The organism is Mycobacterium kyogaense (assembly GCF_036946525.1).
In the GTDB taxonomy this organism is placed as follows: Bacteria; Actinomycetota; Actinomycetes; order Mycobacteriales; family Mycobacteriaceae; genus Mycobacterium; species Mycobacterium kyogaense_A.
In genome coordinates, this window is record NZ_JAQIIY010000004.1 from 1 (window position 1) to 115,343 (window position 115,343).

The window sequence follows — 115,343 nt, forward strand, 5'->3', positions numbered from 1 at the left end:
CTGGTGTCTTTCCGGGGGTCAGAGTTGCAGTTCGGGTCTTTCTGGACGGGGATGATGAAGTCGTCACCGTGCTGGGTGACGCCGGCGACCACCGCGCTGTCGACCACTTCGACGGCGTATGCGCGCCGCAGGATCTTCGGGTCCCCGGCGCAAATCCTTCAGCAGGGCCACCGCCATCGCGACCATCACCAGCAGGGAACGGCAACGCCGCGATGATCGTGATCGTCTGCAGGCCGTTGAGGGCGTCCTCGCCGCCCACCAGGAGCATCACCGCAGCCACCCGCGCCGGTGGCCACGCCCCAGAAGATGACGGTGCCCCTGCTGGGATGGATGGTGCCATTCTGCGACAGCGACCCCATCACGATCGACGCGGCGTCTGCGCCGGAGACGAAGAAGATCGCGACCAGGATCATCACGATGATGCTGGCGATGATCGCGATCGGATACTGGTCGAGCAGCGTGAACAACTGCTCCTCGACGCCACCCTCGCCGGCGAGGTCGGTTCCGTTCTGCTGCAACGTTGATTGCCGCGCCCTCCGAAGATCGCGAACCCAGGACCAGTGACACCACGCTCGGCACCACCAGCACGCCCGCCACGAACTGACGGATGGTGCGGCCGCGGGAGATTCGCTGCGATGAACATGCCGACGAACGGCGTCCACGACACCCACCAGGCCCAGTAGAAGATCGTCCACGACTGCAGCCCAGGTGTTCACCGCGCTGCCCTCGGCGCCGGTACGCGCCGACATCATGTTCAGATCGGCGAAGTAGCTACCCAGCGAGGTCGGCAGCAGGTTGAGAATGAAAACCGTTGGGCCGACGACGAACACGAAGGTCGCCAGCAGCACGGCCAGCACCATGTTGATGTTCGGAGAGCCACTGGATGGCCCCGCGACACCCCCCGACACCGCCGACAGCACGAAGCACACGGTGAGCACGGTGATGATGACGACGAGAATCGCGTTACCGGTCTCCGCCGATCCCGGCGACGATCTGCAGGCCGCTGCGAATCTGCAACGCGCCCAAGCCCAGTGACGCAGCGGAGCCGAACAGCGTGGCGAAGATCGCCAGCATGTCGATGACCCTGCCCCACGAGCCGTTCGCCCGGCTCCCGAGCAGCGGTTCGAACGCCGAGCTGATCAGCTGCAGGCGGCCCTTGCGGTAGACGCCGTAGGCGATGGCCAGCCCGACGACGGCGTAGATCGCCCACGGGTGCAGCGTCCAGTGGAACAGCGTGGTCGCCATCGCGTGCTGCACGGCTTCGGGATTGCCCTCGGCACCGGTGCCGGGCGGCGGGGTGACGAAGTGCGTGAGCGGTTCGGCGACGCCGAAGAACATCAGGCCGATGCCCATGCCCGCGCTGAACATCATCGCGACCCAGGAGATGCCGTTGAACTCCGGCGGCTCGTCGTCGCGCCCCAGTGGGATGGTGCCGTAGCGTCCCAGCGCGAGGTAGAGCACGAAGACGACGAAGCCGGTGCTGGTGAGCACGAACAGCCACCCGGTCTTGTCCATCACCCAGGTCAGCGCGGTCTTGGACGCACCGGCGAGCGTGTCGACGCTGAGGAAGCCCCAGGACAGGAATGCCAGCGCGATGACGGCGGTGACGCCGAACACCACCCAGTCGACGCCCCGGGAGCGACTCAGGTGCCCGTCTTCGACGGGCACGTCGAGCACCGGATGGGCGACGGGAATGGGACCGGTGTCCGTCGAATCGCCGGAGATGTCGGGGCCCCCCGCCACGCCCGTCGTCAGTTCGTCTTCAGAGGTCGACATCTGCAACATTCGACTCTGACTGGGGGCAGTCGTCAAATCTCCCCCCCGATCGCCGGCCGGCTATCTGGCGGCCTCCACCAGTTCTTCGAGCGCCTCGCGCATCAGGTCGGGCAGCATGTCGACGTCGCTCATGGCGTCGCGATCGGCGTTGATGCCGAAGTACAACGTGCCGTTGTAGGACGTGACGCCGATCGCGAGGGCCTGGTTGTGCAGCAGCGGCGGCACCGCATAGGTCTCGATGAGCTTGGCCCCTGCGATGTACATCTGCTTCTGCGCGCCGGGCGCGTTGGTGATCAGCAGGTTGAACTGGCGGGCCGAGAAGCTGGTCGCCACCCGGATGCCCATCGCGTGCAGGGTCGGCGGCGCGAAGCCGGACAGCGTGATGATGCTGCGGGCGTCGACCAGCGCGCCCGCCGTGGGGTGCGATTCGGTGGCGTGGGCGATCTGGGACAGCCGCACGACGGCGTTGCCCTCACCGACCGGCAGGTCGATCAGGAAGGGCGCCACCTCGCCGACGGCCTGACCTTGACTGGACGAGTCGCTCTCGGTGTCGGGGTAGACCGACATCGGAGCCATGGCACGCACCGTCGTGGTCGCGGTGACGGGTTCCCCGCGCGACAGCAGCCAGTTGCGCAGCGCGCCGGCGACGACCGCGAGCACCACGTCGTTGATGTCGCAGTCGTAGCGCGCCCGCACCATCCTGAACTCGTCGAGATTGGCCGAGGCGACCGAGAACCGGCGGTTGCGGGAGACCGTGGTGTTCAGCGGGCTGCTGGGGGCTGTGCCGCGGGCGACGATCCGGGCAACGTCGGCTGCCCGCCGGCCCAGCTCGACGAGCTGACCGGTGTTGGTGACCGCCTCGGTCAGCGCGGAGCGCACCGCGGCTGCCTGCTGGGTGGGCCGGGCGATCCATTCGCCGAGGGCACCGATCAACAGCTGCCGGTCGGACGGCTCGCGCCCCGGAATCCAGATGTCCTCGTCGAACTCGGGTTGCTTCTGTGTGCGGTCGGCGATCACGTGCCCGATTTCCTGCGCCGTCATGCCGTTGACCAGGGCCTGGTGTGATTTCGTGTAGATCGCGATGCGGTTCTTGGCCAGGCCCTCGACCAGGTACATCTCCCACAGCGGCCGGGACTTGTCGAGGGGCCGGGAACTCAGGCGGGCGATCAACTCGTGCAGCTGCGCGTCGCTGCCCGGGGACGGCAGCGCCGAGCGCCTGACGTGGTAGGTGATGTCGAAGTCGCGGTCGTCGATCCACACGGGCCGGGCGAGCCCGAAGCTGACCTCGCGGACCTTCTGCCGGTAGCGGGGAATCTGCGGAAGCCGGCGCTCGACGGTCTCCAGCAGCGTCTCGTAGCTCAGGCCGTTGCGCGGTTTGCGCACGATCTCCAGCGACCCGACGTACATGGGGGTGGCGGAGTTCTCCAACCGGAAGAACGACGCGTCCGACGACGACAACCTGGCCACCACTGCTGCGCCGCCCCCTCACTCTGCATTCGAGACGCCTCACGGTATCGGCATGGGCACCCGGTGCGCATAACGGGTGCATCGAGGGGTCGGTGAGCCGTGTCATCATCGACAGGTCTGCCACTCTCCAGCAGGCGCGCCATCCCCGCCGACAGCTGGAGAACCGTCATGACCGCATTGCCTGCCCTCTGGATCACCTCACCGGTGATCGACTGCGAACCCGCCCCTGCGCCGCTGGGCCAGCAGTGTCCTGTCCCGTCGGGGTCGTCGCTGCACCGCATCCGTCCGCACCGGCCCGCTCCCCGGGAGGCTCCTCCCCCGAAGTCGGCCGTCACGTTCGCCGAGGCTGCGTTGCTCCAGACGATCGAGGTGATCGACCAGCGGCGGCCCATCGCGCAGCTGCGGCCGTTGATGTCGCCGGCGCTGATCGACCGCGTGCTGGTCCGGGCCCGCGCGCCACGCTCGGGCAGCGCGACGCTGCACCGGGTTCGGGTGCGTGCGGTGCACACCGGCCCCGACGAGCCGACGGCGGCCGAGGTGTTCGCCTCGTTCAGCCGCTCCGGCCGCGTGCATGCGATCGCAGCCCGCATCGAGCGCCATCGCGACGCGTGGCGGATGGTGGCGCTGCAGATCGGCTAGCCGCTGGGCCTAACGGCGGCGCGCGTGCCGGCCGGTCTTCTGAGCGCGGGCGGCCTCACGGCGTTCGCGGCGGGTCCCGCCGCCACCGGGCTTGGTGGTGCCACCCGCGTCACCGGACCGCTTGACCTCAGCCGAACCGTCCTCCGACGGTCCGGTGTACGTCAGCTTGGGCTGCCCGTCACCGTCGATTCCCTTGGCGCGCAGCGGGTTCGGCCGCTCCTTCGTGGCGACAGAACCCTGCTCCTGCGCAGCGGCGGCCGCGGCGGCGAAGTCCGCCAGCCCGGGCGGCGCCGCGACCGGCGCGACCGCCGGTTGCGGGGCGGCTTCGACCTGCACGTTGAACAGGAAGCCGACCGACTCCTCCTTCATGCCCTCGAGCATGCCGACGAACATGTCGAAGCCTTCGCGCGCGTACTCGACCTCGGGACGCTGCTGGGCCAGCCCGCGCAGGCCGATGCCCTCACGCAGGTAGTCCATCTCGTAGAGGTGCTCGCGCCACTTGCGGTCGAGCACGTTGAGCAGCACGTTGCGTTCCAGCTGACGCATCGCTCCCTCACCGGCGAGCGACTCGATCTCGGCTTCGCGCTCGGCGTAGGCGCGCTCGGCGTCGGCGATCAGGGCGTCGAGCAGTTCCTTGCGGGTGAGTTCACCGGGCTCGCCGACCGCGTCGGAGTCGATCAGATCGTTGTGGTCGATGCCGACCGGGTAGAGCTGACGCAGGCTCTCCCACAGCTTCTCGAGGTCCCAGTCCTCGGAGTAGCCCTCGGCGGTGGCGCCGTCGACATAGGCGGTGATGACGTCGACGAGCATGGTGTTGGCCTGCTCGGCGAGGTTCTCGCCTTCCAGGATGCGGCGGCGCTCGGCGTAGATGACCTTGCGCTGCTGGTTCATCACCTCGTCGTACTTGAGGACTTCCTTGCGGATGTCGAAGTTCTGCTGCTCGACCTGCGTCTGGGCGCTCTTGATGGCGCGCGAGACCATCTTGGCCTCGATCGGGACGTCGTCGGGCAGGTTCAGCCGGGTCAGCAGCGTCTCCAGCGTGGCGCCGTTGAAGCGGCGCATCAGCTCGTCGGCCAGCGACAGGTAGAAGCGCGACTCGCCGGGGTCGCCCTGACGGCCGGAGCGGCCGCGCAGCTGGTTGTCGATGCGGCGGGACTCGTGACGTTCCGTGCCGAGCACGTACAGACCGCCCGCGGCGACGACGTCCTTGGCTTCGGAGGCGACCTGCGCCTTGACCGCCGACAACTCCTCGTGCCAAGCCGTTTCGTACTCGTCCGGCGTTTCGACGGGGTCGAGACCGCGTTGACGCAGCTGACGGTCCAGCAGGTAGTCGACGTTGCCGCCGAGCACGATGTCGGTACCGCGGCCGGCCATGTTCGTGGCCACGGTGACGGCGCCGACACGACCCGCCTCGGCGATGATGCCGGCTTCCTGCTCGTGGTACTTGGCATTGAGCACGTTGTGCGGAATGCGGCGCTTCTCGAACTGCCGGGCGAGGAACTCCGAGCGCTCCACGCTCGTCGTACCGATCAGCACCGGCTGGCCCTTTTCGTAGCGCTCGGTGACGTCGTCGACGACCGCGATGAATTTGGCTTCCTCGGTCTTGTAGATCAGGTCGGACTGGTCGGCGCGGATCATCGGCTTGTTGGTGGGGATCGGCACCACGCCGAGCTTGTAGATCTCGTGCAGCTCGGCGGCCTCGGTCTCGGCCGTACCGGTCATGCCCGCGAGCTTGTCGTACATGCGGAAGTAGTTCTGCAGCGTCACGGTCGCGACGGTCTGGTTCTCCGCCTTGATCTCGACGTGCTCCTTGGCCTCGATGGCCTGGTGCAGACCCTCGTTGTAGCGGCGACCCACCAGCATGCGGCCGGTGAACTCGTCGACGATGAGGACCTCGCCGTTGCGCACGATGTAGTGCTTGTCGCGCTCGAAGAGCTCCTTGGCCTTCAGCGCGTTGTTGAGGTAGCTGACCAGCGGCGAATTGGCTGCTTCGTAGAGGTTCTCGATGCCGAGCTGGTCTTCGACGAACGCGACGCCGGCTTCGTGCACACCGACGGTGCGCTTCTTGAGGTCGACCTCGTAGTGGGTGTCCTTCTCCATCAGCGGGGCCAGGCGGGCGAACTCGCTGTACCAGTTCGACTGGCCGTCGACCGGACCGGAGATGATCAGCGGGGTGCGGGCCTCGTCGATGAGGATCGAGTCGACCTCGTCGACGATGGCGAAGTTGAAGCCGCGCTGGACGCAGTCCTCGAGGCGCAGTGCCATGTTGTCGCGCAGGTAGTCGAACCCGAATTCGACGTTGGTGCCGTAGGTGATGTCGGCGGCGTAGGCGGTGCGGCGCTCGTCGGGGGTCAGCTGGGACAGGATCACGCCGACGTCGAGGCCGAGGAACCGGTGCACGCGGCCCATCTGCTCGGCGTCGCGCTTGGCCAGGTAGTCGTTGACGGTGACGATGTGGACGCCCTTGCCCGTCAGCGCGTTGAGGTAGGCCGGCAGCACGGCGGTCAGGGTCTTGCCCTCACCGGTCTTCATCTCGGCGACGTTGCCGAAGTGCAGGGCGGCGCCGCCCATCACCTGGACGTCGAAGTGGCGCTGGTTGAGCACGCGCCACGCGGCTTCGCGCGCCACGGCGAACGCCTCGGGCAGCAGGTCGTCGAGGTCTTCGCCGTCGGCCAGGCGGGCCTTGAAGGCGGGAGTCTTGGCTCGGAGCTCGGCGTCGGAGAGCTTCTCGACGTCGTCGGACAGGGTGTTGACGTAGTCAGCCACCCCCTTGAGGCGTTTGACCATGCGGCCTTCGCCGAGACGGAGCAACTTCGAGAGCACGCTGTATAACCTCTTGCGTCGATGGATGCGTCACGCGTTGGACGTCCCCATCGTACGGGGCGAACCCGGCGCGCCCGGCAACCCTGACGGTCCCCGAGCGCGCCGGATCAGCTCAGGCCAGGCGAATCAAGCCGTAGTCGTAGGCGTGGCGCCGGTACACGACGCAGGGCCGGTCGCTCTCCTTGTCGTGGAACAGGAAGAAATCGTGGCCGACGAGCTCCATTTCGTAGAGCGCGTCGTCGACCGTCATCGGGGTGGCCGGGTGTTCCTTGGTGCGCACGATCCGGCCGGGTTCGTGGTCGTCGAGGGTGTCGGTCTGCGGAGCAGCGGCCTCGGTGGGCACGGCGAACGCAGCGTCGAGACGTTCGAGCGCGGTGGCCTCGTGCAGCGACTCGGGGCGCTTGTCACCGTAGTGGATCTTGCGGCGGTCCTTGCTCTTGCGCAACCGGGCTTCGAGTTTGCTCACGGCGGCTTCGAACGCGGCGTAGAAGCTGTCGGCGCAGGCCTCGCCGCGGACCACGGGACCGCGACCCTTCGCGGTGATCTCCACATGCTGGCAGTTCTTGCGTTGGCGTCGGTTCTTCTCGTGATCGAGTTCGACGTCGAAGAGGTAGATGGTGCGGTCGAATCGTTCCAGGCGTGACAACTTCTCGGCCACGAAGACGCGGAAGTGGTCGGGAACCTCGACGTTGCGACCGGTCACCACCACCTCGGCGCCGGACGCCGAGTCGGAGGCTTCGGTCACGTCGGGATCCATCACCATCGTGTTGTCGGAGTCCACGGAATTTACTGACATACTTGGCAACTCGACTCTCTCTCGCGGGTGCACGTCATGCGTGCCTGCTGATGAAGAAATCGCTCCGACGGGGCATATCGGGTTGGCGCCGCTCGCCGGTGCAAGGTGTCGACTACTCACCTCCTACCGCTGGCGCGATATCGGCGTCTCGTGTTCTGAGCGCCGCCGTGAGCTGTTCACGGATGGTTGGTGTCGAAGGTAGTCGCAGTTCACGTGTTCGTGCCACTGATTCGACCGACCTGTTTTCAGTTCTTCACGGCAGCTTGATGAGCGGGTAACGCGATGGGTCAGGCGTGCGCGACAGCGAGGACCGCGACGACGGCGGCGCCGTGAGTTTGCAGAACGCGTGTCGACTCCGTGGCGGTGGCGCCGGTGGTGACGATGTCGTCGACCACGACGACGTCACCGGGGACACCTCCGCGATTCCCACGGGTCAGCCGGATACGTCCGGCGATGTTGCGCTGGCGGGCGGCGCTGGACAAACCGACCGAGTCACGGGTGAACGGCGCGAGGCGCAACCTCGGTGCGACGGTGACGCCGGGCAGGCCACGGGCCGCATGCTCCGCGAGGCGGGTGACGGGATCGCCGCCACGGCGCCGCGCGGAGGTGCGCCTGGTGGGGGCGGGCACCAGCGTCAGCGGGGTGTCGAGCAGACCCCAGGTCAGCAGATGATCGAGAGCGGTGTGCAGGGCGTCGCCGAGTGGGTCGAGCAGATCGGTGCGGCCGCGCTCCTTGGCGGCGACGATCGCCTGGCGACGGGCGCCGGCGTAGCGACCGAGGGAGAACACGGGCACGCCGGGGTCCACCCGAGGGGTGATGAGGTGGGGCTCGTCGTCCCGCACCGCCAGCTCTTGCGCGCATGCCGCGCACCACGGGGTCGCGGGGGCACCGCAGCCGCCGCAGCGCAGGGGTAGGACGAGATCGAGCACGCCGTCACTATGGCCGCCCCCACCGACAACCCCGCCCCCTGCGGAAATTGGTGCGCGAACCCCCGAGCCGAAGCCGGTAACTTCGGCTGCGAGACCGGTGGGCCTGCGGGAGAGGCAGGCCCCACCGGTCTATCCCTGAACGATCGAATCCCCTTGCACGCGAACGGTGATGGGCTCCAGTGGCTTCTTCGCGGGACCGTTGACCACCGCCCCGTCGAGGCTGAACTTGCTGCCGTGGCAGGGACAGTCGATGGTGCCGTCGGCGATCTTGTTGACCAGGCACCCCGAGTGCGTACACACGGCCGAGAAGGCTTTGAAGTCGCCGGCGTTCGGCTGCGTGACGACGGTCTTGCCGACGATGACGCCCGAGCCGACTGGCACGTCGGCGGTCTTCGCCAGGGCCTCGGCGGAACCTGCCGACCCGGACGGCGCATCCGACGCCGACGATGAAGCACCGGACTCCGACGAGGACCCTCCCGAGCACGCGGCCAGCGCGACCGCAGCCACACCGACGCCTGCGCCGGTGAGCACGGTCTTGCGTGTCACCTCAGCATTGATGTCCATCACGAACCCCTTTCGTCGCTGGTCTGTCAGCCCGGCAGCACCGGCAGTGCCCCCGCTCCCATGAGCGGACGGACTTCGGTCCAGGTGGGATCGCCTTCGGCGCCCGAACCGGACAGCTGGAGCACGCCGCGTGCGTCGGCGACGTAGACCACCGAGGGGTTGGCGGCCACTGTGGTGACGGGCATCAGCAGGTTGCGGCTGGGCCCGTCGGAGTTCACCCCGTCGAGGTTGACGTAGGACACGGGGTGTTGGGGGTCGGTGCGGCTGACCACGATGTCGTCGCCGGTGCGCCAGCCGAGCGACACCACGGTGTCGCCGAGCCCGTATCCGAGCCGGCGCGGATAGGTCAGCGCGTATCCGCCGCCGGGGGTCTGCTCGACGCCGGCGAGGATCACGTGCCGGTCGATGACCATCGCGGCGCGGGTGCCGTCGCGAGAGAGCTGCAGTTCGGTGATGACGCCGGGGAACTTGCCGGCGACCAGCGTGGCGTCGACGGGGATGCGGGCGGGTTGTCCGGAGGCGTCCTGGATGACGCGGACGACGTTGATGCCGTCGACGACGACCCAGATCGCATCGTCGAGAGCCCAGCTGGGCCGGGTCAGGTTGCGACCGTCCATCGCCTGAGTTGCGTTGCCGCCCAACGGTCCCACCCACAGGGAGGACGCCATGTCGGGGGCACCGGGGCGCAGCGTGACGATCGAGGCGACTTCCTGGCCGGTGCGTGACAGTGACGCCGCGGTCTGGCCGGGCAGGGAGCCGAAGGAGCCGGGCACGCGCGGGGCGAGCTGTCCGTCCAGCGACACCAGGGAGCCGCCGACGAGGGCGTGCAGGCCGGCCGCGGCACCGTCGGCGGCACCGGGGTCGGTGGCGGCGACGTCGGCGGTGTCCCATCCGTCGGCGAATCGGTCGTCGAGCGCGGCGCCGTCGGCGTTGATCACGTACGGCCCGTTGATTCCGGCCCGCGACAGCGTCCAGATGATCTGTGCGGCAAGCAATTGTCTGCTGTGCGGGTCGGTGGTGGACAGGCTGTCGAGGTCGATGCGTGCCCCGCCGTACCCGCGTCCGACGCCGGTCTTGCCGCCGTCGGCGCGGGTGACGGGTCCACGAAGCCGCAGCGGCGCGCCGAGCAGGTTGCGGACCGTCTTCTCCATCTCCGGCCGCGGCCCTGCGATCAGCTTGCTGATCAGTTCCGTTGCCAGTTGGTCGGTTTCGGAGACGGCGACATAGCGCGGATCCGGGACGACGGTCTTGCCGGTGGGATCGGCAAAGTACAGGGTGCTGCGCTTGTAGGTCGCCTGGAACTGCTGCCAGTCGAGGAACACGCCGTTGGGCAGTCGGTCGATGCGCCAGCCGCCGGGAGTCTTGAGGAGTTCGATCGGGCCGGGGTCGGGCAGGGCGCCCTCGCCGGTCTCGAACACACCCATATCGGACAGCGAGCCCAGGATGTCGGCCTTCATGGTGACCGAAACCCGGTCCGGTGTGCGGGTTTCGACGAACACGACGTTGTCGATCAACAGCGCGCTACCGGCGTCGTCCCAGTCGCTGGAGGCCGATTCGGTGAGGAACTGCCGGGCCGCGAGGTGTCGGCTGGCCGGATCGGCGGTGGCCTTGAGGAATTCGCGCAGCAGCACGTCGGGGTCCATGCCGGGGGTCGGCTTGGGCAGGCTCGGCGGGGCGGGCCGGTCCACGGTGCCGATCGCCTGGGGGGACGAGGAACTCGGCACGCCGGCACAGCCGGCGAGCACCAGGACCAGTGCGGTCAGCAGCGCCGCCAGTGCGCGGGTCACACGCTCTCCCCGGCGGGTTCGCGGCGGCGCGTCGGCACCCCTGCCGGTTCCCCGATCGGTTTGACCGGCAGCGGGCTGCTGGTCACCTTGTGCCCCCGCACCAGCGGCAGGGTCAGCCGGAAGCAGGCGCCCTTGCCCGGTTCTCCCCACGCTTCCAGTCGGCCCTGGTGCAGGCGCGCGTCTTCGATGCTGATCGCCAGGCCGAGGCCAGTGCCGCCGGAGCGGCGCACCCGCGACGGGTCGGCCCGCCAGAACCGGCTGAACACGAGTTTCTCCTCGCCGGGGCGCAGTCCGACGCCGTAGTCGCGGACGGTGACTGCGACGGTGTCGGCGTCGGCGGCCATCCGGATGCGGACCGGTTTGCGTTCGGCGTGGTCGATGGCGTTGGCGATGAGGTTGCGCAGAATCCGCTCGACGCGGCGCGGGTCGACTTCGGCGATGATCCCGTCGGTGGGCAGGTCGACCATCATGTCGACCGACGCTTCCTCGGCCAGGTGTCCGACATTGTCGAGGGCGCTGCGCACGATCGAGCGCAGGTCGACGGCCTCGACGGCGAGTTCGGCGACGCCGGCGTCGTGGCGGGAGATCTCGAGCAGGTCGTTGAGCAAGGATTCGAACCGGTCCAGCTCGTTGACCATCAGTTCGGTGGAGCGGCGCAGCGCGGGGTCGAGTTCCTCCGCATGGTCGTGGATGAGGTCGGCCGCCATCCGCACGGTGGTCAGAGGGGTGCGCAGCTCGTGGCTGACGTCAGAGGTGAAGCGTCGCTGCAGGTTTCCGAATTCTTCGAGCTGGGTGATCTGACGCTGCAGGCTCTCGGCCATGTCGTTGAAGGACACGGCCAGCCGCGCCATGTCGTCTTCGCCGCGCACCGGCATGCGTTCACTCAGGTGGCCTTCGGCGAACCGTTCGGCGATGCGCGAGGCCGAACGCACCGGCAGCACGATCTGGCGCGCCACCAGCAGGGCGATCGCGGCGAGCAGGCCCAGCAGCACCACGCCGCCGGTGGCCATGGTGCCGCGCACCAGCGCGATGGTGGACTGTTCGTTGTTCAGCGGAAAGATCAGGTACAGCTCGAGATTGGTGACCGCGGATGTCGACGACGACGTCGGGCTGCCGATCACCAGGGCCGGACCGGAGAAGCCGTCGGTGCGCACGGTGGCGTACTGGTAGCTGACCTGACCGGCTTTGACGAAGTCGCGCAACGAGTTCGGGACCTGGTCGATGGGGCCGGCCGCGGTGGCCGCGCGGGGGCCGTCCCCGGGGACGATCAGCACGGCGTCGAAGGTGCCGGCCAGCCCGGCTCCGGCGTCGGCCTTGCGGTCGATCAGGGTGTTGCGGGCCAACTGCAGGCTGCTGTCGAGCGACCGGGTCTCCTCGCCGCCGACGATGCCGCTGACCGTGGTGCGTGCGCGTTCGATCTCTTCGGTCGCCGCACCGACCTTGACTTCGAGGATGCGATCGGTGATCTGGCTGGTGAGCACGAAGCCGAGCACCATGATGACGGTCAGCGAGAGCCCGAGGGTCAGCGTGACGACACGCAACTGCAGGGACCGGCGCCACGCCAAGCTGACGGCGCGGCCCAACACGCCCAGGCCGCGGACCAGCGGCGCCGATCGACGGTGAATGCGCCGCCTCGAACCGAAGATCATGGGCGGCGCATCACGACGGGAGCTTCAACCGGGCGGGCCGTCCGATCACGGAGGTCCGGCCTTGTATCCCACTCCTCGAACGGTCAGCACCACCTGCGGGTTCTCCGGGTCCTTCTCGACCTTGGCCCGCAGCCGCTGCACATGCACGTTCACCAAACGGGTGTCGGCGGGGTGGCGGTAACCCCACACCTGTTCGAGCAGCACATCACGAGTAAACACCTGGCGCGGTTTCCGTGCCAGCGCCACCAGCAGGTCGAATTCGAGCGGGGTCAGCGAGATCTGCTCACCCTGCCGGGTGACCTTGTGCGCGGGGACGTCGATGTCGACGTCGGCGATCGAGAGCATCTCGGCCGGCTCGTCCTCGTTGCGCCGCAGCCGCGCGCGTACGCGGGCCACCAACTCCTTGGGCTTGAACGGCTTCATCACGTAGTCGTCGGCGCCGGATTCCAGCCCGAGCACCACGTCGACGGTGTCGGTCTTGGCGGTCAGCATCACGATCGGCACGCCGGAATCGGCCCGCAGCACCCGGCACACGTCGATGCCGTTCATGCCGGGCAACATCAGGTCGAGCAGCACCAGGTCGGGCCGGAGCTCCCGGACGGCGGTGAGCGCCTGGGTGCCGTCTCCGATGACGGCGGTGTCGAAACCCTCGCCGCGCAGCACGATGGTGAGCATCTCAGCCAGCGAAGGGTCGTCATCGACGACCAGGATCCTTTGCCTCATGGTGTCCATGGTGTCACCAGAAAGCTATAAACCCCGGTTACCACACGGGCGTTTCGCGCCCCAACCGGGCCAAATGTCAGGCGCAGGCGGCGATGATGTCGTGCTGCTGGCTGATCGACTGCAGAACTTCGTACCCGATCTGGCGCGCGCTGGCCATCACGGGGTTGCGCTCCAACGCGGCCGCGGGGTCGTCGCTCAGCGCCGAACCCAGGGAGGGGCTGCCGGCAAGTGCCGCCAGGGCCGCGGCGGCCTCGTCGTCGGCGTCCCCGGCGGTGGAGCCGGAGGCCAGTGCGAGCACCAGCTGCTTGCGGGAGAACTCGGCTCCGTCAACGTCTTTGACGACGGGATTGGTCCACCAGTGCTCGAACGGGATGCGTGATCCGCGGTCGATGTGCTCACCGTCGCGGGTGCGGATCGGCGCGGGCGGATACATGCCGAGCTTCGGGACGAACTCTCCGCAGCGCTGCGAGCCGGTTCGGATCTTCATCAACGTGAGGCACGCCGCGGACGCCGCCGTCTTGGGGTTGACCACGCCGGCAGTGTCGACCCACGTGAACAGCTGCCCCACCCCCAGCTCGTCGATCAGTGCGCGCGAGGTCGCGGTTCCGTGGACCAGGCGACCGATGTGGCGGGCCACTTCGCGACCTTCGAGCGTCCGGCCCTGGTCGAATCGCTGCCCGGCTGCCTTGAGCTCGGCGACCACGTCGTCGAGCCGCGCCACCATCTCGGCCTGAATTCGAGTGCGAACGACCATCGATCCCCCTTGTCGTGTGCCGCTATGCGACTCCCCGATTCGGAGCCTACGTCTGCGCCGCGGTTTCGTCTCGCTAACCGGGTTCGCCGAGCAACCGCGCGGCGAGGGCCGCTGCGTCGACGTCGGGCGGCACGACCGCCCAGGGGCCACCCCAGGAGGACGTGGCGAGTTCGGCGTAGACGGCGCCGGTGCGGCGCTGCAGCCCGTCGTCGCGTTCGTAGGCGTCGCGCGTGCGCTCGGCGTCGGCGGCTTCCCTGCTTGCTGCGCGCGCGGCGGCCAGTTCGGTCGGCACGTCGAGCAGGACCTGCACGTGCGGCGCGGGGAGTTGCAGCCGTCCGTACTCCAGGTCGTGCACCCAGGCGGCCATGTCCCCGTCGGCTCCCTGGTGCAGTCGCGCGGCGCTGTAGGCAGCATTGGAGGCGACGTAGCGGTCGAGGATCACCACGGAGTACGCCGAGGTGAGGTGGTCGATTTCGGCACGCGCAGCGGCCCGATCCATCGCGAAGAGCACGGCCATCGCGTAGACGGAGTCGGCGAGGTCACCGTGGCGGCCGTGCAACGCCTCGGCGGCCAGGTCGGCCGGTACCGACACCCCGTAGCGCGGGAAGGCCAAGTTCGCCACCGAGTGGCCGTTTGCTTCGAAGGCTGACCGCAACCCGTTGGTCAGGGTTCGTTTCCCTGCGCCGTCGACACCTTCTATGACGATGAGCACGAGGTGAGCCTAATCCAGTGCGGTGCGCGGGCCCGAGGTGATAGGTATGCACGATGCGGGGTCAGAGCAATGTCGCAACGGTAGCTGGATGCGCCGTGGCAGCGGGGGTCGGCGCGGCGGCGCTGCTCGGGTTGGGCTGTGGGGTGGCCGCCGCCGATGACGGTGGAGACACCACGACACACAGTCAGGTGCGGTCGGCGTCGGCGGACAGGGATAGCGCGCCGAGGCTGCGCACTCGCGCGGCTGAGCGCACGCGCGAGCGGGACGCACCCACCGAACGCAAGCGCCTCTTCGCGCCGAAGAAACGGGCCGCGGCGGAGTCCGACACCGACGAGCCCACGGCCCCGGCGGTCACCGCGCCGCTGCTGCCATTGAGCATCACGACTCGACGTGACCGGATCCGCGACATCACCGAGGGGCCGCAGACCGTGGTCACCGGTCCCCCGTCGTTGCGGGACAAGTTGATCCTGCGGACACTGCAGAAGTTGCGTGAGGACGACCCGCCCTTCCTCGACGGGGATGGCAGCAGTGTGACGTACACGAGCCCGCCCAAGTGGGTGAGCGGCCGGGTCACCGTCACCGAAAGCACCTACAGCGGAATGAAAGTCGTGACGATCACTCCGAAGCGCAAGGCGACGGACGAGTACGTGCTGGCACTGCACGGCGGCGGGTTCGTCGCCGAGGCGAACATCATCAACTGGGCCGACTACACGGCGATGGCCCGGCAGACGGGTGCAACGGTCGTGGTGCCGATCTACCCGTTGGCCCCACCCAAGGGCACCGCGACGCTCGAGGGCCTGGTGCCGCCGATGGCGGACTACGTGTCGCTGATGATCGCCGAGCACGGCTCCGAAAACGTGGCGCTGTACGGCGATTCCGCGGGTGGCACATACGCGATGCTGGTGGCCCAGGAGCTGGTGCGTCGCTGCCGGGCCGATGCGGCCTGCGATCCCGACGAGGACCAGCCGTCACGGATGGTGCTGATCTCCCCGGTCCTGCATCTGACGCTGTCGGGGCCCATCGTCGACGACATCGACGATCCGATCATTCCGCCGCGTCCCGCGCCGACGCCCGGCGGCAGCGTGAATCCCGATGACCCGCATATCAATCCGATCATGGTCGACGATCTGACCGGTTTGCCGCCGACGGCGATCTACGTCGGAACCGTGGAACGGCCCTACCCCGGCGACCTGATGTTCCGCGACAAGCTGCTCGCCCAGGATCCCGACGCGAACTTCACCGTGGTGATCGGTGACGGACAGATGCACGACTGGGCACTTGGCGGCATCTTCGTCAATTCTCAAGCGCGCAAGTGGCGTTCGACGATCTACGACCAGCTGGGCCTGGTCTAGCGGAGGTCGTAGGACTGCAGCACGACGGCGTTGCGCGGCGCGTCGAGGAACACCCGGGTGCTCATGCGTCCGGGTGAGAACGCCATGTTCAGCTCCACCCCGGTGCGGAACGGCCCGGGCGGCAGGTCGGCTTCGAGCACTTTCTGAACCGCGGGACGGTGCTCGGTCGGCTCCGAAACATGCTGTCGCAGAAGCGTATCCATGGTCGCCGGAGTCACCGTGACGACGGCGTCGATCCACACCGCGGTGGCCTGTGAGGCCGTGCCGGAGTTGTCCCAGCGGATCCACGATGCCGAAACCGGAGCGCCGAGGGCGGGAAAGGTGCGTGCCAACTCGTCGGTGTCGTGCCGGACCGCCATCGCCGGCCGGGACGCGGTGGTCTCGGGCGCCTCCTGCGCGGCGCTCTGACACCCGGCCAGCAGCAGGAACAGCACGACGAAAAGGGCGCGCCCGACGACACTGAGTGTCGCCGCGCGCGCCCGATTCGTCATGTCAGTAGCGGTAGTGCTCCGGCTTGTACGGGCCGTCGACGTCGACGCCGATGTACTCGGCCTGCTCCTTGGTGAGCCGGGTCAGCGAGCCGCCGAGCGCCTCGACGTGGATCTTGGCGACCTTCTCGTCGAGGTGCTTGGCCAGGCGGTAGACCTCGTTGTCGTACTCGTCGTTCTTGGTCCACAGCTCGATCTGCGCGATGACCTGGTTGGAGAAGCTGTTGCTCATCACGAACGACGGGTGGCCGGTCGCATTGCCGAGGTTCAGAAGGCGTCCCTCGCTCAGCACGATGATCGAGTGACCGTCGGGGAAGATGAACTCGTCGACCTGCGGCTTGATGTTGATGCGACGGATGTCCTTGTCGCGCTCCAGGCGCGCCATCTCGATCTCGTCGTCGAAGTGGCCGATGTTGCCCAGGATGGCCTGGTGCTTCATCGAGCGCATGTGGTCCAGGGTGATGATGCCCTGGTTGCCAGTGGCGGTGATCACGATGTCGGCCCAGCCGATGGCCTCTTCGACGGTCTTGACCTCGAAGCCGTCCATCAGCGCCTGCAGCGCGTTGATCGGGTCGATCTCGGTGACGGCCACGCGGGCGCCCTGGGCCTTGAGGGCCTCGGCGCAGCCCTTGCCGACGTCGCCGTAGCCGCACACCAGCGCGGCCTTGCCGCCGATGAGGACGTCGGTGCCGCGGTTGATGCCGTCGATCAGCGAGTGCCGGGTGCCGTACTTGTTGTCGAACTTGCTCTTGGTGACCGAGTCGTTGACGTTGATGGCCGGGAACGACAGCTCACCGGCGGCGGCGAACTGGTAGAGGCGCAGCACGCCGGTGGTGGTCTCCTCGGTGACGCCCTGGACCGACTCGGCGACCTTGGTCCACTTGGTGTCGTCGGCTTCCAGTGAGCGACGCAGCAGGTTCAGGAACACCTTGTACTCGTCGGAGTGCTCGTCGTCCTCGGGCGGCACGACGCCGGCCTTCTCGAACTGCGCGCCGCGCAGCACCAGCATGGTGGCGTCACCGCCGTCGTCGAGGATCATGTTGGCCGGCTCATTCGGCCAGGTCAGCATCTGCTCGGCGGCCCACCAGTACTCCTCGAGGGTCTCGCCCTTCCACGCGAACACCGGGACGCCCTTGGGCTCCTCGACGGTGCCGTGCGGTCCGACGACGACGGCCGCGGCGGCGTGGTCCTGGGTGGAGAAGATGTTGCAGCTGGCCCAGCGCACCTCGGCGCCGAGGGAGACCAGCGTCTCGATCAGCACGGCGGTCTGGACGGTCATGTGCAGCGAGCCGGACACCCGGGCGCCCTTGAGCGGGGCCACGTCGGCGTATTCGCGGCGCAGCGCCATCAGGCCGGGCATCTCGTGCTCGGCGAGCCGGATCTCCTTGCGGCCGAATTCGGCGAGCGAGAGGTCGGCGACCTTGTAGTCGATGCCGTTACGAACGTCGGCAGTCAGTTCTGGTGCAGTCATGTAGAGCCCCTTTTTGATTCGTCACTTTGCCTCGTGAGCGCACAACGGTGCGCTGGCGACACACTCAGCCTGCGGGCTCGCGGGACAGGCGCACATTTTCCGAGCAAGTGGAAGCACACTGCCAGCCGAGTGGTATCCACAACACCCTAGCTGCCGGCGAAGGCCGTCTCCAATTCGCCCTGTGTGACGTCATGTTTGGTCGCGATTCGGCGCGGGGTACACCGCCGCGCCGGTATCGGTCGCAGCGAGGGGATGTGGACGGGTGGACGAACGCGCGTCGGCGGTGGGTCGGCGGTCTCTGATCTCTCTTGCCGTGTTGAACTTCTTCCTCGCCGATGCCCGTGACGGTCTCGGTCCGTTCCTGGACGCGTTCCTCGCCACGCGGGGGTGGTCGCCGTTCGCGCTGGGCGCGATCGCGACGGTCGGCGGCCTGATCGGGCTGGCGGTCACGCCGGCGTTCGGGGCGTTGGTCGACGCGACCCGGTACAAGAGGGCGCTGGTTGCCATCCCGGTGGTCGTCGTAACGGGCGTGGGTCTGGCAACGCTGGTGGCGCCGACGCCGGTGATCGTGTGGGTGGGGCAGGTGGGCACCGCGGTGGTCGCCGCGGTGATCGGGCCGGCGCTGATGGGGTTGACCCTCGGCTTGATCGGCCCGCGGTTGTTCGGTCAGCAGGTCGCCCGCAACGAGTTCTGGAACCACGCAGGCAACGTCGTCTCCCTCGGTGCGGTGTTCGTCTTCGTCTCCCTCTACGGCGAGCACGCGATCATCACGCTGATGCTGGTGACCGCGGTCGGTGCCGTGGTGGCTGCGGTGGCGATCGACCCGGCGCGCATCGACCACGACGCGGCCCGCGGTCTCGACGACACCGACGGCCACACATCGCCGTCGGGGTTTCGGGTGTTGCTGAAGACGCCGGGTCTGCTGCTGCTCGCGGTCGTGCTGTTGATGTTCCACTTCGGCAATGCGCCGATGAGCAGGCTGGTGGCGCAGGAGTTCGCGATCGAGCTGGGCACGCCGTTTCGCACCACCGCGATCATCACCGGCGTGGCACAGCTCGCGATGATCGCGGTCGCGGTGCTCGCTCCGCTGATGATCCGGCGCTTCGGGCTGTCGACCGTGATGCTGGTGGCGCTGTGCGCGCTGCCGGTGCGCGGGCTCATCGCGGGCACCAATTCGGGTTTCTGGACGATCTTTCCGGTGCAGGCGCTCGACGGGGTGGGCGCCGGCCTGATCGGCATCGCGACGCCGGTCGCGGTCGAGCGGCTGCTCGCCGGGTCCGGCCGGTTCAATGTCGGGTTCGCCGCGGTGATGACGATGCAGGGCGTCGGCGCGTCGTTGAGCAACGTCGTGGCCGGATCGGTGGTGAGTGCGCGCGGCTATCAGGCGTCGCATCTGCTCAGCGCCGCAGTCGCGGTCGTCGCTGTCGGGATCTTCCTGCGGTTCCGGCGTGCCATCGCGCCGGAGCGCACGGATCCGACGGACGTCGAGTCGGCTACCGCGTCTCGATGACGCCGTAGCGCTCGGCGAACGGCGTCATCAACCGGGCCAGGTCGCGCGCCACGTCGTGGTCGGCTTCGGGGGGCATCGAGATGTAGCTCATCGCGAGGCGGACGATCGCGCGGGCCAGCACTCCGGCGTCCTCCTGGCTGCACCGCACCCAGCTCGTCATGAACAGGTCGGTCAGTCGCGTCGAGCAGTGCGTGATGATCGGTGCGCTGTCGGTCGTGATGATCTGCAGCAGATCGGGTTTGGAGGTCCCGGTCAGCAGTGAGATCACCAGAGGGTCGGCGGCCGACTCGACGAAGAAGTCGCGGAAACCCTGCAGGAACGCGGCGTACACGTCGCCCACGTTGGCGCCGATCGCGTTCTGGATCTGGCCGACGAGCCGGTCGGACAGCCGCAGCGCGTAGCCCTGCGCGAGCCCTTGGCGCGAGCCGAATTCGTTGTAGATGGTCTGCCTGCTGATGCCTGCGGCCTTGGCGACGTCGGACAGTGTGATGGCCGACCAGTCCCGGGTGAGCAGCAGGTCGCGCATCCCGTCGAGGATGGAGTCGCGCAGCAGGACGCGCGACGCCTCGGCGTAGGTGACGCGCTTGTCGTGCGGACTGCTCACACGCGCGACTGTATCGGTCGCCCCGGTCCGGCGAGCGCGCGTGTCTGCACGCCCGTGGCCGGTGTGTCGCGCGCCGGAGCGCACGCTCACCGGCCACGAGGGTGCGTTCACGGCCGCGACACCTCCACCATGTCGAAGTCGGACTTCGCTGCGCCGCAGTCGGGGCAGCTCCAGTCGTCGGGGATGTCGTCCCAGCGGGTGCCCGGTTCGATGCCGTCCTCGGGCCAGCCCTTGGCTTCGTCGTACTCGAAGCCGCACTGCACGCACACATACAGCTTGTAGTCAGTCATGAGGTCACTCCTATCGGTTCGAAATCGATCTTCTCGCGCACCGCACAGTCGGGGCAGGCCCACTCGTCGGGAATGTCATCCCACACCGTTCCGGCCGGAAAGCCCTCGCGTGGAGCACCTTTGGCTTCGTCGTAGACGTAGTCGCAGCCGGGGCAGCGGTAGGCGGTCACTCGGGCCGTCCGCTCTTCGCGCGAGCGCTCATCGATGTCACCCCGTAGCGGGCACGCATCCGCGGGTGGACGTTCGCCCGGCTGACGTCGCCGTCGTAATGCTCGATGACGCGGTGGTCCATCACCTTGCGCCACAGCGGCGGGAAGTAGGTGAGCGCGATCATCGATGCGTAGCCGCTGGGCAGGTTCGGTGCGTCGGCCATGCTGCGCAGCGTCTGATAGCGCCGCGTCGGATTGGCGTGATGATCGCTGTGGCGCTGCAGGTGGTAGAGGAACAGGTTCGTCACGATGTGGTCGGAGTTCCAGCTGTGCACCGGCGCGCACCGCTCGTAACGACCGTTCGAATTCTTCTGCCGCAGCAGCCCGTAGTGCTCCAGGTAGTTGACGGTCTCGAGCAGCGTGAAGCCGAACACGGCCGAGATCACGATGAACGGGATCAGTCCGACGCCGAACACGGCGATCAGGATGCCGTAGAACACCACCGACATCACCCACGCGTTGAGCACGTCGTTGGACCAGTGCCATGTCGGCTTCCCGGCGCGTTCGAGGCGCTTGGCTTCCAGCTCCCAAGCCGAGCGCAGGCTGCCGAAGATGCTGCGCGGCAAGAACTCCCAGAACGTCTCGCCGAGGCGAGCCGACGCCGGGTCCTCGGGCGTGGCGACGCGGACGTGGTGGCCGCGGTTGTGCTCGATGTAGAAGTGGCCGTAGCAGGTCTGCGCCAGCGTGATCTTCGACAGCCACCGCTCGAGTGAGTCCTTCTTGTGCCCCATCTCGTGGGCGGTGTTGATGCCCACGCCGCCGAGCACGCCCACCGAGAGCGCCAGGCCGATCTTCGCAGGCCAGGGCAGCCCGCCGTCGAAGCCGAGCCAGCTCAGGTCCGACGCGGTGAACAGGTAGGCGCCGAGGATGACGCTGGCGTACTGGAACGGGATGTAGATGTAGGTGCAGTACCGGTAGTACTTGTCGTTCTCCAGTCGCTCCATCACCTCGTCGGGCGGGTTCTGCCCGTCGGGCCCGAACTTCAGGTCCAGGGCGGGCAGCAGGATGTAGAGCAGGATCGGGCCGATCCACAGCGGCACCTGCGCCGCGCCGTGCCAGCCCCAGTGGTTGAGCGCCCAGACCAGCGGCAGCATGACGAAGATCGCCGTCGGCGCGATCAATCCCATCAGCCAGAGGTAGCGCTTCTTGTCGCGCCACTCCCCCAGGTCTGGGCCCTGGGGGCTTCCGTTGAGTTCCTGTGTCGTCATCCGAGTGCCTCCTCGCTGTGAGTGCGATCACCAATCGAATTTGACTATAGATGGCTTTTTGTCACCCGTCTAGACACATACACATGTTTTGTAAAGACGCCGGACGGCGCGAGAGCGCGTGTTTGCACACCGCTGCCCCACGTGTCGTGTGAAAGAGCGCGCAGTCGAGCCCGACGAGCGCGCGCGAAATGCCACAGATAGCGGCGCGCCGACGTACAGACCCGCGCGCTCGCGGAACGAAGTAACTAGCCCCGGCGGGCGAGCAGGGAGTGGCGCCGGCCGTAGAGGAAGTACACGATCACGCCCAGGCCCATCCAGATCAGGAAGCGGATCCACGTCAGCCCGGTCAGGTTCAGCATCAGCCACACGCACGCGATGATCGACAGGATCGGCAGCACCGGCACCCACGGCGTCGTGAAGCCGCGCTTGAGATCAGGCCGCGTCCGCCGCAGCACCAGCACGCCGGCCGACACCAGGACGAAGGCGAACAGCGTGCCGATGTTCACCATCTCTTCGAGCTTGCCGATCGGGAACACGGTCGCGGTGATCGCGACGACGACGCCGACGAGCAGCGTGATCCGCACCGGCGTGCCGTGCTTGCCGGTCTTGGCCAGTCCGCGCGGCAGCAGTCCGTCGCGCGACATCGCGAAGAGTACGCGGGTCTGCCCCAGCACCAGCACGATCACCACGGTCGTCAGCCCGGCGAGCGCTCCGATCGAGATCACCTTGGCCGCCCAGTCCACGCCGTTCAACGAGAACGCGGTCGCCAGGTTCTGCGTCTCGGCGTCCCGCAGCTCCTTGTAGCTGACCATCCCGGACACCACGACGGTGACGGCGACGTAGAGGACGGTGACGATGCCCAGCGAGGCGAGGATGCCGCGCGGCACGTCACGCTGCGGGTTCTTGGTCTCCTCGGCGGTGGTGGCGACGATGTCGAACCCGATGAACGCAAAGAACACGATCGAGGCGCCCGCGAGCACGCCGTAGAGGCCATAGTGGCTGCCTTCGGCGCCGGTCAGCAGTGAGAACAGGGATTGCTCGGTACCCGAACCGCCCTCGCCTGCTTCGGTCGGCGGGATGAACGGTGTGTAGTTCTGGCTCTTGATGTAGAACGCGCCGACCATGACGACGAGGAGCACCACGCCGACCTTGATCGCGGTGATCGCGAGGCTGACGCCGGCCGAGAGCTTGGTGCCATAGGCCAGGATCGCGGTGACGAACGCGATGATCAGCAGCGCGCCCCAGTCCACCTCGAATCCGCCGACGTCGGCGACGCCACCGCCGAAGCCGAAGACCGTCCCCAGGTAACTCGACCAGCCCTTGGCGACGACGGCCGCGGCGACGGCGAACTCGAGGATCAGGTCCCAGCCGATGATCCACGCGACGAACTCGCCGAACGTCGCGTAGGAGAAGGTGTACGCGCTGCCCGCCACGGGCACCGTCGAGGCGAACTCGGCGTAGCAGAGCGCCGCGAGCCCGCAGGCGACGGCGGCGATGATGAACGAGATCGAGATCGCCGGGCCGGTCAGGTTGGCCGCGGTGGACGCGGTGATCGTGAAGATACCGGCGCCGATCACCACCGAGACGCCGAAGACGGTGAGATCCCACCAGGTCAGGTCTTTGCGGAGCCGGGTGTCGGGCTCGTCGGTGTCGGCGATCGACTGTTCCACCGACTTGACCCGGCGCTTGTTCGTCGCCTGCGCCGCCGACTCCTGCGTCATCAACGTCCTCGTTTCGTCATCGCTTCTGCGGGAATGTACCCACAACCCCCCATAAAATGACCCCCAATGGCTGCTCTCATGACACGAACCCACGCGATCGTCATCGGCGCCAGCCTCGGCGGGCTGTGCGCGGCGAAGGTCCTCTCGGAGGAATTCGAGCGAGTAACCCTCTTCGAGCGCGACGTCCTGCCCGACGGTCCGGCGAATCGGCCGGCGGTTCCGCAGGGTCGTCACGTGCATCTGCTCATGGCGCGCGGCGCCAAGGAGTTCGAGGCGCTGTTTCCCGGGTTGCTCGACGACATGGTCGCCGCGGGCGTGCCGATCCTGGAGAACCGGCCGGACTGCATCCACTTCGGCGCGGCGGGGCACGTCCTGGGCACCCAGCACACGTTGCAGGACGAGTTCACCGCGTATGTGCCGAGCCGGCCGCATCTGGAGTGGCAGATCCGTCGTCGCGTGCTGGAGCTACCGAACGTCACGCTGGTCAACGACAGTGTCGACGAACCCGTGTACGACGGTCACCGTGTCACCGGGGTGACGGTGGGGGGTGCGACGGTCGACGCCGATCTGGTGGTCGACGCGACGGGTCGCGGCACCCGGCTGCCAGTGTGGTTGGCGCAGTGGGGGTTCGAGCGTCCGTCCGAGGACACCGTCGAGGTGGGCATCGGGTACGCCACCCACCAGGTGCGGATTCCCGACGGTCTCCTCGCCGAGAAGGTCGTGGTGGCCGGCGCGTCACGGGAGCAGCCGCTGGGCCTCGGCATGCTGTACTACGAGGACGGCAACTGGGGGCTGACCACATTCGGCATCGCAAAGGTGCCGCCGCCCAAAGACTTCGAAGGAATGTGTGCGCTCGCCGACGAGATCCTGCCTGCGCATGTGAGCGCCGCGCTGCGCCAGGGTGAGCCGATCGGCGAGGTGGCCTTCCACAAATATCCGACCAGCCGGTGGCGGCGCTACGACAAGCTCGACCGCTTCCCCGACGGCATCGTGCCGTTCGGCGACGCCGTGGCGAGCTTCAATCCGACGTTCGGGCAGGGCATGACGATGACGTCGCTTCAGGCGGGTCATCTACAGCGCGCGTTGGCCGAACCCGGTGAGAGTCTCGGGCTGACGTTCGCCAAGGCGGCGACGAAGACGACGTGGCCGGTGTGGACGATGAATGCGGTCGGCGACCTGGTGTTGCACCGAGCGGAGGGGTCGATGCCGTGGTGGTATCGGCCGGTCGGATCGTTGTTCGACCAGTTCCTCGGCGCGGCCGAGACGGATCCTGTTCTGGCCGAATGGTTCCTGCGCCGGTTCAGCCTGCTCGACAATCTCTACATGGTGCCGTCGGCGAAGCTGGTGGGCCGCACCGTGCGTCACAACATGCGGTTGTGGGTCGCCGAGAGGAAGGCTAGAGGCCGACGGTCACGCGAAACAGTCGCGTCGGCTCCTGCGCCATCAGCCTGATCGGCCCGTCGTCGGCGGCCACCCACGCCGCCGCCCCGCGCTGCAGTGTCACCGCCGACGCTTTGGCGTGCACGGTCACGGAGCCCTGTGTGCACAGCAGGATCTGAGGCCCGTCGTGGCGGGTGGGCGCATCGATCTCGTGGCCGAGGTGCTCACCGTCGACGGCGAGCACTGACACCGCGAATTCCGGTGCGGGAGTGGGATAGACGAGCTCGGCGCCGTCGCGGACGGGTTCGGGCGAGACGATGACGTCGACGGCCGGGGCGAAGTCGAGGACCCGCAACAGCTCCGGGACATCGACGTGCTTGGGGGTCAGCCCGCCGCGAAGAACGTTGTCGGAGTTGGCCATCACTTCCACGCCGACACCCTGCAGGTAGGCGTGCAGGTTGCCCGCGGGCAGGTAGATCGCCTCGCCGGGCTGTAGCGAGAGCCGGTTCAGCAGCATCGAGGCCAGCACGCCCGCATCACCGGGGTAGCGTTCGCCGAGTTCCAGCACCGTCTTGGCTTCGCGCGCGAATTCCTGTTCACCCGAACGCAGATAGTTGATGGCACCGTCGAGCACGGCGGGCACCAGCACGTCGAGATCCGGCTGCGGGAACGTGATCCACGTCGTGAACAGCGCCCGTAGGCCGTCGGCGTCGGACTGCCCGGACAGCAGGTTGATGAACGGGTCGAGTTCGGCCACACGGAGTGCGCGCATCAACGTGACCGATCGCGCGGCCGGAGCGAAGCCGGCGAGCGCCTCGAACGGGCTGAGCGCGACGATGATCTCGGGCTTGTGGCTGCGGTCGCGGTAGTTGCGGGTCGGCGCGTTGACCGGAATACCCATCCGGTCCTCACGCGCGAAACCCTCGATCGCTTGCTCGGTGCTGGGGTGTGCCTGCAGTGAGAGCGGTTCGTCGGCGGCGAGCACCTTGAGCAGGAACGGCAGCGAGTCGCCGAACCGACCCCGAACCACCTGTCCCAGTTCACCTTCGGGATCGGCACGCAGCGCGTCGAGGAGTGAACGGTCGCCGTCGTCGGTCTGGAGGTGGGCCGGGTCGCCGGGGTGGGCGCCGAACCACAGCTCGGCCTCCGGGTGCGGGGTGGGGCTGGGCGCCCCGGTGAATTCGGCTATCGCAGTCCGCGAACCCCATGCGTAGGTCCGCACCGCGCCCCTGAGCAGATGCACTCGTCTCAACCTCGAATCAGACGCTGGTAGACGGCCGCCATCTCCAGGCGGACCGCCATCAGCGCCAGTTGTTGCTCGGGTCGGCCGGTGCCGGGCGTCTGTGTTGAGCCCAGTACCTCGTCCCCGACTCCCCCGAGTTCCGGCACGTCGTTCGCGTTGAGCACGGATACGTCGTCGAAACCGCGCAGCCGCGCCGAGACGGCGGGTCTGTCCTCGTCCGAGGTCAGCACGATGGTGCGGGCACGTTGCGGCAGTGGGCCGTCGAGTTCCTCGTCGTGGAAGATCGACAGCTCCTCGAACCCGGACGAGGTGCGCCCCCACCCCGAGCCCAGCGCCACCAGAACGTCGGCAAGTCCCACCGCGGCCACGGTCCGCTGAGCGACCCGCAACATCACTGTGCAGGTATGTCGGGCCAAGGTCAGCGTGGCCGGTGTGTCACCGGCGAACACGACGTCGCGGTCGAGCATGCGCTGGGCCAGCTCTTTGGCGGGATTGGTGAAAACCTCACGCGCAGCGCTGTTTCGGAAGGCTTCGGCGTCGAGGTCGTCGGCGAGGGTGGCGAGGTTCACCCGCACACCGGGCGTGACCACCTCGAGCGCGGCGAGGCCGGCGGCCAGGTAGCGGGCCAGTGTGAAGTCGTCGGGCACGGGCAGCCGCGGCGGCAGCGCCACGGAGCGTCCGGCGGTCGCGTCGCGCAGGGGCCCCTCGTAGGGGGCGGCGACGATCACGCGTGCCCCGCGGCGCACACCCATCGCGGCCGCGGTCACCAGAGCGGGATCGCCGGGGTCGTCGCCGGCGACGACCAGGACGTCGAGAGCGCCGATCCAGGGCGGCGCCTCGGTGGCGACCACGATCGGGGCGGGCAGGGATCCGCCGAGGACGGTGGCGAGCATCGATCCCGCGGTCGACGCGGTCCCGCGGCCGGACACCCAGATCACGGTGCGCGGCGGCGCGTCGGAGCGCACCGACTCGAGATCGCCTTCGGACAGCGCCGATGCGGTGGCCCGCACCTGCGCACCGGCCATCGACGCGGCGCGCAGCAGCCCGTGCCGATCCGCGGCCAACAGGCCTTCGGCGTCGTCGAGGTCCACCACGGCGGTGGCTGTCACGTGAATTCCCCTGCTCCCGCGGTGATCAGCGCTCCGATCTCGTCGATCAGCGCGGCCACCTCCTCGGGGGTGCGGGCCTCGGCGTTGAGCCGCAGCAGCGGCTCGGTGTTCGACATGCGCAAGTTGAACCAGCTGCCGTCGCCGAGGTCGACGGTGACGCCGTCGAGGTGATCCATGGCGTGCACCCGGGATCCGAACGCGGCGAGGACGGCGTCGACGACGGCGGGGGCGTCGGTGACGGTGTAGTTGATCTCGCCGGAGGCTTCGTAGCGTTCGTAGTCGGCCATGATCTCCGACAGCGGGCGGTCCTGTTCGCCGAGGGCGGCCAGCACGTGCAGCGCAGCGAGCATGCCGGAGTCGGCACCCCAGAAGTCGCGGAAGTAGTAGTGCGCGGAGTGTTCGCCGCCGAAGATCGCGCCGGTCTCGGCCATCAGCGCCTTGATGTAGGAGTGCCCGACGCGTGAGCGCACCGGTGTGCCGCCGCGCTCGGCGACCAGTTCGGGCACGGCCCGGGAGGTGATGAGGTTGTGGATCACCGTCGCGCCGATCTCGCGGGTCAGTTCGCGCGCGGCGACCAGCGCGGTGACCGCCGACGGGGACACCGCCTGTCCGCGTTCGTCGACGACGAAGCAGCGGTCGGCGTCGCCGTCGAACGCCAGCCCGATGTCCGCACCGGTCTCGAGCACGAAGCTCTGCAGGTCGACGAGGTTGGCCGGGTCCAGCGGGTTGGCCTCGTGGTTGGGGAAGGTGCCGTCGAGTTCGAAGAAGAGCGGCGACAGTGAGATCGACGCGATCGGGCCGAGCACTCCGGGGGTGGTGTAGCCGGCCATGCCGTTGCCTGCATCGACGGCGACCTTGAGTGGACGCAGCGCGCTGACGTCGACCAGCGACCGCAGGAAATTGCCGTAGTCGGCGAGCACGTCGCGGTCGGATGCCGTGCCGCGCGGTCCGTCGTGGTCGGGGACGCCGGCGATCACCTCGTCGCTGATCGTGCTGAGACCCGTGTCTTTACCGACGGGTTTGGCTCCCGCGCGGCAGAGCTTGATGCCGTTGTAGGCGGCCGGGTTGTGGCTCGCCGTGAACATCGCCCCGGGGCAGTCCATCAGTCCGGAGGCGAAGTACAGCTGATCGGTCGACGCCAGACCGATGCGCACGACGTCGAGTCCCTGCGCCATGACGCCCTCGGCGAACGCGGTCGACAGCGCCGGCGAACTCTCGCGCATGTCGTGGCCGATGACGACCTGCGTCGCGGTGTCGCGCACCAGTCGAGCGAAGGCAGCGCCGACCTCGGCGACGAACTGCTCGTCGATCTGTTCGCCCACGAGTCCGCGCACGTCGTAGGCCTTGATGACGCGCTGTACAGCCTCGGCGGGCCGGGACATGGGGGCTCCTCACGCTGACGTGCTGACCGGTGGTGCCAGCCTAGCTGCCGGGAGCCGCGCGCACGGCCCGCACTGCGTCTCTGGGCACTCAGTCCGGCGGGTCGGGAAGCACCCGCAGATGCCCGCGCCTGCGACCGTTGACCTCGGGCCTGCGCACGGGCGGGGCCATCAGAGCACCGCTCTGGGTGCCGGTGACAGGGTCGGTGAAGCCGGTGAAGCCAGCAACGGGCCCGGCCGGCGCATCCCGGCCTTCGCGCACGGCGTCGGCGAGCGCCACGAGGTCGTCATCGTCGGGGTGGGACGGCAGCGGGCCGGCGTGGCGGACGAGTTCCCAACCGCGGGGGGCGGTGATCCGCCCGGCGTGCATGACGCACAGATCCCAGGAGTGCGGCTCGGAGACAGTGGCCAGTGGGCCGACGACGGCGGTCGAGTCCGAGTAGACGAACGTGAGCGTCGCGACCGCGTAGTGCGGGCAGCCTGGACGGCAGCAGCGACGGGGAACATTCACGAACGGAAGGTTATCGCCTGTGTTCGTCCGCGCCGCGCGGACACGCGAGCCGCGAGGGGCCCGAAGCCCAACCGTTACGATCTTTTTCGTGACCGGGCACAACCACCGAGGGTCCCGGCGTGGCCGCGGCATGCGAGGGCCGCTGCTGCCGCCCACCGTTCCGGGCTGGCGCACCCGCGCCGAGCGTTTCGACATGGCGGTGCTCGAGGCCTACGAGCCGATCGAGCGGCGGTGGCAGGAGCGGGTGGCGTCGTTGGACGTCGCGGTGGACGAGATCCCGCGGCTGGCTCCGAAGGACCCGGACAGTGTGCAGTGGCCGCCCGAGGTCGTGGCCGACGGGCCGATCGCGCTGGCGCGCCTGATCCCTGCCGGGGTCGATGTTCGCGGCAACTCGACGAGAGCGCGAATTGTGTTGTTCCGCAAGCCGATCGAGCGACGAGCCAAAGACACCGTCGAGCTGACCGACCTTCTGCATGAGCTTCTGGTGGCGCAGGTCGCCACCTACCTGGGCGTCGAGCCGTCCGTCATCGATCCGACGATCGACGAGGACTGACCGGCGACTAGATGATGCCGCGCTTGATGCGACGGCGTTCGCGCTCGGACAATCCACCCCAGATGCCGAAGCGTTCGTCATTGGCCAGCGCGTATTCCAGGCATGCGTCCTTCACTTCGCAGCCCAGGCAGATGCGCTTGGCTTCCCGAGTCGAGCCACCCTTCTCCGGGAAGAAGGCCTCGGGGTCGGTCTGCGCGCACAGCGCACGCTCTTGCCACTGGTCCTCGTCGGTTGCCAGCTCGTCGTCGATCGGGTCGGGCACCACGCTCAGTTGCGGGCGTCCCCCGATGCTTGCTGCCGTCGGATCGGTCTGGATGTGCGGTGCACTTCCCACCGAGCCGAGGAAGCTGCTGTCGAAATGTACCGAGTTGCCGAAATCGGCCTGTTCAAAAGCCATTTTCCCCTCCTCCACAGGTCTCGTAGATCCGTTGTAGCCAGCCCCACTATGTGCTCTGTGTGGCCACCCAATTCGAACAAGTGATCGAATCTCGGTCTGCGACACCGGAACCGGCCGGAGAACCGCGAATGACACTGCTGTGATTACACACGCGTTAGCTGTCTCGGTCAAGCGCTGGAACAGGAATTCATACCATTCCGTGACTCGATTTCGGCGCGTCGTGTTGTGGCGTGTCTGTCACGTTGCCGATCCGGGCCACCTCCGGGGGGCGGCCCGCGGTCGTAGGGGCCTAGTCTCGGTCGGTGTGAAGGTCACTGTTCTGGTCGGCGGCGTGGGCGGCGCTCGCTTCCTCCTGGGTGTTCAACATCTATTGGGGTTGGGGCAGTTCAGTACTCACGATACCGATGAGCACGAAGTGACTGCTGTGGTCAATGTTGGTGACGATGCGTGGATGTTCGGGGTCCGCATCTGCCCCGACCTCGACACCTGCATGTACACCCTCGGCGGCGGCATCGACCCTGAGCGCGGCTGGGGACACCGCGACGAAACCTGGCACGCCAAGGAGGAACTCGCGGCCTACGGCGTGCAGCCCGACTGGTTCGGCCTGGGCGACCGCGATCTGGCCACACATCTGGTGCGCAGCCAGATGCTGCGCGCGGGCTATCCCCTGTCTCAGGTCACCGAGGCGCTGTGCGCGCGCTGGAATCCCGGCGCCCGGCTGCTGCCGGCCAGCGACGACCGCAGTGAAACCCACGTCGTCATCACCGATCCCACCGACGGTGAGAAGAGGGCAGTGCACTTCCAGGAGTGGTGGGTCAGGTACCGGGCCCAGGTGCCCACGGAGAGCTTCGCGTTCGTCGGCGCCGACAAGGCCACTGCCGCACCGGGTGTCACCGAGGCGATCGAAGGGGCCGACATCGTGCTGATCGCACCGTCGAACCCCGTCGTCAGCGTCGGCTCCATCCTGCGGGTGGGCGGTATCCGCGCGGCGCTGCGCGCCACATCGGCGCCGGTGATCGGGTACAGCCCCATCGTGGCGGGAAAGCCGTTGCGCGGCATGGCCGATGCATGCCTGTCGGTGATCGGCGTGGACACCACCTCAGAGGCAGTGGGAGCGCTCTACGGCGCCCGCTCGGGCACCGGCATCCTGGACGGCTGGCTGGTCCACACGGGCGACGACGCGGTGATCGACGGTGTGACGGTGCGATCGGCGCCGCTGCTGATGAGTGAGCCGGCGGTCACCGCGGAGATGGTGCGCGCCGGTCTGGATCTGGCAGGGGTCACGCTGTGAGGGACCACGGCACGTCGGCTCCGGTGGAACTACTGCCGGTACCAGGACTTCCGGAGTTCCGGCCCGGCGACGACCTCGGGGCCGCGATCGCCGAGGCCGCCCCGTGGCTGCGGGACGACGACGTGGTGGTCGTCACCAGCAAGGTGCTGTCGAAGTGCGAAGGCCGCATGGTCGACGCGCCCGCCGATCCCGAGCTACGAGACACGCTGCGCCGCAGGTTGATCGACGGCGAGGCGGTGCGGGTGCTGGCCCGCAAGGGCCGCACGCTCATCACCGAGAACGCACTCGGGTTGGTGCAGGCCGCCGCGGGTGTGGACGGGTCGAACGTCGACTCCCACGAACTCGCGCTCCTACCCGTCGATCCCGACGGCAGCGCCGCGGCGTTGGTTCAGGCGTTGCGGGAGCGTCTCGGCGTCCGCGTCGGCGTCGTCGTCACCGACACGATGGGTCGGGCGTGGCGGACGGGACAGACCGACGTCGCGATCGGCGCCGCGGGCCTGGAGGTGCTGCACGGCTATGCGGGCGAACACGATCAGCACGGCAACGAGTTGATCGTCACCGAGATCGCGGTCGCCGACGAGATCGCCGCCGCCGCCGACTTGGTCAAGGGCAAGCTGACCGCGGTCCCGGTGGCGGTGGTGCGCGGGCTGACGCTGCGCGACGACGGGTCGACGGCACGCAACCTGGTGCGCGCCGGCGAGGAGGACCTGTTCTGGCTCGGCACCGAGGAAGCCATCGCGCTGGGGCGCACACAGGCGCAGCTGCTGCGACGGTCGGTGCGGAGCTTCAGCGACGACGCGGTGGCGCCGGCGCTGATCCAGTCGGCGGTCGCGGAGGCGCTCACCGCGCCGGCGCCGCACCACACCCGGCCGGTTCGCTTCGTGTGGGTGCGCGACATGTCGGTGCGCCTCCGGCTGCTCGACGCGATGAAGGAGTCGTGGCGGGCGGACCTGCTGGGTGACGGACGGGACCCCGCCGCGGTGGAGCGCCGCGTGTCACGCGGCCAGATCCTCTACGACGCGCCGGAACTGATGATCCCGTTCATGGTGCCCGATGGCGCGCACAGCTATCCCGACGAGAAACGCACTGCGGCCGAGCACACAATGTTCACGGTGGCCGTCGGTGCGGCGGTGCAGGGTCTGCTGGTGGGGCTCGCGGTGCGCGGGGTGGGCAGCTGCTGGATCGGGTCGACGATCTTCGCTCCCGATCTGGTGCGCGCCTCGTTGGACCTACCCGGCGATTGGGAGCCGTTGGGGGCCATCGCGGTCGGCTATGCCGCCGACGGGCCGGCCGCGCCGCGGGATCCGGTGCCCACCGATGGCCTACTGGTCGAGCGGTGAGCCTTCATCAGTCGGCCGTCGACACGCTGACCCGGTGGCAGCCGGCCGATCAGGCGCAGGAGTCGATGCGGCATGCCGTGCTGGCCTTCCTCGACGCCAATCCGAAGGCATGCCTGCGGGAGTCGGTGCCCGGGCACATCACGGGGTCGGCGCTGGTGCTCAATCACGAAGGGACGCATGCTCTTCTGACACTGCATCCGCGATTCGGCCGCTGGTTGCAGCTCGGGGGGCACTGCGAGCCAGACGATCCCACGCTGGTCGCGGCGGCGCTGCGGGAGGCCACCGAGGAGTCGGGCATCGCGGGGTTGACCATCGACGAGTTGCCGACGGCGATCCACGTGCACCCGGTGACGTGTTCGCTGGGTGTGCCGACGCGGCACCTCGACGTGCAGTTCGTGGTGCGCGCGCCACGCGGGGCGCAGGCGGAGATCAGCGACGAGTCACTCGATCTGCGGTGGTGGCCGCTGGACGACCTGCCGGGCGGAAGCGATTTCGGCCTGCGCCACCTCGCCGCCCTCGCGAAAGTGCAGCCACGGTAGTCACCGCGCACTCGCAGCGACCGTGAGCGCACCTTCGCGAATGCGCCATGCCGCCGCGACCCTTTCGACGATGTCGTCCTCGGTGTCTTCGCTGATCACCTTGACGTGCAGCCACTCCCGAGCGCGAATGAGCCGAAGACGCTGCTCGTCCCAGACGTACTGATTCCGGTCCTCGCGGTGGTGATCACCGTCGTATTCGACCGCGATGTTGGCGTCCTCCCACCCCATGTCGAGAAACGCGAACGGCTTGCCGCGGCTGTTCAGTAACGGGATCTGTGTGGCGGGCCGCGGAAAGCCACGCCGCACCAGGAGCATGCGCAGCCAGGTCTCCTTCGGCGATTGGGCTCCCCCATCCATATGCCCCACCGCGGTGCGGAGCTTCTTCACCCCGCGAGCGCCGGGATACACGTCGGCGAGTGCGAGTATCTGCGCCGGAGCGACGTTCGTGGCGTTGGCGATCGCATCGAGATGCTCGACGGCGCGAGCAAGTGGTAGATGACGTCCGAGGTCGAGCGCTGTGCGGGCAAGCGAGCTCACCGGTATGCCTCCGAGCCGAACCACTTCCTCAGTGGTGACGCGCTCGTGTCGCGAGATGATCCCTGGTGGAGGACGTTTGCAGTCGTAGATCAGCTCGATCGGGACATGGTCGTCGACCCAGCGGGCGCCATGCAGAGCGGCCGCCGCTCGGCCCGCGATCACCGCACGCCGCTGAGACCACAGCCACGCACCGACGGTGCGGTCGGCAAGCGACGCTTCGGCATCGCGGGCGATATAGACGTTGGGGTACAGGCGCCGATAGCCGTAGCGCAGTTCTCCAGGAGTCAGTGTCCCCGCTGCAATCGCTTCACTACCGAGAAAGACCGCGTGCATGTGCCGAGCGTTCCCGCGGCATCCGACAGGACGGGGGCCTCAGAGAAGGGTTATCCACAGCCCATTTTCCGCGAAAGTGCGCTCACGGTAGCTCGGAGACGCTCAGCTCTACCGTGAGAGCACTCTCGCGGCTCGCGCCCCAGCACCTAGATGTCCGTCGAGAAGCGGATGCCGCCGTCGGGAATCGTGATCCCCGGCCACACCCGCGCACCGCGTAGCAGCTCACAGCGAGCCCCGACGTCGGCGCCGTCGCCGATCACGCCGTCGCGGATCAACGCCCGCGGCCCGATGTGCGCGCCGAAGCCGATGATCGACCGCTCGATCACCGCGCCCGCACCCACTTTCGCGCCGTCGAAGATCACCGCGCCGTCCAACCGCGCCCCGCCGGCGATCTCGGCCCCGCGACCGATCACGGTGCCGCCGATCAACAGTGCTCCCGGCGCGACCGACGCCCCGTCGTGCACCAGCGATTCGCCGCGATGCCCGCCCAGGGCCGGCGACGGCGCGATGCCACGCACCAGATCCGCCGAGCCGCGGACGAAGTCCTCCGGCGTTCCCATGTCCCGCCAGTAGGTGGAATCGACGTAGCCGCAGACCTTTCGGCCGTCGGCGAGTAGGCCGGGGAAGACCTCGCGCTCCACGGACAGCGCGCGCCCGGTCGGGATCTCCTCGATGATCGACCGCTTGAACACGTAGCAGCCAGCGTTGATCTGGTCGGTCGGCGGGTCCTGTGTCTTCTCCAGGAAGGCCGTCACGGTGCCGTCGGATTCGGTTGGCACGCAACCGAATGCGCGAGGATCGCCGACGCGCACCAGGTGCAGGGTGACGTCGGCCTCGTTCTCCGCGTGCGAATTCAGCAGTGCGCGCAGGTCGCATCCGGACAGCACGTCGCCGTTGAAGACGACGGCCGTGTCGTGGCGCAGTTTGGATGCGACGTTGGCGATTCCGCCGCCGGTGCCCCGCGGCTCGTCTTCGACGACGTAGTCGATCTGCAGCCCGAGCTTGGAGCCGTCACCGAATTCGGCTTCGAACACGCCCGCCTTGTAGGAGGTTCCGAGGACCACGTGCTCGATGCCGGCATCGGCGATGCGAGACAACAAGTGAGTGAGGAAAGGTAGCCCGGCGGTCGGCAGCATCGGCTTGGGCGCCGACAACGTCAGGGGGCGCAGGCGCGTGCCCATTCCGCCGACAAGGACGACCGCATCGACCTCGGCTGGATTCACCATCACCCCTGCCCCCTTCGGGCTTTCATCGAACTCCGCACCACCAGCCGAGACCGCGCCCCCAGTGCCGTCCGGAACGCCCACCGTAGCGGAGCGTGCCGTCGTTTCGGGTAACGATCCGCGAGAAAAGTGTAAGTGCTCGCGTGATGGGCGGCGAGGTTGCGGGCGGGGTCGCGGCCAGTCGAGTGGCCTTTGGCGTGAAGCACCTCCGCCGAGGGCACGTAGATGTTCTGCCAACCGGCGCGGCCGAGCCGATCACCGAGGTCGACGTCCTCCATGTACATGAAGTAGCGCTCGTCGAAGCCGGCGATCTGGGCGTAGGCGGCGCTGCGCATCAGGAGGCACGACCCGGACAACCAGCCGACGGCGCGTTCGCTGGGGTCCTCTCTCTCCTGGCGGTAGACGGCGGTCCACGGGTTCGACGGCCAGATCGGTCCGACGACGGCGTGCATGCCGCCCCGGATGATCGACGGCAGGTGCCGCGCGGAGGGGTACACCGACCCGTCGGGGTCGCGGATCAGCGGGCCCAACGACCCGGCCCGCGGCCACCGGTCGGCGGCTTCGAGCAGCAGGTCGATGCTGCCGGGCCCCCATTGCACGTCGGGGTTGGCGACGACGAACATGTCGGTCGTCGTGCACAGTCCGTATTCGGTGACGGCCCGGTTGATCGCCGAGCCGTAGCCCACGTTGGCCCCGGTGCGGAGCAGCCGGGCGTTCGGGTAGCGCTCCACGGCCTCCTCGACAGAGCCGTCGTCGGAGCCGTTGTCGGCCATGATCACGGTCACCGGCCGCTCGGTGGCGTGGGCCAGCGACGCGAGGAACCGATCCAGGTGCGGCCCCGGCGAATACGTCACCGTGACGACGTACAGCTCGTCGCTCACCTATGGTCCATCCATCTCATCGCGTCGAGGGTAACGGGCGCAGTGCTGTGGCGATCGCCTCGCGCCACCCGCGCAGGGGTGTGAGGCCCGCCCGCGCGGATCCGGCCGCCGACAGCGCGGAGTAGGACGGCCGCGGCGCCGGTCGCGGGTGACGGTCGCTGTCGACGGGACGAACCCGCGCCGGATCGGCACCGAGTTCCGAGAACACGGCCTGCGCCTGGTCGAATCGGCTGGCTTCGCCGGCGTTGGCGGCGTGCAGGATCGGCCCGTCCACTCCCCCGTCGGCGATCTGCAGGAGCGCGGCGCACAGGTCGCCGACGTAAGTCGGCGAGCCGATCTGGTCGGCGACGACGTCGACGGTGTCCGATCCGCCGGCTGTACGGCGCATCGCGGCGACGAAGTCGGTGCCGTCGGCACCTTCGTAGACCCAGGAGGTGCGTACGACGTACGCCGTCGGCAGCGCCGCGAGCACCGCGTGCTCACCGGCGAGCTTGGTCCGGCCGTACACCGACAGCGGCCCGGTGGCGTCGTCGATGTCGTAGGGGCTACGTGCGCCCGAGGCTCCAAAAACGTAGTCGGTCGAGATGTGGATGAGCGTCGCCCCGGCTCGTGCGCAGGCGGCGGCGACGTTGCCGGCGCCGGTGGCGTTGACGGCGTGCGCGCGGTCCGGGTCGGCCTCGGCCTGGTCGACCTGGGTGAAGGCGGCGCAGTTGACGACGACGTCGCCGGCGCGGAGTTCGCCGGGGTCTGTACCGGTGATGTCCCACTCGGCCGATGTGAAGCCGAGGACCTCGCGGCCGTGTGCGGCGGCCTGACCTGCCAAAAAGCGCCCGACCATGCCGCCTGCGCCCGTGATCACGATTCGGTCAGCCATAGGTAGCGAGTGTGGCACGCCGAGGACGGCTTCCCCGCCTCGCGCCCTGGCGCCAGTAGCCTGGGCGAATGCCTGCAGCTCGGATGGCCCGTGTCGTCTCCGTCATCGTGACGTTGGCGATCGTCGTCGGCACCGGCGTCGCGTGGGGCAAGATCCGGTCCTTCGAGTCGGGCATCAACCACGTCAACCCGGTCGCGCTCGGCGAGGGCGGCGACGACGGCGCGATCGACATCCTGCTGGTCGGTATGGACAGCCGCACCGATGCGCACGGCAATCCGCTCAGCGCCGAGGAGTTGGCCACGTTGCGCGCGGGCGACGATGTCTCCACCAACACCGACACGATCATCTTGATCCGCATCCCGAACAACGGGCGCTCGGCGACGGCGATCTCGATTCCGCGCGACTCCTACGTCGAGGCTCCGGGGATCGGCAAGATGAAGATCAACGGCGTCTACGGCTCGGTCCATCTGGAGAAGATGAAGCAGCTCGTCGAGCAGGAGGGCGAGGATCCGAAGGTCGCCGAGAAGGAAGCCACCGAGGCGGGCCGCGAGGAGCTGATCAAGACGGTCGCCAACCTCACCGGCGTGACGGTCGATCACTACGCCGAGGTCGGCCTGTTGGGCTTCGCGTTGATCACCGATGCTCTGGGCGGGTCAATGTCTGCCTCAAAAACGCTGTGTACGAACCTCTTTCGGGTGCCGACTTCCCGGCCGGCTGGCAGAAGCTGAATGGTCCGCAGGCGCTGAGTTTCGTGCGGCAGCGCCACGATCTGCCGCGCGGGGATCTGGACCGTGTCACCCGTCAGCAGGCGTTCATGGCGTCACTGGTGCACGAGGTGATCTCGAGCAAGACGCTGTCGAGCCCCGCCACGCTGAATCGGCTCGAAGACGCGGTGCAGCGCTCGGTCGTGCTGTCCGACGGCTGGAGCATCATGGATTTCGCCGATCAGCTGAGCAAGCTCTCGGGCGGCAACATCGCGTTCGCCACGATTCCGATCGTCGAGGAGGCCGGCTGGAGTGACGACGGCATGCAGTCGGTCGTCCGGGTCAACCCTCCCGAGGTCAAGGACTGGGTGAGCAGCCTCCTGCACGACCAGGAGGAGGGCAAGACCGACGAGCTCGCCTACAGCACCAACCAGACCGCGGTCGACGTGATCAACGACAGCGATGTCAACGGCCTTGCGGCGGCGGTGTCGCAGGTGTTGACGGGCAAGGGCTTCACCGCGGGCAACGTCGGCAACAACGAGGGCACCAAGGTCACCAACAGCCAGGTGCAGGCGGCCTCGAGCGACGACAAGGGCGCCCAGGAAGTGGCCAAGGAGCTGGGCGGACTGCCGATCGTCGAGGACGCGTCGGTGCCGCAGGGTGCGGTGCGGGTGGTTCTGTCGGCTGACTACACGGGCCCTGGCTCGGGTCTGGACGGCACGGATGTGACGCTGTCGGCCCCGGTGGACACGGCGTCGGGCGGTGGCGAGGCGCTGCCGGTGGCGTCGCCGATCATCACGGCGGGGTCCAATGACCCGCAGTGCGTCAACTGATGGCGATCAACCTTTCTTCGGCGATTCTCGATCCGCTGCTGGCCCGCAATCCCGCGGGGCCGCGCATCACGTATTACGACGACGCGACCGGCGAGCGCATCGAATGTTCGACGGTGACGTTGGCGAATTGGGCGGCCAAGACCGCCAACCTGCTGCGCGACGAGATGGGGGCCGGTCCGGGAGGCCGCGTGGCGGTGTTGCTGCCCGCTCACTGGCAGACGGCGGCGGTGCTGCTCGGGATCTGGTGGATCGGCGCCGAGGCGGTCGTCGGCGGCGGTGACGCCGACGTCGCGTTGTGTGCCGAGGGCCGGCTCGATGAGGCGGACGCCGCGGTCGGCGGCGGCGAGGTCGCGGTGCTGTCGCTGGATCCGTTCGGTCGGCCTGCGGCGAATCTGCCTGTGGGAGTGGCGGATTACGCGACGGCTGTGCGGGTGCACGGCGACCAGATCGTCGCCGAGCGCAATCCTGGGCCGGCGTTGGACGGCCGCTCAGGTGACGACGTTCTCGCCGCGGCCCGCGCCGCTGCGGATGCGCAGGGCCTGGGCGCCGACGATCGAGTGCTGTCCTCGGCACCCTGGGACACGGCCGAGGATGTGGTTGCTCATCTGGTGGCGCCGTATGCGGTGGGCGCATCTCTGGTCTACGTCGCGCACCCGGATGCCTCTGCGCTGGATCGTCGGCGCGCGACGGAGAAGATCACGCGCGGCTAACGCAGCTGCATATTTCGCGTCACGAACCAGCCGTTCTGGCGAAGTCGGATGCCACTGTCGCCGAACGCGGTGTTCAGCCCGACATAATTGACAGAATCGTTACTGTGACCTTAATGTTCCCGTAACCACATGCTGTTCACAGGTTGATCGAGCACACTGATCAACGACCGACAGCGGCAGATCTGGCAAAGGACGGCGCCGATGGACACGACCATCACCGCACTGACAGTCCTCGTGGCGCTCACGCTGTGGCATCTCCGCAATCGCCGGCACGCCGGCTGGTTGGCCAGCGCTGACGGCCGCTTCTTCGTCTTCTGCGGGTACGCGCTGGTGGCAATAGCCGCCTACTGGCTCGAGTCGGCGCCCACCGCGACCACCTGGGAATGGGCGTTCGGGAACCTGTGGGGCCTCGCCGCGATGGTCACGTTCGTAATCGGCTTCGGGCACCTCAACCGCGCCACCACAGACCACGCGTGGGCAGCCCAGCAGGTCGAGGCCATCGAGCATTCGGACGCCACAGCGAAATAGTTCGGTACGCAGAGCGAAGCGACCCGTGATTCACGGGTCGTTTTTCGTATTTCCGGGGCATGTTCCGGCATTCACGATCAGCAAAGCAGTTGGCGCAAAGCGTCCGAACCGGGCTGTGTCGGCTGCCATACTCCGGGCGGGGCCGGGGGTCGCGCCCCGGGGGAACGCCTGTGAGCAGCCGACGGACGGCGCTCGCGGGCACAACACAATCAGGGGGGCGGGATGTACCGGGGGAATCGAGTTTCAGCACGGACATGCGTACAGATCAGCGGAGCCGCTGTGGTGGCCGGCGGTCTGCTGATGGGGGGCTCGGCAGCTATTGCCCTGGCAACACCTCAGGCAGCTGACCAGAACAGCCCGGCCTCCTGTGCGGACTGGCGACTTCCCTGCGGCAGCGACACGTCAGTGGACGCTGGACCGGCTGCCGTGCGGACTTATAAGGGGCCGATCCTCGGGTTGTTCGGGCCCGGGCTCAATGCACCGGCGGACTGCGTCGGCGCGGAATGCAGCGGTGGAAACGGCGGCCTGATCTTCGGCAGTGGCGGCGACGGCGCGAATGGCGGAAAGGGCGGCGACGCTTATTTCTTCGGTTCTGGCGGACGCGGCGGTGACGGTGCGGTGCCCGGTCAGGACGGAGGAGCTGGCGGACGTGGCGGCTTCTTCTTCGGCGCGGGCGGTGACGGTGGCGACGGCGCCGACGGCGAGGACGGCATCGACGGCGTCAACCCGACGTCGGGCGGCAGCCAGGCCGATTCGGGGACCTCGTACGGCGATCTTCTCGGCAGCGGCAATCAAACCGGTCTCGGCGGCGGCGTCGGCGACGATGCGACCGAGGAGGGCCAGGGTGGCGGCAGCGGCGGCAAGGGGCAGACGGCGCTCAGCGGCATCGGCTATGTGAATGGCGTTCTGACGCTGACGCCTCCCGGAGGCGTCGCCACAGGTGGCAATGGCGGCCGCGGTGGCGACGGAGCATCAGGCGGCCGGGGCGGTGACGGTGGAACCGGTGGCGATGCGTACAGCTTCGGCTCCGTCGGCGGTGAGGAAGCCATCGGAGGCAGCGGCGGCAACGGCGGCAATGGCGGAACGGGCGCCGATGGCGGCAACGGCGGCAATGGCGGATTCGCGCTGGCGACTCAAGAGTTCCCCGCCAATGGCGAGGGCTTCCAGGGCCGGGGCGGTGACGGCGGCCGAGGCGGAAACGGCGGCAAGGGCGCGAGCGGCACGGACGGCACGAACGGCGGCGCCGGAGGTGCTGGTGGACGCGGAGGCGCCTTCGGTGGCCGCGGCGGCACGGGCGGCGCGGGAGGTGACGGCGGCGACGGCAGTGACGGGGCCCGCGGCGGTAATGGCGGCAACGGAGGTGACGGCGCCGACGCGTTGAGCGATGGCCGTGCGGGCGAGCCGGGCCTTGAAGGACAGGGCGGCGACGCCGGTGCTGTCGGCACCGGCGGCAAGGGCGGCGAAGGAGGCGCAAGCGGATTCGGGCGGCAGCGCGGCGAGTCCGGGGACGGCGGTGAGACCGGGGCGTCCGGGACACCGGGCGACCCTGGCACCCCGGGGCAGCGCGGCCGGGGTCGAAGCGACTAGCCGTCGAGTCGTGACGGGGGGCCGATAGCCTCGACCAATGCCGTCACCTCAACGCGTCGCTCTGAACCGGGAGGCCCTGGTCTCCGCGCTCGACGGGACGGGGTGGCGCCGCGTCGACGTCGTCGAGGACACCGGGTCGACGAACGCCGATCTTGTCGCCCGGGCTGCTGCCGGTGAGGACATCGCCGGGGCGGTGCTGCTGGCCGAGCATCAGTCGGCCGGGCGCGGCCGGCACGGGCGTCGGTGGTCGGCTCCCCCGCGCACGCAGATCGCGGTCTCCGTCGGTGTCGACACCACGGGCGTCGCACCGGAGAGCTGGGGCTGGCTGCCGCTGCTGACTGGCCTCGCCGTCGCGGCGTCGGTGCGATCGCATGGCGTGGACGCAACAGTGAAGTGGCCCAACGACGTTCTGGCCGGCAGCGGGAAACTGGCCGGCATCCTCGCCGAGGTGGCGGCCCCCGTCGTCGTCGTGGGCGTCGGGCTCAACGTGGGCTTCGACGCGAGTGATGTGCCCGACCCCAATGCCGTGTCGATGGCGATGCTCGGTGCCGACGTCGACCGCACCGAGCTCGCGGCTACGCTGCTGCGCACACTCAGCGGCCGCATCGAGCAGTGGCGCGCCGGCGACGTCGCTTTGGCGGCCGACTATCGCGGGATCAGCTCGACGATCGGCACCCGGGTGCGCGCCCTGCTGCCCGGTGACGACGAAATCATCGGTGTGGCAATCGATGTCGACGACGGTGGCCGCTTGATCATCGATCGCGACGGCTCGCCCGTCACGGTGTCGGCGGGCGACATCACGCACCTGCGCCCGGCCGACTGATCCCCCGCGGAATAGCATTCCCGGCTGCAAAAATCGCCTCGCAGCGACCGGGAATGCTATTCCGCGAAAGGACTACTTCAGCAGCGCCCGGCTCATCACGACGCGCTGAATCTGGTTGGTGCCCTCGTAGATCTGGGTGATCTTGGCATCCCGCATCATGCGCTCGACAGGGAAGTCGATGGTGTAGCCCGCCCCACCGAACAACTGCACGGCGTCGGTGGTGACCTCCATGGCGACATCGGAGGCCAGGCACTTGGACGCCGCGGAGATGAACCCCAGGTTGCCCTCGCCCCGCTCGGCCCGAGCGGCCGCGCTGTAGACCATCAACCGCGCGGCTTCGACCTTCATCGCCATGTCGGCGAGCATGAACTGCACGGCCTGGAAGTCCGAGATGCTCTTGCCGAACTGCTTGCGGTCCTTGGTGTATTCGATCGCCGCGTCGAGAGCACCCTGCGCAATGCCGACAGCCTGCGCGCCGATGGTCGGGCGGGTGTGATCCAGCGTGGCCAGGGCGGTCTTGAAACCGGTGCCGGGGTCGCCGATGATCCGGTCGCCCGGGATGCGGCAGTTCTCGAAGTACAGCTCTGTGGTCGGTGAGCCCTTGATACCGAGCTTGCGCTCCTTGGGTCCGATCGTGAAGCCCTCGTCGTCGACGTGCACCATGAACGCCGAGATGCCGTTGGCGCCCTTGTCGGGATCGGTGACGGCCATGACGGTGTACCAGGACGACTTGCCGCCGTTGGTGATCCAGCATTTGGTGCCGTTGAGAATCCAGTCGTCGCCGTCAGCCTTGGCGCGGGTGCGCATCGCAGCGGCGTCGCTGCCGGCTTCACGCTCGGAGAGCGCGTAGGACGCCATCGCCTCACCGGAGGCAATCGACGGCAGCACCTTCTTCTTCAGCTCGTCGGAGCCGCGAAGGATCAGGCCCATGGTGCCGAGCTTGTTGACCGCCGGGATCAGCGACGCCGACGCGTCGACGCGCGCCACTTCTTCGATCACGATGCACGCGGCCACCGAGTCCGCGCCCTGCCCGTCGTACTCCTCGGGCACGTGCACGGCATTGAAGCCGTTGGACACCAGCGCGTCGAGAGCCTCCTGCGGGAACCGCGAGTTCTCGTCGACGTCCGCCGCGTACGGAGCGATTTCCTTCTCCGCCAGCGCGCGGATCGCCTCACGCAGTTCTTGGTGCTCCTCGGGCAACTGGAAAAGATCGAACGAGGGATTTCCGCCCCAACCAGCCATCATCATCTCCTTGCTACTCGCCGGTAACTTTACCGTGCTCGCGCGTCGGCGCGAAGTCCGCATGCCCGCGCTCTCAGCCGAACCTCAGCAGGAGACGTGGTTAATTCACAACTTGCCTGGCTACTCTCCCAAACATGCAGGTCTTCATTGATGGTCCCGCTCTCCGACGCACCGCTCACTGCGAGTGCGGCTGGAACGGCTCTCGCCATGTTCTGCGCGCTTCCGCTGTCGTTGACGCAGGCATGCACGCGGCGCAGACGGGCCATATCCAGGTTGCCGCTCCGGTGCAGAGCGCCGAGCCGATCGTGGTGCTCCGCGCTTCCTGAACCGAGCCCACCTCGGGCTTGTGTGACGAACATCACACAACAGTATCTCTCGCTCAAAATCAGCGATCACGGGTGCGCCGTGACGAGTTTGCTAAGCAAAACAATGCATCTCGAACTGACGCTACCGTCAGCAAAGTCCTCTGAGTCGAGCTGAAGGCCTTCACCACACACTTCCCCACCGTCTTCCACACGCGGCGAATCTTCGCCTAATTGCTCTATCGAAGGGCTTGCGCGTACGGCTTATTGTGGGTTCACCACGGTGACCACTCGGGGGAGAACCAATGCCGGGGAACGACACAGAAGGTCCGCGCGCGGTCTTCCACGCGGCCGAAGCCGAGGCGCTCGATGTCCTGTTGACCGCCGCCGCCTCTGGTCCGGCCGGACTGGTGGTCGACGGCGAAGCCGGGATCGGGAAGACGACGTTCACGCTCGACGCGAGCGAGGCCGCGTCGGCGCGGGGGTTCCGGGTCCTGCTCGCCCGCGGCAGCCCGAGCGAGGTCACGCTGGCCTTCGCGGGGTTGGCGGACCTGCTCGCCGACGTCGACGAGGCGGTCATCGACGGGCTCGCCGGTGTGCAACGCGATGCACTGAACCGGGTCCTCCTGCGCGGTCACGAACTCCCCGCAGCCGACGAACGCGCCGCCGGCGCCGCGCTGCATTCGGTGCTGCAGCACCTCGCGGCCAGCACTCCCCTCCTGGTGATCGTCGACGACCTCCAGTGGCTCGACGCGTCCAGCGCCACCGCTGTGCGTTATGCGTTGCGACGGGTGACGCTTCCGTTCGGCGTGCTCGTCACCGCGCGCACCGGCGAGCGCGACGCACTCGACATGCTGCCGTGGCTGGAGCTCGCGACCCCGGGTGCGGTGCGCCGAATGACGATGTCTCCGTTGACACTCGGCGGTGTGCATTCGCTCCTGGCATCCCATTTCGGTCGGGTGCCACCCCGCCCCATCATGCGCAAGATTCACGACATCTCCGGCGGAAACCCCTTCTATGCATTGGAATTGGCACGCGCGGTCGATGAGGGCGTGCCGATCGATCGTCGCTTACCCGAATCCCTTGCAGCTCTGGTGGAGCAACGGATCAAGCATGTCGGGGCCGATGCTGCCGAAGTGCTTCTGGCGGTGGCGAGTACACCGTCGCCGACGGTCGACGTGGTCGCCCGTGCCGTCGGACGTCGCCCGGAGCAGGTGATCGACCTGATCGAACGTGACGGTGCAGCGCGCATCGTGGTGCTCACCGGGCAGTCGATCCGCTTCGCCCATCCGCTGTTGTCCAGTGGGGTGTACGCCGCCGCCGAGCCCGCTCGTCGCCGGGACATGCACCGTCGCCTCGCCGATGTCGTCGACCCTCCCGAACTGAAAGCCCGGCATCTGGCATCGGCAGCCGTCAGCGGCGACGAGACCACGCTGACTGCACTCGACGTGGCCTCGTCGGTGGCCCGCGGTCAGGGGGCACCGGCCACAGCCGCCGAATTGCTGGAACTGGCAATCACTCTCGGTGGCGATACCCCGATTCGTCACGTGCTCGCCGCGCATTACCACTTCGAGGCGGGTGCGATCGACGCGGCGCGTCGGCACGCGATGACGGCGCGTTCGCACCTCCCGCCCGGCGCGATCTGCGGGTCTGTGAGGATGCTGCAGGGCGCGATCGACGGCTACGACGGGACGTTCACCGCTGCCGTCGAGGGCTTGTCGGCCGGCGTCGCGGAAGTCGCCGATGTGCCGAGGCTGCGGCTACAGGGCCTGATGCTGCTGAGTTCAGCCTTCGCGGTTGCCGGCCGGTCCCGCGAAGGTGTCGAGTGCGCGCGCGAGGCGGTGGAATGCGCCGACGGGATCGGCGAGGCTGCCGCCAAGAGCCAGGCCCGCTCGGCGTGGGTGATGATGTCCTTCGTGTACGGCGAGGGCCTCGACACCGCAGCACTTCAGGAGGCCATTGCGTTGCAAGGCGACGGCCGCAGTGCGCCGTTTGTGAGTATGCGAGCCGATGCTGTTGCCGCCGTGATCAACTCGTGGACGGGCAAGCTCGACGTCGCGATACCGCAGTTCGCGGAACTTCGCATCAGCTGTCTCGAACGCGGAAGTGAACTGGATGCGATCTGGGTGGACCAGCACGCCACGATGGCGAACGTATGGGCCGGGAACTATCCCGCCGCCGCACGCGCAGCAGCCGAGATCGCACTGCGGGCCGAACAGATCGGCGGCCATCATGCACAACACTTTTCCTTGACCGCGCGCGCAGCCGTGGGTTCGTACACCGGTGATGTCGAGGCGACCAGGACGTCGGCCCGCGCGGCAACCGAATTGGCCGAGCGCACCGGGGGGATCGGGCTGACGCCCACTCCGCGCGCCTGCCTCGCACACCTCGAGGTGTCCCTGGGCGACTACCCCGCAGCACTGGCCGCGTGTGAACCGCTGATGGCAGGCTTCGATCCCACCGCCGGAACAGAGATCCAAGTCGCCTCCTGGATGCCGGAGGCCATCGAGGCGTTGGCTGCCGTGCAGCGGGTCGACGAGGCCGAGAACTTGGCAGACATATTGTGGCAGAACGGAATCCGGACTGATCGACCGTGGATGCTCGCGACGGCGGCCCGCGGTCGTGCGCTGATCCACGCGGCCCGCGGCGATCTCGAGCGCGCCGAGGCAGCCGCGATCGCAGCGCTCGCATTCCATGAGCAGTTGCCGATGCCGTTGGAAAAGGCCCGCACGCAATTGGTTCTGGGCCAGCTGCAGCGGCGGCAGCGCCGCCGGCAGGCGGCCGCCGCCACGGTCGAAGAAGCGCTGCGCACCTTCAGAGACCTCGGAGCGCGGCTGTGGCAACAGCGAGCCGAAGCCGAGCTGAGCCGGCTCACCGGGGCCAGGGAGAGCACGTCGGTGCTCACGCCGGCCGAGGCGCGCGTCGCACAGCATGCCGCCGCGGGCCTGTCGAACAAGGAGATCGCGACGAAGTTGTTCCTGTCGCCGAAGACCGTGGAGATGAATCTCAGCAAGGTGTACCGGAAGCTCGGCATCCGGTCCCGCGCCCAACTACACAGGCGACTGCAGGACAGCAGGGAAAACCCTGATTCGCGGACGACGGACGGTCGATAACGTCGATTGCGTGGCCAGTTTGGGCGCATCGCGGCCGTGCTTTCTCACCGAGTGGTACCAGCCGGTCCTGTCGGACGTCGACGGGATCGTGGCGGCACTCGGGGCGGTGTGCGCGCAGATGCGGGACGACGGACGCGCCATCGACCTGCTCGCAGTGATCTCTGCCGTGACCGACGAAGTCCTTTACGGCGTGTTCGCGGCAGATTCGGCGACGGTGGTGACGCTGGCGTGCCGATTGGCGGGCTGGCCGGTCGATCGCGTCATCGAGGGCGTGCACGCCCGTCTACTCCCCCAGTAACTTCCGTCGCAGCGCCTCGTCCTTCTCCAGCACCATCTTCTCGAGCCCGGCCTGGAACGCCGACATGCGTTCGCGCAGAGCGGGATCGGAGGCGCCAAGGATGCGCACGGCCAGCAGTCCGGCGTTGCGGGCCCCGCCGATCGAGACCGTCGCGACTGGGACACCGGCCGGCATCTGCACGATCGACAGCAGGGAGTCCATGCCGTCGAGACGGGCCAGCGGTACGGGCACCCCGATCACCGGCAGCGGCGTGGCCGAGGCGACCATGCCCGGCAGGTGTGCTGCGCCGCCGGCTCCGGCGATGATGACCTCGAGGCCGCGCCCGGCGGCCTCCTGGGCGTAGGTCAGCATCCGCGCGGGCGTGCGGTGCGCGGAGACGACGCCGACCTCGAAGGGCACCTCGAACTCGGCGAGCGCAGAGGCGGCGTCCGACATCACCGGCCAGTCGCTGTCGCTGCCCATGATCAAGCCGACACGTGGCGTCATGCGTGGGGGTCCCATCCGTCGGTCCATTCGGCGTGCGAGAGCCAGTGTGCCGCCCGCTCTGCGCGCTCTCGCAGGGACTCCCAGTCCTCGCCGACGATGTTGACGTGTCCGATCTTGCGACCGGGCCGTTCGTCCTTGCCGTAGAGGTGCACCTTGGCCTCGGGCATCCGCGCGAAGAGGTGGTGCACGCGTTCGTCCATCGACATATCGGGAAGAACAGCAGCCCCGATCACATTGCCCATGACCGTGTAGGGCGTCAGCGGTGCGGTGTCGCCGAGCGGGTAGTCCAGCACGGCACGGATGTGCTGCTCGAACTGTGAGGTGCGGGCGCCGTCCATCGTCCAGTGCCCCGAGTTGTGGGGCCGCATCGCGAGCTCGTTCACCAACAGCGCGCCGTCCACAGTCTCGAACAACTCGACGGCCAGCACCCCGACCACCCCGAGCTCGGAGGCCAGACCCAACGCCAGTTCCGTTGCTGCAGAACCCAAATCGCCAAGAGAGGGCGCCGGCGCGATCACCGTCACGCAGATGCCGTCCTCCTGCACGGTCTCGACCACCGGCCACGCCGCCCCCTGCCCGAACGGGGAGCGGGCCACCAGCGCCGCCAGTTCGCGGCGCATGGCCACCTTCTCCTCGACCATGACGGGCACCCCGTCGGCCAGGTAGCGGCCGACGATCTCGCGGGCGTCGGAGGGTGAGTCGGCCATGATCACGCCGCGGCCGTCGTACCCGCCGCGCACGGTCTTGATGACCACCGGCCCGCCGACCTCCGTGGCGAAGGCCTCGGCATCGTCGGCGGAGTTCACCTCGGCGAAGCGCGGCACGGGAGCCCCGAGCTCCGACAGTCGTCGACGCATCACGAGTTTGTCCTGCGCGTGCACCAGCGCCTCGGGCGGCGGGTAGACGGCCACGCCGTCGGCGACGAGCTTTTCCAGCAGTTCGGTGGGCACGTGTTCGTGGTCGAAGGTGAGCGCGGTCGCACCCTCGGCGACGCGGCGGAGCGCGTCGTAGTCGGTGTGGTGTCCGAGGAGGACGTCGGGTGTCACCTGGGCGGCGGATTCGTCGTCGCGGATCGCGAGCACCCGCAGGGTCTGACCGAGCGCGATCGCCGCCTGGTGGGTCATCCGGGCGAGTTGTCCGCCGCCGACCATGGCGACGACGGGACGTGACGTAGCGGTTCGTGGCACGGCATCTATCGTGTCATGACGTAGGCCACATCGTTGACCTGCGGTTACCGCGCGCTTGGGTGTTTGGCGGGATGGTTACGTAGACTCGCTCCTTGTGTCCTTTGCCGATGCGACGATCAAGCGTCTCCCTGGGCCGCTCCGTCCCTACGCCGAGCGGCACCACGAGCTGATCAAGTTCGCCATCGTCGGTGCGACGACGTTCGTCATCGATTCCGCGATCTTCTTCACGCTCAAGCTGACCATTCTGGAGCCCAAGCCTGTGACGGCGAAGATCATCGCCGGCATCGTCGCGGTGATCGCCTCGTACATCCTCAATCGGGAGTGGAGCTTCCGGGACCGCGGCGGCCGCGAGAAGCACCACGAGGCGCTGCTGTTCTTCGGTGTCAGTGCCGTGGGCGTGCTGTTGAGCATGGCCCCGCTGTGGATCTCGAGCTATGTGCTGATGCTGCGGGTTCCGATGGTCTCGCTGTTCACCGAGAACATCGCCGACTTCGTGTCCGCCTATGTCATCGGCAATCTGCTGCAGATGGCGTTCCGTTTCTGGGCGTTCCGCCGCTTCGTGTTCCCGGACGAGTTCGCGCGCAATCCGGAGAAGGCGCTGGAGTCGACGCTGACCGGCGGCGGCATCGCCGAGGCGCTGGAAGACGAGTACGAGCTGCGGCACGCGACGGGGCGCACCGTGCGGCCCACGCGCTCACCCCGCCCCTAGTCCTCAGCGGCGCAGCCCCTGCTCGTGGTAGCTCAGGTCGGTGTTGACCTGCCACGGGTCGACGTTCTCCCCGAAGCTCTTGCCCACGCTGCGGATCGCGCTGAGCATCGCGTGGTCCTGGTTGTCATAGTGGTGCATGCCGTTGCGGCCGACGGGGTGCAGCGTCGGGTAATGCTGCCGCAGGTAGTCGCGGATGCGGACCACGCTGCGGTCGCGGACCGGGTCGTGGATGGGGTACGCGAACTTGGACCGGGTGATCATCACCTTTTCGATCTCGGGCTTGGCGAACCCGAGCTGTTCCAGGTCGTGTTCCACGATGGTGCTCAGGCTGTGGGCGTCGGCGAGCCACAGATCCTGGTCCGGCAGCAAAAAGTATTCTAACCCGAGGAACGTGCCGTTCCAGCCTTTCGGAACGAGATCCTGCGACCAGCGCCGGTAGTTCTGGATGCGGCCGGCGTGGAAGTTTGGTCCCGGGGTGTACACCCAGTTGTAGGGGATGTCGTAGTTCCGCGACAACGCGACCGCGACGGTGATCAGGGAGCGGTGCCGCAGGTTGGACGCCACCGCCTGGATGTATTTCGGCGGGGCGGGGCGCAGCGCGTTGACCAGGGTGCGCAGCGGCATGCTCGAGAACAGCGAATCGCCGGTGACGACGTCGCCGCGATCCGTCGTCAACGTCCAGGTTCCGCCCCGATACGCCGCGCGCGTCACCATCGCGTTGAGTCGCACGTCCGCGCCCCGGGTGCGTAGTTGGTCCGCCGCCGCGTCCCACACCTGTCCGGGCCCGTGGCGGGGGTAGCGGAAGACGTCCTGATCCGCGGTCTGCTCGTCGGAGGAGAGCCGCCACCCGATCGGTTTGATGCGCTGGTTGGCCCAGTCGCTGGCGATGTTCTCGGGGTCGGCGAGCCAGGTCTTGCGGACGTAGCCGTCGAAGAACAGCTCATACCAGCGGCGGCCGAACTCCGTGTGGCCCCACTCTTTGAAGTTGGCGTGCTTCGGCTCGATCTGGGTTTGGCGGCGCAGTCGGGCCCAGGCGTAGCTGCCGGCCCCGTACACGCCGTCGCGGAAGCTGAGTTGCCGCAGGAGGTCGCGGCCCATCAGCGGGTAGCGCACGAAGCGGTCGTGCACCAGCATGGCCGAGCTGCGGGGCACCACCAACCATTGGTCTTCGGGGAGCAGCGAGCGCCAGATCTCCGACACTTCCTCGCTGCGGGTGAAGAAGCGGTGCCCGCCGGGGTCGATGCGCCAGTCCCCGTCGGTGTGGGTGCGGGCCAGTCCGCCGACGCCGCCGGAGGATTCCAGGAGCGTCGGCGTGACGCCCCGTCGGAGGAGTTCCAGTCCGGCGGAGAGGCCGGCCGGGCCGGCGCCGATGATCAGCGGTCGGCGCGTCATGGTCAGCGCCCCCGCAATTGCGGGACGCCGCGATAGCGCGCGATGAGCTGGTCGACGTCGTCCATCGTCAGGTCGTTGAGCGGTGTGGTGAGGAAGTAGAGCTGCGCGTATTGGCTTTGCAGCGGTAGGAATCCGCTCAGCAGCGGTTCGGCGGTGGTGCGGATGACGAGGTCGACGTCGCCGATCTCGAAGGTCGAGGCGATGTCGCTTCCGGTCTGCTGGGCACGCTGGTGGGCGTCGCGCAGCTCGTCGTACGCGTCGTAGGCGGCCAGCACGTTGATGCGGAACTCGGTGCCGGTCATGGCCACTTCGAGATCACCAGCGGCAGCAACATAGTTGTCGGGCAATGCTTTTCGATCACCGTGCAGGCGCACGCTGCAGATCGTCGCGTCGAACGCCGCGGGGATCAACGTGGTGAGGAATTGCATCGACGCCTGATACACCGCGTCCAGTTCGTCGACGGTCCGTCCGAGGTTGGCCCGGCTGAGGTTGTAGACGGTGACGGTGCGCACGCCGTGACCCTGGAGGTTCTTCAGGATGTCGACGACCTGATGCGCGCCGCGCAGGTAGGCATCGGCCAGCGTGGTGTCGTGAGCCTTGGCCCAACGTCGCAACCCATCGGGGATCAATCCGACGTGGTTCGGCCCGTGTTCCACACCTCCCCCAACCCTTGCATCGCTCCCCCAGCAAAGACTATTACAGAACGTGCGATTGCGAATTCGAATGACGGAAACACTATTCGGCGCTCTTGAGCACGGCCAGCACCGTCAGCGCCAGGATCTTCATGTCGAGCAGCACCGACCAGTTCTCGATGTAGAAGTTGTCGAACTCGGCGCGATCGGCGATCGAGGTCTGCCCACGCAGACCGTGCACCTGCGCCCAGCCGGTCATACCGGCCTTGACGCGGTGCCGGTCGCCGTAGCGGCGGATCTGCATCTCGAACAGCTCGACGAACTCGGGCCGTTCGGGCCGCGGACCCACCAGGCTCATCTCGCCCTTGACCACGTTGAGCAACTGCGGCAACTCGTCCATCGAGGTCTTGCGCATGATCTTGCCGATCCAGGTGCGGCGGTCCTCGCCCTCGACACCACCTGGGGCCGCGCCGTCCTTGACGGTGAACGCTGCGGCCGCGGGGTCCGCCGGTCGCATGCTGCGGAACTTCAGGCACTGGAAGACCTTGCCGTCACGGCCAATTCGATCCTGACCGAAGAAGATCGGGCCGGGCGAGCTGAGCCGGACGAGCAGCATGAGCGTCAGGAACAGCGGGGAGATCATGACCAGGCCGACGGCGGCGAGGGACCGGTCGATGGTGTGCTTGAGCGCGAACTGCCACCCGGTCGGGTTGGCGTGCGCGAGCGTCATCAGCGGAATGCCGCCCATGTGCTCGATGGTTGCCCCGACGCTGACGACGTCCATCATGCGAGGCACCACCCGGACTTTCATCCCCAGATGGTGTGCGCGCTGAGCCAGCGCCGCGAGTTTCTCATCGGGCACCGCGGAGTGGGCGATGATCAGCTTCTCCGCCCCCGTCTGGACGACCGCGCGCTCGAGGTTGTCGGTGGTGCCCAAGTACGGCATACCTTCCGCCTCGATGTTGGCTGGGCGTGAATCGTCGATGATGCCGACGGGACGTAGGCCGTAATCGGGCACCTGCCGCATCCGCGTGATCAGTTGGTGCGCGATGGGACCGGCACCGACGATGATCGCCTTCTTGCCGAAGCGGTACTTGCGCCTGAGATATCGCTGCGCCAGGGATCGACAGAAGCGGACGCCCGGAACCAGGACGGCGGCATACATCCAGATGTGCACCATCACATCGCTGGGACGGATGTACTCGGGAACCACTGTGCCTGGTTTGAAGGCCGGCACGGCGTACATGATGATCGCCAGCACCAGAAGAGCAGCCACGGCGACCGACGTTTCGACCGGTTCGAATTCGTCGAGGAACCGATCACCGAGCTTGCGTTTGTAGAGCGCCCTGCCGGCCATCAGCACGACCATGAACGGGATGAACAGCCACGTGTACGGCAAGACGCCCAGCGCATCGTTGCGGTCCAGGACCCAGTGAGAAATCTGCACGGCCCAGAACGCAGCCCACACGTCCAGGGACACGGTGAGTGCGACGTACCCGCCCTCGTTGCGTAGGAGTTCGAGAACGCGTTGACCGACAGCGGGTTTCTCGACGACCAGCAGCGGCGAAACGGCGCGCAGAAGCGGCGTCGTCGCACGCGCGCTCGGCGTATGCGTCGCCTGCTCCGTGCCTAACTGCATTGCCCAACCCCCGAAACACTTACTGAGGGTTCAACTGTATGTGTGCTGAGAGTTCGCCGCAGTCAATTTGCCATCAGCGAGTGGCAATTTGCCACACAGATGCTGGGTGGATGGCGTTAGAGATAACTGAACAGCGACTTAGTATCCGGCCTGACCGTTGCCGGGCCCGAAGATACGTTCAGCGGCGATTCCGGCGAGGTCACTGAGCACCTGCACGTGCCCGGTACCCCAGAGGCGTGGCTTGTCGTCGTAAACACACAGCGTGCCGATGGAGTTGCCCTCGCTGTCGGACAGTGGAATGCCGAGGTAGGCGACAACAGTGCCGTCTTGCACGGCGGGGTGGTTCTTGAAAACCGGATCCAGCCGAGCGTCTTCCAGCACCAGGGCTTGACCGTTAGCCACGGCGTACTGGCAGAGCGAGCGGTCAAGTGGCGTCTGCCTTTCCTTAGGCGTGTCGAGATCCATGCTGGCCGCACTCTTGAAGAATTGCCGGTCAACGTCGACCAGCGACACGAACGCGTGCGGAGCATCGAGCGCGTCTGCCGCCGCGCGAGTGATGCGGTCGTACAGCTCCTCCGGAGGCGAGTCCAGCAGGCCGGTGGCGTAGAGCGCCCGCAAGCGATCGGGATCAGCGATCACCGTGGACACACTCGGCATGTCGGTGCCGGCAAATACGCCCGAGGCGGACAGGTGCTCCATGATCTGCTCGACGGCTTGGCCGTCGGCGAGCCGCCGGTCGGCCACCATCTTCGACGCCACGGCGCGAGCGACGTAGGTGTTGACGTCTTCACCGGCTTCGCGCGCACACTGCTCGAGCTCACGATTAAGCCACTCGTCGAAACGCCTCAGGGAACCTGTCACCACACCACGGTATCTGACATCGGCGTCAGCGGATGGTGAAGTTTCTGAACGGCGCTATCGCGCCATGGCACCGTCACATTCGCCTGCCGCCCGCAAACCCTTCTCACCACATAATGTCGACACGTGCCAGCCCGACACCGACCCGTCCGCACCCACACTGCGGCCCTCGTCGTCGGCGGCGCCGCGGGTGCGCTGGTGCGGTACGCGACCGCGACGGCGTGGCCGCTGCCGAAGCAACTGTGGGTGTCGACGACGGTGACGGCCGCGGTCGCGTTTGCGGTGGCGGGCTTCATCGTCGCGAGCGGCACGATGTCGACGATGCGGGCCGTGGTGTTCGGAATGTGCTCCAGCGCAGCGAGTCTCAGCGCATGGTCGGTGCTGACCATCAGCCAGCCCCCCAAGCTATCCATCGCGTTCCTGGTTGGCGTGCCCGCCGCTGCACTGGCCGGCTTGCTGTGCGGGCTGCTGGCCGCGCGGGTGGCGGCGCGATGACGTGGATATTGGTCGCGCTCGGCGGTGCGCTGGGGTCGGCTATCGGTGCGCTGCTTCTACGCCGGCCGTCCTCCGCGCGGTTGGTGACGGCGACGGCCGTGGTGTGCGGCCTCGCGGGAATGATCTCGGCACAACCATTTTCGTCGCGAGTGACGGCAATCCTCGAATTCGGCGTGCTGGGTTCGGCAGCGAGCATGGTCGCGTTCGCACTGGCGTCGCCGATGTGGGTGGGGGGCGACGCGCCGGTGCGCAGCACGATGTCGGCAGGCAGAAAGGTCGCGATGTACTGCGCTGTGGGGGTGACGTTCGCGCTCCTGGGCTACCTCTCTGTGCATGGTGGCACGACGCTGTATCGCAAGCTCACGTAGACGATTTGCAGGAGCCCTGGACTTCGGCCTTGACCCAGGCGCCGTACTGGTAGAGGAAGGTGTACTGCCACTGCGCGACCGAGAACGAATAGCTGCGAGGCACGTCGCGCATGATCACGGTGCGACCGGGAGGCGCGAAGCACGTATCGAAGATCCGCCGGGCACGGGGCAGGTGGTAGCGCCAGCTGATGACGATCACTGACCGCCAGCCGCGCTGTTCGGCGAGGGCGCGAGTCATCAGCGCTTCACCGCGGGTGGTGCTCGGTACGGGCGGCCGGCAGATGACTTCGACGTCGGAATTGCTCCGGCAGAAGCGCTTCATCACGGGGTCACGGGATCCGTAGGGATCGGACATCAGCACGGTGGGCGCATAACCCTGCCGGGCGAGCTTCAGTCCGTAGGCTTCACGGCCGTCGTGTTCGCCGCCGAGAACGACGATTGCGTCGGCTTTGGCGAGAGCGTCAGGGCGGGCATGGGCGAAGAAGAGGGTACCGGTGGCGCCGTTGAGAAAGAGCACGGCGATCAGCGCGTAAACGGCGGCCGGCAGCGGCCCGGCTCGCACACCAGAGCGTCGCCTCTCCCCCATGCATGAACGGTATTGCAGGGCCGCCCGTCGTGCAGACTGGGTCAGCTCGGGGATTCTTCCGAACCGAGGGTGTCGAAAACCTCGTGGTATAGCAGCGAATGGACACGTTCGACTTGCGGGATGTCCTGAAACTCCAGGGGATCCTGGGACGCCGACTCGATGATGAGCGTGCCGGTACGCAGGATGCGATCGAGCAGACCGTGGCGGAACTCGACGCTGTTGATGCGGGCCAGCGGGATGTCGATCCCGGAGCGGGTGATCAGGCCGTGGCGGTACATGACGCGGCGGTCGGTGATGACGAAGTGGGTGGTCCACCAGTTGAGGAACGGCCACACCGAGAGCCAGCCGATGAGGATGAGCCAGACGGCGGCGATGACGAGGAAGACGATGTTCTTGGCACTCGGCTCCCACGTGAGGGTGTTGACGTAGCCGGCAATGAACGCGGCGGCGGCACTTGCGAGGATGAGGACGAGCGCCGGCACGAGAAGGCGCCCCCAGTGCGGATGGCGGTGCAGGACGACCTGTTCGTCTCTGGCCAGCACGTTCTCTGGATAGCCCACGTGAGGACTGTACTCAGTGGAGGGGGTTTTGGCGGATCAACGACGCGCCTCGCCCGGCAGTAAGGGGCGAGCGGAAACACGCTCAGGAAATTCTCAGAATTTGCTGACCTCGCGAATAGGGAGGCGTATCTTGATTTTCGATGTCGGGGGAAATGTGTAGGTGCGGCCATGACGGTTTTGCCCATGAGCACTACCGTGCCGGTACTGAATGCTCGCGGTGCGAATGTCCCCGATACCAGTTGGCGGACAACACCATTCAGGGCTGGTTTGACCGCATCGTCGGACGCTGGCTCAATCGCTGACCGGACGAAACGTTCGACCTTTGGCCAGGTGTGGTCAGTACGCCCCAGAATGCCCGAGCATGGCCTTGACGGTCTTGAACGCGATGATGAGGTCCGAAATCATCGACCAGTTCTCGACGTAGAAGAGGTCGAGACGGACCGAGTCCTCCCAGGACAGGTCCGACCGGCCGCTGACCTGCCAGAGGCCCGTGATGCCGGGTCGAACGAGCAAGCGCCGCTTGGCGTAGTCGTCGTAAGACTTCACTTCCTTGGCCAGCGGCGGGCGGGGGCCCACCACACTCATATCTCGCTTGAGCACGTTGATGAATTGGGGCAGCTCGTCGATGCTGTACTTCCGAAGAATGCGGCCGACGCGTGTCACCCGCGGATCGTCGCGAATCTTGAACAGCACCCCGCCTTCGCTCTCGTTCATGGCGGCGAGCTTGTCGACCATCTTGTCCGCGTCCACGACCATGGTGCGGAACTTGATCATCTCGAAGGGGTTTCCGTCGAGACCGATGCGCTCTTGGCGGTAGAAAACCGGGCCCTTGCTGGTCAGCTTCACGGCTAACCCGACGGCCAGGAGAATCGGGAGGCCGAATAAGAGCACCGAGCCGGAGAACAGAACGTCAAAGAGCCGCTTCTGAAAGCGCTTGGCGCCGTGGTACTGCGGCTTCTCGACGTGAATCAGTGGCAGGCCTGCGACCGGACGCATCTGCAGACGCGGCCCGGCGATATCGACGACGCCGGGTGCGACGAGAAGGTCTATGTCGAGCTTTTCGAGTTCCCACGAGAGGTCGCGAATACCTCTTCCGTCGAGACGCTCAGTCGCCGTGACGGCGACCGCGTGACTGTTAGTCGCTGTCACCGCACCCACGACGTTCGACTCGTCGCCGAAGGTCGGGACAGCGCCGACACCGGGCACGTCAATTTTCTTGCGGGGCAACAGCCCCGGTATGCATGCGCCGACGACCTCGTACTCCGAGCGAGATTCACGATGGAGCGAGGTCGTCAAGTCGCGAACTGCTGACGGACTTCCAACCACCAGCACTCGGGTAATGCAGCGGCCGTACTTCTGCCGAACCCGTACGACAACCTGTCGGGCGACCCACCGCAGGAGGGTGAGGACAATGACGCCGACGGGGAGCGCGATCATCAGGTAGCCCCGAGCGATCTCCAGCTTGAACAGCATCGAGATGATGGCGACCCCGCCGAAAACGGCAAGCGTCGCCAAGAGAACGCGGCGGTACTCCTCGGCACCCGATCCGATAACACGGGTTGAGCGCGAGTGGTTGATGGCCAGAGCGGCAATCCAAGCGACCGCGATGGCAATCGACACCAGGGCGTAGTCAAGGTTCTTGAATGTTGATGTCGAGACGTCTCCCGTGAGCGCGCCGAAGCGAAGCCACTGCGCGAGTCCTACAGCAAGTAGGACGCCGACAACATCGACGAAAATGAGCCGGCGCGCATACCCCCGCTGCCACGCCGGCACCTTTGTCGGTATCGGAACAATGTTTGCTGCAACTTCCAACCGATCGTTGACCGCCGTCACGCTTCCCCCCGAATGTTCTCCCCTTGGGCTGCAACTTTATCCCAATGAACACCGGTTTCTCAACCGGAACAGAGCGTTCGCTCAGCAACGTAGCACCAGGAAGGGCCTCAACGTGTGCCCAATTAACAGTTCAGTCGATTTCGGTTGCAAAGAGCCTCGCGCTGGCGGGTCCCGAACTCAGGTAATCGCCTAGGTAGCCTCTGGTCAACTAGACCGGGGGCCTAGAGAGGAAAACAACCAGAGGGCGCAAAAGAGCCGCAATGTGCGTCCCGACCGCTTCGAAGACCTCCTCCGGCTGACCCATTGGGTCGGCAACGTCGGTGGTCTCGTGGGCTAGCAGACGGGAGCGCAGGCGCGGGAAGTCTGCAATCGTCTGTGCGCCCGCTTCTTGCGCGAGGCGCGAGGCCTCCGACAGCGTGAAAGTACGGCGTAGTAGGCGCGGCGCTCGCTCTAGCACCGCTTCGCGGTGCGCGACCGTCATCGTCAGAACGAGATCAGCGCTGTCACCCATCGGAGGTTTGAGTTGGCGCGCGACGAAGTTCGACGGGTCACCTCCCAGCCTCCGCAGCACTCGAGCGGCTTCGCGATGGACTGGATGGCCAACCACGGCGCGGATACCGGCACTGGAAGCCGCTAAGTCGGCAAGAACGTGCTCTTTGGCATAAGCCGCTGTAAGGCGCTCCGCCGTCGGCGACCTACAGATGTTCCCCGTGCAGACGAACAAGATATTCAGGACACGCCCCCTTAACGCCCGTTGAGAAGAACACGAGTCTTTCAGCCTGACAGATGCGGGGGCGCGCATACGCCTGGGAAGTTGCCCGCACCCACCGGATGCACCAGTCCAAACGCAGGTAGCGGGTCAGCTGGCTTAGGAGTGCTGTCCTTTGACTGCGACGGGCCGAAAGATATGTGCAACGATAGGGCCGTGAGGGGGATTATTCTCGCCGGCGGCTCGGGCAGTCGCCTGCATCCAATAACACTTGGCATCTCAAAACAACTAATTCCTGTATACGACAAACCGATGATTTACTACCCCTTGTCGACCCTTATGCTCGCTGGGATTCGGGACGTGCTTGTGATAACGACACCGCACGACAGCCACAGCTTTGCTCGATTACTTGGCGATGGCTCGCAATTCGGAATATCGATCTCCTATGCGCAACAAAGAACCCCAGACGGTCTGGCGCAAGCGTTTACCATCGGAGCCGATTTCATCGGATCCGAAAAAGTCGCGCTGGTCCTGGGCGACAATCTTCTCTACGGCCCCGGTTTGGGCACTCAACTCCGGCGTTTTAATGAAGTCGAGGGTGGCGCGATCTTTGCATACTGGGTAGCTGAGCCGTCGGCGTACGGCGTGATCGATTTCGATGCAACAGGGGCCGCCCTTTCCGTTGAGGAAAAGCCAAAAAAACCAAAGAGCAATTATGCAATACCTGGACTATACTTTTATGACAATAATGTCATTGATATCGCGCGAACATTACAGCCAAGTGAACGCGGCGAATTGGAAATTACCGACATAAATCGCACTTACCTGATGGACAATAGCCTAAGGGTTGAAGTGCTGCCTCGGGGAACAGCGTGGTTAGATACCGGAACATTTGACCAGATGACCGACGCCGCCGAATTTGTCCGGACTATGGAGCGGCGAACCGGTCTAAAAATTGGCGTTCCCGAGGAAATCGCGTGGAGATTGGGATATGTCAGCGACGATACACTTCAGAGACGGGCAGACAAGCTCGTCAAGTCGGGATATGGCGCGTATCTGTTAAACCTCCTAGAGCGAGAGCGATAAGAATGAGGCCCGCCCACGGCCTCCGGCTCTTGATCCACCATGGGTGCGGGACTGCTGCACTCTGATGTTACGAAAATTAATCGATTGCAGACTCATCTATGCAGCTCTCCCTATTCAGCCAGAGACTAACGCGCAACATTCACGGAGCGTCGGATGCCACCACCTAACATTCACGGCCTAGCAATTGAGCGAACGACCATTTCTAATCTGCTCGTCATAACGGTTCCCGCGGGAAGGAAAACGCAAGGTTGGTCGCGCGGTTGGCGGCTCCAGCTGAATGCTACTGCTGGATTTCCCGAGCTCCTTGCGACACAGCGGAACGAATTCTTCGAATCTGAATTAGGAACCACGCGCGGGCTGCATATCACGGATCGTGCCCAGGTCATAAGTATTTCAAGCGGACGAATATATTTCGCCTTTGTCGACTTGCGCCTAGGTCCCGATTTTGGCGTGGTGTTCACTGCGGAACTCGGTAGCATGCAAGCCGTCGTCGTACCTCGCGGCGTAGGTGTCGGCCTTCAAACAACGGAACGCAATACGGGCTATACGGCTGAGACGGAGGCTCAGCCCGCCGTATCGTCGACGGTCGTGTCGGTCGACATCGCGGACACCGCGTTACCAATCGACTGGCCTATCCCGCTTCGCAGTGCCGCACTCCCGGTTCGACAACAAAGGCATGCCCGTCTCGAAGAGATCTCACCGGTACTCCCCCTCAAAATTCTCGTGCTTGGTGCCGACGGACAGTTAGGGCGAGCGCTGCAGGAAGTCTATGCCGGTGATCCAACAGTCGAGTTTGCATCTCGATCTGAAATTGACCTCGCGAAGACCGATTTATTGACGGTCCGAAATTGGACTGGATACGGTGCGGTGATAAACGCAGCAGCTTTCACCGCGGTCGATGCAGCCGAAACGTCAGAAGGGCGTGCGCAGGCCTGGGAAGCGAACGTGGCTGGCGTCAGTCGCCTAGCGCGAACGTGCTCAATTTACGGAATGACGCTTATTCATGTGTCAAGCGACTATGTGTTTGACGGTGCAGCCGAACAGCCGTATTGCGAGGATGATCCCGTATGCCCCGTGAGTGTGTACGGTCAAACCAAGGCAGCGGGCGATAGTGTAGTGGCAATGGTGGCTCGCCATTACATAATTCGAACGACCTGGTTGGTTGGCGACGGATCAAATTTCATCCGGACGATGATCAAACTTGGCCACTCAGGGATAAACCCGTCCGTCGTGAAGGACCAGAAAGGGCGCCTCACAGCAACAGCGGATGTAGCCCGCGCGATCCAGCACCTGCATTCGACCAGAGCAGACTACGGAATTTACAATCTGTCGAGCTCCGGCCCGAGCATGTCGTGGGCTGACATCGCTCGACGCGTATTTGTGCTCGCTGGCTACAACCCTGAGCTTATTACCGATACTGACAGTGCCACATTCCGCAGCTCCCGACCTGGACCAATCGCCGAACGGCCAGCAAATAGCGTACTCGACCTGCGCAAGATCGAGGCGACAGGTTTCGTCCCGCGTCATGTTGACGACTGGCTTCCGACGTACGTTTTGGAGGCCACCGGCCGCACTGGCTGCCGAACTGAAATCGGCTGATAGAGACGCGTCGCTTGCTCGACGGTAACCGCACCTAGTGCGACTGCTTTCTTTCCTCTCCACTGTTCACGAGGCTGCGTGGGCCCCAACGACTATCGCGAATCAGCTAAGGCGTTTGGTCATCCAGACGTTTGAGCTCAGTTACTTCGCCCCGCCTTAACAATGGCTGGATCTTGCGTCCTGGCTACAGCAACCACGCGAATCAGCCTTTTTAAAGCCTTATGCGACTCGAAGCTGCGAGCCGGAGGGCCCCACTCAACAACTCTCGGATCATGGCGAGCACCGGCCGCAGGGGTTAGCCTGAGGCCGTGATTAATCTGGGGGACTACGACACAGACAAGTCTGAGCTCTATCTGAGCCGGTACACGCGAGAGTTTGGACACCTGTTCGAGCGCGACATCGCTCTTCTTGAACTAGGTGTCCAACGCGGCGGATCGATGCACCTGTGGCGAGACCTATTTCCGAAGGGTCAGATCGCAGGCCTGGACCTCAACGTAATACCCGTCGAGGACACATCAGGGCGCATCCACGTGTATCAAGGTTTTCAACAGGACAAGGAAGTTCTCGACCGCATCGCCGCCGAAGTCGCTCCGAACGGCTTCGACATAGTTATAGACGATGCGTCCCACCTCGGCGAGTACACGCGCGATTCGTTCTGGCACTTGTTTCGTCATCATTTGAAGCCCGGGGGAATCTATGTGATTGACGATTGGGGCTGCGCTTACTGGAACGAGTGGGCAGACGGGCACAAGTTTGGCGGTTCACGAGCCGCGCTAGGTGACTTCAGTGAGACGCCCGCGGAGGCGCCGGCCACGATCGGTTACCGCGAAAGGGCCAGGCGCACGGTGCGTGGCGCTGCTCGGCCCGTCGCCGCTAAAGTGCCCGACAAATATCGGCCTACGCTTGAGAAGCTGTATATGAGAGTCGAGGGGGCAGCCATTCAAACCCGGTTCAAGAGTCACGACTACGGCATGGCCGGATTCGTGAAGCAGCTAGTAGACGCGGTTTCAATTGGCTCCATCGACAGAGCAGAAAAAACTTTCGACAATGAGATCGGCAGTATCCACATATACGACGCTCAAGTCTTCGTACACAAAACAACTAACTGATTAGCACACACTTGTACGGCCGCAACTCGCAGCGGATGACTCCGAGTTCGGCACGTTATGGGATCTTCGCCAACCGCGATGCGATGAAGGATGCTTAAAGCATGACAAATGTCCAACCAACGGTTCGCATCCTTGGAACGCATGGGGTTCCTGCCAATTATGGAGGTTTCGAGACGGCTGCAGAAAATATCGCACGCTATCTCGTAGACCACGGATGGCACGTAATCGTCTACTGCCAAACTGATCATCGCGGCCCGATTTACCAGGACGAATGGAACGGAATAACAAGGGTCAACATATCGGTACCTGACTTGGGGTGGACCGGCACCGCAAGATTTGATTGGCTATCTATCCGTCACGCCGTCAAATACAATGATGTCTGTTTGACGTTTGGATACAACACTGGCATTTTTAACATTCTGCAGCGTGCACGCCGGGTTCCAAACGTGATAAATATGGATGGGATCGAGTGGTCCAGGAGGCGCTGGGGGTTAGTCCGACAAAGCATTCTGTATCTGAACGAACGCTTCGCAGCCGCGTTCGGAAACGAACTGATCGCGGACCATCCGGAACTCAACCGATACCTCCAGACGCGCGCGCCCGCCCGCAAGATCACTACCATAACTTATGGCGCCCACCCCGTTGTCGACCCGCCACCACGCCCAGTCATTGAGTTAGGTCTTCGGCCGGGCGAATACCTTACGCTAATAGCTCGTCCCATACCCGAGAACTCGATTCTCGAGATAGTGCGCGGCTTCTCCGCCAGAAATCGCAATGTTCGACTCGCCATTCTCGGAAACTACAGCAGCGACTCCGACGAGTACCACAAACAAGTGCGGAACGCAGCCAGCGACGAAGTAGCTTTTCTGGGCGCAATATATGATCCTGTCGTAGTTCAAGCCTTGAGATATCACTCGATCGGATACCTACACGGGCACACGGTTGGTGGGACAAATCCATCTCTCGTCGAGGCGCTCGCCGCGGGGAATCCTGTAATTGCGCATGACAATAAATACAACAGATGGGTAGCAGGCGATGCTGGCCAGTATTTCATCAACAGTGACGACGTCGAAAAGCAAATCAGCGATCTGCTCGAGAACTCCGAGCTAGCACAAAACTTGCGACGCAACGCACTTGCGAGATTCGAGAGCGAATTCACTTGGGACCGAGTTGCCGGTCAATATGAGACACTGCTGACAAAGTGTCTTTCCAATGGCCGTAGAGCCGCGGACTAAGACTGACGGAGAAGATATGATACGGGTCGGAATTGTGGGCCTCGGAAAGATGGGCTTGTCGCACTTGTCTATTGTCAGGGCCCATGCGAACGTGGAAGTAGTCGGCGTTTGCGATTCCTCTAATTTCATACTTGATGTACTAGGAAAATACACGGGCGTCCGTACTTATAGCGACCTCGACTCGATGCTCGAGGCCGAGCAACTCGACGCCGCAGTCATATCTACTCCATCGAAGTTTCATGCTGCGATGGTGCGATCCTGTCTTGAGCGTGGCATCCATGTGTTCTGCGAAAAGCCATTTTGCCTAGATCCCGAAGAATCCTTTGCACTGGCCGAGTTGGCACGAAAAAAGGGTCTGGTCACCCAGGTTGGCTACCACAACCGCCACGTCGGCGCTTTCGCAGAAGTGAAGCGGCTTCTAGATATCGGAGCCTTAGGCGAAGTCACGCACATTCTTGGTGAGTCGTACGGTCCCGTTGTGTTGAAGCCGAAGGGAAGCACATGGCGGAGCAGAAAGGATGAGGGCGGGGGCGCTTTGTACGATTACGCGGCCCACCCGGCAGACCTGATGACGTGGTATCTCGGCCGGCCGTCTTCGGTATCGGGAACAGTGCTTGGTCGAGTGTTTTCGGCAGAAACCGAGGACGAAGTTTTTACCACTTTGAGATGGCCCAGCGGACAAAGTGGTCAACTGTCCGTCAGTTGGTCGGATGAGTCTCAACGCAAAATGACCACGCGTATTTCGCTGTGGGGCACCAACGGCAAGATCTTTGTTGATCGCCAAGAGCTGCAAATCTACCTCCGTGACGACAGATCCGCATCGGAGGGGTATTCCAAGGGTTGGTCGGTGCGGTACACCACCGAGTTGACCGGAGAAGTCGACTTCTACGTCAGAGGCGAGGAATATTCGGCGCAGATCGACGCGTGGGTTCGACGGATAGAAACGCAGGCGATGCAGGGCCTGTCCGACTTCTCTGAGGCGTCGATCACCGATGAGCTTTTATACGCAATTGCCAATAGCGATGACGGAAGTGTCAGGACACTTGGCCAACCACCGGCCCCGACTATTCGCATGAGACCTTTAAGACGATCGTCAGCCGCAAGCAGACTCGGTTTACGATTGAGATCCTTCAGCAAGCGCAACAGAGGGGTTCAATAAAAATGGATCCGCTACTTTTTGGAGACAACCAGTTCTTCGGTGTTAACCACATGTCGGAGGAGAAGGCGCGCGCTCAGGCAATGCGGTTTCAATCGACCGACGCGGTCATGGCAGTCTTAGATGCTGCGTACGACTGTGGAGTCAAAACCTTCATGTGTACCACTCACGAGCGAATTGCTGAAGTAGGCGACAGATTCCGCGCTAACCCGTCACGGTATGACGGCCAAACTTTTTTACCCTGCATGCCATACGCGCACAAGTATGCGAACGCCATGGCGGAAGTTGGCACCTTTGGCGCTATCCGGCAATTCCTACCTAATGAAGGACTTCTGGATGCCGCCGTGCGAGGTGGAAAATCATTCGCCCGCAAAGACGTCGAAGGAATCATCACTCTACTTATCGACGCGGAAATGAAAATGTTTAGCGGCTTAGCGACGCCAGTCGTATTTTTACAGAATGTCGTGGTGGATTTCCTACTGGGCATGGGCTTTCTCGAGGCGTTCCGCATTTTCGCTGATCACGTCCAAAAGAGGTACGGTGCCGAACCCGGTTTCATCACCATGAACATGCCGCGGCTCTTGGACGCGTTAGATTCATTGGGCATCCAAAACCCCATTGTGTGTTCTAACATTAATAAGATCGGTTTCAGGATGTCAGGCGGTATAGACGCATACATAGAAGCACTCCACAATAGGAAATTCCGCGCAATCGCTATGTCTGTTTACGCCTCCGGCGCAATTCCGCCAGACGAGGCAATTTCGTGGGTCGCCTCATTGCCGAATATTACATCTATAGTATTTGGCGCATCGAGTCGAGCCAACATCCAGTCAACCACGAAACTTGTCGAGAAGTACTGGAAAAATGCGTAGGCGCTGACTGGAACTCAAATGACGAACAGCACACTACTTGTACTGAATCCTTTGCGAGCTACGCTGAGCCACTACGAGCGAGAACTAATTGCGACGTTGGAAACAGCGGGATACCAGAAGATCGACATTCTTAAAACGACTCAGGCCGACGGCGTAGTCGGAATGCGGGAACGGCTTGGCATCACTCTGACGAGCGCGTTTGAGCGTGCTCGACTCGGCAGCTCGATAAACGGCAGAGCAATTCTCGTCGTTTGGCCGATGTTCGGATACCTCGATCCGCTCTCGCTTTACCGATTATGCAAACGGAATACGGTGCTTTTTGTGCTCCATGACCCTACCCCGCTGCGGCATCAGTACGGGCACTCGCGGTTTTCGCGGCGCACGTTTCAATGGCTCGTGTCCTCAACGCGAAGTGAAGTCGTGTACCACACACGCTTGGCGCAGGAGGTGGGAATTAAGTCATGCGGTGTCGATGGAGTCGTTTTAGCTCATCCGATTAGCGACGAGCCGCCGGCGCTTCTACCGCGCAAGGAACGCCACGCAGTAAGAGTGCTCGGCCAGTACAAGCAGACCCGGAGTCTCGACGCGCTTACCGCCATAGCGTCCGCGGCGCGTAGCCTCCAATTAGCCGAGCTGGAGATCCACGGGAGAGGGTGGCCTGCAGTTGCCGGCTGGAAGGTAATGAACAGCTTTGTGCCGGAGGCAAAGTTCGATCAACTAATCGAATCTTCGAGAATAGTTGTCATTCCGTACGATTCGTTCTTCCAGAGTGGCGTGGCGGTACGCTGCCTAGAACGCGGAATCCCTGTAGTAGCTCCAAGGCACGAACACATCATGCAGTTATACGGCTCGGACTGGCCGGGCCTGGTTGCCGACGCAAACGACTGGGATAAGGCTCTTCTCCGAGCCATGATTGTGGATTCGGCGCGCCTCCGTGCTCGAGCCGTCGAAGTGCGTAAGACGATTAGCCAAAACTGGTCTTCCGCTCTCAGCAGCTTACTCGGCGCTGAGCAGATGAAGTACTGAATCGCAACGAGAACCCCCATTTGCGAGAACTAGCCAGTCGAAAAGCTGCCGACATATCGCTTCTGCAAGGTAGGAGTCCAGCTTTTGTGCAGCATCTCGAAGCGGAAACCGCGTCCCTCAGCCTCGGTAAGTCGCTCATCGAGGAAATCGCCATGCACAGTGCTAACGTATTGATTCTCGTTGCCCTTGGGTATGAAATCGGCAAAAAAAGCCGGGTGCGCGTCACGAATGCCCTGCATCAGTTCTGGGTAGGAATGACGATCGGAATTGGACCAGAACCCCACGTCCTGCGGGCCGCGACCATCGAAGCCCCAGAGTCGCAAATCTTTACTGACAGTGCAGCCGACCGGCAGAAGTAGATGATTAAGGACGTTACCAACCTTGGGCAGCGAAAAATTTTTAGATAAATCTACAGTGATGTCCGTGTGCAGGCCGATTGGGATAGGGATAAGGGACTGCTCCACCGCTTTGAACTCTGGGCGCACGATGGCATCAAACATAGCCGGATATACAAAAAGAGTTCTGCCCTCGGACTCGTCAATGCGGCGTAACGCGTCAGCGCGAAATGCAAGAGAATGAGGCGTACTGCCGAAATGATAGATTGCATCGCCGGCTACCAAGAACGAAGGTTTAAGATGATTCCACAGGTCGGGGTCGCGGACGATCGTATTACATGCAATGACAGTGCCATCATCGAACGCCCGCTTCCTCGCTAATTGAAGGGACGGACCTGTGCCGAAAAGGTATGCCGCCCTTCCGTCATCAGCTTGAAGACGACGGATGTGACCTACTAATGTTGCGTGCGCGTTCTCGACATGGTCTCGCCAAGCGTCCCCGCTTAACTGGGTGATGAGGTCAGCGAATTCCCAACCGTCATACGGGTTGGACTCATAGTCGAGGTCTGCGACCCAAGGTAAAGCACGACGCGCAAATTTCACGAGTGAGTTCTCGTCGGCGGTGGCTAGCCCCGCACTCATGAAAATAGCAGGTAGCGTCGCCTTCGGCACGCTATGCAATCTGAGAGGCTTCCCCAGATGACCAAACCCGAATTCTAGCCGCTCCTTAATCCCGGCCACCTTCTCTTCAGAAGCTTTCGAGGTCACAAGAATAACTTCGGGCCGCACGAACGGTCTTCTTAGACGACTGATGGCCATGACTACAGCACGGCGCAGTAAATGTACCGCTCGCAGGCGTATTGGTAATGCGTGACGCAATATGACCCTCCACCTTGGGACTGCCCAATCCAAGTCGCGCACAACGCACTGCGAGACCGTATACGTTACCCGTCTTACACCGGAGGCTAACGCATCAACCGCTGACTCACAACGCAGAAGCAACTGCCCACCGGAAGCCTATAAACGCAGACACCAGTTTCAAAGCACCAAGCGCCTACACGTTCGCCAGCAAGCCGCAAGCTAACCAGAATATTCCGCCAGCAGCGCCCCGCTGCAGGAAGTTTCGATACAAAATACTGCGCCAGCGTTAGGTTCATCCGCAACTAAATCTTTGCGCGACGTGGTTATAAAGAGCGTTCTTCTCCGCTCTCCCCCGAACGCGCACGAGCTGACTTGCGTGACGCCGGGCACGCTTATGATCTCAATGAGCTGGCCGTGCCTGTCGTAGTGCCGCACCGAACTGCCACCCCACATCGCGATCCAGAGGCCGTCCTCGTCGTCTATCGCCATTCCGTCGGGCACACCTTCGGCTTCTTCAAGACTTATATGCTTGTGGCGCCGTAACCAGTCGCCCGAATGCGGATCAACATCGAAGGTGTCAACCCACTGGGTGGGTGAATCGATGTAGAAGACCCGCGATCCGTCGGCCGACCACTGAACGCCGTTAGAAACGGTAACGCCGCCAATGACTGGCCTGCTCTTACCACCAGGCGCGACTTTATAAACGGCTCCCCCGCGAGACTTCTCGTCGTATCTCATGGACCCCACAACGAAGTTGCCAAATGGATCGCAACCACCGTCGTTAAGGCGCACATCGGAATCATTCACCAATGTTGCGACCGGTTCGGCACGGCCGAAATTATTATCAACCGCGATGAGTTCTTTATCCGTGGCAACTATGAATCCTTCTCGAGCACGGTGCCTCACCACCGTAACTGCACGCTGCTCCAAGTCGTGTCTATGAATCGCTCCATCACTCGCTATCTCTACTACATGACCCTCGAAAACGTCGCAGCACAGCAGCCGATCACCACGCGAATCCCAGAAGGGGCCTTCGCCGTGGTGAGCAAAAGCTGCAGTAAATTTTTCGGCGCTTCGCATAGCAACCCTCTCCTCGAGACCGCAGGCAGACTGGCCCTCGGCTCGTTGTCATGTGCTTGTTTGCATGTAACAGAGGCTGCACAGATCGCGCCACCTCATTGTCAGCGGACAACGGGCGGTCGGGCGAATCTCTACCCATTCCTGACGTGTGGCGTCGCGACGCGCAGCCTTTTCATACCGGACGACTGGTGTGCATTATGATCCATTCGGCCACCCTGGCATGCCACACCGACTAAAACCATGAGAATGTAGAAGCTGTCGTAAGCCGGACCGGGGGCTAAAGAAACCTCTGTCATGCCGCTGAGAATGAGCGCAGTAGTAGCCAGTATCGCTGCGGAACCGATGTTGCCCCACGACTGACGGCGTCCGGCTAGCCGCACGGCCGTCCAGTAGAGCGTTACGGATAATAGAACTGCCCCGATGATACCGCCGTCGAATAACTGCTGCAGCATCGAATTGTGCATGAACTGCAGTTCGGGATTTCGTACCATTGTCGATAGCCGTTCACTGAAGCTGAAAGACGCGCCCGAGTGATATTGGCCGTTGACGCCATAGCCGAACAAGATATGAGGGAAGTCGGACACCCACTCGCGCCAAAATGATATCGATCTTTCCCAAATATAATCCCTGCCCTCTAGTGACGTAATCGACTGAGACTCACTTATGCGTCCAGGCGCCAGTGAAATGAGCGGTGCTATTAGGAACTGAATCGAACTCACGGCTACGGGTAGTAGGTAGGCCGAAATGGTAGCGAGCAGGGCGGAGACCTGTGCCATCCAGCGGAGACTAACTGGAACTAGCACACCTAGTATTAAGAGCAAAGCTGCGGTGCCTATCGCCACGCGAGCACTGGCGCTAGCTAAAATGAATACTGCACAAGCAAAGCACGCAAGTCTCAAAATTCGCCGTAAGCGCCCGTCCTCACGGATCATAAATACGAACGCCGCAATGTAAAGACAAGCAATCATCGGCGGTATGTTAATGGACCAAGTCAGGGGAAAAATTACCCTAACGAACCCCGTAGCTTCTACCAAGCTGCCAATACGTACGTTCATCGCAGGTGACTGCATCCCCGCAATGAAGCAGAGGACATTCGCCACCAGATATAGGCCGCAGCCGTCCACTAGCGAGGCAATGATGATTTTTGCGTCAACAGTACTCGTAAGACGAAAAACCAGCATTGCGACCAGTATTAGCGCGATTAGTGTCCCAGCGCTATCGGGGCGACTGTAGACCAGTACTGCTGAACCGAAGAGTGCGACCAGGGGTCCTGATCTCACTGAGTATCGTATACGTGAGTTCCGAACGAACGCCGCTAAGAGAAGGAAGCTCAGAAGCACCAATGAGACGGGCGTGCTTACCGTACGAATTGCTATGACAGTAGGGAGCGCGAACACGATCCAATCCACTGTATTTGTCATTGGAGCTGCAGTCAGACGAGACGGGGCTTGCTTGGATCCGCGATTTCTGTCCAACCGTCTAGCGTTCGAAATGCGGTGGGTAATCTCCTGCTCTAGGTCCATACTGAATTCTCCTGCAATGCGTACGAAACTTTCCAACACTCATGGGACATGCACGTAGTATGACTTGGTCTGCAATGAATACGAAAGAAATTCATCTGGTGCCGAGCGGTTGCGTGGTCCGGCCTAGATAACCCGCCAAAGCCGCGGTGGCTAGTACCAACACGACGGCGCAGCTCGCGAGGACAAGTGCCAATCTCGAACCAACGGGCATCGCAAGGGCTGCAGCGCCGCAGGACAGCGCCGCGATACCTAGACATAAGTCAGGCCCGTGCGTAGCCCAAGCTCGCCATCTGACATCCAACCTGTGGGCTCGCACCAAGATGAAAGCAATCACCGCCATGGCGAGATAACCGCCGGCTGTCACATAGCACACGCCGCGTGCGCCTTGAGCCCGACCAATCAACAGAATGCCCACGAGAATTATCAGCGCACCCCCACCAGACGCTATTGCCGTGTATTTGGGCAAACCTGCAGTCTGCGTAAGGTAATTCATTGGTATGAGATACAAACCATAGGCGGCCTGGGCTACTAGTAGTACGCCTGTGAGAGAGAAGGAGGACCAGTATGACTCCGGAAAAATCAGTCGGCCCAGTATCGCAACTCCGGAACCCAAGAATGCGGGAACGATCATAGCTGCGAGGAACTGTATTACTACAGGACTATACGTCTCGGTTGTAGGTGCACGAAATGTCTCTCTCGAGTAACGCGGGAGCATAGCGCGATTTAGTTCTGAGAGAATCAAAGTGGCAACGGACGCTAGGTTTAGGCCGAACGAAAGAAGGCCAACCTGCGTCAGTGTTGAGACCACTGCTAGCGCTGGCCGGCTCAGCGAATTGACCGCCCAGAATGAAGCTTTATGGGGAATCAGCGGACCGGAGAAACGAATTATCTCCATTATGTCCGCGTTAGTCACCCGCGTCCGAGGCACCCGGACCAGTACCGTTGCGACCGCCGCTGAGAGGGCCGCGCTGATGAGGTCAGACAGGACCCAGCCCAGGACGCCTAGCCGCATCCAAACAACCAGAACAAATTTTGAGAGAGCGATGAAACATATCGAGCTTAGCGCAAGCACTATAAATCTTCGCAAGTCTTGCTCTGCCTGCAACACGGAAAGAGCGAACACCGACATCGCTGGGAGAAATCCGACCGCCAATATTTCTATGGACCAGATCCAGCCTTGCACGTGCAGAAAGGTCGGCACAAAGAAGAATGCGACTGCGAACGCCGCAGCACATAGAGGCAGCAGGAGATAGCAGTACAGGCCTGCGGCACGCAGGATGCCGGACTTCGCTTCCCCTTTGGCGACTATCCGGAAAACTAGCGTCTCCAGTGGTGCTGCAACAATGGCCACTATCAATAGCGCAGCCGCCGTGAGCATGGTGGCGGCACCATATTGGGCGGGCGGCATCACTCGAGTAACGAAGGGAAGGATCAGCAGGAGCATTCCGCGCTGAAGTCCAGCAAGCACTAGGTAGGTGACAACCGCATGTCCAGTCCTACCCGGCCGTGTCATTGCGTCTCAGCCATCCTGTTAGTCCAACAGGCAGCGAACATTTTGAGTGCGCCGACACTAAATTGCCCCAACACGTTACTGATTACTCGGTCCCCAGGCGAGCGGCCGCCCCACCGTCGACCACCATTACCGCGCCAGTCACAAAACGTGCGTCTGCACCAATCAAAAATGACACCACTCCAGCGACTTCGGCTGGATCTCCAATTCGCCGCAGCGCTGTACGTTCGCATAGATGACTCCGGCGTGCATCAGCAGACTCCTCGCCCCAGCGCGCGAAGCCTTCTCGGAGTTTGGCCGTGTCAATCGCGCCCGGCGCCACCGCATTCACTCTGATGTGGGGGCCAAGGTCAAGCGCGGCGGAACGCACCCACCCCTCCAAGCCTGCCTTTGTGGTGGCGTAAGCCGTCAGGCCCCCTGTCGTAGCTCTCGCGTGCACACTACTGAGCACAACGACGCAGCCACCGTTCGAGGCCAAGCTCTTTCGCGCACCTGCTACCAACGCATCGACGCAGAGGACGTTGACCCGCAACGTTTCCATCCATCGTTCGACCGTTGTCTCGCCTGGCCCTGCGACCGGCTGCTCTGCAGCGTTGTGAACGATGGCTTCTAGCTCATAAGTCTGGCCCAATTCTCGGCCGAGGCTAACAAGCCCCTCCGTGTCCATCAGATCGAAACGCAAGTCCACGTCTGCTTCCACCGAGGGGTTGCGGTCGATACCGACTGCAATATAGCCGTCTTCGCGGGTCCTCTTGCATATTGCGGAGCCAATGCCGCCCGCCGCGCCCGTCACAACCACCGCGCGCGTCAACGGGTTAGCTCCTCAATAAGAAAATCAACAGCCTTCTCGCTTGCACGCGCCACGCCCTCACGGGTATTCGAGGCATTGTGTGCGCCCAAAATGACGTTCGGAAAACTCCGCAACTCACTGTCGAGTGGCAACGGTTCCGTTTCGAACACATCGAGCGCGGCGCCGGCAAGACGCTCATCTTTCAAAGCAGCGATTAGGTCGGCTTCCAAAACTACAGGTCCGCGCGCGACGTTCACCAAGTACGCGTTCCTACGCATCAGGGACAAGCGGGCGGCGTCTAGCAGATGAAAGGTGTCGGGTGTTAGAGGACATGCAAGAACGACAAAGCGACTCGTGGACAAAAGGTCCTCAAGACTCACGCCCCTCGCGCCGGCCACGTCACCTTCGAGGAACGGGTCGTATGCGACCACATCCATCCCGAAACCGGCACCCCGCTTCGCAATTTCGCGACCTATGGCGCCAAAACCGACAATTCCTAGCGTCGCGCCAGCGAGAGTGATGCCCTCCCGCTTGGGCCACTCACCGCGCCGAACTGATCTGTCAACCTCTATATGTCCTCGCGCAAGATTAAGGATATAGCCGAAAGCCGAATCGGCCACCTCACAGCCAAACACACCGGGAGTGTTTCGCACGATTACTCGACGGGCGCTCGCAGCTTGCTGATCGACCGAATCCATGCCGATACCCCAACGGATCACCGTCTTCAATTTGCCCGCACCCTCGAAAAACTCGCGGTTCAATTCATCGTCACCGGCGATGATACCCACCAGCCGATCGCGGTACTCCAAGAGTTCCGCAGCCGAAAATTGTTGACGTTTACCAAGTTCGGGCGCGACGACCTCGTATCCGAGACTTTCAATGCGGTCGCGATGCCGCGGGAGCTCCACCTGCATCTGCCGACAAGTCACCAGAACGAGAGGCGCGCTCACGAACTGGTGCTCCGCTCAGCTATCGCAGACGCGAGCTCAAAGTCGTCTTCGACATCTATATCCACCGCCTCGACCCCAGCCATTTCGAACATTATCGGGTGTCGCCCGATTCGGTTACCCTCACGCCTAAGTGAATCAGGCGTGAAAATGAAAAAGCATGAATTCTCGATAAATAACGGTTGCAGATCCTGAGTGCGCAATAGGTTGCTCGGGTCATGATTAAGCGGTTGAGTTTGGGAGTCCCACAATCGCGCCTGCAAACGAGTGACGCTGAAGATGGAATCGATTTCGTGCCTTTTTTGGCGGAACAACTGCAGAGCGCTCGCTACCGTTTCCGCTTTCAGAAATGGGTTGGTAGAATGCGTCTGTATCACTACGTCGGCGTCAACCTGCTCAAGCGAATTCAACAGAACGTCATTCATTGGAATTTCGCCGTCGCGGAGGTGCATCGGACGCTCGAGCACCTGGACACCAGGAAATTGAGCGGCCGCATCATCCATAATAAGCTTGCTGTCCGTATCGATGACGATCGTATCGATCTCGGGAACTGAATCCAACATGGCCACCACATGGTGGTATAGCGGCTTCCCAGACAAGAGCCGATAATTCTTGCCCGGAACTCGCTCACTCTGGTGACGCATCGGCACGATCGCCACTGTTCCACCCAATTCTATTCACCCCTTGCTAAGTGGAGTTGACTCGTCTGCATAAACTATTTTTCGGCCGGTCGCGGGGGGTAGCTCGTAACTTTTCGCCTCCGCAGGGTAATAAAAACGTTCAAGGAGTCTATCTGACAAATTGTTTGGCTGCCTAAAGCCCTCCCAAGCTCCGATGAACTGAGCAGACCGGAAAAGCGGAATACTAGTAATATTGCCGCGCAACCTCTTCGCTTTGGCCGCGTCGATATAGTCACCGATTATATTTGATGCCGCCAGACCTACAGATTTCGGAAACGACATTTCCGCGTCCTCGACAATGCGCGTATAAGCAATGGCCTCTCTCCTGTAGCGATTACGCGTGACGCTCCACGATTCCTCATGCACGTGGACGACTGGCGCATCAGCAACATACGCTACTTTATGACCCTTCATGATCGCCTTTTGCGCAAAATCAAGGTCTTCAAGGCCCGTGAGAGTTTCGTCGTACGGAGAACTCTCCCAAAGCGACTTCAATACCGCTGCGTTCGCATTGTTGCTGAACGGGTGGCCTTGGTCCCAGATGCTTTCGTTAGGGAACCATTTCAGCATGACTCGGGCCTCGGAGAATTTAGTTCTTTCATCCCCCACTTGTCGCCCATATACGATTGCAGTTCCTTCGCGCTGGAATCCGCTAACCATGTGTTCGAGATATGTGTCATAAACTGGGTAGACGTGCGCAGAGGCGAAGAGCAGAATACTGCCAGTCGCAGCCGCGCATCCACGATTGAGGGCGCGCCCAAAGGAAAATTCGCTCTTGTCTATGCGGACGATCTTGCACCCCATGCTTTCAGCGATAGCAACGGTGTCGTCAGTCGATCCTGAATCGACGAGTATCACCTCATGGAGACTCACGGTCTGCGCTTGCAGGCCCTTAAGCAGTCGCCCGATGTGATCGGCCTCGTTATAAGCTCTGATAACCGCGGAGACCCGCGGTGCCGCGGCTTGGCTCGCCATACTACGATCTACCCCCGATGCAAATATTGCAAAGCATCATGTGCGGCAACGCTGCCCTACACAGAATTTTATTGGAGATTCGGCGTCGCTGGTGCGGAAGCTGAGATGCCTAAGGCACCGCCGCTCCCCCTTTACTCCACCAACAGATGCTAACTCTCCTTCCTCCGTCGACCGGAGGATTGGACGGTTCGTGGGTTCGAGCCGTCCTCAGGAACGTTGCCCTCCGCTGTGTTCGATGACGAGATCTCTTTGACTGTCGGTTGACCTGAAATTTCACGCGGTCGGCGCCGAGAGTCTCCTTCCCCGTAATAGCTGTAGTTATAGCTATAGGCGGAGCCTCCACGTGTGGGCATCATCGTGAACACGGCCCCAAGAAGAGGTGCGCCGACACCCGCAAGGCTCTCTACTGCATGAGCGAGCTGCTCACGCTTCGTGTGTCCAAATCGGGCCATGATGAGCACGCCGTCTGCGCCGGCCGCGAGTATCGCTGCATCCGTGACAGCAAGGAGCGGCGTGGAGTCAACAATGACGAAATCAAACCTCGCGCGCAACTCACTAAGCAACTTTCGCGCCGATACCGACCCCAGCAGTTCGCTAGGATTCGGTGGAACGGAACCTGCGGTAAGTACAGTGAGTCCGGAGAATCGCGTCTCCTGCAATGCATCGTCCAGCGATGTAGATGCGCTTAGTACAGTGCTGAAGCCGACAGCGCCCACGAGGTCGAGGTATTTGTGGAGTGCGGGTCGTCGCATATCGCCGTCAACAAGCACCACGTTGTGCTCAGCCTCTGCCAGTGCGAGAGCAATATTTATGGCTGTTGTCGACTTGCCCTCGCTCGGCATCGAGCTAGTGACAACAATCACGCGAGGCGGATTGTCAATGGCCAAAAACTGCAGGTTGGTACGTAATTTGCGGAATGCCTCCGCAATCGACGAGTTGTCGTTGTCGAAAGATATAGCGGGCTGCCTCTGCCGCTCTTTATCTAGCGGTATTGTGCCCACCACAGCAGATCCGGTGATACTTTCCAGAGTCTCGCGATCTTTAACGCTGTTATCTAACAGGTCGCGCAGCACCGCGGTACCGATACCTAGCAGCACGCCAATTGCAACGCCAATAGCAATGTTTCGCTTGGTGTTTGGGACCACGGGCTCGTCGGGAATCGAGGCCCTTTGCTCCACAACTACCCTAGAATCAGGACTACTGCCGTCACCTGGGGTCTCCAGCTCACGAACCATTGCTACGAACTCGTCGGACAGGGTGTTAGCTATATCGCGAGCACGTACCGGCGATTCGTCGAGAACCTCTACGTTGATCAGAACGGTATCCAGCTTCGAGTTAGCAGTTACGCGCTTCTGCAGAGTTTTTGCGTCAATATCCAGTTGAAGCTTATCGATCGTCCGCTGAGCTAGCGTTTCACCCTCTAGCAACTCAGCGTAGGAGACCACGCGTTCTTGCGAGAAGCGATTCCCTTGATAAATATCGGACAGGGAGGAGCCAGCCGAGGTTGAGACGAACAACCGAGTCGAGGCTTGGTACAGCGGAGTTGTGAACAGCGAAATCACGACCGCAGCTAAGATTGAAGCGACCAAAACTACGCAGACAGTGATCCACCGAATGCGTAGCAGCTTGATGAATCCTTGTAAACTCAACGCTACCCCTCAACAATCTCTCGGCGGCTGTTCGTATCTTTTGTTCTGCGGTGTTCCATTGCCGTTTAGCTGTCGAGAGTTAATTTCCGGCATGGGCTCCCGTTCGCCGAAACAGAGCGCCTTCCAAACATCGGAATACGGTTCCGATAGAGCCGCGACCGACTGTATTCCGACCGGGTGGGGTGGCAGGGTGCCACAACCATTCATCCGGCGCACTGCGGCACCATAACCTTTGGAATGACCGTCTCAACAAGCGGTTGGCTGGGCGCACGCGGAACGCCAGGTACGGAGGGCTCAGAGAGCATGTACTTGATATCTGCGGATTGCCCAGGCGGAATGATTACCTGAACTTCAAAGACGGGATGTCCTCGTTCAGTGCCAATGATCGCCGGGACGCGTTCGCCGTTCAGGATCGCCGCCGATAGCGAGGCACCTTTCGTCGCAACGAGCCGAACCGAGACAATATTTGTGCCTTTCGGAACGTTGATCGACACCGAGGGCGAGATACCGGCTAGTGCCGCAACATAATCAGGTAACGGCGAGTTCGGCACTGTGTTGGTCAACTTCACCGTGACTGTGGAAGGTCGAGTGCCCTCGTTGCACTTATCGGCTGCATACTCTATCTGGGTTCGTAAGTAGTAGTCGAGCTTGTTCCCACCGAGATTGTTGATAACAACGCCGGCAAACGGCGCGGTGTCATCAGGAAGCGAATGCGCAAGAGGCGTTTGTTCAAGCAACTTCTGGTCTTCTGGCAAGGCACTCCATACGGCAATGCGACGTTCACCCACCGCCCTGCCGAGCGCGTCGAGCAACTGCCTTGGTGCCTTCACGGGACCTGAAATTTTGGCTACAACCTCATTCGCGATGTCCTGCAGGTACCTCTTCCGAGCTAACTGGTCGGTGGGAAAACGTATGTAAGCGGTAGATTCAGTCAACTCGACGACGTTACTATCGGCTATCACTTCACCGTCCGGCATCGTGATTGGCCCAGTAGCGCTGAGAATGTAACTCAGCGCTACCGGATCAATGGCGACCACACCGTCAACAAACACACCGGTCTGCTGAGCCCACATCGACCTCCAAATTTCCGCAGTATACGGAAAATGGGGACTCATATTGCTGTTCCGGAAATCTGTGAACGCATTCGCCCAGCCGTACATCCGATCATATTCGGGGCCCAAGTCGACGACTGCCAAAGCGTCGTCCAAATCAGCGTTCGACGCCAGCTTATCGACGGTCGGGACACCATTGTCGAATTTAAGAATGCCGAAGCCGCCCAGCAGTCCGCCGGCCCCTCTTGCCTCAGCGTTAGTCTGGAAGCCCATGAAATAGGTGCGTTGGCCGTCGGCCCCCATCATCGACGGCATGAGCTTAGCCGCGAGCGCGGTGTTTTCTAATACCGACGTGAGATCACCGATTTGGCTCTGCAACTGGCTTCGCGCGTCGCTCATAACTGACACGTAACGAGGGTCAGTGATGGCACCGGCCTCACTGTTCAAGCGCTTGGCATCTGTAGCTAACTTGCTTAGCTGTGGCTCCTGGCTACGTAGGAGTTCTACGTCGACCCGGCCATCCTTATATAACCGGTCCGGCGAAATGGTGACGCCCACATCAGTCGCCGGCTGGAGAACATCTGCAGCGAGACCAAGCACGACGTCGGTGATCTGCTGCCCTGCCTTAAATGGACTACCTACCCACGGCAGCGCCGAAATAATATTCCATGCAACAGAATGCGTAGCGTCACGCGCGGCTTGCGCATTGGACAGAGTATCACTCGCAGAGACAGCGGCCGCCTTCGTATCTGCTTCCAGCAGTTGATCTTTGGCAGCAGTAGCGCTTGCACGAGCCGACTCGAGGTGCGACTTGGCCTGAAATGCTCCAATGGCTACCCAGCAACCAAGAAGCACGATCAATAGAGCAACGAATAACGCGCTCCAGAGAATGACGCGCTGACGGGGCGGACCCTCATCTTTCTCGGAGTTTTTATCACCTTCGGCAGAATCGTCGGCATGCCGTCCGGAAAAGAAGCGCACTCAGACTGTCCTGTGAATGACCAAGGCCTGCACGTCTTGCGACGGGCAGGCCCCAGTGCGATTAATGATTGGCAAGTCGGGCGATCAGCAGCTGCCGCTTGTGACTGTGCCGTACGGCCCGATTCCCACGGAAGAACCACCGAGGCAGACATCGAAGCTGATGTTGTTCGTGATCGCCTGGGCTGAACGAATCTGCGCGGCTCGTGTGGCCGCGAGCTGTCCGAAGAAGGTGTCGGGATGCGCCGCTGCGTAAGCCTCGAGCCGGCTAGAACGCCTCTCCTGGGAGGCTGCGCTTTGCTTGATGAACACCGAGTACAGCTGCAGCGACGCCGCCGTGACGACGTAAACCGGCCCCTTCGGCTGCAGCGGCAAATCCGCGAAGCTCGGCGCAGCCGGAAGCTGGATCTGCGGAGCCGCATTCGCGGCGACCGGAACAAATGCAGCGCCCGCAGCGACAGCGGCCGCCGCGACCGTCACCTGAAATTTGGTAGCAACTGTGGTCATTTCCCCCACCTTTTCGAATCCCCATGCACGACAAGTTGCTGGAAGCATCGCAGACTTGAGGGGTGCTGTCAAACGATCCGGCAAGGTTTCGCCACCTTTCTCTGCAATCGTCAAAAACGTCATAACCTGCAGGGCGAGCCACGTCGGCTATGCCTCCACACCACCGCCTAGACCAGGTTGATGGCCGAGACTGACAACCACCCAGTAACCGGCCAGAAATATTTGCTGACGGTGTTACGACTCAACGTTTTCCATGGTCCAGGCTGTGATCTTGATCTAATTCACAATGGCTGTTTCCGACACTTTCCGTGTGCAACTAGTTTTGTGGCAGCCGCAGTGAGGTGCGTGGCCGGCCTTCTTAAGGGAGCAATAAGACCCCCGCGCGACTCTCGATCGCCCCGCCGTTAGCATCAACAACCATGACGAGCGTGACTGAGCCCTCCGCCGAGCACGAGATCGATATCCACACCACCGCCGGGAAGCTGGCCGATCTGCGCAAGCGCGCGGAAGAGGCTCTGCGCCCCGTCGGTGAGGAGGCCGTCGAGAAGGTTCACGCCAAGGGCAAGCTCACCGCGCGTGAGCGCATCCTCGCGCTGCTCGACGAGGATTCGTTCGTAGAACTCGACGCGCTGGCCAAGCACCGCAGTAAGAACTTCGGCCTCGACAAGAACCGCCCAACTGGTGACGGCGTCGTGACCGGGTACGGCACCATCGACGGCCGCGACGTCTGCATCTTCAGCCAGGACGCCACCGTGTTCGGCGGCAGCCTCGGCGAGGTCTACGGCGAGAAGATCGTCAAGGTCCAGGAACTCGCCATCAAGACCGGCCGCCCGCTCATCGGCATCAACGACGGTGCCGGCGCGCGCATCCAAGAAGGCGTCGTCTCGCTTGGCCTGTACAGCCGCATCTTCCACAACAACATCAAGGCCTCGGGCGTCATCCCGCAGATCTCGTTGATCATGGGCGCTGCGGCAGGCGGTCACGTCTACTCCCCCGCCCTCACCGACTTCGTCATCATGGTCGACCAGACCAGCCAGATGTTCATCACCGGGCCCGACGTCATCAAAACCGTCACCGGTGAAGACGTCACCATGGAAGAGCTCGGCGGCGCCCAGACACACATGTCCAGATCGGGCACCGTGCATTACGTCGCCTCCGGCGAGCAGGACGCGCTGGACTACGTTCGCGACCTGCTGTCGTACTTGCCGCCAAATAATTACGCCGAGCCGCCGCGCTATCCGGCACCGCATCCGGGTCCGATTGAGGAAAGCCTCACCGAGGAGGACCTCGAGCTCGACACCCTGATTCCCGACTCGCCGAATCAGCCGTACGACATGCACGAGGTCATCACGCGGATCCTCGACGACGACGAATTCCTCGAAGTCCAAGCCGGTTACGCGCAGAACATAATCGTCGGCTTCGGCCGCGTCGACGGCCGCCCAGTCGGCATCGTGGCCAACCAGCCCACCCAGTTCGCCGGCTGCCTGGACATCAATGCCTCCGAAAAGGCCGCCCGGTTCGTCCGGACCTGCGACTGCTTCAACATCCCGATCGTCATGCTCGTCGACGTTCCGGGCTTCCTGCCCGGCACCGGCCAGGAATACAACGGCATCATCCGCCGCGGCGCAAAGCTGCTCTACGCCTACGGCGAGGCCACCGTCGCCAAGGTCACCGTGATCACCCGCAAGGCCTACGGCGGCGCGTACTGCGTCATGGGCTCCAAGGACATGGGTTGCGATGTCAACGTGGCCTGGCCGACCGCTCAGATCGCCGTAATGGGTGCTTCCGGCGCCGTCGGGTTCGTCAACCGCAAGGAACTCAAGGACGCCGCCAAGAACGGCGAGGACGTCGACGCGTTGCGCCTGGAGCTGCAGCAGCAGTACGAGGACACGCTCGTCAATCCCTACATCGCCGCCGAACGGGGCTACGTCGACGCGGTCATCCCGCCCTCGCACACTCGCGGTTACATCGGGACCGCGTTGCGATTGCTGGAGCGCAAGATCACTCAGACGCCGCCGAAGAAGCACGGCAACATCCCGCTGTAGATCAAATCGTCTGCCAGACAAGGAGTTCAGCAGTGGATCATGATGCCGACATCGTCGAGGTGTCCGACCCGCGGGACATGACGATCGACAACCCGCCCGCTCCCGACCCGCACTTCCAGGTCGTCAAGGGCAACCCCAGCGCTGAGGAGATCGCGGCACTGGTGACCGTGCTGGCCGGCGCAGGCGGCGCCGGGCATGCCGAACCAGGTCCTCAAGAGCTCAACCCATGGGGTCATCCGATCGACAAGTTGCGCTACGACGTGACCAGCTGGCAACGCGTCACGCTGCTGGAGCGGATGCACATGCGGCGATGATGAGCCGCTTGCGCGGAGAACAAAGACCGTGACGCGTGTCGTCCTCGGCTCCGCCTCGAGCGGTCGGCTGCGGGTCCTGCGCCAGGCGGGCATAGAGCCGCTCGTCGTCGTCTCCGATGTGGATGAGGACGCACTCATCGCGTCACTCGATCCCGAGACGCCGCCTGAAGCGGTGGTGCTCAAACTGGCCAACGCCAAAGCGCTCAGCGTGGCCGCGCTTCTGCCACGGGATGTCGTCACCGATTGCGTTGTCATCGGCTGTGATTCGATGCTGTACCTGAACGGGTCGCTCCGCGGAAAGCCCGGCAGTGTGGGCGCGGCACGCGATCAATGGTCCGAGATGGCCGGATCTGTCGGCCACCTCCTGACCGGGCATTCACTGCTGAGACTCACCGACGGTGTCATCACCCACACGCAGGGCGAAACTGGCAGCACAACGGTGCATTTCGGGCGACCGTCAGTCGATGAACTCTCCGTCTACGTAACGACAGGCGAGCCGGTGCATGTCGCCGGCGCGTTCACGCTCGACGGATTAGGCGGGTGGTTCGTTGACCGGATCGAGGGCGATCCGTCGAACGTCATCGGCATCAGCTTGCCATTAGTCCGGCGACTCGTTGAAGCAGCGGACCTGACGATCAATGATCTAGGACGTAGGCCTTAACACTTCTCGTTGAGGCGGCGAATCGCGAAGATGACTCGCTTCGACTTCTGCGAAATCTGGGCGTCCCGCCGAGGAGAGGTCGCGCAGACGGCCCAGTTCGAGTAGTTGTAGACAACCTGATTGACGCTGGGTTGAAACCGGAGGTCCAGCTCGGCGTCACCCGTGACAGAGCGCACGTCTTTGATCGCGCTTTCGAGAATCTCACCCCGAACGTCGGGCATGACCCACTGATCCGCAGCCGACGCCGGGCCTGCAAGCCCCGTCATGGCGACAACAACAGCAGCAGTCGTCGCGCCCGCCGCAATGACACTCTTTCGCATCGCCCACCCCTTTGGTCTCGTTGAAGCCAGTAGGACATTAGCCCATCGCGCGCGACGGCGGTGCGCATCACCTGTGTCACGGTCGATTTCACAGGTTCGTCCCGCTGACACGATTTGCGGTTGCCGATGGCGCGACACAGCGTGACTCACATCACTTCACATTGCGCTATGCGCGCGATTGGAGAATCAGCGATCATTACCCGTAACCGTCAATTGGGCGCCGGGGGGCAATCATGGTTACTGCGCTGGACCGTTATCGAGAATCGTCGCTGCGTCGCCGTCGACGTGCAGAACGAGCAAACTATCGTCTAGACGTTCAAGGTTTGCGAGCACTGGCCGTTGTCGCTGTGCTCGCAGCCCACCTCGGCGGGTGGCCCCGCGGCGGAACCGTCGGCATCGACGTCTTCTTCGTCGTCTCCGGCTTCTTCGTCACCGACCTGCTTCTGCGCAGCGCCGAGTCCACCGGTTCGGTGTCCGTGGGTAGCTTCTGGCTCGACCGCGCGCGCCGCATTCTGCCCGTTGCGATTCTCGTCGCCGTCGCCACCTTTGTCGCGTCGACCGTGCTGATTCCCAGCCGCGCCCACGACACCGGTGTTGACGCACTCTTCTCCCTCGCATTCCTTGCCAACTGGCACTTCGCTTCTCGAGGCGCTGACGCATCCATGGCCGCGGACGCCGCCTCTCCGCTGCAGCACTACTGGCCCCTCGCCATCGAGGAGCAGTTCTACGTCGTCTGGCCGCTCCTCGTGCTCGCGATCACCGTTGTCGTCGCGCGCCGCGCGTGGAGTCGCGAACGTCGGCTCGGCGCCGTCGCGGCGACCAGCGGGGTCGTCACCGCCGCATCCCTCGCCTGGGCCACCTACGAGACCGTCGCGGCACCGCACTGGGCGTTCTTCAACTCGTTCGCCCGCGTCTGGGAGCTCGGCGCGGGCGCAATTCTCGCGACCGCGGTCGGCGCGCTGGCGACCCTTCCCGTGTGGCTGCGACCCCTACTGTCGTGGGCCGGTGTGGCGCTGATCGTCGCCAGCCTGTTCCTCATCGATCCCGCGGCTGGCGGCTTCCCCGTCCCGTGGGCCCTGCTACCCGTCGTCGGAACCCTTCTCGTCATCGCCGCCGGCGTCGGCAGCGAGCCGCTGTTCCAACCGCTGCTGCGCAACCGTGCCGCCACCTATCTCGGCGACCTCTCCTACGCCCTCTACCTCGTGCACTGGCCCGTCATCGTGCTGCTCTCCGCCGCGATGGAAACGAACGTCTACTACTACGCCGCCGCGTTGTCCCTGTCGTTCGGCCTGGCCATCGCCTGCCACCACTTCGTGGAAGAGCCGCTGCGCCAGGTCAGTTGGGCCGCCGTGAGCCAGGCCCGGCAGGACATGAGGCACGGCCTCTACCAGGTCCAGCGCGCCACCAAGGTGGCCGCCGTCGCCGCGCTCGTGCTCATCACCCTCGCCGTCATCGCGTTCGCCGCACGTCCCGACCGCTTCGAACCCGCACAGCACGCCCTGCCGTGCTGCGGCCACGTCGGCTAAGCCAGCGCGTCCGCTACCGCTTCGGCGGCCGGCTTCAACGAGAGACCCTTCTGCCGCGCGCTCACGTGCGCCCAGCCCCGCTCCGCCAACTCGGCGCGGGCCACCTGGTCTCCACACAACCTGCGAAGCAGCGCCGCGAGCTCGGCCCGTTTCGTGGGATCGAAGTAGTCCGCCCCGTCCCCGCATGTCTCCCGCAGAGCAGGGATGTCCGCGGAAGTCACCGCCGTGCGTGAGGCCATCGCCTCGATCGGCGGCAACCCCGCGCCCTCGTGCAGCGAAGGCATCACCAACAGGTCCGCGCCCGCCACCAGCGCCCTGAGCACCTCGAAGTCCAGCCGGCCCATCACCTCGACCCGGTCCCCCAGTGCCGCGGCCAACGCCGGCACCCGCTCATCTCCCCCACGCAACGCCTCCCCGCTGCCCGCGATCACCAGCCGGTGCGGGATGTCGCCGACGACGTCCCCGAACGCCAACAGCAGCAACGGTAAGTTCTTGTGCCACTTGGCGTTCCCCACGTACAGCACGTACGGCTGGGGCACCGGCGACAGCGCGGGATCAACGGGGGCGAACCAGTGCTCGTCCACCGGAATCGGCGTCGCCGTCGTGCGTGCCCTCGGCGCGATAGCCGCGAACGTCGCCGAGGTCGCCTCCGACGGCGTCAACACCAGCGTCGCGAACCGTCCGTCCAGCACGAACATCGCCCGCGCATACGCGCGTCGCGCCGCGCTCTGACCGCTGATCTCCTGTTCCCGTACGTGCATGGTGTCGTGCACCGTCACGAAAAGCTGCGTGCGCCGGTGCCGCGGTGAGAGCGTCGCGAACGGAAACGGGTAGTGCGGCACCCAGAACCCGCGCGGCCGCACCTCGTCGAGCGCGCGGCCCCACACCCGCTGCTCCCCCACCGTGTACATCGCGGCCGGCGGGGCCGTCACGATGCGCGCGTGCCGCAGCTCCGGCACCGCATGATCGTTGACCAGGACGGCCAGCGAGAGTCCTCGTTCGGCGAACGTGTCTTCCAGGTTGGGCAGCAACGTCGCGATGTAGGTGCCGATCCCGCTCTGCCGGATGTGCCGTGCGTCGAACAGCAAGTCGACCCGGCGGTCGGTCAAGTCAACCGGCCTTCCAACTGCGGCAGCAGGTCAGGGTTGGCCCACATCCGCTTCAGCGTCTCGTCAAGCTCCCACTTCGGCGACCACCCGAACAGCTCCCCGATGCGCGAGATGTCCGCACCCAGGTAGGGCCGGTCCACCGCCCGCATCCGGCTCGGATCCTGGCGCACCTCGAAGTCCAAGCCCAGCACCGAGCGCATCCTGTTCACGATGTCGTCCACCGAATACTGCTGTCCGCTGCCCAGATTCACGATCTCGACGCCGCCGGGACTCGGCACCGCCCCCAGTGCCGCCGCCGCGAAGCCACCCGCGGCGTCCTGGACGTCGATGTAATCCCGCTTGGGCCAGGTGTTGCCGAGGTTGATCGCTTCCGGGCTGTCGCGCAGCTGCACGACGATCGCGGGCAGCAGGTGGGGGTTCGTCTCCCCGGGACCGATCACGTTGAACAGCCGCACGATCACGCCCGCGATGTCGCGGTTCGCCGCGAACATGTGCACGTAGTCCTCGCCCTGGTCCTTGGTGAAGCCGTAGATGTCCACCGGCTTGACCACCGACTCGAGTTCCCGATGCGGCTCTTCGTCCGGTTCGTACACCGCACCACTGCTGGCGAAGACGAACCGCGTGCCCGGGGCGAGCGCAGAGAGCACATTCACCACGCCGGTCACGTTGGTCGCCACCGCGTTCGCCGGATCGGCGTCGCACTCCGGGATGTAGTGGATGGCCGCCAGGTGCACCACGACCTCGGGGGCGAAGCGTTCGACGACCGCGGCGATCGCGGCGGCGTCGCGGATGTCGACCCGCTCGAACGCGAAACCGTCGAGCTCACCGGCCAGCCAGTCCGGCGTGCCGTAGCGCAGCAGGTCGGCGACGAGCACGTCGTTACCGTCCTTGAGCGTCCGCACCAACTCCTTGCCGACGAAGCCGGCGCCGCCGGTGACCATGATGCGCATACGTGCTACCCCCCGAGTTGTCTCTGTTGAGCGTGCTTTTCGAGCTTTTCTGCGATGTGCGTCCAGTCCAGGTCCACCGCACCGGCGCGCCCGGCCTGCGAGTAGCCCTCCCAGCCGGCCTGCGCCTCGAGCAACGCGTCGGCGAACGCGACGGGCGTCTGGCCACACACCACGCCCGCGCCGTACTGCTTGACGACGTCCTTGCCGCCGTTCTCGGGGAAATCCGCTGTCACCACCGGCAGCCCGCTGGCCATGGCCTCGGCGATCACCCGGGGGAAACCCTCGCGCCGGCTCGGCATGCCCAGCACCGACGACGTCGCGAGAAGGTCCAGCTTGGGCGCCTCGTCCACCGACCCCAGCACGTGCACCCGATCGGCTGCGGGACTCTGTCGGACGGTTGCCTTCACATCGTCGAGTGATGGCCCCGCCCCGGCGATCACGAGGTCACCGACGAAGCCGCGCTCCGCGGCCAGCCCGAAAGCATCGATGAGCAGTGGCAGGTTCTTGTGCGGCGCCAGCCGACCGACGTACAGCACGCCCGAGCGCTCGGCACCGGGAGCCGCGCGATACCGATGGGCCTCGATACCGCTGGGCAGCACACCACATTCGCGCCCCGACTGTCGGGTAATCGCGGCAGCAACCGCCTCACCGACCGCGAAATTGGACCCGACCAGCTTCGGGAACTGCGCCTGCAGCGTGCGCAGCAGCCTATCGTCGCGAATCTCGCACCAGTGCAGAGCAGTTCGCTCGCGAACCGACGCCGGCAGCGCTAGGACATGCATCAGCGGCCACTCGTTGAGCAGGTAGAAGTCATGATCACCGCGCACCGCGACACGCCAGATGCCCGCGCTGTACTTCGTGATGTCGAACCAGTTGCGCCGCAACGCCTTGAACCTCGGCGTCTTGTAGCTGCCCGAGTTCGCTTCCCGGTGCACGGTGACGCCGTTGATGACCTCGACATCCGGCAGGTCGGGCACGTGTCCGATGCAGTACACGTCGACGGTGTGGCCCCGGCGCACAATCGCCTCGCCCAACTCCTGGAAGAATACTTCCTGGCCGCCGACGCTCGGAAAATAGAGCTCGGTCAGGAACGCAAACCGCATCTCCGCCATCCCCCCGTGCTCAATCCGTGGCTCGGCAATCCGAGATACCACGGCAAAATCGATCCTGAAATTCTGTGACGTGCGACGGAGGTCATCGTATCGGCTACCGCCAGTTCACGATGTTCGTTTGCCCACCGAATACCGGCGCCGCTGGATTACGCTCACGGCCATGGGAGGTGACGCACCGCGAATCGGTGTCGCGGTGACCACGGTGGGGCGTTGGGAGCCCCTGCGTGAACTGCTCGCCGACCTGGCCGCGCAGAGCCGGCCTGTCGCAGCAGTGGCGATCGCCCATCACGATCCGGCGGGCGAGCAGGACCTGGCGGCCGTGATCGCGGACTTCGCCGACACCCTGACCATCCGCACCACCGTCAGCGCACGGGGAATCTCCAACGGGCGCAACGCCGCCGTGGCCTTGCTGCCCGACGACGTCGACTGGCTCTGGTTCCCCAACGACACCAGCCACGTCGAACCCGATTTCATCGAGCGCCTCGCCCGCCACTGCGTGGCGACTGCCACCGTGTGCGCAGGCCGGCTGCTCGACAGCGAGGGCCCACGCAATCCGCTGCCCGCTCCGGGAACGCCGCTGACGAAGCGCAGCGCCTGGGGGGCCATCGAGCCGGCCACCGTGTTCCGCCGCGACGCCTTCAACACAGTCGGCGGGTTCGATCCGGGCCGCGGTTCCGGCGCCGACACCCCGTGGCAGTCCGCCGAGGGACCCGACCTGCTGCTGCGGATGGCGCGACTCGACGGCTTCGCCATCGTCTGGGCCGACGACGTCGTCGTGTGGGCCCAGACGGAATTCGCGCACCTGCCGCCCCACGAACGACGCCGCAAGCTGCGCAACTACGGCCGCGGCGCGGGAAACCTGTTGCGCACCTGGGATTATCCGCTGTGGTACAAGACGGCGCACCTCGTGGCTGCGGCGCTGATGCCCATCCGCAACCCCGAGAAGTTCAGCCCGCGCGACGCGGCGGCGCTGCTGATCGGGCGCGCCGAAGGCTTGGCTGGTCGGCCGTTCACCCGCGAAGCCGATACCCGTGCCGTCCTGCGCTAACCGACTGCTGCTGAGCCTGATCCTGATCGCCGGACTGATCACCTCCTGCCAATCCCACCCAACGCACGTGCCGATCGGGATGACGGTGCACTACCGCGGCGCCGACGCGCAGTCACTCGAGCAGCAGTTCGACGCGATGGCCGCGATGAACGTTCGGTGGGTACGCGTCGACGTCGACTGGTCGGTGATCGAACCCGTTCAAAGTCGATTGGATTGGACGTCGGCCGACACGATCGTGGATCGCGCGCTGCGTCGCGGCATGCAGGTGTTGCTCGTGCTCGCTTTCGCCCCGCCGTGGACGAAAGGCATGACCGAATCCAATCGCGACCGCCCGCACGATCCCGCGGCGTTTGCCAACTTCGCCCGCGTCGCAGCGCAGCGCTACTCCGCACGCGGTGTGCGTGACTGGGAGATCTGGAACGAACCCAACACCGGGAAGTTCTGGCCGCCCGACCCCGATGTCGCCGAGTACGGGCGCGTCTTCCGTGCCGCCGCGGCGGCGGTGCGCGACATCGACCCGCGCGCCACCCTGCTCATCGGCGGGCTCTCCCCCACCTACGGCAGCCCGGGGCCCGACGTCGATCCGACCACCTATCTCAGCCATCTCTACGACGATGGCGCGGCGCAACTGGCCGACGGAATCGCCGTGCATCCCTACACCTTTCCGTCGTACCCGATGGATCGCACCCAGCGCACGACGGGAGGCTTCCGTGACCTGCCGGCGCTGCATGCCCTGATGACGCAGCGCGGTGACGGCGCCAAGAAGGTGTGGATCACCGAGTACGGCGCCCCCACCGGGACCGGTCCGAGCGCCGTGTCCGAACAGGACCAGGCCGCTACCCTGCTGCAGGCCCGCCGGCAGGTCGACGCCTGGGACTGGGTCGGCCCCCTCATCTACTACGAATTGGTCGATGGTGGAACCGATCCGAACGAGATCGAGGACAACTTCGGGGTGCTGCGCGCCGACAACAGCCGCAAACTCGCCGCCATCGCGTTGACCGACACCGCCGACGGATCCGACTGAACCCAGGCTAGGACGACGTGTTCGGTGTCGGCAGCTTCAGCAGCTTCCGAACCAGCGGCCGCTTGTGTTCCGGCACCCGCTCGACGAGCCGATTGACCAACCCCTGGTCGACCATCGAGGCCACCGACAACGTCCGCAGCACCGCGGCGTACACGATGATCGCTGCGGGAATCGACACCGCCAGCGACAGCGCGGAGCCCCACTGGGAGCTGATGAGATCGGCGATCGCGGCGGCCGCCACCGCCGCGGCCGCGATGGCACCGAGCACGCGGTACGGCGGGCGGAAGTTCAACTTGACTGTCACGTACCAGGTTTCGAGCAGGACGACGAGAACCTGAGCCGCCCCGCGCGACCACGCCGCGCCCATCAGTCCGTGGCGAGGAATCAACAGGAACCCCAGCGCGATGGTGACGATCAGGCCGAGGCCGTTGGAGATCACCAGCAGAGCCGTTTTACCGGTGCTGTAAAGCAGGTAGAGCGTGGTGACCCCGAGCGCGGAGATGGCTGCGGCGATCAGCAGCACCGCCGCCGCCGGTACCGCGTCGGCGTAATCGGCGCCGAACAGGGCCGGGATCAACACCGGCGCGACGGCGGCAAGCCCGAGGCACAGCGGGACGATCACCATCGCGATCAACGCGGTGGTGGTGCGATACAGCCGCACCATGTGATCGTGGGCACCCATCCCGTGCTGCTCACTGAAGCGTGGCAGCAGCGCCGAGAGCAGCATCGGCGGCAGCTGCACCGCCATCTCGGCGATCGTGACTGCCGCGGCGAACAATCCGACGGCGGTCAATCCGCTGTAGTGCTCGAGGAACACCACCTGAGTGCGGCCGAACACCAGCGTGCCGATGACACCGACGGCCCAACTGCCCAGCGCGAACTTCCCCACCTCGCGGCGCAGGGCAGGCTCCACCCGGGGCTTCTTGCGCAGCAGCCGGTACACCCTGCTCGCCGGCAGGAGACTGCCGGCGATGTAGCCCGCCAACGCTCCGGGGATGCCGAACAGCCATGCACCCGCCGCAAACGTCGACACCTTCAGCAGCGCCGAGACCGCCGACAGTTGCGCGACCTCGCCGAACCGCTGCTCACCCCGCAGATAGAACAGATAGAGATCGCCCAGTTTCCAGGTCACGAACCAGGCGGCCGCAACGACGATCACGACCACCGTGGACGTGCCCTCGAGCGCACCTTTGCCCGGCCAGAGCAGGTAGCCGACGAGCACGATCCCGACCACCGTCATCGCCGAGATCGACACCCGGGTGGTGGCCCCGATCAGGCCCTCGGCCTCGTCGCCGCGCCCCTCGGCACGCAGATTCGGGATGAAACGTTGTTGCACGACGTCGATTCCGAGCGAGGCGATCGTCGCCGCGACCGTCACACACCACACCACGTACGCGAAAACGCCGAGCCGCTCAGGGCCCAACAACCGCGCCACGATCGCATTCCCGACAAAGCCGGCCAGCGCCACCGCGGCGCCTGACGCGAATCCCAGGAGCGTGTTCTTGGCGAAGCTCGGCGACATCAACGCTCCCCGCGGGGCAGCCGCTGCCTGCCGAGGCGCGCCAGCGATTTCGCCGCGCTCGCCCACGCCATCGAACCGGGACGGCCGTACCGGACTCCCGCCGCGATCGATCTCGTCACTCCGCGCAGTGAGCCGGCCCCCAACGCCGACCCCACCGCCGAGGTCAGCATGTAATCGCCCCGCACCCGCGGTGACTCGTCGGCCAGTTCGCGTACACCCCAGTCGATGTACTCGGCACTGCGATCGATCCCCGCCCGGGACACCGACACGGCAGTCCACACGATGTCGACCAGCGGATCGGGCAACTGGATGATCGGCAAGCGCGGGAAGGCGCGCCGCACCTCCATCAGCCACTTCGGGTCGTCGTGAATCGACCCCTCCGCCACCGAGAGCGGAACCGACTGCGTCAACGCTCGCGGGAACAGTAGCGTCGAGGTCTGCACCATGTTGAACGCCTGCCGTTCCCGCATCTCGAACAGATAGGGGGCCACCGGTTCGAACTGGTCGAGCAGTGTGCGGGGCCCGACGATCGGTTCACCGCCGTCGAGCAGACGGCGGAAGCGACATGACATGATCCATTCGGAGCCCTCCGGAGCGGCTGCCAGCTGCCGCTCGAGTTTCTCCGGTCGCCACACGTCGTCGTCGTCGAGCAGCGCAATGACATCGCCGCGCGCCGCCTCGACACCCAGATGCTTGGCCCGGCTGGGGCCTTCCGCACCGGCGGTCGCAATCACCTTCACCTTCTCCGCATCCGGCAGATCGGGCACACAGTCGCGGTCCAGCACGACGATGATCTCTGCCGGCGGAACCGTCTGTCGCAGAGCCGAATCCACAGCCTGACGGAGACTCGGTCGTCCGATCGTCGGGATGACCACACTCACTGCGTCGCCAGTCATACCGGTCTACCACACCGATTCAGCACCAGAACCGCGAAGATCAAACCGCTGATCGGGAACAGCTGCAGGTTCGGCAGCAGCCCCCACACCGCCTCTGTCGAGGCGGCGACGAAAAAGGCGCCCAGGTAACCGAACAGCGCGATCTGCCGACTCGGCTGAAGCGTCCGCGTGCCCAGGATCGCGATCACCAGCACCGGCGCCAACACCGCCACACCGATCACTCCCGACTTGACCAACGTATCGACCACGAGGTTGTGTCCCGTGCCCACGTAGGCCCACGCCGCGACGTTCGCGTTGTGCTGGGCATCGATCAGGAACCAGTTGACGCCGAGACCCACCAGCGGGGAACTCTGCCACTGGGCCAGACTGGCCGCCCACACCGCAGCGCGATCGGTGAACGCGTCAGGATCCCACGGCAAGAACGGCAGAATCACCATTCCGCACGCCGCAGCACTGACGAACACGGTTCCTGAGAAGCGGACATTGATGACCGATCGGATGCGGCACACGCCCCACCACAGCAGCACCATGGCCGCGGCGATCACCGCGGTCCGCGACGCCGACGCCAGGATCGTCGTCAGCAGCACGGCGCCGCAAAACAGCTGCCACCGCCTGCCCGGAACCAATGGAACGAGCGAAAACGCCACTGCGCAATACATTCCGAGCACATTGCCGTGCCCGAACGGACCGGCAAGCTCCCAGCCGCCGATGATCGCCTTGATGGAGACGATGTTGTACATCATGTAGTCGGGGACGAGCAGTCCGCCGATCAACGAATACACGCCGATCCCGGTGACCAGGATCGGCAACCACTTCAGACCCTCGATGGACGCACCCGTCTTCCACAGCGCGATCACGAAGAGATTGGCCAGCAGGATCTTCGGCAAGTCTGCGGGCGGCGGCAACGACGGGCTGATCACGTAGGGCACATTCACCGCGAGCAGCAGGATGAGGACGCCCCCGACCGTGCGGTCCGGGCGGCCGCGGGTCAGCAGTACCACGGCCGACGTGTAGGCCAGCAGCGCGGCCGAACCGCCCAGCCGTGCCAGGTGGGCCAGCGGAACCTCTCCCGAACCACCTGACTCTTCGAGCGGTGGCAGATCGGGTGCGTGTTTGACGAAGATGTGGTTGATGGCCTCGGGAACCACCACGAGTGCGACGGCGAGGATGATCAATCCGGCCAGCGCGTGCCGCTCGAACCGCGGATAGCGGACGCCGTCATCCGCAAGGCCCACGCCGGTCGGGGCGGGCGCGAACACGGTGGGGCGCATCGACACTGCCTGTTTACTTCTGGTGCGTCATGACGACAGCACCGGTCAGCGGTGCACCCGCCCGTCTCAATGCAGTAACGGTATCGGCCACGTCCTTGCGCGTGCTCGAGCCGTACCGCACGACCAGCAAGACGCCCTCCATGAATGCGCCGACCATCGCCGCGTCCTTCACCGTCCCGGGCGGGCTATCCACCACGACGTAGTCGAAGCGCTTACCCAGCTCGGCGAAAACCGTTCGTGCTCTCTGCGTTCCGAGGATCTCGGTCGGATTCACCGTCAGTTCCCCAGCAGGAAGCCCGGTCACCAAGGAGAACTGCGTCTCCTGCAGGGCGTCCGACAACTCCGCCGCACCCATCAGAACCGTGCTCAGCCCAACCGAACCGGTGATGTCGAGGCTCGCCGCAACGCTGGGCCGGCGCAGATCGGCGTCGACCACGACCACCGAATGCTCGGCTTCACCCAGTGCCACGGCGAGGTTCACCGCCACGGAGGTCCGGCCTTCTCCGGCTCGCGAGCTGGCCACCAGCAGCATTCGCGGGCCGGGCGCCACCTCCAGTGACTGCAGATTGGTGCGCAGTTCGCGGAACGCGTCGGCCACCGTGGGATCGTCGTGCTCGAACGCGACGACCGGTCCCCCACCACGACCGCCTCCCGCCGGGATCTCGCCGATCACGCCGACTCCGGTGATGGCTTCGACCGATTCGGGACGCCGAATCGCCGGGTCCAGCCGATCGCGAATCAATGCCAACAAAACCCCGAGCAGCAGGCCGACTGCGGCCGCCACGGCCAGGATCCGCGACTTCTTGGGCGACACGGGGGTTTCCGGCACACCGGCGCGCTGCTGCACCACCACCTGAGCGTTCGGCCGGGCACCGAGGTCCGGGGTTTCCAACGCGGCCGCCATCACCACGAACTCGTCGGCGAGGGTATTCGCGATGTCGCGGGCCCGCGTGGGCGAGGAGTCCTGCACCGTGACGTCGATCAGCACGGTGTCCGTGGGCGCGACCGCCGTGATCTTCTTCATCAGTTGCTCAGACGTCATATCGAGCCCGAGCTTGTCGATCGTGCGCTGGGCGAGCAGGCCGCCCTGCAGCAGCTGGGTGTAGGAGAGCACACGACGCTGGGCGAACAGGCCACCGTCGTTGGTCTGTGTATTGGTGCCATCGGACGTCGTTGATACGAACAATCGCGTGTAGGCCACATACTGGGGAGCCGTGAGCAACAGGTAAGCAACGGCAGCCGACATCGTTATGAGCACCACGCCGCAAATGATTTTCCAGCGGGTCCGCAGAATCCGCGTGAAGTCATGGACCGTCAAGGGTGACCTTTCAACGCAGCGACCTTTCCTGTGTCCATCGTTCGCGCATCACGCGGTACACCGGTGCGCATACGCTATCTCAGATCCGATGCCGCCGACGGCGTTACGACGGACGGTTGCCGGGGAATTCGCGTCACGAAACGGTGACATCACAGCCAGGCGATAACCCGTCTAGCCCATTGATGCGCCGGTATAGTCCACCACTGCTGCCATTCCGTCACTCAATTGCGGGAAAGAAGACACGCGTGCGACGACGATCGCCCTCCCTCACCACCGCACGATTTCCGTTGCGCGTCGGCGCAATTGCCAGTACGAAAAGGGTCGGCCCCGACGGGACACGGAAATGAGGAGATCCTCGCTGTGGCGGATATTCCTGACGTCTGCCCTGTGCGTGATGCCAGCAATGTCGGCAGCCATCGAGGTCCCAAACGCAGGCGCTCAACCCAGCAATACCGCTGACCTTGCATCGGTAGCGTTGGCGTGGCGCACCCTCGGCGTCAGTGACGGGTTGTACCTCGGGCCGGACAGCCCCACGACCGTGACGGTGCCCGTGCCCTCGGGCCTGCAGGCGACGCGACTGCAAGGCACCATTGCGGCCCCGATGAACGTCGACGCCGGCTTCCTCGAGATCACCGACGGCAACGGCTTTCTGCTGGCCGACATCCCCCTGCCGCCGGCGGCCACAGCTCCGCCGCAGACCCCCCTCGATGTCGACATCGCCCCCGCACGCGTCCGCGCGTCCTCGATGTCGCTGACGTTCAACCTGCGCGCAACCGACAACCGCGACGGCTTCTGCGGACCCCTGCAGCAGCTCGCGCTCAGCGGCCTCAGCACCGTCTTCACCGGTGCCGAAGCGCCGGCCACCACCGTCGCCACCTTCTTCCCGCCGGTGCTGGAACGGGTGAACATCTACACCCCCACAGATGCCAGCACCGCCGAACAACAGTCGGTACTCACCATGGTCTCGACGTTGACCCGGCTCTACCACTCCCAGCCGCTCGTCGTCGACGTCATCACGCAGCCGCGCGGCACGCGACCACCACCCGCCGGGCAGTTCGGCCGCACCGTCGTCGTGGAATCCGGCGGACGTGCCGGCCTGACCATCGAAGACCCCGGCGCCGACACCGTCCGGCTGCGGGTGAGCGGCAACGGGGACGAACTGACCACCCAGGTCGGTCTGCTCGTCAACCAATTGCAGTCGCTGGTGCAGACGCCGACCGCACGCATCGACCAGGCCGGCCCCACCTCCACCCCCACCGGCGACACGCTGACCTTCGAGCAGCTGAAGATCACCGGAAAGACCGACGTGCTGCGCACCGGCAGCGTCACCGTCGGCGTCGACCGCTCCGCACTCGGAATCGGCCGCGTCGACGGCGCCACCGTGCACCTGCTCGCCGACTACACCCCGGTACCGTCCGATGACGCGGCCAGCGTCATCATCCGATCCAACGATCGGGTGCTGTACCGGGCCGCGCTCGACAACAGCGGGCGCCTGGACGCCACATTCGACGTCGCGGGCACAGCGCTGACGCAGTACCTCGGGCTGGACATGGCGCTGACCTACACCCCGCATCAGACGTGCGGACCCCTCATCGCGCCCATCACCTTCCAGGTGGATCCGCGCTCCACGCTGACGCTGCACCGGGGAGGCGTCCCGGCTGGCGGATTCACCTCTCTGCCTTCGGAATTCAGCCCCAGCTTCATGGTCGCGATGGACGGCACCAGTCCCGCGCAACTGGTGTACGCAGCACGTACCATCAACGCCATCGCCCGGCTGACCAGCCAGCAGCTGACACCGCAGGTAGTCGACGTCAAAACCGCGGCCGACTCCCGATCCGGCGCGTTGATCGTCGCGAAATCGAGTGCCGTCGCCGACACCACACTCGACCCGCCGATCGGCGGCGATGCCAACACCGTCGACATCGGCCTGCCCACCGAGCTTCGCGCCGACGTCGCCGACGGGCTCGGTTCGATCCAGGTGTTCGGCGATCAGGCCCGCGATCGCACGGTGGTCCTGATCAGCACCACCAACGACTGGCGGTTGGTGGATCCACTGTTGGATTACATCGACGGACTTCAGGGCGGCTGGTCGGCACTGACCGGCGATGTCCTGGCCGCGGGGGCCGCAGGCGTCCCGACGAATGTCACCGTCCGCGCGATCGGCGACAGCGGATCCGACGCTCAGACAGCGACTTCCAGCGAGCAGAAGGGCTGGTTGCCCCTGGCCATCGCCGCGGGCGTCCTGGTGATCGTTGTCGCCGTCATCGCGGCGCTGCTGGCCCGCCGTCGCCGGCCCAAGACGGGTAGTTGAGCGGACACGTACGCTTGCATTGCAGGCGGCGCGATATTTTCAGGAACGCCGCCACATCACCGGACTAGGGGGCCGATGACGGACCAGCTCACCGCAGCTGCAGCGGGCGTCGGCCTGGAACCCAGTTTCCAGCAGGTCGTTTCCCTGCCCGACGGAGCCGTCGTCGGCTACGAAGCGCTCGCTCGGTGGCCACGGCTTGACGGTCTCGGCCCCCTCGAAGTCTTCGCCCATGCCGAACAGACGGGCCAGCTCGACAGCCTCGATCACCAGTGCATCCACTCCGCCGCAGGCGGGGCACTCGACGGCGCCTGGCGCGCCGGCATGCTGCTGCTGATCAACTGCGAACCGACCACCTCGAACATAGACGTGGAGGCGACAAGCGCGCTGGCCGCGGCCGCCTCCGCCTTCGACGTGGCGTTCGAGTTCACCGAGCGCGGACTGCTGACCAACCCACGGGCGCTCCTCGGTAAAGTCGCTTCGCTGCGCGCTCAGGGTTTCAAGATCGCCATGGATGATCTTGGCGCACACACGGATTCGCTCGCGCTGCTGGACATCATCCAACCTGAGTTCCTCAAGCTCGACCTCAACCTCGTTCAGCGACAACCCGACCGCGTTCAGGCGCGCACCATTGCCGGCGTCATCGCCCATCACGAACGGACCGGTGCGGTGATCGTCGGTGAGGGCATCGAGACCGACGAACACCTCGAGCAAGCCCTGGCGTACGGCGCCACCCTCGGCCAGGGGTACCGCTTCGGCCGGCCCGGTGCGTTGACTCACACCCCAGATGCGTTCATCGGACCATCGCACGCCTCGATATTCCCGCTAGCCGACGATGCGTCGACCTTTGCCTTGGTGCGCGACCGTCTACGGCCCCGGACCGTACGCTTCGACACCCTTCACGAACTGTCCCGGCACATCGAGCGATTGGCCAACAACGCGGAGAGTCCACCGATGGTCCTGGCCACCGTGCAGGATCAGTCGAGGCTCAGCGCCTCGACGATGCGCACCTACACCGAGCTCGCGCAACGGGCGCCGCTGGTTGCGATGTTCGGCGCGAACGTGCCCGACGACCTCGGCAACGGTCTGCGCGGTGTCCACCTCGCCACCGACGATCCGCTGGTGCACGAGTGGACGATCCTGGTCCTCGGCCCGGACATCGCTGCCGGACTGATCGCCCGCGAGGTGTCGCCCGCCGGCACCCCGCAAGCCCAGCGCCGCTTCGACATGGTCATCACCTTCGACCGCGGCCTCGTCACGCTGGGTGCGCGCTGCCTCCTCAGCCGCCTCGCCGCCTAGACACACCGGTGGGCTGGACCCCCTAGGACCCAGCCCACCGTGCGTTCCGCTAGAGGACCGATGGCGGCGTGATCACCCTGACGGTCGTCACCCCGTCGGTGCCGTTCAGCGTCGCGGTGCTGACGTAGACCGTGCCGTCGGGCGCAACAGTCGGCGCGGTGGCGACGCGTCCGGGCACCTCCAGGACTTTGGTGACACCCGCTGAGCCCATCGCGTACACCGCCGACTTGAGCACCGTCACCTGACCCGTCTCGTCATCACTTGTGGATTCGATGATGGTCACGTACGCCGTCCCATCCGGTCCGAAGACGAACACCTTGCCCGTTGCACCCTGCAGGCCGCCCAATTCGATTGCTGCGGTGGGTGCCCCGCGATCGGTGAACGAGCCATGTGTCTCGCCGTTCTTGTCGAACGAAAGGCCCCGCACCGAGCCGTCGGTGTTGGTGACGATGAGAAGCCCCGTTCCATCTGGGGCGACGGCTACGAGCGACGTGCCTCCCTGGAGCTGTGAGGGGCTGCCCGGGAGGGACACCGTGCTCGCGCCGCTGTTGAGCACGACGACATGAGTGAACGAGTCGCCCGCCGCGTTGGACGTTTGGACCACCTGGTAGGCCGTGCCGTCAGCAGCGACGACGGGCACAAACGCCGGGTACCCGTCCACGCTGCGCGTCGATACCGTCCCTGTCGGGCTCACGATCGCCACGAAGTACGAGCCCTCGCCATCAGTCAACGGAACGTAGACCTTGTTGTCCGGCCCGATCGCCGCCAGGTTGATGACCGGCATCGTCGATCCGGGGAACTCGCCGGCGAGGCTGATCTCCGAACTCGCTCCGCCAGGCCGAAGCACAAGCAGTTTTGCCGCACCCTGGTCGTCGGTGATCGCCAGATAGGCCGTACCGTCCGGCGCCACCTGCGGCCAGCCCTTGACCGAACCCGTTGCCGACGCCGACGTCGTGACGACTGTCGACGTCAGCCGCGCGATCCGATAGGAGATGTCGTCATCGCCGTAGGCAATCAACGTCACGAGCACGGAACCGTCCGGCGACACGATCAATTGCGATCCCGGCGATCCGTTCAAAGTGCGCGTCGTCGCCGTCGCTCCCGTCACTGTCACCAATGTCGTGGTGAATGGCGACGCCTGATCGTTGACGAGAAGGTAGGCCGTGCCGCCGGAGACGACCATCGGGACATTGCTTCTGCCAGGAACAGCCTGCGTGGTGGTCGACGTGCCGTCCGGTCGCACGACCAGCACAGATGTCTGGGGGTCGGAACCAGTGGTCGTGACGGGCTGGTACGCCGTTCCGTCAGCCCCCACCGCTGGGAGACCAGCCGGCGTGCCCGCGAGCTGGTAGGCCTGCCCCTGGTCACCGGTGATACCCACCAGCGCGAAGGTGCCGTTGGGGGCGGCAGTCATGAAGTAAGCCGTCCCGTTCGCGCCCACCACGGGATAGCCAACGAGAGCAACGCCATCGAGGCTGAGGACCTGCGTCACAGTTCCTGTCGGGCTGACCGTCACGAACTTCGCTCCGCCACGTGAACCGGCGATCGTGACGAGCAGATTTCCGTCGGGCTGCGCCAGTGGAACGTTGGGGAACCCCGGGATATCCGCAGTCGTCACCAGAACGCGCCCGTCCGCGGTGAGCACACTGACACGACTGACCGCGTTGTCGAGATTCTGACCGGGAATGCTGGTCGTCACCTGGTACAACGTCCCGCCCGGCGCGGCGACCACACCGCTGACCGGAATGCCCGGCGTCGATTCCGTGGTCACCACATTCGGTGCGATCGTCACCGTCACCTGCACCGGCGTCGAACCGCCATGGCCGTCGGCGACAGTGACGGTGAACGTGTCGGTGTCGATTCCCGTTGTCTGCGTGGCCTGTTCGCGCATCGCAGCGGTCGGCTTGTACGTGAACGCGCCCGTGGCCGCGTCAAGCGTGATCGTACCGCCCTTGGCCGATGTCGCCGGACCGCTGTACGTGCGGACGTCGTTATCAGCATCCGATGACGTGACGGTGCCGGTGACCGTGCCGTCGGACGCCGGCGCCCCCGCCGAGAAACTGCCTTGCGGCGCAGTGTTACTCGGGCTGATGCTCACCGTGACCGGGACCTCAAGGGTGCCGCCACGACCGTCGGCGACTGTCACGATGAACGTGTCCCGCGTGACCGTCGAGCTCGCGCCCAGCGCCGATGCGGCGTGCCGCGCGGCGTCGGTGGGCGTGTAGACGAACGTGCCGTTGGCGTTGACGACCACGGCACCCTTCGCCGTGGACGTCGATCCGGTATAGGTCAGCTGATCACCGTTGGCGTCGGTGGCGCTCACCGTGCCGCTGACCTTGCCGCTCGAATCCGGCTGTCCGACAGTCGCGGTGCCATTGGTGGGTGCGCTGTTCGCCGCGGGGAGGATCGCCACTGACACCGTTACCGATGCCGAGCCCCCGACGTGACCATCGTTCACCGTGACCACGAACGAATCGGTCTTGTCTGCTTCTGTCGCACCGGCTTTGGCGGCGTTCTGCCGCGCTGCGGCCGTTGGGGTGTAGGTGAAGGTGCCGTCGGCGTTCACGACGAGTGTGCCGCCCTTGGCCGACGTCGTTGGACCGCTGTAGGTGCGCGTGTCGTTGTCGGCGTCGGTCGACGTGACCGCACCGGTGACCTTCCCGGTGGCATCGGGCGAGCCGGCGGTGAACGACCCGACGGGCGCGGCGTTGCGCGGCAGGATCGTCACCGTCACCGGGACCGCCAACGTGCCGCCGTTGCCGTCTGAGACCGTCACGATGAACGTGTCCTGCTTGTCGGCCGTCGAGGCACCCAGCGCCGACGCGGCGTGCCGCGCAGCGTCGGTCGGGTCGTAGGTGAAGGAGCCGTCGCCGTTGACGACGACGGTGCCGCCCTTCGTGGACGTAGCCGGCCCGCTATAGGTCAGCGGATCACCGTCGGGATCGGTAGCGCTCACCGTGCCGGTGACAGTTCCGTCCGAATCCGGCTGTCCCGCAGTGAAAGTCCCGCCGGTTGGGTTGCTGTTCGTGGGTGTGGTGGTGGCCGGGGAGATCGCGACCCGCACCGTGGTGGTGGTCGTGCCGCCATGACCGTCGGCGACCGTGAACGTGAGGGTCTCGAACCGGGCCGCCTCCGATGCGTTCGGGGCTGCCGCAGCCTGACGGGCGGCCGCCGTCGGAGTGAACGTGAAGCTGCCCTCGCCGTTGTCGACAACCGTGCCCTTCTCACTGGCCGCCGGGGTGTAGGTCAGCGGATCCCGGTCGGCGTCGCGCGCGGTGACGGTGATGTCCACCGCCCCGGTCTCGGCGTCGGGCGCGCCGGCGCTGGCGCGGGCACGCGTGGGCGCACTGTTGAGCGGCGCGATGGTGACGGTCACCGGGACCACCGCGGTCCCGCCGTAGGCGTCGACGACGGTGACCAGGAACGTTTCGGTCTTGTCCGCGGCCGGAGCTCCGGTGGCTGCGGCGGCGTGCCGGGCATCCGCGGTGGGCGTGAAGACGAACCGCCCCGCCGGAGTCACGAAGACCGTGCCCTTCTCGGTGGTGGCGGAACCGCTGAACGTCAATCGATCTCCGTCTGGATCGGTGGCCCGCACCTGGCCTCGCACCGACCCGTTGAACGCATTGGGGCTGCCCGCGGCGACCTCGCCGGGCACCGGGGCCGCGTTGTCGCTCGCGGCGATCGCGACGGTGACCGTGATGGTGTCGGTGCCGCCGTGCCCGTCGTCGACCGTGACGGAGAAGCGGTCGAAGCGGTCGCTGTAGCGGCCTCCGCGTACGGCGTCGCGGGCTTCCTCGGTCGGGGTGTAGACGAAGCTGCCGTCGTCATCGATGACGACCGAACCCTTGGCCGGATCGCTCGCCTCGAAGGTGAGCGCATCGTCGTCGGGGTCGTCGGCGACGATCGCACCGCCGACCGCTCCGGTCGCGGGGTCGGGACGCCCCACCACGCTCGACGCGTCGGGCCGCGCGTTGGTGGGGCTGATCCGCACGGTCACGCTGACCGGCGTGACGCCGCCGTTCCCGTCGGCGATGTTCACGACGAAGGTGTCGGTCTTGTCCGCGTCTGTCGCCCCGGATTTCGCCGCGGCGTGGCGGGCGGCAGCGGTGGGCGTGTACGTGAAACGCCCCGTCGACGACACCACGACGGTGCCCTTCGCGGTGGACGTCGGACCGGAGTAGGTCAGGGGATCCCTGTCCTCGTCGGAGCCGATCACGCGACCGGTCACCCGACCCGTGAACGGCGACGGCGAACCCACGACCACCCGCCCGGTCGGCGGATTGTTGTCGTCAGCGGCGGCGTCGACCAGCTCCCCGGTGGACACCGTCGGCGTACCCGTGCCGATTTGGTTGCTTTGCTGATTTCCCTGGCGTCGGGCGAAAGCGAGCAGCGCCCATGCGAGCGGTGAATCCGCCGGCGCGGACGGACCATCCGTGCCGCCCGGAAGCAGCAATGTCGACAGCAGCGTCGTCGTCACCGCGGGCTCCTCGACGGGCGGCTCGTCCGAGACATCCTGATCGACGACCGGAGCCACCGTCGGTGTCAGGTCGACGGGCGCCTGCGGCGGCGCGACGGGCGCTTCCTCGGTGCGCAGGACTGTCGTGTCCGCACCGGCATTCGGCGCGACGACCGGCGCCGGCTTCTCGACAGGAGCGTTGCGGACTATGGTGCGCTGGCGGTGATCGGGACGCGGCGAATCGTCGTCGCCGTCGAGATCCTCGGACTCTTCGTCGAATATCGAGTTCGAATCTGGCTCCTGCACAACATTTTCGGAGTCATCGCTTTCATCGTCTGGCACCTCGACATCGTCGAGCACCGGCGCTTCGTCACCCTCGTCCCCGAGGTCGCCGTCGCCGCCGGCATCGTCATCACCGACGTTGTCGGAGTTGTCGTTCACCGCATCAGTAGTGGTCGACGATCCCGGACCATCGTCAGCGGTGTTCGACTGTGAGTCGCCCGACCCCCCCGGGCTGACTGATGTGCCGGTGTCCGGCTCGGCCCAGGCAACGCCGGCCGGCCAGGCGATCGCCGACCCGATTCCCAACGCGACAGCAAGCGCTCCGACACGGCCGATGTGGCGTGCATGACCCATGGTCATCCCCCGTATGAAATTAGAGTCCCCCCGTGTGACTCCCCCACGGGAAAGTTAGCTCACAATCTTGTTTTTCCTGAGTGTTTCCTGACAGCTCGAGGTCGGCTGCTTGCAAAGCGAAAAACTCCACCCATGCCTGCCAGGGCAAATGTTCGACGAAGGGCGGAAAATTTTTCCGCCCCGTCAGCCGGTCAGCGCGTCACAACCCCGGCGGTAGGCCGGGCCTCGCCCACGTCCCGACGTCGCACTCGGGCTGAGGCGCTGCGCGAGTCGCTACGGGCCCGTCACCCGAAAGACGTTCCCGCGCGGAGGATCTTGGCCCGATACATCGCCGCGTCCGCGTCGCGCAGAATGTCCTCGACGGGACGCTCGTCCTCCGCCGACAACTCGGTGACTCCCATGCTGACGCTGACCTTCCGAAGCCTGCCACCGAATTGAATCGGCTTTTCGAACTCGCCGTGCATGCGCGCGGTCAGCGCTTCCAACGCCGGACGGTCCAGAGATCCGTATAGCAACACCACGAATTCGTCGCCACTGAGGCGGCCGACGAAATCGTCGTCCCGCACACTGTTTCGCAGTCGCCGGGCAGTCTCGCGCAGAGCCTCGTCGCCAGCGTGATGGCCCAGATCGTCGTTGATGGCTTTGAGGTTGTCGAGATCGACGAACAGCACCGCCGCCGGTGACCGGGCGTCCGTCGTCGCGGCCTGCACGAGCCTGACTTCGATCTGAGCCCGGTTGGGCAGCCCCGTCAGCGGGTCGTGGTGGGCCTGGTAGGTGAGGTGGGCTTTGACATTGTGCTCTTCGGTGATGTCGGCGAACGACACGAGCAGCGCTGAATTCTGCGCATCATCCGGGTCGAGCAGACAGCAGTTGACCGACAGCCACGCACGTGAGCCGTCCGCCCGTCCGATGCCCACGACCGTGTTCTCCAGCGGCGCGTTGGCGAACATCAGCTTGACGGAGCCCAGTTCGTTGTCGCCGATCTGGACGCCTCGGCGATTGAAGACCGGAAACGTGAGTGCGCCGCTGGAGTAGTCGGCAACCAATCCGTCACTGCCCAACCGCAGGATCCGCCGGGCCGCCGGGTTGATCGACTGGGGTTTTCCACGTCGATCGAGAACGACGACTCCGTCATGCAGGGACCGCACGACCGACTCGAAGTGAACCTCTGCTCGCCGCTGTGCGGTGTAATCCGAACACAGCACCACGTGACCCTCGCCCATCGGAGTGACCGACAGCCTCACGTTGACCGGGCAGCCGTCTGCGGAGCGGTGCGTGGCGTGCACGACCCCGCCGCCGGCGACGATGCCGGCCAGATCCACATCGCCATCGACAGCTTCATTGAGCGGCAGGCCCAGAGCACGCGCGGCCGGACGCCGGTAGATCGCCGCTGCGGCCGCATTCCAGCTGGCGACGACGCCGTCTGCCGTCGTGGCGATGATGGCGTCACTGACATGGTTCACCAACGCCGCCTGGTAGCGCAGCGTCGCCTCAGCGGCCTTCTGCGCGGTCAGGTCGCGGAAGATGACCTGATAGGCGGGCTCGCCATCCCAGCTCGTCAGCACCGATACCGCTTCCACCTCCAGTGGGCTGCCGTCGAGACGCCGGAGAACGGCTTCTGAGGCCGGTGAGCTGTCGCCTTCTTCGGACAGCGCGACAATCCGCGTCAGCATCGGGCCGATCGAGTCGGGCTGGACGAAATCGGTGATCGGCCGCCCCACCATCTGCTCGGCGCTCTGCGCCCCGAATCCCCGCACCCCAGCCGGGTTGACGTAGACCACGCGACCATCGGAATGCACGCACATCGGGTCGGGGCTGACGTCGACCAGCCGCCGGTAACGCTCTTCCGCCGTGTCGACGTGGCGTTGGGAGTTGCCCGTGGCACTCGGTTCCGGCGTTGTACTCACACTCCCCACCACAGTCCGTTTGCTGCGCAGACACATTCAGCAACTGTGGCAGTAGCTGCCACGAAATGCGCTGCTCCTGAGTATGGCCGCGACCGGGCGTTTGGGCTAGTGCTCCGCCGCTGATTGCGGGCTAATCAAGCCAAGGCCCCGCCGGGGCACCACGTCCACGAAGGGACATCACATGAGCACTGCACATATGGGCATCGCGGGAATCGGGGCTGTCACCGGGTACGGGTGGGGCAGGAACACGTTGTGGAACGGGCTGGCCAGCGGTAAACCGGCCGCCACGCTGTACCCAGGCTTCGGGCCCGGCGAGCACGACGACGCCTGGCTGGCCCGCATCCCCGACGAGGGCGATCCCCGCGACGGCCTGAGCCGCTTCGGCCAGGCGCTGCGGGCCGCGGCGCGCGAAGCCATCACCGACGCCCGCCAGCGCGGCTGGACACCCGGGCCGAGAGTGGGCCTGCTGCACGCGGTCGTGATCGCCGAGGTCGAGGGCTGGCGCACCTTCTACCTCAAGGACCACGCCAACCGCCGCGTCCGCGACTACCTGACGCTGATGCCGTCTACCCCGGTGTCGATGTTGATGCAGGAGTACGGGTTTCATGGTCCTGCGATGAACGTGTCGGCGATGTGCGCCTCGGGGAACGCCGCGCTCATCACCGCGAAGATGTGGCTGGACACGGGCATGGTCGACGACGTCGTGTTCGTCTCGACCGACCTGTCGCTGACGCCGGAAAATGTCGAGCATTTCGTCCGACTCGGCGTGGGTGTCGTCGACACCGACCCGCTCGACGCCTGCCGTCCGTTCCAGCACGGCAGCCGGGGATTCCCGGCCGGCGAGGCCGCCGTGGCCTTCGTGCTGTCCCGACGAAGTGACGCGCCCTACGTGCACGTGCTGGGCGGCGCGATGACGCACGACGCCTTCCACCTCACTTCGGTGGATCCGTCCCGGACCGAGGTGGACCGCTGCGTCCTCGACGCGTTGGCGTCCTCCGGGGTCGACGCAACCGATATCGCTTACCTGAACGCGCACGGCCCCGGCACCCAGCAGTGCGACACGGTCGAGGCAGCTGTTCTCGATGAGGTCCTCGGCGGCGCCGCCCAGATCTATTCGGTCAAGCCACTGACGGGACACTGCCAAGGCGCGGCGGCCGCCGTCGAGGTCGCCGCCGCCGCGCTGGGTTACGCCGAGGAACAGGTGCCCGCCCCGCCGACCGTCGCACCCGGCCATCCCCGACTGCTGGACGGCCTCACCCCGATGCTGCCCGGGCTGACCCTGAAGACCTCGCTGGGCATGGGAGGGCACAACGCGGCCGTCGTCCTCGCCCCTGCTGTGTGAGGATGCCTGCAATGCTCACCGGTAGGCTGACTGACGTGCCGCTACCGCCTGATCCCAGCCCCGCGCTGCAGTCCTACGCCCACCCCGAACGGCTCGTGACCGCCGACTGGTTGTCGGGCAATCTCGGCCGGCCGGGCCTGGCCATCGTCGAATCCGACGAGGACGTGCTGCTGTACGACACCGGCCACATCCCGGGCGCGGTGAAGATCGACTGGCACACCGACCTCAACGACGCGACCGTGCGCGACTACATCACCGGCGAGCAGTTCGCCGACCTGATGAACCGCAAGGGGATCTCCCGCGACGACACCGTGGTGATCTACGGCGACAAGAGCAACTGGTGGGCGGCCTACGCACTGTGGGTGTTCACACTGTTCGGCCACCCCGACGTGCGGCTGCTCGACGGTGGCCGCTCACTGTGGATCGGCGACCACCGCGACACCACGCTCGACGTGCCCGACAAACAGACCACCGGCTACCCCGTCGTCGAACGCAACGACGCCCCCATCCGCGCCTACAAGGACGACGTCCTCTCCGCGCTGGGTGAGGAACCGCTGATCGACGTGCGCTCCCCGCAGGAGTACACCGGCGAGCGCACCCACATGCCCGACTACCCCGAAGAGGGTGCGCTGCGGGGCGGCCACATCCCGACCGCGGTGTCGGTCCCGTGGGGCAAGGCCGCCCAGGACAACGGAAAGTTCCGCAGCCGAGCCGAACTCGACGAGCTCTACGGGTTCCTGCCCGAGGGCGGACCCACGATCGCCTACTGCCGCATCGGCGAGCGCTCCAGCCACACCTGGTTCGTGCTGACCCATCTTCTCGGCCGCGAGGGCGTGCGCAACTACGACGGGTCGTGGACCGAGTGGGGCAACGCCGTACGGGTGCCCGTCGCCGTCGGGGAAGCGCCCGGCGAGGCACCGTGAGCATGCCTCCGGCATTGGCCGAGGTGGTCTCCGACTTCCAAGAGGTCGAAGGCCAGGACAAACTCGCCATGCTGCTGGAGTTCGCGAACGAACTCCCCGAGCTGCCGTCGTCGCTGGAAGAGGCGGCGATGGAACCGGTGCCGGAGTGCCAGTCCCCGCTGTTCCTCCACGTCGACGCCGACGACCGCGACCACGTACGCCTCTACTTCAGTGCTCCTGCAGAAGCGCCCACCACGCGGGGGTTCGCCGCGATCCTGGCTGCGGGCTTGGACGGACAATCCGCCGACGACATCCTCGCCGTGCCCGACGACTTCTACGCCGATCTGGGGCTCGGGGCGCTGATCAGCCCGCTGCGGCTGCGCGGCATGTCGGCGATGCTCACGCGCATCAAGCGCCGACTGACGAATTAATGACGGCACCGTAAACAGGCACGATCGTGGTGAACGCGCACTAAAATTTGTCGCGACTCGAGGGGGTGTGGTGTGACATCCGGTGAGTCGGCCTGCGCAAACCAGCCGCACAGCCCGCCTGTCGCCGAGTCCCGCACTTTCTCCGAGGCCGACTATCTCCGCGGGATGACGCGGCTGATCGACGTCATCGGACAGCTCTCCATGACCAGGACGGTGCACGAAATACAGAGGATTGTCGCCGCGACCGCACGCGAGGTCGTGGGCTGCGACGGCGCCACGTTCGTTCTTCGTGATCACGACATGTGCTTCTACGCCGATGAAGACGCCATCGCTCCGATGTGGCGGGGCAGACGCTTCCCGGTGGAGGCCTGCATCAGCGGATGGGTGATGGAGCACGGTCAACCCGTGGGGATCTCCGACATCTACCGAGACGACCGCATCCCACACGACATCTACCGCGCCACCTTCGTCAAGAGCATGGTGATGGTTCCGATCCGGCGCACAGATCCGATCGGAGCGATCGGGTGTTACTGGGCGCAGGAACGAGAGCCCACCGATCGCGAAGTGGCGCTGCTGCAAGCACTGGCCGATGCCACGTCGGTTTCGCTGGAAAGCGTTGCGCTGCACGGTGTTCTGGAAAATCAGTTGGCTCATAGAACCGAGAGCCTCGACTCCACTTTCGCCGCGGCATTCGAAAACGCGCCGCTCGGCATGGCCGTCATCGGGCTCGATGGGAGCTTTCAGCGCGCCAACCAGGAGTTCTGCCGCATCACAGCGTATGACGCGCAGGAACTGACGAAGCTGACGTTCCAGGACATCACCCATCCCGACGATCTCGACATCGACCTCGCCGAGGCGTCACGGCTGCTGGCCGGCGAGATCGCCAGCTACCAGATGGACAAGCGGTACTACACCCGCAACGGCCACGTCGTCTGGGTTCGGCTCTCCGTCTTCCTGATTCACGACCACGCCGGTGACCCGCTGTCATTCGTCTCCCATATCGAGGACATCTCGGCGCGCCGCCGTGACGAGCAGCTCCTGCGTCGCCAAGCCACGCTCGACGCCCTCACCGGCGTCTACAACCGGAGCAGGTTCAACCAGGAGCTCGCGAGTTACGCAACGCGTGGATCCACCGACGAGGCAGCACTGTTCATGATCGATCTCGACGGTCTCAAACAGATCAACGATCGCGACGGTCACGCAGCAGGCGACACGTACCTCCAGACTGTGGCCAACGCGATCACTCGGCGCTTACGCCTGTCGGACTTCGTCGCCCGCATCGGCGGCGACGAGTTCGCCGTCCTGCTACCCCACACCGCGGTCGCGCAGGCTCAGAATCTTGCCCAGACGTTGGTCGAGCAAGTCGAGGCCCTTACTCCTGGCAGCGTTTGCATCGGTATCGCCATGGTCACCCCCGACACCGTCGACAGCGCCCTCGAGCGCGCCGACCGCGCCATGTATCGCGCGAAACGACGGGGCGGCAGCGTCTGGTGCGGTCCGGAGACCGACACCGCAGACTGATCAGGTGCCGGTCTCCGGTGCTGTGGGCGAGATTGCACTCAGGGCTGCTGGCCCGACCGTCAGCGCAATCTGGCTCGGAGGCACCTGAACGACACTTATTCCTGTAACGTCGGGCGCTCGGGGGACGACGTGTGAGACAACACCTACCTTGGGGGAGCATTGTGACCATCTCGATGACGAAGCGTTCGGCGTTGGCGCTTGCCGCCCTGGCCGCCGCGATGACGGCGGGCGCGATGAGCTTCGGCACCGCCATGGCCAAGGCCGACGACATGCGCCCCAGCCCGTGGGTCAAGAGCCCCGGTGCGGGCGAGGTCCGCCGTGACGCCACCCAGGGCGAGGTGCGCGACGGCTACATCCTGGCTCCCGCCGGCGGCGCCATCCGCCAGTCCCCCGTCGCCACCCCCGGCACCAAGGCCGGCGGCTTCAGCGGCGTGCGCGTCGGCCCCGGCATCGGCGGCTGGTAAGCCGCTCTACGGCAACGCCTTTCCCGTTTCGGCGTCGAACAGATACGTCTTCTCCCGCGGCACGATCAGCCCGATCTCCGCGCCCGCGTCCCACGATGCGCCTGCCGGCGCCTGCGCGATCACCCGCGTCGGTTCCGGGGTGTCCACCACTGCTGTCACCAACACGTGACTGCCCAGCGGTTCGACGAAGTCGACACGCGCCGGCACCGCACCCGTCGCCTGGGCACTTCCCAGCTGCAGATGCTCCGGCCGCACCCCCACCGTCACCGGGCCGTCAGCGCACTGCACCGATGACAGCTCGGCACCGCCGAGCTGCAGCACGCCCGAACGCACAACGCCGGCAAGCAGATTCATCGGCGGACTGCCCATGAACGCGGCGACGAACGTGTTCGCGGGCCGGTGGTACACGTCGTCGGTGCTGCCGATCTGCTGCACCTCACCACCGGCCATCACACAGAGCCGATCCCCCAGCGTCATCGCCTCCACCTGATCGTGAGTGACGTACACCGACGTGACCGGCACCTCGCGATGAAGCCGCTTCAGATCGCCGCGAACCTGGTTGCGTAGCTTGGCATCCAGGTTCGACAGCGGCTCGTCGAGCAGGAACGCCTGCGGCTCGCGCACCAGCGCCCGACCCATCGCCACCCGCTGCCGCTGCCCGCCCGAGAGCTGACCCGGCTTGCGGTTCAACAACTCCCCGATCTGCAGCAGCTCCGCCGTCTCCCGAACCCGGCGCTCGATCTCGGCCCGCGGCGTCTTGCGCTGCTTGAGCCCGTACGCCAGGTTCCGGTACACCGTCATGTGCGGGTACAGCGCGTAGTTCTGGAACACCATCGCGATGTCCCGCTGCCCGGGGCCCAGCCCGTTGACCACCTGCCCGCCGATGCGGATCTCGCCGTCACTCGGCTTGTCCAGACCGGCCAGCAGCCGCAGCGCCGTGCTCTTGCCGCACCCCGACGGGCCCACCAGGATCAGGAACTCCCCGTCGGCCACCGTCAGACTCAAGTCCTTCAGCGCGGCGACGCCACCGGCGTAGCGGCGGGACACATTGCGAAATTCGACCTCTGCCAACGTCCTACCCCTTGATTCCGGTACTGGCGACCGACTGCACGAAATACCGTTGCGCGACGACGAACACCAGCAGCATCGGCAACAGGCTCATCACGTTCGCCGCCATCAACAGCGGCCACTGCACATGATGGGCTCCCTGGAAATAGCTGAGCCCCAACGGGATCGTCATCTGATCCTGTGACGTGATGACGATCAGCGGCCACAGGAAGTCGTTCCACGACGTCAGCACCGTCAGTGCGGCCAACGTCGACATCGCCGGCATCGACAGCGGCAGCACGATCTTGAACAGCACACCCAACCGCGACGTGCCGTCCACGCGGGCCGCTTCTTCGAGTTCGACCGGCACGGTCTGGAAGAACTGGCGCAGGAAGAAGATCCCGAACGCGGTCGCGAGGTTCGGCAGCATCAACGCGCCGATGTGGTCGATGCCCAGGCCCTCCCACACGTTGTCGCCGAACCACTTCACGATCAGGAACACCGGGATCATCGTCACCTGGAACGGCACCATCAGCGTGGCCATCAACGTCACGAACAGCGCTCCGCGGCCGAGGAATCGGATGCGGGCGAACGCGTACCCGGCGAGGCTGCACACCACGAGATTGCTGATCAGCACCACCGCGGTCACCGTCAGGCTGTTGAGGAAGAAGTGCCCGAACGGCGCCTGCGCCCATGCCTCGGTGTAATTCGCGAACCGCGGGCTCGCCGGGAACAGCACCGGCGGAAAGCGGTTGGCCTCCCCCTCGGTCTCCAGCGAGGTGATCAGCATCCACAGCAGCGGCACGATCAGCAGGAAGCTCAGCGGGATCAGCACCAGATGCCAGGGGCTGAAGGGCAGCCGCCAGCGTTTCGGACTGCCCAGTGTGGCCGTCACGGGTGGTGCGCGAATCTGCGAGCCAGCCGGAACTGCACGGCCGTGACGATCAGGATGACGACGAACAGCGCGTAGGCCATCGCCGCGGCATAGCCGGCGTCGAAGTGCACGAACGCCTGATCCCAGAGGTAGTAGACGATCACCGTCGTCGCCCGCAGTGGGCCGCCTCGGGTGGTGGCGTACACCTCGTCGAACAACTGCAGCGCGTTGATGGTCAGCCACACGAGCAGGAACAGATTCGCCGGACCCAGCAGCGGCACCGTGATGGTGCGGAACCGGGTGAACGCGTTGGCCCCGTCGATCGCGGCCGCCTCGTGCAGCTCTGGCGGGACACCCTGCAGCGCAGCCAGATACACGATCACCGAAAACCCGGTCCAGCCCCAGATCGTCATCGCGACGATCACGTAGATCGCCTGCGACGGCGATGCCAGGAACGGCTGCGACGGCATCCCGACCGCGTTGAGCGCGGCGTTGACCAACCCGTAGTCACGGTCGGTGAGCCACAGGAAGATGATGCCCTGGCTGATCGTCGACACCGCCATCGTGATGTACGCGGCGGTCCTGTACACCGAGATGAATCGAACCGAGCGGTTCAACGCGGCCGCGACCAGCAACCCGACGATCATGGTGCCCGGCACGAACAGCGCCGTGTAGATGATCGTGTGCTTGATCGCGTCGAGGAACACCGGGTCGTCGGCCATCTTGCGGTAGTTGTCGAAACCCACCCACGGTGTCTCCGGCGTCAGCAGGTCGGACTTCTGGAACGACAACTGCAGCGACATCACCACCGGCAGCAGACCGAAGATCCCGATCAGCACCATCGCCGGCGTGACCAGCGCCCACCCGGTCAGCCCGTCGGTGCCCCGTACTCGCCACCGGCGCCGAGGCCGGGCGGGTGGCGGTGCGGGCGGTGCCGCCACACCGGACCTGGGGTCAGTGGTCACCACCTCCCGCTACTTCTCGGCGAGCTTCGCGTCCGCAGCCTGCGCGGCCGCATTCAGTGCCTCGGCTGGCTGCTGCTTGCCGAGCATCACCGCGACGATCGCCTGCCCCAGTGCGTCGGACACGTCGGGGTACTGCTCGACGGTGGGCCGGACCTTCTTCACGTTGTTGAGATTCTCCACGAACACGCCTGTGCCCGGCACGTTTTGGTTGAGCTTGTCGAGCACCTCCTGGTCCTTGCCGACCGACTGCCGGATCGGCAGATCGCCGGTGCCCAGCGAGAACGCCTTCACCTGCTCGGGCGCCGACAGCCACTTCACGAAGTCGACAGCTGCCTGCTTCTTCTTGTCACCGTTGTTGAACACCACCCAGTTGTCCGGCCCCGCGATGGTCTGGTGACCACCCGACGACCCGGCGAACGTCGGCATCACCTGCACGTCGTAGTCGATGTCGCTGAGCTGGCTGAGATCCCACGGACCGGTGACGAGCATCGCGACCTTGCCGCTGTTCATCAACTTCGGGCCGTTCTCGTTGGTGGTGTCCAGATACAGCGACTTGTCATTCACGGCCATCTGCTGCAGTACGGTCAGCGCCTTGACGCCCGCCTCGGAATTGAACGCCGCCTTCTCGTTGTCCGGCGAGAGGATGTCACCACCGGCCTCCCACAGCATCGGGATGTAGTGCCAGACGGTGTCCTCGCTGCCGTCGGCCGGGAGCAACCAGCCGTACTGCCCCTTGCTGGGATCGGTGAGTTTGGCTGCCGCGGCGCGGAAGTCGTCCCATGTCCAGTCCGGGCTGGGCGGTGCGACGCCCGCGTCGGCGAAGAGCTTCTTGTTGTAGACGATCGCGAGGTTGTCCACCAGCGCCGGCACCCCGACGACCTTCTCGCCGACCGTGGCGGCCTCACGCTCGGCGGGATAGAAGTCGTCCCACTGCCAGTCCGGCTTCTTCACCTCGTCCGCCATGTCGACCACCTGAGGGATCTGCGCGATGTTCGGCGACCACGACCCGAACATGTACGCCACGTCGGGCGCACTGCCGCCGCGCACGGCGGTCAGCACCTTCTGCAGCACCAGGTCGTTGCTGGAGTACAGCTCGTTGACCTTCACGTCGGGATGGTCCTTGTTGTACTGCGCGATCAGCCCTTTGAACACCTCACCCTCGGTGTCCTGGTAGCCGTGCCACACCGCGATCTCGGTGGGCCCCGACGACGACGAACCCCCGCCCCCGCACCCGGCGAGGACGAGCGCGATGACGGCGAGCAGTGCGATGCAGAGGCGGCGTCTGATCACGGTGGACACTCCTTAGTGGTGGGTTCGCAACGATTCGGGCAGCAGATCTGAATGCGCCGCGGTCAGTTCGTCACACAGATCGACGATCTGATCGACGCTCAGCGACGCGGCGGTGTTCGGGTCGACCATCGCCGCCGCACGTACCAGCCGAGGGTCGCCCTCGATGGCGGCGCGCACGGTCAGGTCGACGGGGCCGAGGAAGTTCCGATTCAGCGCGGCGCACTGCGCGGGCAGGTCGCCCACCGCCATCGGGTGCGCGCCGAGCGAGTCGAGCAACGTGGGGACCTCCACTGCCAGCCCGTCGGGCAGGTTGGCGATGTAACCGGCGTTGGCGATGTTGGCCGAGATCACCCGCGGTGTCCCGGTTTCCAGCGAATGGATCACCTGCGGCGCGTATTCGGTGGAACCGGTGTCGATCGGCAGCGTGTCGGTGTCGGCCAAAGCGGCACGCATGCGGCGGTATTCGGCCACGTTCGCCTCGCTGATCGACACGTACTCGCCGATGTTGATGCGCAGCCGGGCCACCTCGTCGGGATCGTGCAGATACCACGGCACGTATTCGCTGCTGTGCTCGCTGGTCTCGGTCGGGTAGTACCCCAGCCGCCGGTACATGTCGACCCGCACCCGGCGCTGGAGCTCCGGGTCGGCGGCGATGCGCTCGTCGAGCAGCGGATAGAGGTTCTGGCCGCCACGCTCCCAACGCAGCACCCACGCCTGGTGGTTCACTCCGGCCGACCAGTAGGACACCTCGTCGTAGGGCACGTCGATGACGTCACACAGGCCGACCATCGTCCAGTACACCGAATGGCAGAGCCCCAGCACCTTCAGGTCCGGCGCCACCCGGTGCAGGTAGGTCACGTTCATCGCCATCGGATTGGTGTAGTTGAGCAGCCATGCGTCCGGGCACATCTCGGCCATGTCGGCGGCGATGCCGGCGAGCACCGGGAACGTCCGCAGACCGCGGAAGATACCGCCGACGCCGATGGTGTCGGCAATGGTCTGGTTCAGGCCATACTTCGCGGGGATCTCGAAGTCACGGACCGTCGCCTCGTGCCCGCCGACCGCGATCGTGTTGATGACGTAGTCGGCGCCGTCGAGGGCGCGACGGCGATCCGTGGTCGACACCACCTCGGGCTGGGCACCGGCCGCGCGGGCGGTC

At 65.1% G+C, this 115,343-nt stretch carries 100 protein-coding genes and 2 pseudogenes (1 of these 102 running past the window's edge); 38 read left to right on the forward strand and 64 right to left on the reverse strand.

Translation table 11 applies throughout. The features are described from left to right. Positions 1-1,776: pseudogene (locus tag PGN37_RS01300) on the reverse strand (BCCT family transporter); the annotation flags it as partial. Positions 1,777-1,836: 60 nt separating this feature from the next. Continuing rightward, positions 1,837-3,246 (reverse strand): WS/DGAT/MGAT family O-acyltransferase, encoded by a 1,410-nt coding sequence (locus tag PGN37_RS01305; protein ID WP_335329222.1) that lies wholly within the window; start codon positions 3,244-3,246, stop codon positions 1,837-1,839. A 165-nt stretch (positions 3,247-3,411) separates the two neighbouring features. On the opposite strand from PGN37_RS01305, the gene PGN37_RS01310 reads away from it, so the two are divergent. Continuing rightward, on the forward strand, positions 3,412-3,882 hold the full coding sequence (locus PGN37_RS01310) for an Rv3235 family protein (protein WP_335329223.1): 471 nt from the start codon (positions 3,412-3,414) through the stop codon (positions 3,880-3,882). A 9-nt stretch (positions 3,883-3,891) separates the two neighbouring features. Here PGN37_RS01310 and secA read toward each other — a convergent pair whose 3' ends face one another. From secA to PGN37_RS01355, 9 genes are all read right to left on the reverse strand, one after another. Beyond that, a complete protein-coding gene (secA, locus tag PGN37_RS01315; protein ID WP_335329224.1) occupies positions 3,892-6,705 on the reverse strand; it encodes a preprotein translocase subunit SecA in 2,814 nt (937 codons plus the stop codon). A gap of 112 nt (positions 6,706-6,817) precedes the next feature. After that, entirely contained in the window at positions 6,818-7,462 is a 645-nt protein-coding gene (gene hpf, locus PGN37_RS01320; RefSeq protein ID WP_442932821.1) for a ribosome hibernation-promoting factor, HPF/YfiA family, read from the reverse strand. Between the two features lie 326 nt (positions 7,463-7,788). Beyond that, the gene (locus PGN37_RS01325; protein WP_335329226.1) at positions 7,789-8,430 is read right to left on the reverse strand and encodes a ComF family protein; all 642 of its coding nucleotides are present in this window, start codon (positions 8,428-8,430) and stop codon (positions 7,789-7,791) included. A gap of 129 nt (positions 8,431-8,559) precedes the next feature. Then, positions 8,560-8,994, reverse strand: a complete 435-nt coding sequence (locus PGN37_RS01330; RefSeq protein ID WP_335329227.1) for a QcrA and Rieske domain-containing protein — start codon at positions 8,992-8,994, stop codon at positions 8,560-8,562. A 26-nt stretch (positions 8,995-9,020) separates the two neighbouring features. After that, positions 9,021-10,769 carry an MtrAB system accessory lipoprotein LpqB gene (gene lpqB, locus PGN37_RS01335; protein WP_335329347.1) on the reverse strand — a complete coding sequence of 583 codons (1,749 nt, stop codon included), beginning with the start codon at positions 10,767-10,769 and terminating at the stop codon, positions 9,021-9,023. Between the two features lie 8 nt (positions 10,770-10,777). Continuing rightward, a complete protein-coding gene (mtrB, locus tag PGN37_RS01340) occupies positions 10,778-12,430 on the reverse strand; it encodes an MtrAB system histidine kinase MtrB (protein ID WP_335329228.1) in 1,653 nt (550 codons plus the stop codon). Positions 12,431-12,475: 45 nt separating this feature from the next. Continuing rightward, positions 12,476-13,162, reverse strand: a complete 687-nt coding sequence (gene mtrA, locus PGN37_RS01345; RefSeq protein WP_040540373.1) for a two-component system response regulator MtrA — start codon at positions 13,160-13,162, stop codon at positions 12,476-12,478. A 67-nt stretch (positions 13,163-13,229) separates the two neighbouring features. After that, the gene (locus tag PGN37_RS01350; protein ID WP_335329229.1) at positions 13,230-13,907 is read right to left on the reverse strand and encodes a hypothetical protein; all 678 of its coding nucleotides are present in this window, start codon (positions 13,905-13,907) and stop codon (positions 13,230-13,232) included. Positions 13,908-13,980: 73 nt separating this feature from the next. Continuing rightward, a complete protein-coding gene (locus tag PGN37_RS01355) occupies positions 13,981-14,619 on the reverse strand; it encodes a dTMP kinase (RefSeq protein ID WP_335329230.1) in 639 nt (212 codons plus the stop codon). 95 nt (positions 14,620-14,714) lie between these two features. Here PGN37_RS01355 and PGN37_RS01360 point away from each other — a divergent pair, with 95 nt between their 5' ends. Further along, complete coding sequence (locus tag PGN37_RS01360; protein WP_335329231.1) at positions 14,715-15,971, forward strand: alpha/beta hydrolase; 1,257 nt, start codon at positions 14,715-14,717, stop codon at positions 15,969-15,971. Here the strand turns inward: PGN37_RS01360 and PGN37_RS01365 are convergent. Together PGN37_RS01365 and ahcY are read right to left on the reverse strand one after the other, a co-directional pair. Then, positions 15,968-16,462 (reverse strand): hypothetical protein, encoded by a 495-nt coding sequence (locus tag PGN37_RS01365; RefSeq protein WP_335329232.1) that lies wholly within the window; start codon positions 16,460-16,462, stop codon positions 15,968-15,970. The genes PGN37_RS01360 and PGN37_RS01365 overlap by 4 nt on opposite strands. A 1-nt stretch (position 16,463) precedes the next feature. Then, on the reverse strand, positions 16,464-17,930 hold the full coding sequence (ahcY, locus tag PGN37_RS01370; protein ID WP_335329233.1) for an adenosylhomocysteinase: 1,467 nt from the start codon (positions 17,928-17,930) through the stop codon (positions 16,464-16,466). A 262-nt stretch (positions 17,931-18,192) separates the two neighbouring features. Between ahcY and PGN37_RS01375 the strand changes: the two genes are divergently transcribed. Beyond that, positions 18,193-19,440 carry an MFS transporter gene (locus PGN37_RS01375; protein WP_335329234.1) on the forward strand — a complete coding sequence of 416 codons (1,248 nt, stop codon included), beginning with the start codon at positions 18,193-18,195 and terminating at the stop codon, positions 19,438-19,440. Here PGN37_RS01375 and alkX read toward each other — a convergent pair. The 5 genes from alkX to PGN37_RS01400 all read right to left on the reverse strand — a co-directional run bounded on the left by alkX (position 19,424) and on the right by PGN37_RS01400 (position 23,472). Continuing rightward, on the reverse strand, positions 19,424-20,044 hold the full coding sequence (gene alkX / locus PGN37_RS01380) for a TetR family transcriptional regulator AlkX (RefSeq protein WP_335329235.1): 621 nt from the start codon (positions 20,042-20,044) through the stop codon (positions 19,424-19,426). The genes PGN37_RS01375 and alkX overlap by 17 nt on opposite strands. 107 nt (positions 20,045-20,151) lie before the next feature. Further along, positions 20,152-20,334: a rubredoxin gene (locus tag PGN37_RS01385; protein ID WP_335329236.1), complete on the reverse strand. Its 183-nt coding sequence runs from the start codon at positions 20,332-20,334 to the stop codon at positions 20,152-20,154. Then, positions 20,331-20,504 (reverse strand): rubredoxin, encoded by a 174-nt coding sequence (locus tag PGN37_RS01390; protein WP_335329237.1) that lies wholly within the window; start codon positions 20,502-20,504, stop codon positions 20,331-20,333. The genes PGN37_RS01385 and PGN37_RS01390 overlap by 4 nt, the downstream gene beginning before the upstream one ends. Further along, positions 20,501-21,751 carry an alkane 1-monooxygenase gene (locus PGN37_RS01395; protein WP_335329238.1) on the reverse strand — a complete coding sequence of 417 codons (1,251 nt, stop codon included), beginning with the start codon at positions 21,749-21,751 and terminating at the stop codon, positions 20,501-20,503. Before PGN37_RS01395 ends, PGN37_RS01390 begins: the two co-directional genes overlap by 4 nt. A 245-nt stretch (positions 21,752-21,996) precedes the next feature. Continuing rightward, positions 21,997-23,472: an APC family permease gene (locus tag PGN37_RS01400; RefSeq protein ID WP_335329239.1), complete on the reverse strand. Its 1,476-nt coding sequence runs from the start codon at positions 23,470-23,472 to the stop codon at positions 21,997-21,999. Positions 23,473-23,550: 78 nt separating this feature from the next. Between PGN37_RS01400 and PGN37_RS01405 the strand changes: the two genes are divergently transcribed. Further along, positions 23,551-24,924: an FAD-dependent oxidoreductase gene (locus PGN37_RS01405; protein ID WP_335329240.1), complete on the forward strand. Its 1,374-nt coding sequence runs from the start codon at positions 23,551-23,553 to the stop codon at positions 24,922-24,924. On the opposite strand, the gene manA is transcribed toward PGN37_RS01405, so the two are convergent. From manA to PGN37_RS01425, 4 genes are all read right to left on the reverse strand, one after another. Then, entirely contained in the window at positions 24,869-26,095 is a 1,227-nt protein-coding gene (gene manA, locus PGN37_RS01410) for a mannose-6-phosphate isomerase, class I (protein WP_335329241.1), read from the reverse strand. The genes PGN37_RS01405 and manA overlap by 56 nt on opposite strands. Before the next feature lie 5 nt (positions 26,096-26,100). Beyond that, positions 26,101-27,204, reverse strand: a complete 1,104-nt coding sequence (locus PGN37_RS01415) for a TobH protein (RefSeq protein WP_442932813.1) — start codon at positions 27,202-27,204, stop codon at positions 26,101-26,103. Further along, positions 27,201-28,586: a phosphomannomutase/phosphoglucomutase gene (locus PGN37_RS01420; protein WP_335329242.1), complete on the reverse strand. Its 1,386-nt coding sequence runs from the start codon at positions 28,584-28,586 to the stop codon at positions 27,201-27,203. Before PGN37_RS01420 ends, PGN37_RS01415 begins: the two co-directional genes overlap by 4 nt. 88 nt (positions 28,587-28,674) lie before the next feature. Further along, on the reverse strand, positions 28,675-29,094 hold the full coding sequence (locus tag PGN37_RS01425; RefSeq protein ID WP_335329243.1) for a DUF3499 domain-containing protein: 420 nt from the start codon (positions 29,092-29,094) through the stop codon (positions 28,675-28,677). A gap of 130 nt (positions 29,095-29,224) precedes the next feature. On the opposite strand from PGN37_RS01425, the gene PGN37_RS01430 reads away from it, so the two are divergent. After that, positions 29,225-29,647: a metallopeptidase family protein gene (locus PGN37_RS01430; RefSeq protein WP_335329349.1), complete on the forward strand. Its 423-nt coding sequence runs from the start codon at positions 29,225-29,227 to the stop codon at positions 29,645-29,647. A 7-nt stretch (positions 29,648-29,654) separates the two neighbouring features. Here the strand turns inward: PGN37_RS01430 and PGN37_RS01435 are convergent, their stop codons facing one another. Next, positions 29,655-29,918, reverse strand: a complete 264-nt coding sequence (locus tag PGN37_RS01435; protein WP_335329350.1) for a WhiB family transcriptional regulator — start codon at positions 29,916-29,918, stop codon at positions 29,655-29,657. A gap of 430 nt (positions 29,919-30,348) precedes the next feature. Here PGN37_RS01435 and cofD point away from each other — a divergent pair, with 430 nt between their 5' ends. Genes cofD through PGN37_RS01450 form a run of 3 tightly spaced genes read left to right on the forward strand, consistent with a single transcriptional unit; the run spans position 30,349 to position 33,214 of the window. Continuing rightward, a complete protein-coding gene (gene cofD, locus PGN37_RS01440) occupies positions 30,349-31,335 on the forward strand; it encodes a 2-phospho-L-lactate transferase (RefSeq protein WP_335329244.1) in 987 nt (328 codons plus the stop codon). Further along, positions 31,332-32,675: a coenzyme F420-0:L-glutamate ligase gene (locus PGN37_RS01445; RefSeq protein WP_335329245.1), complete on the forward strand. Its 1,344-nt coding sequence runs from the start codon at positions 31,332-31,334 to the stop codon at positions 32,673-32,675. The genes cofD and PGN37_RS01445 overlap by 4 nt, the downstream gene beginning before the upstream one ends. Then, positions 32,672-33,214, forward strand: a complete 543-nt coding sequence (locus PGN37_RS01450; RefSeq protein WP_335329246.1) for an NUDIX hydrolase — start codon at positions 32,672-32,674, stop codon at positions 33,212-33,214. The genes PGN37_RS01445 and PGN37_RS01450 overlap by 4 nt, the downstream gene beginning before the upstream one ends. Here PGN37_RS01450 and PGN37_RS01455 read toward each other — a convergent pair whose 3' ends face one another. The 4 genes from PGN37_RS01455 to rfbD all read right to left on the reverse strand — a co-directional run bounded on the left by PGN37_RS01455 (position 33,215) and on the right by rfbD (position 37,062). After that, positions 33,215-34,084 carry a hypothetical protein gene (locus PGN37_RS01455; RefSeq protein WP_335329247.1) on the reverse strand — a complete coding sequence of 290 codons (870 nt, stop codon included), beginning with the start codon at positions 34,082-34,084 and terminating at the stop codon, positions 33,215-33,217. A 146-nt stretch (positions 34,085-34,230) separates the two neighbouring features. Continuing rightward, positions 34,231-35,310 (reverse strand): sugar phosphate nucleotidyltransferase, encoded by a 1,080-nt coding sequence (locus PGN37_RS01460; protein WP_442932822.1) that lies wholly within the window; start codon positions 35,308-35,310, stop codon positions 34,231-34,233. Further along, complete coding sequence (locus PGN37_RS01465; RefSeq protein WP_335329248.1) at positions 35,310-36,188, reverse strand: glycosyltransferase family 2 protein; 879 nt, start codon at positions 36,186-36,188, stop codon at positions 35,310-35,312. The genes PGN37_RS01460 and PGN37_RS01465 overlap by 1 nt, the downstream gene beginning before the upstream one ends. Positions 36,189-36,204: 16 nt before the next feature. Beyond that, a complete protein-coding gene (gene rfbD, locus PGN37_RS01470; RefSeq protein WP_335329249.1) occupies positions 36,205-37,062 on the reverse strand; it encodes a dTDP-4-dehydrorhamnose reductase in 858 nt (285 codons plus the stop codon). Positions 37,063-37,130: 68 nt separating this feature from the next. Between rfbD and PGN37_RS01475 the strand changes: the two are divergent. The 5 genes and pseudogenes from PGN37_RS01475 (at position 37,131) to PGN37_RS01495 (ending at position 42,247) form a co-directional block, all read left to right on the forward strand. Further along, positions 37,131-38,599, forward strand: a pseudogene (locus PGN37_RS01475) (LCP family protein). Then, positions 38,599-39,309, forward strand: coding sequence for a TIGR03089 family protein (locus PGN37_RS01480; protein WP_335329352.1), 711 nt, complete (start codon positions 38,599-38,601; stop codon positions 39,307-39,309). The pseudogene PGN37_RS01475 and the gene PGN37_RS01480 overlap by 1 nt, the downstream one beginning before the upstream one ends. Positions 39,310-39,510: 201 nt before the next feature. Continuing rightward, positions 39,511-39,837 (forward strand): hypothetical protein, encoded by a 327-nt coding sequence (locus PGN37_RS01485; protein WP_335329250.1) that lies wholly within the window; start codon positions 39,511-39,513, stop codon positions 39,835-39,837. Between the two features lie 426 nt (positions 39,838-40,263). Further along, entirely contained in the window at positions 40,264-41,424 is a 1,161-nt protein-coding gene (locus PGN37_RS01490) for a hypothetical protein (RefSeq protein WP_335329251.1), read from the forward strand. A 37-nt stretch (positions 41,425-41,461) separates the two neighbouring features. Continuing rightward, positions 41,462-42,247: a biotin--[acetyl-CoA-carboxylase] ligase gene (locus tag PGN37_RS01495; RefSeq protein ID WP_335329252.1), complete on the forward strand. Its 786-nt coding sequence runs from the start codon at positions 41,462-41,464 to the stop codon at positions 42,245-42,247. A 72-nt stretch (positions 42,248-42,319) separates the two neighbouring features. On the opposite strand, the gene PGN37_RS01500 is transcribed toward PGN37_RS01495, so the two are convergent. Continuing rightward, the gene (locus PGN37_RS01500) at positions 42,320-43,489 is read right to left on the reverse strand and encodes an acyl-CoA dehydrogenase (RefSeq protein WP_335329353.1); all 1,170 of its coding nucleotides are present in this window, start codon (positions 43,487-43,489) and stop codon (positions 42,320-42,322) included. A 607-nt stretch (positions 43,490-44,096) separates the two neighbouring features. Between PGN37_RS01500 and PGN37_RS01505 the strand changes: the two genes are divergently transcribed. Next, positions 44,097-46,904, forward strand: a complete 2,808-nt coding sequence (locus PGN37_RS01505) for a helix-turn-helix transcriptional regulator (protein WP_335329253.1) — start codon at positions 44,097-44,099, stop codon at positions 46,902-46,904. 10 nt (positions 46,905-46,914) lie between these two features. Continuing rightward, entirely contained in the window at positions 46,915-47,202 is a 288-nt protein-coding gene (locus tag PGN37_RS01510; protein ID WP_335329254.1) for a hypothetical protein, read from the forward strand. On the opposite strand, the gene purE is transcribed toward PGN37_RS01510, so the two are convergent. Beyond that, positions 47,188-47,688 carry a 5-(carboxyamino)imidazole ribonucleotide mutase gene (purE, locus tag PGN37_RS01515; protein ID WP_335329255.1) on the reverse strand — a complete coding sequence of 167 codons (501 nt, stop codon included), beginning with the start codon at positions 47,686-47,688 and terminating at the stop codon, positions 47,188-47,190. The two genes, PGN37_RS01510 and purE, sit on opposite strands and share 15 nt — an antisense overlap. Further along, positions 47,685-48,884, reverse strand: a complete 1,200-nt coding sequence (locus PGN37_RS01520; RefSeq protein ID WP_335329354.1) for a 5-(carboxyamino)imidazole ribonucleotide synthase — start codon at positions 48,882-48,884, stop codon at positions 47,685-47,687. Before PGN37_RS01520 ends, purE begins: the two co-directional genes overlap by 4 nt. Positions 48,885-48,969: 85 nt before the next feature. On the opposite strand from PGN37_RS01520, the gene PGN37_RS01525 reads away from it, so the two are divergent. Beyond that, on the forward strand, positions 48,970-49,584 hold the full coding sequence (locus PGN37_RS01525) for a GtrA family protein (protein WP_335329256.1): 615 nt from the start codon (positions 48,970-48,972) through the stop codon (positions 49,582-49,584). Positions 49,585-49,587: 3 nt separating this feature from the next. On the opposite strand, the gene PGN37_RS01530 is transcribed toward PGN37_RS01525, so the two are convergent. The 4 genes from PGN37_RS01530 to PGN37_RS01545 form a co-directional block, all read right to left on the reverse strand. Continuing rightward, a complete protein-coding gene (locus PGN37_RS01530; RefSeq protein ID WP_335329355.1) occupies positions 49,588-50,982 on the reverse strand; it encodes an FAD-dependent oxidoreductase in 1,395 nt (464 codons plus the stop codon). Next, positions 50,979-51,632, reverse strand: a complete 654-nt coding sequence (locus PGN37_RS01535) for an undecaprenyl diphosphate synthase family protein (RefSeq protein WP_335329257.1) — start codon at positions 51,630-51,632, stop codon at positions 50,979-50,981. Before PGN37_RS01535 ends, PGN37_RS01530 begins: the two co-directional genes overlap by 4 nt. Positions 51,633-51,711: 79 nt before the next feature. Next, positions 51,712-53,247: a sugar transferase gene (locus PGN37_RS01540; protein ID WP_335329258.1), complete on the reverse strand. Its 1,536-nt coding sequence runs from the start codon at positions 53,245-53,247 to the stop codon at positions 51,712-51,714. A gap of 138 nt (positions 53,248-53,385) precedes the next feature. Beyond that, on the reverse strand, positions 53,386-54,096 hold the full coding sequence (locus PGN37_RS01545) for a GAF domain-containing protein (RefSeq protein ID WP_335329356.1): 711 nt from the start codon (positions 54,094-54,096) through the stop codon (positions 53,386-53,388). A 135-nt stretch (positions 54,097-54,231) separates the two neighbouring features. On the opposite strand from PGN37_RS01545, the gene PGN37_RS01550 reads away from it, so the two are divergent. Together PGN37_RS01550 and PGN37_RS01555 are read left to right on the forward strand one after the other, a co-directional pair. Beyond that, positions 54,232-54,600 carry a chromosome condensation protein CrcB gene (locus PGN37_RS01550; protein ID WP_335329259.1) on the forward strand — a complete coding sequence of 123 codons (369 nt, stop codon included), beginning with the start codon at positions 54,232-54,234 and terminating at the stop codon, positions 54,598-54,600. Beyond that, the gene (locus PGN37_RS01555) at positions 54,597-54,968 is read left to right on the forward strand and encodes a hypothetical protein (protein WP_335329260.1); all 372 of its coding nucleotides are present in this window, start codon (positions 54,597-54,599) and stop codon (positions 54,966-54,968) included. The genes PGN37_RS01550 and PGN37_RS01555 overlap by 4 nt, the downstream gene beginning before the upstream one ends. Here PGN37_RS01555 and PGN37_RS01560 read toward each other — a convergent pair. From PGN37_RS01560 to PGN37_RS01575, 4 genes are all read right to left on the reverse strand, one after another. Continuing rightward, a complete protein-coding gene (locus PGN37_RS01560) occupies positions 54,961-55,554 on the reverse strand; it encodes a YdcF family protein (RefSeq protein ID WP_442932814.1) in 594 nt (197 codons plus the stop codon). The genes PGN37_RS01555 and PGN37_RS01560 overlap by 8 nt on opposite strands. Positions 55,555-55,595: 41 nt before the next feature. Further along, complete coding sequence (locus PGN37_RS01565) at positions 55,596-56,114, reverse strand: PH domain-containing protein (protein WP_335329262.1); 519 nt, start codon at positions 56,112-56,114, stop codon at positions 55,596-55,598. A gap of 336 nt (positions 56,115-56,450) precedes the next feature. Next, positions 56,451-57,947: a sugar transferase gene (locus tag PGN37_RS01570; RefSeq protein WP_335329263.1), complete on the reverse strand. Its 1,497-nt coding sequence runs from the start codon at positions 57,945-57,947 to the stop codon at positions 56,451-56,453. 208 nt (positions 57,948-58,155) lie between these two features. Beyond that, the gene (locus tag PGN37_RS01575; protein ID WP_335329264.1) at positions 58,156-58,749 is read right to left on the reverse strand and encodes an arsenate reductase/protein-tyrosine-phosphatase family protein; all 594 of its coding nucleotides are present in this window, start codon (positions 58,747-58,749) and stop codon (positions 58,156-58,158) included. A 123-nt stretch (positions 58,750-58,872) separates the two neighbouring features. Between PGN37_RS01575 and rfbA the strand changes: the two genes are divergently transcribed. From rfbA to PGN37_RS01610, 7 genes are all read left to right on the forward strand, one after another. Continuing rightward, a complete protein-coding gene (gene rfbA / locus PGN37_RS01580) occupies positions 58,873-59,742 on the forward strand; it encodes a glucose-1-phosphate thymidylyltransferase RfbA (protein WP_335329265.1) in 870 nt (289 codons plus the stop codon). A 153-nt stretch (positions 59,743-59,895) separates the two neighbouring features. Next, on the forward strand, positions 59,896-61,341 hold the full coding sequence (locus PGN37_RS01585) for a sugar nucleotide-binding protein (protein WP_335329266.1): 1,446 nt from the start codon (positions 59,896-59,898) through the stop codon (positions 61,339-61,341). A gap of 308 nt (positions 61,342-61,649) precedes the next feature. After that, complete coding sequence (locus tag PGN37_RS01590) at positions 61,650-62,450, forward strand: hypothetical protein (protein ID WP_335329267.1); 801 nt, start codon at positions 61,650-61,652, stop codon at positions 62,448-62,450. 101 nt (positions 62,451-62,551) lie between these two features. Then, positions 62,552-63,685 (forward strand): DUF1972 domain-containing protein, encoded by a 1,134-nt coding sequence (locus PGN37_RS01595; RefSeq protein ID WP_335329268.1) that lies wholly within the window; start codon positions 62,552-62,554, stop codon positions 63,683-63,685. Between the two features lie 16 nt (positions 63,686-63,701). Next, positions 63,702-64,844, forward strand: coding sequence for a Gfo/Idh/MocA family protein (locus PGN37_RS01600; RefSeq protein ID WP_335329269.1), 1,143 nt, complete (start codon positions 63,702-63,704; stop codon positions 64,842-64,844). Next, a complete protein-coding gene (locus PGN37_RS01605) occupies positions 64,841-65,713 on the forward strand; it encodes a hypothetical protein (protein WP_335329357.1) in 873 nt (290 codons plus the stop codon). Before PGN37_RS01600 ends, PGN37_RS01605 begins: the two co-directional genes overlap by 4 nt. An 18-nt stretch (positions 65,714-65,731) precedes the next feature. Further along, positions 65,732-66,739 carry a glycosyltransferase gene (locus PGN37_RS01610; protein WP_335329270.1) on the forward strand — a complete coding sequence of 336 codons (1,008 nt, stop codon included), beginning with the start codon at positions 65,732-65,734 and terminating at the stop codon, positions 66,737-66,739. Positions 66,740-66,768: 29 nt separating this feature from the next. Here PGN37_RS01610 and PGN37_RS01615 read toward each other — a convergent pair whose 3' ends face one another. The 11 genes from PGN37_RS01615 to PGN37_RS01660 form a co-directional block, all read right to left on the reverse strand. Further along, a complete protein-coding gene (locus PGN37_RS01615) occupies positions 66,769-67,863 on the reverse strand; it encodes a hypothetical protein (protein ID WP_335329271.1) in 1,095 nt (364 codons plus the stop codon). A gap of 291 nt (positions 67,864-68,154) precedes the next feature. Then, positions 68,155-69,015, reverse strand: coding sequence for an SMP-30/gluconolactonase/LRE family protein (locus PGN37_RS01620; RefSeq protein ID WP_335329272.1), 861 nt, complete (start codon positions 69,013-69,015; stop codon positions 68,155-68,157). A 131-nt stretch (positions 69,016-69,146) separates the two neighbouring features. Further along, positions 69,147-70,538 carry an O-antigen ligase family protein gene (locus PGN37_RS01625; protein WP_335329273.1) on the reverse strand — a complete coding sequence of 464 codons (1,392 nt, stop codon included), beginning with the start codon at positions 70,536-70,538 and terminating at the stop codon, positions 69,147-69,149. A 91-nt stretch (positions 70,539-70,629) separates the two neighbouring features. After that, the gene (locus tag PGN37_RS27250) at positions 70,630-72,051 is read right to left on the reverse strand and encodes a lipopolysaccharide biosynthesis protein (RefSeq protein ID WP_442932816.1); all 1,422 of its coding nucleotides are present in this window, start codon (positions 72,049-72,051) and stop codon (positions 70,630-70,632) included. An 82-nt stretch (positions 72,052-72,133) separates the two neighbouring features. Next, positions 72,134-72,859: an SDR family NAD(P)-dependent oxidoreductase gene (locus PGN37_RS01630; RefSeq protein WP_335329274.1), complete on the reverse strand. Its 726-nt coding sequence runs from the start codon at positions 72,857-72,859 to the stop codon at positions 72,134-72,136. Next, positions 72,856-73,788: a phosphoglycerate dehydrogenase gene (locus tag PGN37_RS01635; RefSeq protein ID WP_335329275.1), complete on the reverse strand. Its 933-nt coding sequence runs from the start codon at positions 73,786-73,788 to the stop codon at positions 72,856-72,858. The genes PGN37_RS01630 and PGN37_RS01635 overlap by 4 nt, the downstream gene beginning before the upstream one ends. After that, the gene (locus tag PGN37_RS01640; protein WP_335329276.1) at positions 73,785-74,444 is read right to left on the reverse strand and encodes an acylneuraminate cytidylyltransferase family protein; all 660 of its coding nucleotides are present in this window, start codon (positions 74,442-74,444) and stop codon (positions 73,785-73,787) included. The genes PGN37_RS01635 and PGN37_RS01640 overlap by 4 nt, the downstream gene beginning before the upstream one ends. A gap of 18 nt (positions 74,445-74,462) precedes the next feature. Next, positions 74,463-75,440 carry a glycosyltransferase family 2 protein gene (locus tag PGN37_RS01645; RefSeq protein ID WP_335329277.1) on the reverse strand — a complete coding sequence of 326 codons (978 nt, stop codon included), beginning with the start codon at positions 75,438-75,440 and terminating at the stop codon, positions 74,463-74,465. A 149-nt stretch (positions 75,441-75,589) separates the two neighbouring features. Continuing rightward, positions 75,590-77,089, reverse strand: a complete 1,500-nt coding sequence (locus tag PGN37_RS01650; protein ID WP_335329278.1) for a polysaccharide biosynthesis tyrosine autokinase — start codon at positions 77,087-77,089, stop codon at positions 75,590-75,592. A 203-nt stretch (positions 77,090-77,292) separates the two neighbouring features. Beyond that, positions 77,293-79,122, reverse strand: coding sequence for a DUF4012 domain-containing protein (locus PGN37_RS01655; RefSeq protein ID WP_442932817.1), 1,830 nt, complete (start codon positions 79,120-79,122; stop codon positions 77,293-77,295). An 84-nt stretch (positions 79,123-79,206) separates the two neighbouring features. Further along, positions 79,207-79,626 carry a hypothetical protein gene (locus PGN37_RS01660; protein ID WP_335329279.1) on the reverse strand — a complete coding sequence of 140 codons (420 nt, stop codon included), beginning with the start codon at positions 79,624-79,626 and terminating at the stop codon, positions 79,207-79,209. A gap of 419 nt (positions 79,627-80,045) precedes the next feature. Here PGN37_RS01660 and PGN37_RS01665 point away from each other — a divergent pair, with 419 nt between their 5' ends. Genes PGN37_RS01665 through PGN37_RS01675 form a run of 3 tightly spaced genes read left to right on the forward strand, consistent with a single transcriptional unit; the run spans position 80,046 to position 82,646 of the window. Beyond that, positions 80,046-81,671 (forward strand): acyl-CoA carboxylase subunit beta, encoded by a 1,626-nt coding sequence (locus PGN37_RS01665; RefSeq protein WP_335329280.1) that lies wholly within the window; start codon positions 80,046-80,048, stop codon positions 81,669-81,671. 32 nt (positions 81,672-81,703) lie between these two features. Further along, a complete protein-coding gene (locus PGN37_RS01670; RefSeq protein ID WP_046362532.1) occupies positions 81,704-81,985 on the forward strand; it encodes an acyl-CoA carboxylase subunit epsilon in 282 nt (93 codons plus the stop codon). A gap of 28 nt (positions 81,986-82,013) precedes the next feature. Further along, positions 82,014-82,646 (forward strand): Maf family protein, encoded by a 633-nt coding sequence (locus tag PGN37_RS01675; protein ID WP_335329281.1) that lies wholly within the window; start codon positions 82,014-82,016, stop codon positions 82,644-82,646. Here PGN37_RS01675 and PGN37_RS01680 read toward each other — a convergent pair. Further along, complete coding sequence (locus tag PGN37_RS01680; protein WP_335329282.1) at positions 82,643-82,966, reverse strand: hypothetical protein; 324 nt, start codon at positions 82,964-82,966, stop codon at positions 82,643-82,645. The two genes, PGN37_RS01675 and PGN37_RS01680, sit on opposite strands and share 4 nt — an antisense overlap. A gap of 323 nt (positions 82,967-83,289) precedes the next feature. Between PGN37_RS01680 and PGN37_RS01685 the strand changes: the two genes are divergently transcribed. After that, positions 83,290-84,492 carry an acyltransferase family protein gene (locus PGN37_RS01685; RefSeq protein ID WP_335329283.1) on the forward strand — a complete coding sequence of 401 codons (1,203 nt, stop codon included), beginning with the start codon at positions 83,290-83,292 and terminating at the stop codon, positions 84,490-84,492. Here the strand turns inward: PGN37_RS01685 and PGN37_RS01690 are convergent. From PGN37_RS01690 to PGN37_RS01700, 3 genes are read right to left on the reverse strand one after another with little or no spacing between them, the layout of a single operon-like run. Further along, on the reverse strand, positions 84,489-85,601 hold the full coding sequence (locus PGN37_RS01690) for a glycosyltransferase family 4 protein (RefSeq protein ID WP_335329284.1): 1,113 nt from the start codon (positions 85,599-85,601) through the stop codon (positions 84,489-84,491). The genes PGN37_RS01685 and PGN37_RS01690 overlap by 4 nt on opposite strands. Next, positions 85,598-86,551, reverse strand: a complete 954-nt coding sequence (locus PGN37_RS01695; protein ID WP_335329285.1) for an NAD-dependent epimerase/dehydratase family protein — start codon at positions 86,549-86,551, stop codon at positions 85,598-85,600. The genes PGN37_RS01690 and PGN37_RS01695 overlap by 4 nt, the downstream gene beginning before the upstream one ends. Before the next feature lie 5 nt (positions 86,552-86,556). Further along, positions 86,557-87,654 carry a glycosyltransferase family 4 protein gene (locus tag PGN37_RS01700; protein WP_335329286.1) on the reverse strand — a complete coding sequence of 366 codons (1,098 nt, stop codon included), beginning with the start codon at positions 87,652-87,654 and terminating at the stop codon, positions 86,557-86,559. A gap of 169 nt (positions 87,655-87,823) precedes the next feature. Here PGN37_RS01700 and PGN37_RS01705 point away from each other — a divergent pair, with 169 nt between their 5' ends. Both PGN37_RS01705 and PGN37_RS01710 read left to right on the forward strand, forming a co-directional pair. Then, on the forward strand, positions 87,824-88,711 hold the full coding sequence (locus PGN37_RS01705) for a glycosyltransferase family 2 protein (protein WP_335329287.1): 888 nt from the start codon (positions 87,824-87,826) through the stop codon (positions 88,709-88,711). Then, entirely contained in the window at positions 88,695-89,735 is a 1,041-nt protein-coding gene (locus PGN37_RS01710) for a cellulase family glycosylhydrolase (protein ID WP_335329288.1), read from the forward strand. The genes PGN37_RS01705 and PGN37_RS01710 overlap by 17 nt, the downstream gene beginning before the upstream one ends. 7 nt (positions 89,736-89,742) lie before the next feature. Here PGN37_RS01710 and PGN37_RS01715 read toward each other — a convergent pair whose 3' ends face one another. From PGN37_RS01715 to PGN37_RS01730, 4 genes are read right to left on the reverse strand one after another with little or no spacing between them, the layout of a single operon-like run. Beyond that, positions 89,743-91,257, reverse strand: a complete 1,515-nt coding sequence (locus PGN37_RS01715; protein WP_335329289.1) for an oligosaccharide flippase family protein — start codon at positions 91,255-91,257, stop codon at positions 89,743-89,745. Next, positions 91,257-92,153: a glycosyltransferase family 2 protein gene (locus PGN37_RS01720; RefSeq protein WP_335329290.1), complete on the reverse strand. Its 897-nt coding sequence runs from the start codon at positions 92,151-92,153 to the stop codon at positions 91,257-91,259. Before PGN37_RS01720 ends, PGN37_RS01715 begins: the two co-directional genes overlap by 1 nt. After that, positions 92,150-93,424 carry an O-antigen ligase family protein gene (locus PGN37_RS01725; protein WP_335329291.1) on the reverse strand — a complete coding sequence of 425 codons (1,275 nt, stop codon included), beginning with the start codon at positions 93,422-93,424 and terminating at the stop codon, positions 92,150-92,152. Before PGN37_RS01725 ends, PGN37_RS01720 begins: the two co-directional genes overlap by 4 nt. 13 nt (positions 93,425-93,437) lie before the next feature. Beyond that, the gene (locus PGN37_RS01730) at positions 93,438-94,742 is read right to left on the reverse strand and encodes a polysaccharide biosynthesis tyrosine autokinase (RefSeq protein WP_335329292.1); all 1,305 of its coding nucleotides are present in this window, start codon (positions 94,740-94,742) and stop codon (positions 93,438-93,440) included. Positions 94,743-95,217: 475 nt separating this feature from the next. Here PGN37_RS01730 and PGN37_RS01735 point away from each other — a divergent pair, with 475 nt between their 5' ends. Together PGN37_RS01735 and PGN37_RS01740 are read left to right on the forward strand one after the other, a co-directional pair. Beyond that, positions 95,218-97,053 (forward strand): hypothetical protein, encoded by a 1,836-nt coding sequence (locus PGN37_RS01735; protein ID WP_335329293.1) that lies wholly within the window; start codon positions 95,218-95,220, stop codon positions 97,051-97,053. A gap of 75 nt (positions 97,054-97,128) precedes the next feature. After that, a complete protein-coding gene (locus PGN37_RS01740) occupies positions 97,129-98,349 on the forward strand; it encodes a sensor domain-containing phosphodiesterase (protein WP_335329294.1) in 1,221 nt (406 codons plus the stop codon). Positions 98,350-98,398: 49 nt separating this feature from the next. Here PGN37_RS01740 and PGN37_RS01745 read toward each other — a convergent pair whose 3' ends face one another. Together PGN37_RS01745 and PGN37_RS01750 are read right to left on the reverse strand one after the other, a co-directional pair. After that, positions 98,399-103,447, reverse strand: coding sequence for an Ig-like domain-containing protein (locus tag PGN37_RS01745; RefSeq protein WP_335329295.1), 5,049 nt, complete (start codon positions 103,445-103,447; stop codon positions 98,399-98,401). 278 nt (positions 103,448-103,725) lie between these two features. Continuing rightward, a complete protein-coding gene (locus PGN37_RS01750) occupies positions 103,726-105,348 on the reverse strand; it encodes a sensor domain-containing protein (RefSeq protein ID WP_335329296.1) in 1,623 nt (540 codons plus the stop codon). Positions 105,349-105,529: 181 nt separating this feature from the next. Between PGN37_RS01750 and PGN37_RS01755 the strand changes: the two genes are divergently transcribed. From PGN37_RS01755 to PGN37_RS01775, 5 genes are all read left to right on the forward strand, one after another. Continuing rightward, positions 105,530-106,690: a beta-ketoacyl synthase N-terminal-like domain-containing protein gene (locus PGN37_RS01755; RefSeq protein WP_335329297.1), complete on the forward strand. Its 1,161-nt coding sequence runs from the start codon at positions 105,530-105,532 to the stop codon at positions 106,688-106,690. 35 nt (positions 106,691-106,725) lie between these two features. Continuing rightward, entirely contained in the window at positions 106,726-107,613 is an 888-nt protein-coding gene (locus PGN37_RS01760; protein WP_335329298.1) for a sulfurtransferase, read from the forward strand. Positions 107,614-107,615: 2 nt separating this feature from the next. Further along, positions 107,616-108,023 carry a SufE family protein gene (locus PGN37_RS01765; RefSeq protein WP_335329359.1) on the forward strand — a complete coding sequence of 136 codons (408 nt, stop codon included), beginning with the start codon at positions 107,616-107,618 and terminating at the stop codon, positions 108,021-108,023. A 165-nt stretch (positions 108,024-108,188) separates the two neighbouring features. Then, positions 108,189-109,544, forward strand: a complete 1,356-nt coding sequence (locus tag PGN37_RS01770) for a sensor domain-containing diguanylate cyclase (protein WP_335329299.1) — start codon at positions 108,189-108,191, stop codon at positions 109,542-109,544. Positions 109,545-109,717: 173 nt separating this feature from the next. Next, a complete protein-coding gene (locus tag PGN37_RS01775; protein WP_335329300.1) occupies positions 109,718-110,008 on the forward strand; it encodes a hypothetical protein in 291 nt (96 codons plus the stop codon). Positions 110,009-110,014: 6 nt separating this feature from the next. Here the strand turns inward: PGN37_RS01775 and PGN37_RS01780 are convergent, their stop codons facing one another. The 5 genes in view from PGN37_RS01780 to PGN37_RS01800 are tightly spaced (at most 12 nt apart) and all read right to left on the reverse strand, a layout consistent with a single transcriptional unit that may run on beyond the window. Further along, on the reverse strand, positions 110,015-111,079 hold the full coding sequence (locus tag PGN37_RS01780) for an ABC transporter ATP-binding protein (RefSeq protein ID WP_335329301.1): 1,065 nt from the start codon (positions 111,077-111,079) through the stop codon (positions 110,015-110,017). Between the two features lie 4 nt (positions 111,080-111,083). After that, entirely contained in the window at positions 111,084-111,950 is an 867-nt protein-coding gene (locus PGN37_RS01785) for a carbohydrate ABC transporter permease (protein WP_335329302.1), read from the reverse strand. Beyond that, positions 111,947-112,894: a carbohydrate ABC transporter permease gene (locus PGN37_RS01790; protein ID WP_335329303.1), complete on the reverse strand. Its 948-nt coding sequence runs from the start codon at positions 112,892-112,894 to the stop codon at positions 111,947-111,949. Before PGN37_RS01790 ends, PGN37_RS01785 begins: the two co-directional genes overlap by 4 nt. 9 nt (positions 112,895-112,903) lie before the next feature. Further along, positions 112,904-114,184: an ABC transporter substrate-binding protein gene (locus PGN37_RS01795; RefSeq protein ID WP_335329304.1), complete on the reverse strand. Its 1,281-nt coding sequence runs from the start codon at positions 114,182-114,184 to the stop codon at positions 112,904-112,906. A 12-nt stretch (positions 114,185-114,196) separates the two neighbouring features. Then, positions 114,197-115,343, reverse strand: partial view of an alpha-glucosidase/alpha-galactosidase gene (locus PGN37_RS01800; RefSeq protein ID WP_335329305.1) — the 3' portion only. 158 nt of this gene lie beyond the right edge of the window; 1,147 of the gene's 1,305 nt are visible here — the last part of the coding sequence; the start codon falls outside the window, past its right edge; its stop codon occupies positions 114,197-114,199.

Excerpts from the sequence above, each read along its gene's own strand:
- PGN37_RS01720 (WP_335329290.1), bottom strand. The coding sequence starts at position 92,153 with ATGACTGGCGACGCAGTGAGTGTGGTCATCCCGACGATCGGACGACCG.
- PGN37_RS01745 (WP_335329295.1), bottom strand. The coding sequence starts at position 103,447 with ATGACCATGGGTCATGCACGCCACATCGGCCGTGTCGGAGCGCTTGCT.
- PGN37_RS01705 (WP_335329287.1), top strand. The coding sequence starts at position 87,824 with ATGGGAGGTGACGCACCGCGAATCGGTGTCGCGGTGACCACGGTGGGG.
- PGN37_RS27250 (WP_442932816.1), bottom strand. The coding sequence starts at position 72,051 with ATGACACGGCCGGGTAGGACTGGACATGCGGTTGTCACCTACCTAGTG.
- PGN37_RS01505 (WP_335329253.1), top strand. The coding sequence starts at position 44,097 with ATGCCGGGGAACGACACAGAAGGTCCGCGCGCGGTCTTCCACGCGGCC.
- PGN37_RS01455 (WP_335329247.1), bottom strand. The coding sequence starts at position 34,084 with ATGCACGCGGTCTTTCTCGGTAGTGAAGCGATTGCAGCGGGGACACTG.
- hpf (WP_442932821.1), bottom strand. The coding sequence starts at position 7,462 with ATGGATCCCGACGTGACCGAAGCCTCCGACTCGGCGTCCGGCGCCGAG.
- PGN37_RS01575 (WP_335329264.1), bottom strand. The coding sequence starts at position 58,749 with ATGCGCGCCCCCGCATCTGTCAGGCTGAAAGACTCGTGTTCTTCTCAA.
- PGN37_RS01500 (WP_335329353.1), bottom strand. The coding sequence starts at position 43,489 with ATGGCTGGTTGGGGCGGAAATCCCTCGTTCGATCTTTTCCAGTTGCCC.
- PGN37_RS01660 (WP_335329279.1), bottom strand. The coding sequence starts at position 79,626 with ATGACCACAGTTGCTACCAAATTTCAGGTGACGGTCGCGGCGGCCGCT.
- PGN37_RS01610 (WP_335329270.1), top strand. The coding sequence starts at position 65,732 with ATGACGAACAGCACACTACTTGTACTGAATCCTTTGCGAGCTACGCTG.
- PGN37_RS01330 (WP_335329227.1), bottom strand. The coding sequence starts at position 8,994 with ATGGACATCAATGCTGAGGTGACACGCAAGACCGTGCTCACCGGCGCA.
- PGN37_RS01645 (WP_335329277.1), bottom strand. The coding sequence starts at position 75,440 with ATGGCGAGCCAAGCCGCGGCACCGCGGGTCTCCGCGGTTATCAGAGCT.
- PGN37_RS01395 (WP_335329238.1), bottom strand. The coding sequence starts at position 21,751 with ATGACGACACAGGAACTCAACGGAAGCCCCCAGGGCCCAGACCTGGGG.
- PGN37_RS01680 (WP_335329282.1), bottom strand. The coding sequence starts at position 82,966 with ATGCGAAAGAGTGTCATTGCGGCGGGCGCGACGACTGCTGCTGTTGTT.
- PGN37_RS01485 (WP_335329250.1), top strand. The coding sequence starts at position 39,511 with ATGGACACGACCATCACCGCACTGACAGTCCTCGTGGCGCTCACGCTG.
- PGN37_RS01765 (WP_335329359.1), top strand. The coding sequence starts at position 107,616 with ATGCCTCCGGCATTGGCCGAGGTGGTCTCCGACTTCCAAGAGGTCGAA.
- PGN37_RS01700 (WP_335329286.1), bottom strand. The coding sequence starts at position 87,654 with ATGCGGTTTGCGTTCCTGACCGAGCTCTATTTTCCGAGCGTCGGCGGC.
- rfbD (WP_335329249.1), bottom strand. The coding sequence starts at position 37,062 with ATGGCTGACCGAATCGTGATCACGGGCGCAGGCGGCATGGTCGGGCGC.
- PGN37_RS01495 (WP_335329252.1), top strand. The coding sequence starts at position 41,462 with ATGCCGTCACCTCAACGCGTCGCTCTGAACCGGGAGGCCCTGGTCTCC.
- PGN37_RS01405 (WP_335329240.1), top strand. The coding sequence starts at position 23,551 with ATGACACGAACCCACGCGATCGTCATCGGCGCCAGCCTCGGCGGGCTG.
- PGN37_RS01775 (WP_335329300.1), top strand. The coding sequence starts at position 109,718 with ATGACGAAGCGTTCGGCGTTGGCGCTTGCCGCCCTGGCCGCCGCGATG.
- PGN37_RS01625 (WP_335329273.1), bottom strand. The coding sequence starts at position 70,538 with ATGGACCTAGAGCAGGAGATTACCCACCGCATTTCGAACGCTAGACGG.
- PGN37_RS01400 (WP_335329239.1), bottom strand. The coding sequence starts at position 23,472 with ATGACGCAGGAGTCGGCGGCGCAGGCGACGAACAAGCGCCGGGTCAAG.
- PGN37_RS01665 (WP_335329280.1), top strand. The coding sequence starts at position 80,046 with ATGACGAGCGTGACTGAGCCCTCCGCCGAGCACGAGATCGATATCCAC.
- PGN37_RS01555 (WP_335329260.1), top strand. The coding sequence starts at position 54,597 with ATGACGTGGATATTGGTCGCGCTCGGCGGTGCGCTGGGGTCGGCTATC.
- PGN37_RS01740 (WP_335329294.1), top strand. The coding sequence starts at position 97,129 with ATGACGGACCAGCTCACCGCAGCTGCAGCGGGCGTCGGCCTGGAACCC.
- PGN37_RS01725 (WP_335329291.1), bottom strand. The coding sequence starts at position 93,424 with ATGCGCCCCACCGTGTTCGCGCCCGCCCCGACCGGCGTGGGCCTTGCG.
- PGN37_RS01715 (WP_335329289.1), bottom strand. The coding sequence starts at position 91,257 with ATGTCGCCGAGCTTCGCCAAGAACACGCTCCTGGGATTCGCGTCAGGC.
- PGN37_RS01420 (WP_335329242.1), bottom strand. The coding sequence starts at position 28,586 with ATGTCCCGGCCCGCCGAGGCTGTACAGCGCGTCATCAAGGCCTACGAC.
- PGN37_RS01385 (WP_335329236.1), bottom strand. The coding sequence starts at position 20,334 with ATGACTGACTACAAGCTGTATGTGTGCGTGCAGTGCGGCTTCGAGTAC.
- PGN37_RS01560 (WP_442932814.1), bottom strand. The coding sequence starts at position 55,554 with ATGGGGGAGAGGCGACGCTCTGGTGTGCGAGCCGGGCCGCTGCCGGCC.
- mtrA (WP_040540373.1), bottom strand. The coding sequence starts at position 13,162 with ATGGACACCATGAGGCAAAGGATCCTGGTCGTCGATGACGACCCTTCG.
- mtrB (WP_335329228.1), bottom strand. The coding sequence starts at position 12,430 with ATGATCTTCGGTTCGAGGCGGCGCATTCACCGTCGATCGGCGCCGCTG.
- PGN37_RS01460 (WP_442932822.1), bottom strand. The coding sequence starts at position 35,310 with ATGGTGAATCCAGCCGAGGTCGATGCGGTCGTCCTTGTCGGCGGAATG.
- PGN37_RS01600 (WP_335329269.1), top strand. The coding sequence starts at position 63,702 with ATGATACGGGTCGGAATTGTGGGCCTCGGAAAGATGGGCTTGTCGCAC.
- PGN37_RS01595 (WP_335329268.1), top strand. The coding sequence starts at position 62,552 with ATGACAAATGTCCAACCAACGGTTCGCATCCTTGGAACGCATGGGGTT.
- PGN37_RS01310 (WP_335329223.1), top strand. The coding sequence starts at position 3,412 with ATGACCGCATTGCCTGCCCTCTGGATCACCTCACCGGTGATCGACTGC.
- PGN37_RS01540 (WP_335329258.1), bottom strand. The coding sequence starts at position 53,247 with ATGCAGTTAGGCACGGAGCAGGCGACGCATACGCCGAGCGCGCGTGCG.
- purE (WP_335329255.1), bottom strand. The coding sequence starts at position 47,688 with ATGACGCCACGTGTCGGCTTGATCATGGGCAGCGACAGCGACTGGCCG.
- PGN37_RS01480 (WP_335329352.1), top strand. The coding sequence starts at position 38,599 with ATGGCGATCAACCTTTCTTCGGCGATTCTCGATCCGCTGCTGGCCCGC.
- PGN37_RS01350 (WP_335329229.1), bottom strand. The coding sequence starts at position 13,907 with ATGGTCGTTCGCACTCGAATTCAGGCCGAGATGGTGGCGCGGCTCGAC.
- PGN37_RS01585 (WP_335329266.1), top strand. The coding sequence starts at position 59,896 with ATGCCACCACCTAACATTCACGGCCTAGCAATTGAGCGAACGACCATT.
- PGN37_RS01365 (WP_335329232.1), bottom strand. The coding sequence starts at position 16,462 with ATGACGAATCGGGCGCGCGCGGCGACACTCAGTGTCGTCGGGCGCGCC.
- PGN37_RS01620 (WP_335329272.1), bottom strand. The coding sequence starts at position 69,015 with ATGCGAAGCGCCGAAAAATTTACTGCAGCTTTTGCTCACCACGGCGAA.
- PGN37_RS01695 (WP_335329285.1), bottom strand. The coding sequence starts at position 86,551 with ATGCGCATCATGGTCACCGGCGGCGCCGGCTTCGTCGGCAAGGAGTTG.
- PGN37_RS01430 (WP_335329349.1), top strand. The coding sequence starts at position 29,225 with ATGCGAGGGCCGCTGCTGCCGCCCACCGTTCCGGGCTGGCGCACCCGC.
- PGN37_RS01755 (WP_335329297.1), top strand. The coding sequence starts at position 105,530 with ATGAGCACTGCACATATGGGCATCGCGGGAATCGGGGCTGTCACCGGG.
- ahcY (WP_335329233.1), bottom strand. The coding sequence starts at position 17,930 with ATGACTGCACCAGAACTGACTGCCGACGTTCGTAACGGCATCGACTAC.
- PGN37_RS01770 (WP_335329299.1), top strand. The coding sequence starts at position 108,189 with ATGACGCGGCTGATCGACGTCATCGGACAGCTCTCCATGACCAGGACG.